The following is a 114671-nucleotide window of genomic DNA, read 5'->3' as shown; positions in this document are numbered from 1 at the left end:
ATGCCCAGCGCCTGCACGCCCATCAGATTGATTTCCTTGCCGAACAGCCAGCGCGCGTCATATTCGCGAAACCCGGTCGGCTTCACCATCGGCTCGGATTCGAAGGCATAGGTGTTCGGAACCAGAACGGGCTTGGGCTTTGGAAACATCTTGTAGCAGCCTCGCGAGAGCGTGATGGTCAATGCTGCAGCCAATAGCCAAAGGCGGACTGCGGCGAAAGGTGGGATCGGCTGCTATTGGCCGACAATTGCGGCGGATTTGTTGGCCGGGAAATGCCCACTCAGAAGGCATAAATGGCGTCAGCGATCACTGGCGATTTCGATCGCGGTAGCAAGCTATCTTACTGCTCCAGCACGAGCCTGCCGTTGGCATATTCGAAGCGCTTCAGCTTGGACAGGAAGGACAGGCCGAGCAGGTTTTCGGAAAGCGCTTCGTCGGGCAGCACCATGGCGTCGACGTCGCGGACGATGAGGCCGCCGAGATCGATCATGGCGAGGCGGGCGCGCGCGGCCTTGATGGTGCCGTTGGCGGTGGTGACGGTGGCGGTGTAGTCGCCGCGCGACGGGCGCAGGCCGAAGCGCGCGGCGGATTTCTCATTGAGCGCAACAAGCGAGGCGCCGGTGTCGACCATGAAGTCGATGCGCTGGCCGTCGATGCGGCCGTCCGTCGCAAAATGTCCGCGGGGGTCGCGAGGAATGCTCAGCGTGCGGCCGCCGCCCTGCGCCACGGTCTGAACGGGGATACTCTTCGAAGCGGTCGTGGCGGACGCGGAGGCCGGCGTCATCTTGTCCGCCATCTGCGCCATGAAGCTGCCGAGGCCGACCAGGATGGCGGCAAGGATCATTATGTTACGCATGACGCCACGCAGATTTCCAGGAACTGGCCGATTTCACCACGCCATCCGCCGTCTCGCGACCGGCAGCGGCGATGGAGCCTGCCATTTTCGCGAAAATGATGAGTGAAGCGTTAACGGCAACGCCGTCATACGCGGGCTTGACCCGCGTATCCAACGATCTTCAGAAAAGCTTCTTGGGATGGATTGCCGGGTCAAGCCCGGCAATGACGAAGCGAGGACTACGTCCCGCGCGGCTTGGCCCGACGCGTCGGCACGGCATTGGCAGGGTCCTCCGGCCATGGGTGCTTCGGGTAGCGCCCGCGTAGATCGGCACGCACGGCACTGTAGCTGCCGCGCCAGAAGCCTGGCAGATCCCGCGTCACCTGCACCGGGCGCTGCGCCGGTGACAGCAATTCCAGCACCAGCGGCACAGCGCCCTTCGCGATCGATGGATGGACGTTGAGCCCGAACAATTCCTGCAGCCGGACCGCGATGGTCGGGCCCTGCTCGGCCTCGTAGTCGATCGCAAGCTGGCTGCCCGTCGGCGCCTCGAAATGGGTCGGCGCCTCCTGCTCCAGCCGGGCACGTAGATTCCAGGGCAACAGCGTCATCAGCGCATCCGAGAGATCGCCGGCCGACAACTCCTTGAGCGAAGTCTTGTCGTAAAGCGCAGGCACCAGCCAGGTCTCGCGCTCCCGCGCCAGCGCCTCATCCGACAGATCCGGCCAGCTATCGCCTTCGGCCTTGCGCAGGAACATCACGCGGTCGCGCCATTGCTTGGCGTGCTTTGACCACGGCAACTTGTCGAGGCCCGCAGCGATCAAGCCATCTGCGAGCACGCGTGCAGTCTCCGCCGACGGGGACAGCGCCACCGGCGCTTCCGACAGCGTGATCGCACGCAGCGTGCGCCTGCGCCGCGCGCGCAGCGCCATCGCACTTCGGTCGAACGAAATATCTTCCGTAGTCTCGATCTCACCTGCGAAACGCAGCTCGATCTCTTCCAGAGTGATCGGCGCCGCCAGCAGGATCCGGCCGCTCGCCGCGGTGCCGGTCAACTCTCCGACTGCGATATAGGATGAACGCGCAAGTGAGGACGTCTGCTCGACGCTGGCGCCGCGGCCGTTGGCGAGCACAAAGCTGCCATTGCCGCGGTTGCGCGCGACGCGATCGGGAAAGGCGAAGGCCAGCATCGTGCCGGTGGAGAGCTCGCCTATGGCCTCGGACGCTTTCGACGACGTCACCTGCGAAGCCCAGCGCTGCGCGAGGCTGCGCGCGCTCGAGGCCCGCTGCGAGCGATCGCGACGGAACTGATCGAGCCTGACATCAAGATCGACACTGTCGCCGCCGAGCCCGCGCTCGGTGAGCACCGCTGCGATCTCCGCGGCTCCTGCCGCCGCGCCAAACCGCGCCGAATCCACGATCATGCGGGCGAGCCGCGGCGGCAGCGCCAGCGCACGCAGGCTGTTGCCTTCCGCCGTGATCCGGCCGCCGGCATCGAGCGCGCCGAGTTCGCGCAGGAGCACGCTTGCTTCGTTCCAGGCCGGCAGCGGCGGCGGATCGAGGAACGCAAGGCCGGACGCATCGCTGACACCCCATTGCGCGAGGTCGAGCACGAGCGAGGACAGGTCGGCGGACAGGATCTCGGGCTGGGTGTAGGGCGCGAGCGAGGCGGTCTGCGGCTCGTCCCACAGCCGGTAGCAGACACCGGGCTCGGTACGGCCGGCGCGGCCGCGGCGCTGATCGACCGCGGCACGCGAAGCGCGCACGGTCTCGAGGCGCGTCAAGGCGATGTCGGGCTCGTAGCGCGGAACGCGCGACATGCCGGAATCCACGACAATGCGCACACCCTCGATGGTCAGCGAGGTCTCGGCGATCGAGGTCGCCAGCACCACCTTGCGGTGACCCTTGGGTGCCGGCGCGATGGCGCTGTCCTGAACGCTGGCATCGAGCGCGCCGAACAGCGGCACGATCTCGATCGCAGCGTCGCGGATGCGTTCTTCGAGAAAATTCTGCGTGCGTCGGATTTCGGCAGCGCCCGGCAGGAACGCGAGCACCGAGCCGGGGTCGGCGCGAAGCGCTATTGAGATCGCCTCCGCCATCTGCCGCTCCAGCGGAACGTCCATCTTGCGACCCAGATAACGCGTCTCCACTGGAAAGGCGCGGCCTTCACTCTCAACAACAGGTGCATCGCCCAGCAGCTTGGCGACACGTGCGCCGTCGAGCGTTGCCGACATCACGAGCAGGCGAAGATCCTCGCGCAAGCCCTGCTGCGCGTCGCGCGCCAGCGCGAGTCCCAGATCGGCATCGAGCGAGCGCTCATGAAATTCGTCGAACAGGACTGCGGCAATGCCTGTGAGTTCGGGATCGCCGAGGATCTGGCGCGAGAAGATGCCTTCGGTGACGACCTCGATGCGGGTGGCGCGCGACACTTTCGAGCCGAAGCGAACGCGATACCCGACGGTTTCGCCAACCCGCTCGCCAAGCGTCCGCGCCATGCGCTCGGCGCTGGCGCGCGCCGCGATCCGCCGCGGCTCCAACACGATGATCTTCTTGCCGTTGGTCCAGGGCTCGTCGAGCAGCGCCAGCGGCACCCGCGTGGTCTTGCCGGCGCCGGGCGGCGCGACGAGCACGGCCGTATTCTTCGCCGCAAGCGTCGCCGCGAGCTCGCCGAGCGCTGCGTCAATGGGAAGTGGAGTGTCGAAATGACGGGGCACGGCCTCACCACGTCGTCATGCCCGGGCTTGTCCCGGGCATCCACGTCTCTCTTGCCGAAAAGGAGAAAACAGAACGTGGATGGCCGGGACAAGCCCGGCCATGACGAAAAGTAATAATCGTCAAACCGGCGGTTCGGCTGCGCGGCCAACGCTCTCATAGCTGAAGCCGTGCGCGGCCATATCCTCGGGGCGGTAGATGTTGCGGAGATCGACCACGACCGGCTGCCGCAACAGGTTCTTCAGCCGCTCAAGGTCAAGCGTGCGGTATTGTACCCACTCGGTGACGACGACCATGGCGTCGGCGCCGGTCACGCATTCATAGGGATCATCGCAATACTCGATATCCGGCAGCTCCTTGCGCGCCTGCTCAATGCCGACAGGATCATGCGCCCGCACTTTTGCGCCCATGTCCAACAGGCCGGTGACGATCGGGATGGAGGGTGCTTCCCGCATGTCGTCGGTCTCCGGCTTGAAGGTGAGACCGAGCACGGCCACCGTCTTGCCGCGCAAATTGCCGGCGAGGCCCGCAACCTTGCGCGCCATCGCGCGCTTGCGGTTGTCGTTGACGCCGAGCACGGCCTCCACGATGCGCAAATTCACGTCATGGTCCTGCGCGATCTTGATCAGCGCGCGGGTATCCTTGGGAAAGCAGGAGCCGCCGAAACCGGGGCCGGCATGCAGGAACTTGGAGCCGATGCGGTTGTCGAGCCCGATGCCGCGCGCGACTTCCTGGACGTCGGCGCCGACCTTTTCGGAGAGATCGGCGATCTCGTTGATGAAGGTGATCTTGGTCGCCAGGAATGCGTTGGCGGCGTATTTGATCAGCTCCGCCGTGCGCCGCGCCGTATACATCAGCGGCGCCTGGTTGAGCGACAGCGGCCGGTAGACATCGCCGAGCACTTTCCGCGCGCGCTCATCTGATGTGCCGACCACGATGCGGTCCGGGAATTTGAAGTCGCGGATCGCGGCGCCCTCGCGCAGGAATTCCGGATTCGAGGCGACCGCGACGTCGGCGGCCGGGTTGGCTTCGCGGATCAGGCGCTCGACCTCGTCGCCGGTGCCGACCGGCACGGTCGATTTGGTCACCACCACCGTGAAGCCTTTGAGCGCACCGGCGATCTCGCGGGCGGCGGCATAGACGTAAGAGAGGTCGGCATGGCCGTCGCCGCGGCGCGACGGCGTACCGACGGCGATGAAGACCGCGTCAGCGTCGGCGACCGGGTCCTTCAGATCGGTGGTGAAGTCGAGCCGCCTCGCCTTCACATTGGCGGCGACCAAAGCGTCCAGCCCCGGCTCGAAGATCGGGATTTCGCCGCGGCGCAGGGCGTTGATCTTCTCGACATCCTTGTCCACGCAGGTGACGTGGTGTCCGAAATCCGCAAAACACGCGCCAGAGACCAGTCCCACATAACCCGTGCCAATCATGGCGATGCGCATGAAACCACCCGCTTGCTATCGTTAACGATTCCGCAACTCCGGCCAGCGTCTTAGAACATTTGCCGGCCCGGAGGAAACGGCAAAAAGCAGGCACGAGCGGCATGTCATTTGTATGAATAAAGGCGATAGCAACCGATCCGGCCGAAGATGCGCCAAATGCGCGCCGAAACAGGACAGTCATGACCGCAAACGGGACAACCTCCGCGAGCCTGCGTTCCGCCACCTCGCCGGACGGGCGCATCGATTGGGTGGACTACGCCAAGGGCATCTGCATCGTCATGGTCGTGATGATGCACTCGGTCCTGGGCGTGGAAGCCGCCGCCGGCGAGACCGGTTTCATGCACGCGTTTGTCATGTTCGCCAAACCGTTCCGGATGCCGGATTTTTTCCTGATTTCGGGCCTGTTCCTCTCGCTCGTGATCGACCGTGACTGGCGCACCTATCTCGACCGCAAGGTCGTCCACTTCGCCTATTTCTACGTGCTCTGGGTGACGATCCAGTTTGCGTTCAAGGCGCCGGCCTTTGCCGCCGAAACGAGCTGGAGCCATACCGGCTACCTCTATCTCGAATCCTTCATCGAACCTTTCGGCACGCTGTGGTTCATCTATCTGCTGCCGATCTTCTTCGTCGTCACAAAACTGACACGCAATCTGCCGCCGCTCGCGATTCTGGCGCTGGCCGCCGGACTCGAGATGGCGCATGTGGTGACCGGCTGGACCGTGATCGACGAATTCTGCGCGCGCTTCGTCTATTTCTATGCCGGCTATCTCCTTGCGCCCACCGTCTTCAAGCTGTCGAACCGTGCACGCTCCGCGCCGACGTTGGCGCTGATCGGGCTCGCGCTGTGGGTGCTGGTCAATGGCGCCCTGGTGATCGCGGGGGTGAGCGAATGGCCGCTCGTCTCGCTGGTACTGGGATTTGCGGGCGCCTTTGCCATCGTCGTCACCGGGACGCTGCTGGCACGGATGAAGTGGCTCACGGCCTTGCGCTTTTGCGGCGAGCATTCGATCGTGATCTATCTCGCCTTCTTCCTGCCGATGGTGATCGCACGGGTCGGCCTGTTGCGCAGCGGCGCGATCCACGACATCGGTCTGATCTCGCTGCTCGTCACCATCACCGGTCTCGTCGGCGCACTGGTGATCTGGCGCATCGCACTCGCTGTCCGCGCCAACTTCCTGTTCGAGCGCCCCGCCGCGTTCTGGATCGCGCCGAAGAAAGCGGCAGTATTGCAGGCGGCCGAATAATTTGGTCGTCGTCCCAGGCTTGACCCCGGGACGACGAAGGTGTGCGGTTCGCCAAAATTCGGCACCTGAAGGCTGTCATTTGCTGCAAAAATCCCTAAATTTCGGCCATGCCGAAATCAGCCTCCAAGACCTCAGCCAAGACAGAACCCAAAGCCGCCCCCAAGCCCGTTGCCGCCAAGGCTCCGGCCAAGGGCCACCATGTGTTCCTGGTCGACGGTTCCTCCTACATCTTCCGCGCCTACCACGCCCTGCCACCGCTGAACCGCAAGTCCGACGGACTGCAGGTCAATGCCGTGCTCGGCTTCTGCAACATGCTGTGGAAGCTCCTGCGCGAGATGCCCGAGGACAATCGGCCGACCCATCTCGCCATCGTCTTCGACAAGTCCGAGATCACCTTCCGCAACAAGATCTATCCCGACTACAAGGCGCACCGGCCGCCGGCGCCCGATGACCTGATCCCGCAATTCGCGCTGATCCGCGAGGCGGTCCGGGCCTTCGACCTGCCCTGCCTGGAGCAGGTCGGCTATGAGGCCGACGACCTCATCGCGACCTATGTCCGGATCGCCTGCGAGCGCGGCGCGAGCGCGACGATCGTGTCCTCCGACAAGGACCTGATGCAGCTCGTCACCGACTGCGTCAGCATGTACGACACCATGAAGGATCGCCGCATCGGCATTCCCGAAGTGATCGAGAAGTTCGGCGTGCCGCCGGAAAAGGTGGTCGAGGTACAGGCCCTGGCCGGCGATTCCACTGATAACGTGCCCGGCGTGCCCGGCATCGGCGTCAAGACCGCGGCGCAGCTCATCACCGAATATGGCGATCTCGAATCCCTGCTGAGCCGCGCCGGCGAGATCAAGCAGCCGAAGCGTCGCGAGGCGCTGGTCGAAAATGCCGAGAAGGCGCGCATCTCGCGCCAGCTTGTGCTGCTCGACGACAAGGTCGAGCTCGAGGTGCCGCTCGACGACCTCGCCGTGCATGAGCCGGATCCGCGCCGGCTGATCGCGTTCCTGAAGGCGATGGAGTTTTCGACTCTGACCCGCCGCGTCGCCGAATATTCGCAGATCGACCCGTCCGATATCGAGCCCGATCCCGGCAACAAGAGCGGCGCGAGCGTGTTCTCGCCGCTGCCTCCTTCCGACGTCGAGCCCGCGCCGGGTCCCGGCGGGCCCACGCAGGGCGCGCCTGCCGCCAAAGAGCGTAACAAGCCTGCGGGCAAGGAAGACAAGGCCTCAAGCCTCAAGGGCACGCCGATCGCGCTCGCCGAAGCGCGCGCGGAGGCGGCGCGCAGGACGAAAATCGATCGCAGCAAATACCTGACGATCAAGAGCCTCGATCAGCTGGGCGCCTTCATCGCGCGGATCCATGATACCGGCCATGTCGCGGTCCAGGCGAAGGCGAATTCGATCGATCCAATGCAGGCGGAGATTTCCGGCATTGCGCTCGCACTCGGCCCCGACGACGCCGCCTATATCCCGCTCGCCCACAAGCAGGCGGGCGGAGGCAGCGGGCTGTTCGACGCGGGATTGGCGCCGGACCAGATCAAGTTCGAGCAGGCGATCGAAGCCTTGCGGCCGATCCTGGAATCGCAGGGCATCCTGAAGGTCGGCTTCGACGTCAAGTTCAACGCGGTGGTGCTGGCGCAAGCCGGCATCACGCTGCGCAACTTTGACGATGCACAGTTGATCTCCTACGTGCTCGACGCCGGCCGCGGCTCTCATGCGCTGGAATCGCTGGCCGAGCGTTGGCTCGGGCATGCGGTGCTCGCCGAGAACGGGCTGACCGGTAGCGGCAAGAACAGACTGACGTTTGACCAGGTTGCGATCGACAAGGCGACCGAGCACTGCGCCGAGGGCGCCGACGTGATCCTGCGGCTGTGGCGCGTATTGAAGCCCCGCCTGGTCGCGGAGCGGATGGCGAGCGTCTACGAGACGCTGGAGCGGCCGCTGGTCTCCGTGCTGGCGCGGATGGAGCGGCGCGGCATCTCGATCGACCGCCAGGTGCTGTCGCGGCTGTCAGGCGATTTCGCCCAGACCGCGGCGCGCGTCGAGGCGGAGGTCCAGGAGATCGCCGGGGAGCCGATCAATGTCGGCAGCCCCAAGCAGATCGGCGACATCCTGTTCGGCAAGATGGGATTGCCCGGCGGCACGAAGACCAAGACCGGCGCGTGGTCGACGACCGCGCAGGTGCTGGACGACCTCGCCGAGCAGGGCCACGAATTCCCGAAGAAGATCCTGGAATGGCGGCAGGTCTCGAAGCTGAAATCGACCTATACCGACGCGCTGCCGACCTACGTCAATCCGCAGACCCATCGCGTCCACACCACCTACGCGCTGGCTGCGACCACCACGGGGCGGCTGTCGTCGAACGAGCCGAACCTGCAGAACATCCCCGTGCGCACCGAGGACGGCAGGAAGATCCGCCGCGCCTTTGTCGCGACGCCCGGGCACAAGCTGGTATCGGCGGATTATTCGCAGATCGAGCTGCGGCTGCTCGCGGAGATCGCCGACATCCCCGTGCTGAAGCAGGCGTTCCGCGACGGCCTCGACATTCATGCCATGACGGCGTCCGAGATGTTCGGCGTGCCGATCAAGGACATGCCGAGCGAAGTGCGCCGCCGCGCCAAGGCGATCAATTTCGGCATCATCTACGGCATCTCGGCGTTCGGCCTCGCCAACCAGCTCGGCATCGCGCGTGAAGAGGCTTCCGCCTACATCAGGAAGTATTTCGAGCGCTTCCCGGGCATCCGCGCCTATATGGATGAGACCAAGGATTTCTGCCGCCGCAACGGCTATGTCACCACGCTGTTCGGCCGCAAATGCTACTACCCCGACATCAAGGCCAGCAACGCCTCGGTCCGCGCCTTCAACGAGCGCGCCGCGATCAACGCCCGCCTGCAGGGCTCGGCCGCCGACATCATCCGCCGCGCTATGACCCGCATCGAGGACGCGCTCGCCGAGAAGAAGCTATCCGCGCAGATGCTGTTGCAGGTGCATGACGAACTGATCTTCGAGGTCCCCGACGAGGAAGTCGCGGCAACCCTGCCGGTCGTGCAGCATGTAATGCAGGACGCGCCCTTCCCGGCCGTGATCCTGTCGCTGCCGCTGCAGGTCGACGCCCGCGCCGCCAACAATTGGGACGAGGCGCATTGAGCTCTCTCTGTCGTCGCCCAGAGGGACGACGACAGCAAAAATGCACTCGGAGCAATTGCGCAATGGCCTAGCGGCACGACGCGCGTTAGAAACGTGCATCCTCCCGCGAGTTCCTGATGCCTCACACCTCCGCCTTGCTCGGTTTTGCGCTGCTCTCGCTCGGCATGGTGCTAACGCCGGGGCCGAACATGATCTACCTGATCTCGCGCTCGATCACGCAGGGGCCGGCAGCCGGGATCGTGTCGCTCGGCGGGGTGGCGCTCGGCTTCGTGTTCTACATGCTATCAGCGGCATTCGGCATCACCGCGCTGTTGTTCGCGATCCCCTACGCCTATGACGCGCTGCGCTTTGCCGGCGCGGCCTATCTGTTGTGGCTGGCGTGGCAGGCGCTGAAACCCGGCGGACGTTCGCCGTTCCAGGTGAAGAAGCTCCAGGTCGACAGCCCCCGGAAGCTGTTCGCGATGGGATTCGTCACCAACCTGCTGAACCCCAAGATCGCGATGCTCTATCTGGCGCTGCTGCCGCAGTTCATCGATCCCACGGGCAGCGTGCTGACGCAGTCGCTCGCGCTCGGCGTGACCCAGATCGCGATCAGCGTCAGCGTCAACGCGATAATCGCGCTCGCTGCCGGTTCGATCGCGCTGTTTCTCGGCACGCGGCCGGCCTGGCTGCTGCTGCAGCGCTGGCTGATGGGCACGGTGCTGGCGGGGCTTGCGATGAAGATGGCGTTCGAGGCGAGGAGAGCGTGAGTCCTCGCTCGTCATGCGCGGGCTTGACCCGCGCATCCATCTTCTGCGGAAGCAGATACCAAAGAGCGATTTTGCGAAGGAGATGGATTGCCGGGTCAAGCCCGGCAATGACGAAGATCAATCCAGCTTCGCTTCCATGCCGCGCTTCACGCCGGGACGCGCCATCAGCTTGTTGTACCAGCGCTCGACATTGGGGAAATCGCCGAGATTGACCTTGTGCCGCGGGTGGCGCCAGGCCCAGCCGAGGATGGCGAAATCGGCGACCGACAGATCGCCGGCGACGAAGTCGCGGCCTTCGAGCCGGCGGTTCAGCACGCCGTAGAGGCGGAGTGTCTCGGTCATGAAGCGCTTCAGGCCATAGGCGCGGTCCTGCTCGTTCTCGAGCGCGATGAAATGGTGCACCTGGCCCGGCATCGGACCAAAACCGCCCATCTGCCACATCAGCCATTCATAGACCGGGATGCGCTCGATCAAAGGCTTGGGCAGGAACTTTCCGGTCTTCTCGCCGAGATAGAACAGGATCGCGCCCGATTCGAATACGCTGACCCGCTTGCCGCCGGGGCCGTCCGGGTCGACGATTGCGGGAATCTTGTTGTTCGGGCTGATTTCGAGGAAGCTTGGCGCCATCTGCTCGCCCTTGGTGATGTTCACCGGGAACACTTGGTAGGGCAGCCCCATCTCCTCCAGCGCAACCGAGATTTTGCGGCCATTCGGCGTGTTCCAGGTGTGCAGCTCGATGGTCATTTTCGCTTCCCCCACAATCGTTTGAGGCTTCCCTAGCGCGGAACCGGACGCGGTTACAACGGCCCTTTACGAATATCGATCCGCGCCCCGTGTGACGCTGGCGTTGTTGACGGGGAGCTTTCGGCGCTGGAATCTCGCCACGACCGCCGATAGATTGCGCGCCACCGTAAACGACCCGGAAAGCCGCCTTTGTCCAAATCAGCCGCCCGCGCCCGCCTCGCCGAGATCGTCCGTAAGCGCTCTTTCGGGCGCGGCGAGATCACGCTGGCCTCGGGCCGCAAGAGCGATTTCTATTTCAACCTCAAGCCGACGATGCTGGATCCCGAGGGCGCCGCATTGCTTGCCGAACTCACTTATGAAGCGCTGAAAGACGACAATCTTGATTTCGTCGGTGGGTTGGAGATGGGCGCTGTGCCGCTCGCGGGCGCGATCGCGCAGCTCTCCTGGATCAAGGGCCATCCGATCGCGGCCTTCTTCGTGCGCAAGAAGCCGAAGGAGCATGGTGCGAAGCTAGCGGTCGAGGGACTTGCCAAAGGCGAGACGCTGCAGGGCAAGCGCATCGTGATCGTCGAGGACGTCACCACCACCGGCGGCTCGGCGATGAAGGCGGTGGAAGCCGTGCGCGAGGCCGGCGGCGAGGTCGCGCTGGTCTTCACCATGGTCGACCGCGAGGAAGGCGCAACAGAAACGTTCGCGGAAGCCGGCCTTCCGTTCCGCTCGTTGTACAAAGCGGGCGAGTTCCTCAAGAGCTAGAGCATGATCCGGAAAAGTGGAAACCGGTGCATGCTCAAACAAAGAGACGAGATGATGATCCGTTAAACGGATCATGATCGAGTGTTGCCTCATCGGCACACCGCGGCAGATTACGCCCATCTCCTTAGTTCTTCCGCAATCAACTGCTCGTTTACCATCCGACACTAGGGTGAATCGCGCGGAGACGACGTCTCGGCACTGTTGGCTCTGTCGGGTGGAGTTGGCGTTGCGTAGAGGGTTTGCTGATCGGCGCGTGCGGCGCCATCTGACGCTAGTTGCCGCCGCCCTTGCGGGCGCGATGACGCTCGCGCCGGCACATGTCTCGGCGGAAAACCTGCTCGATTTCCTCTTTGGCGGCTTGCAGAGGCAGCAGGCCCATCAGGGCCAGTCGCAACCCGGTTTGTTCGATCCGTTCGGCCTCAACCAGCAGCAGCCGCAGCAAGCCGCACCGGCGGCCCGCGTTGCCGGTTCCGGCCCTGCGTTTTGTGTCAGAAGCTGCGACGGCAAATATTTCCCGCTGACCTTGCGCGGCAGCGCGACGCCGGTTCAGCTCTGCCAGGCGTTCTGTCCAGCGACAGCCACCAAGGTTTTCTACGGCGGCAGCATCGACTACGCGACCTCGTCAACCGGCGAACGCTATGCCGACAGCGAGAACGCCTTCGCCTACCGCAAGTCGCTGCGCGCGGACTGCACCTGCAATGGCCGCGATCCCGCCGGCCTTGCGCCCGTTGACCTCACCCTCGATAGCTCGCTTCGCGCCGGCGACGTGGTCGCCACCACCGATGGCCTGGTTGCTTATACCGGCGTCCGGGTCGGCAACAACCAGAGCGCCGACTTCACGCCGGTCGCATCCTACCCCGGTCTCACCGCCGAACTCCGTGCCCGGCTCGGCGAGATGAAGGTCGCGCCGGTCGCGGCCGAGACGGTCGGCGAAGCGCCGCAGCCGGACACGAGCCATGACCCCGCGGCACCGGTCTCCGTCGTGCCGAAATCGGCCGCGCCGAAGGCGAAGCGGGCGGAGGTCAATTAGCGACTTAAGCTGTCATTCCCGGGCGATGCGAAGCATCGAACCCGGAATGACAGCGTGGATACTTAGCAAAGAAGGCAAACTTTACCGCCCGACAATCACCCCGATCACATTCGGCGCGGCGAGATATTTCTCCTCGATTGTCGCGCGCGCTGCGGCACGGTTTTCCGGCGTCAGCAATCCGCGCTTTTCGGCGAGGATCATCCAGCAATAGCCCCACCAGTCCGTCAGCATGCCCTGGTCCTCGACCAGGTCATAGCCCTGCTCGGCGGCGAAGATGCGCGCATGCGCTTCATCGAGTGAATCGAGCCAGGCGTGATCCGCAGGTGAGAACAAGTCGTCGCTGATGTCGTCGATGGTGTAGCCCCAGATCGACATGCAGACCGCGTTGAACTCGCGGTCGATCTGGTCGTCATCGACCCATTGGCGGCGGGACGCCTGATGCAGGCGCGACAGCGAGCGGGCAAAGTCGGCGATGCGGGTGAGCGCGAATTGATCGAAGGCAATAGTGGACATGTAGTCCTCGCGAGAACGGACAGGCCATAGATGTTGTGTCGGCGATGCCGCCGAATCAGAATGATATCAAATACTTGTAAAATGTTCTTAATTTGTTCTGATGCACGCACATCGTCGTCCCGGCGAAGGCCGGGACCCATAACCACCAGTGTTCGATTGTCGCGAAAGCGAGCCGATCCCATGGCTGCTGACACAATCTATTACGTTTACATTCTCGCCAGCCGCCGCCACGGGACGCTTTATATCGGCGTTTGCAACAACTTGGGCAATCGTCTCACGCAGCATCGCGCCGGACGGGGATCGGAGTTCGTCAAGAAATACGGCGTAACGCGCCTCGTCTACATGGAAACCTACGCTTCACCGCAGGAAACGATCGCGCGCGAAAAGCAGTTGAAGACTTGGCGGCGTGATTGGAAGATTCGGTTGATCGAAGAAAACAATCTCGAATGGGCTGATTTATCGCACCTAGTCTAAGTCCTGTGGTTATGGTCCCGACCTTCCCGGGACGACGAAGACAGTCTCACATCGCCGACAGCATCTTGTCGCCACAATAGTTCGCGTAAAAGCTGCCGCCGCATTGCCGCTTGATGGCGACGCAACGGACGGCTGGAGTTGCGTTTGGTGGCATGCTGAAGCCGCAGGTCAAGCCGTCGGCGCTGCGCCCGGGCCTGCCGGCGGCGAAAGCGGCACTGGTGACGGTGATGCAGACGATGAACAGCACAGCGGCTGCGATCTCGATCAGCAGTCTCATGGGTGTCCCTCTCGATGACGGTGGTTGTGCCGCCTAATATGTAACCATACCACCGAAGCCCGTCGCCTTGAGGTCGCAAAATCGGCCCGGTCCTTGCATAAAATCATACCAGCGCGGTGCACAACAACCGGCTGGGCGGTTCCGATTGAAGTGCAAGACGCGTATCATTCGTTGTCCGGAGCGTGATCCGAAAAGGTTATGCTCAAACAGAAAGATTAGATCATGATCCGATTTCGTCTCATCGGATCATGATCGAGTCCCCAAAGTTCAGGATTGCCGCGTTGCAAGAACAGTCTTTCTCAGGAAGCTATCCGGCGCTCAATCAGCCGATCGATGAATTGGCGCTGGCAGAGATCAAGGGCGCGATCCTCGCCAAGCTGAGGCTGGAGATCGGCAAGGACGCCAGCGTGGCGACCAAGCGCGATTGGTACAAGGCGGCGGCGCTTGCGCTGCGCGACCGCATCACCCATCGCTGGCTCACGGCGGAAAAAGAGAGCTACGACGCCGGCGCCAAGCGGGTCTATTATCTTTCGCTGGAATTTCTGATCGGCCGCCTGTTCACCGACGCGCTCAACAATATGGGCCTCTTGCCTGTGTTCGAGGGAGCACTCGGCGATCTCGGCGTCGGCCTCGACGAACTGCGCAGATGCGAGCCTGACGCAGCGCTCGGCAATGGCGGCCTTGGGCGGCTCGCCGCCTGCTTCATGGAGAGCATGGCGACGCTGTCGATCCCCGCCATCGGCTACGGCATCCGCTACGATTTCGGCCTGTTCCGCCAAATCATCAATCACGGCTGGCAGCAGGAATATCCGGATGAGTGGCTGGGCTTCGGCAATCCCTGGGAATTCCAGCGTCCGGAAGTCGTCTACAACATCCATTTCGGCGGCACCGTCGAGCATGTCGACGAAGGCGGCCGTGACCGCGCCATCTGGCACCCGGCGGAAACCGTGGAGGCGATGGCCTACGACACGCCGATCGTTGGCTGGCGCGGCCAGCGCGTCAACGCGCTGCGGCTGTGGTCGGCGCATGCGCCGGATCCATTGAAGCTCGACGTCTTCAACACCGGCGATTATGTCTCAGCCAGCGCCGAGCAGGCGCGCGCCGAGGCGATCTGCAAATTCCTTTATCCGAACGACGAAAGCGCCGCGGGGCGCGAACTGCGCCTGCGCCAGGAATACTTCTTCGTCTCGGCCTCGCTGCAGGACCTGGTGAAGCGGCACCTTTCGGCCGACGGCCAGCTCCGCAGCCTTGCGATGAAAGCGGCCGTGCAGCTCAACGACACCCATCCGAGCCTCGCCGTCACCGAGCTGATGCGGATCCTGGTCGACCTGCACCATTTCCGCTGGGACGAGGCGTGGAAGATCACTGTCGCGACGCTGTCCTACACCAACCACACGCTGCTGCCGGAGGCGCTGGAGACCTGGCCGGTCGAGCTGTTCGAGCGGCTATTGCCGCGGCATCTCGAGATCATCTATCGCATCAACGTGCAGCATCTGGCGCTCGCCGAAGAGCGCTGCCCAGGCGACATCGAATTCCGCGCCTCGGTGTCGCTGATCGACGAGAAATCGGGCCGCCGAGTGCGGATGGGACAGCTCGCCTTTGTCGGCTCGCACCGCATCAACGGCGTCTCGGCGATGCATTCCGATCTGATGAAGGAGACCGTGTTCCACGATCTCCACCATCTCTATCCCACGCGCATCACGAACAAGACCAACGGCATCACGTTCCGCCGCTGGCTGATGCTGGCCAATCCGAGACTCACGGGCCTGATCCGCGACGTCTGCGGCGAAGCCGTGCTCGACGATTTCTCGCTGTTCGAGCGGCTCGAGTCCCACGCCAGCGACAACGCGTTCCAGCAACAGTTCCGCGAGGTCAAGCGCCACAACAAGGTGCTGCTGGCGCGGCTGATGGCCGAGCGCAACCACATCAAGGTCGACCCATCGGCGCTGTTCGATGTGCAGATCAAGCGCATCCATGAATACAAGCGGCAACTCCTGAACATCCTGGAAGCGGTCGCGCTGTACCAGGCGATCAAGGATGAGCCGCAGCGCGACTGGGTGCCGCGCGTAAAAATCTTCGCCGGCAAGGCGGCGGCGAGCTACCGCTACGCCAAGCTGATCATCAAGCTGATCAACGACGTCGCCGAAGTCGTCAACAACGATCCCGCGATCGATGGCCGGCTGAAGATCGCCTTCCTCGCCGACTACAATGTCAGCCTGGCCGAGGTGATCATCCCGGCCGCCGACCTGTCCGAGCAGATCTCGACCGCCGGCATGGAAGCCTCCGGCACCGGCAACATGAAGCTCGCGCTCAACGGCGCGCTGACCATCGGCACGCTCGACGGTGCCAATATCGAGATTCGCGACCATGTCGGCGCCGAGAATATCGCGATCTTCGGCATGGAAGCCGGCGACGTCATGGTCCGCCGCAAGCAAGGGCTCGATGCCAGCGACCTGATCGGCAGCTCGCCGCGGCTGGCGCGTGCGATCACCGCAATCGAGAGCGGCGCGTTCTCGCCCGGCGATCCCGCCCGCTTCGCCTCGATCGGCCATGCGCTGCGCTATCTCGACCATTACATGGTCAGCGCCGACTTCGATTCCTACTACGACACCCAGCGCGCCATCGATGCGCGCTGGCAGGTGGTGCCGGCGTGGACCCGGGCCTCGATCCTCAACGTGGCGCGGATGCCGTGGTTCTCCTCCGACCGCACCATCCGCGAATACGCCGAAGAGATCTGGAACGTGCCCGTGAAGCCGCCGACGCCGCGCCTGCTGAAGGAGCAGGCGCAGTGGGGAGCCAAGCGCTAATCCCACGCGGCGGAAATCGATTACCTCCGACATCATTGAATTCTGCCGAGCAGTCGCGATACTGCGTCCTCGTCATTGCGAGGAGCGTAAGCGACGAAGCAATCCATGCCTCCACAAGCGGCGAAATGGATTGCTTCGCTTCGCTCGCAATGACGGAGTAATTTCGCAACACCGGAACAATTTCATGCTCACCAAGACCCCGCATTTGTTCGACGATGCCACCGCGGTTACTGCCGGCGACAGCCGCTGGCAGGGCAGGACCAGCGACGACTACTGGGCATTTGTCGGCCCGTTCGGCGGGGCGACCGCTGCAACCATCCTGCGGGCACTGATCGACCATCCGCAACGTGCCGGCGATCCGCTTGCGCTCACCGTCAATTATTGCGCGCCGGTTGCGCAAGGCGCCTTTGATCTCGATGTCCGTCTGGTGAAGGCCAATCGTTCGAGCCAGCACTGGTCCGTGGAGATGACGCAGGGCGGCGGCGAGGTCGCGACGCTCGCAACCGCCGTGTTCGCCGAACGCCGCCCGTCATGGTCGCACCAGCAGGTGAAGTTTCCGGACGCAACACCGTTCGAACAGACCCTGCCCTATCCCAAGACCGCGGCAGCGTGGGTCAAGCAATATGACTTCCGCTTCGTCGAAGGCGAGCCGAAATTCGGCACGCCATCGAGCGCGGCGCCCGACACCTATTCCAAGCTCTGGATCGGTGACCGCGCGCCGCGCAAGATCGATGCGCTCTCGCTGATCGCGATGTCGGACGCATTCTTTGGCCGCGTCTTCCACGCCAAGCGGGAACTGGTGCCGTTCGGTACGGTGTCGCTGACGACCTATTTCCACATCGACGCCGCCGATCTTGCCGCCGAGAACATCACCCGCGTGCTGGCGGCTGCCGATGCCAAGATCTTCCACAAGAGCTATGGCGACCAGAACGGCGAACTGTGGTCACCCTCCGGCCGCCTGCTCGCAACCACGACGCAGATCGCCTATTTCAAGGCGTGATCGGGAAAGCGTAGGGTGGGCACGCTTCGCTTTGCCCACCCCACCATTTGAGAGAGCGCCGCCGCATGCCCGAAGCTGACAATTCAAAGCCATCGCACATCGCGCTCCTCGGAGTGCCCATCGAGATCGGCGCCGCGCAGGCCGGCACGCTGATGGGTCCAGCGGCACTGCGCACCGCCGGGATCGCGCGCGTGCTGGAGCAATTGGAGCTTCGCGTCGACGACCACGGTGATCTCTCAATCCCCGCGGTGGTCTCGGACGGGCCGGTGCCGGCGAATACGAAATTCTATGATGAGGTGAAAACCTGGATTCGCCTGACATCCGAGCGCGCCTACTGGCTGGCGCAATCCGGCGCGGTGCCGATTTTCATGGGCGGCGATCATTCGCTCTCGATGGGATCGATCAATGGGGTTGCGCGCTTCTGGCAGGAGAAGGGCCGGCCGCTGTTCGCACTGTGGGTCGACGCGCATGCCGACTACAACACGCCCGACACGACGATCACCGGCAACATGCACGGCATGTCGGCCGCTTTCCTCTGCGGCGAGCCCGGGCTCGACAACCTGCTCGGCGGCCTGCCGCGCGCCTCGATTACACCTGATCAGCTCGACCTGATCGGCACCCGCTCTGTCGACCCGCTGGAGCGCAAGCTATTGCGCGAGCGGAGCGTCGCCATAGCCGACATGCGTGCCATCGACGAATTCGGCGTCGCCGTGCTGATCCGCCGCGTGATCGATCGCGTCAAGGCGAGGAACGGCGTGCTGCATGTCTCGTTCGACGTCGACTTCCTCGATCCTTCGGTTGCGCCCGGCGTCGGCACCACGGTGCCGGGCGGCGCGACCTACCGCGAAGCGCACCTGATCATGGAGCTGTTGCACGATTCCGGACTGGTGCGCTCGGTCGACATCGTCGAGCTCAACCCCTTCCTCGACGAGCGCGGCCGTACCGCACGGGTCGTGGTCGAACTGATCGGCAGCCTGTTCGGCCTGCAGATCACCGACCGCCCGACACCGACCAATGCGGTGCTGCCGGATTGACATGGCGAATAGCGAATAGGCTGTACCGCAGACATGTTCCGGAGTAGAAAAGGGCGACCGCGGGGTCGCCCTTTTCATTCGCGGAAATATGCGAGGCTATTCGGCCGCGAGCTTCACGTCCGGCGCGGCGGCGCGGACTTCGGCGTCGACCTTGCTCTCGAACTTGGCGAAGTTCTTCTGGAACATACCGACCAATGCGCGGGCGGTCTTGTCGAACTCGGCCTTGTCCTTCCAGGTGTTCACGGGATTGAGGATCTCGCTCGGCACGCCGGGCAGCGCGGTCGGCACCGCAAAGCCGAAATATTCGTCGGTGCGGAATTCGACATTGCGCAAGCTGCCATCGAGCGCCGCGGTGAGCAGCGCGCGCGTGACCTTGATCGGCATGCGCGAGCCGACGCCATACTTGCCGCCGGTCCAGCCGGTGTTGACCAGCCAGCAATCGACATTGTGCTGAGCGATCAGGTCGCGCAGCATGTTGCCATAGACGGAAGGATCGAGCGGCAGGAACGGCGAGCCGAAGCAGGTGGAGAATTCCGGCTGCGGCTCGGAGCCGAGGCCGCGCTCGGTGCCGGCGACCTTCGCGGTGTAGCCGGACAGGAAGTGATACATCGCCTGCGCCGGCGAAAGCTTCGCGATCGGCGGCAGCACGCCGAAGGCATCGGCCGCCAGCATCACCACATTCTTCGGATGCGGCGCGCGGCCACTGCGCGAGGCGTTGGGAATGAAGTCGAGCGGATAGGCGGAACGGGTGTTCTCGGTCTTGGAGCCATCGTCGAAGTCGACGACGCGGGTATCCTCGTCAAGCACGCAGTTCTCGAGCACGGCGCCAAAACGTGTGCTCGCAGCATAGATCTGAGGCTCGGCTTCCTGCGAGAGCTTGATGCACTTGGCGTAGCACCCGCCTTCGAAATTGAAGATGCCGTTCGGGCCCCAGCCGTGCTCGTCGTCGCCGATCAGCGTGCGGTTGGGATCGGCCGACAGCGTCGTCTTGCCGGTGCCGGAGAGGCCGAAGAAAATCGCGCTGTCGCCCTTCGACCCGACATTGGCCGAGCAGTGCATCGGCATCACGTCGCGCGCGGGCAGATAATAGTTGAGCGTGGTGAAGACCGACTTCTTCATCTCGCCGGCATAATAAGACCCGCCGATCAGGACGATCTTGCGGGCGAAATCGATCGCGACGACATTCTCCGAGCGCACGCCGTGACGTTTGGGATCGGCGCGGAAGCTCGGCATGTCGATGATGGTGAGTTCGGGCACGAAGCTCGAAAGCTCGATCGCCTCGGGGCGGATCAGCAGCGTGCGGATGAACAGCGAATGCCAAGCGAGCTCGGTGAACACGCGCGTCTTGATCCGATAGGTCGGATCGGCGCCGCCATAGAGATCCTGCGCGAACAGTGCCTTGCCTTCGGCGTGCTTGAGGAAATCCTGATAGAGCGCTTCGAACTGCTCTGATGTGATCGACTGGTTGCCCGCCCACCACATGCTCTTGTCGGTGGTCGCGTCGCGAACTGTGAACTTGTCCTTCGGGCTGCGGCCGGTGAATTCGCCGGTGTCCGCGCAAAGCGCACCATCGGCTGAGAGCACGGCCTCGCCTGCCGCAAGCGAATATTGATAGAGCTGCGGCGCGTGGAGATTCCAATGCACGCGTTTGAGATTTTTTAAGCCGAATTTGTCGGCGCCAAAGGCACCGTTGTACACGCCCGTGTTTTGCACGAAGAACCTCCTCGAACCCGCGTTTCCCATTGCGCGAATGTCGCTAAACGCGCTCAGTCGCGGTGACCTTTCCAACAACAAATATAGCCCGAAGGCCCCCGTCCAGCGACCTCATAATGGGGCAATCCGAGCTTGCCAAGCTAGTCCCCGAATTTTGGTTTATTCCAAGGCATCCCTTCCACGTGGTTCAAGCACTTGCTGCAGCGCAAGGCGGCTTTTCTGCCCGTGGATCGCGCGACGATCCCGCGATCAATGCCGGGGCCGACGTCTTTGCGATGCACAATTGGTGCCATCGGACGCGCGGCGTCGTTCTCAATCAACGCACAGACTACCCGATATGCAGTTTGGGCGATGAGACATCGGCTTTGTCGCCGGCAATGCCGTTGCACTTGGATTGCACGATCCAATCGGCAATGAGAGTTGATTGCACAGCCTCGCTCGACGTCAACAAGCCACCATCGAATTCGACGGCCGTTAAGAATGCGCAGCGCGCGTAAACGTTCCGCACCGTCGCGCATAAGACGCATGATGCGAAGCGCGTTGACGGCCGCATTCTCCCCAATATGCATACGATATGCGACACTGCGCCGTTCGCACCTATCCCGTTGCGCGCGCCTCACTGGCGAGTCGAACCAACATCTTGCGCAGCTCCGCAGCGTTGCGCACGCGCTCTGGAAATTCCAGCCGCAGCGTCCGTTTGCCCGCCTGCATGTCCATGCCCTCAGGGTCGCAGCCAATGCAGCGCCAATCGGCGCTTTCGGCTCCGAGCAGCCGGGTCGCATAAAGGTCCATGGCGTCGCGGTGAGCCTCGTTCATGTGCTCGACGGCCTCCGCTTCAGCCTCCAGCCACCCGTCCGTCCCAGCCAGATCGGTCAGGAACTGTTCTGGCCTCAGATCGACGATCCGGCCGAAGCCGGCGACGAGGTGGATGGCGGAGGGGATGATCCGGAAGAAGGAGAAATCCTTAAATTCCACAAAGGCTTCCGCGGACGGATGGGCGGCGAGGTAGCGGCGGCGCAGGAGGCTCGCGGCGTCGCCTTCCGCCTGTTCCGCCCGGCCGGCCAGCATGATCCGGGACCCTTCCAGCGGGTCGCCTTCGGCCCGCTCATCCAGCATCAGCGACACCCTGACGTCGGCGAGCAGGTTCCTGGTATGGACCGCCAGACGGGAGAGCAGCAGTATCGGGGAACCGTCGGGGTGGCTGGCGACATTGACCAGGGAACAATAGGGATCGCCGGTTCCCGGCATCAGCGTCGCCAAAGCCCCTTGCCGGCTCCTCCGGAGCAGGGAACGGGCCAGCCTGGCGGGGTCAAAATCAGCGGTCGGTTGCATCGAAATTACCTAGTAATTGCCTGGCCATGTGGTTGCACTTCGGGGCTTTTTTCGGGTAAACGGGCTCTAGACGGGTCGGACGCGTTCGCGGGGGGCGAGGCGTTTGGCGGAACTCGGTCACACTTCAGCCCACCTTGCGTTGCTCGCTGACCGAGTCCGAAGCCCAATTATGCGGCGCATCACCGGAATGCTCGCCGTTTCAGCCAACTGGAAAACTGAAAGCAGGCTCATGCCCACAATCGCCCTGGTCGACGACGACCGCAACATTCTCACCTCTGTCTCGATAGCGTTGGAAGCCGAAGGCTACCGCATCATGACATACACGGATGGTGCGTCGGCGCTCGACGGCTTCCGCACCTCGCCACCGGATCTGGCGATCCTCGATATCAAGATGCCGCGCATGGACGGCATGGAAACGCTGCGGCGGCTCAGACAAAAATCCGATCTGCCGGTGATCTTCCTGACCTCCAAGGATGAAGAGATCGACGAATTGTTCGGCCTCAAAATGGGCGCCGACGATTTCATCCGCAAGCCGTTCTCGCAGCGCCTTTTGGTCGAGCGCGTGAAAGCCGTGCTCCGCCGCGGCCAGCCCAAGGATCCGACCGCAGCCCCGAAGGAGCCGGATACGCGCGCGCTCGATCGCGGCCTGCTCAGGATGGATCCGGAGCGCCACACCTGCACCTGGAAGAACGAGCCGGTGACGCTGACGGTCACCGAATTCTTGATCCTTCAGGCACTGGCGACGCGGCCCGGCGTGGTGAAGAGCCGCAATGCGCTGATGGACGCCGCCTATGACGACCAGGTCTATGTCGACGATCGCACCATCGACAGCCACATCAAGCGGCTGCGCAAGAAGTTCAAGGTGGTCGACGAGGATTTCGAGATGATCGAAACCTTGTACGGCGTGGGGTATCGCTTCAAGGAAGCCTGATCCGCGGCGAAAGCTCCGCTTTGTTAACTGACACGGTCCGCACCTATGGGGTAGGGTGCGGGCCCAATAGCGTGCATGGTAACACCCCTCGTCAACGAACCGGCAGTTCTGCCTGTGCTTGATCGAACGCAGCCCGACCCGGCCCAAACCGTCGAGGACGCCCAGGCGCTCCTCGAGCAGGAGCAGTTTGCCGACAAGGCGACGACGAAGCGTTGGCGGCCGCTGGACTGGCTGAGCCGCGCCGGACAGTTCTTCTTCGCGCTGTCCTTCTCGAGCCTGACCCGCCGCATCGTCTCGCTGAATCTCGCGGGCCTGGTCGCCCTCGTCGCCAGCATCCTGTACCTGTCGCAATTCCGCGCCGGCCTGATCGATGCGCGCGCCCAGAGCCTTCTGGTGCAGGCTGAGATCATCGCCGGCGCCATCGCGGCTTCCGCTACCGTCGAGACCAACACCATCACCATCGATCCGGAGCGGCTGCTCGACCTCAAGCCCGGCGAAAGCTACGGCGTGCCGGACGAATATTCCGACTTCCCGATCAATCCCGAACGCGTCGCGCCAGTGCTGCGGCGGCTGATCTCGCCGACCAAGACGCGGGCCCGCATCTTCGATCGCGAGGGCGGATTGATCCTCGACAGCCGCAGCCTTTACGGCAAGGGCGACGTGTTCAGGATCGAGCTGCCGCCGCCGAATGCGGAGAAGCCGGGATTCGCCGAGCGAACCACGATCGCGATCCGCACCTGGCTGAACCGCGGCGATCTGCCGCTCTATCGCGAGCTCGGCCCGGAGAACGGCACCGGCTACCAGGAGGTCGCGCAATCCCTGAACGGTCAGAAGAGCAGCATGGTGCGCGTCAACGATCGCGGCGAGGTGATCGTCTCGGTCGCCGTCCCCGTGCAGCGCTTCCGCGCCGTGCATGGCGCCTTGATGCTCTCCACCCAGGGCGACGACATCGACCAGATGGTGACCGCCGAGCGGCTCGCGATCCTCAAGGTCGGCGGCGTTGCCGCGGCCGTGATGATCGTGCTGTCGCTCCTGCTTGCGAGCACCATTGCCGGCCCGGTGCGGCGGCTTGCCGACGGCGCTGAAAGCGTCCGCCGCCGCATCCAGACTCGCGTCCAGATTCCCGATTTCAGCCGCCGCCGCGACGAGATCGGCCATCTCTCCGGCGCGCTGCGCGACATGACCAACGCGCTCTACAGCCGGATCGAGGCGATCGAGATGTTCGCCGCCGACGTCGCTCACGAGCTGAAGAACCCGCTGACGTCGCTGCGTTCGGCGGTGGAGACGCTGCCCTTGGCGCGCACCGAAAGCAGCCGCGGCCGCCTGCTCGCCGTGATCGAGCACGACGTCAAGCGGCTCGACCGGCTGATCTCCGACATCTCGGATGCGAGCCGGCTCGATGCCGAGCTGCAGCGCCAGGACATGGCGCCGGTCGATCTGCGCCGCCTGCTGACGACGCTGACCTCGGTCGCCAACGAGACCAAGCTCGGCCACGACGTCGCGGTCGAAGCCCGCTTCGAGGGCCGCGGGCCGACGGACTCCTTCGCGGTGCCCGGCCACGATTCGCGGCTCGGACAGGTGATCTCCAACCTGCTCTCCAACGCACAGTCGTTCTCGCAACCGGGCGACAAGGTGCGCATCGTCTGCCGCCGCGTGCGCTCGGAGATCGAAATCGTGGTCGACGACGACGGCCCCGGCATCGGCGAGGACGCGCTGGAGCGCATCTTCGAGCGCTTCTACACCGACCGTCCGCACCAGGGCTTCGGCCAGAATTCCGGACTGGGGCTGTCGATCTCCAAGCAGATCATCGAGGCGCATAACGGACGCATCTGGGCCGAGAACCGATCCGGTCCCGCCGATGCCGACGGCAAGCCGACGGTCGCTGGCGCGCGCTTCGTGGTCAGGCTGCCGGCGCCATGAGCGCCAGCGTGCATGCATCCGCGGTGCTGGTGGGAGAACGCGCGGTGCTGATCCGCGGCCCGTCCGGCTCCGGCAAGTCGCGCCTCGCCTTCGATCTGATCCTCGCCGGCCGTTCTGGACAGCTCCCGCCGGCCGTTCTGGTGGGCGATGACCGTGTCCATCTCGACACAGCCGGCAAAGAATTGCTGGTCCGGCCAGCCCTCGAATTGGCCGGGCTGGTCGAGATTCGCGGGCTCGGCATCCGCCGCCTTGAGTACATACATGAGGCGATCGTGGGGCTGGTGGTCGATCTCGCCGCCGGCGATGCCGAGCGCCTGCCGCCGCCGGAAGCGCTGCAGACCGAGATAAATGGTGTTTTTTTACCGCGAATCCCCGTCGGTGAGGGCATTTCACCCCTGCTACTGGTTGTCGCAGCGTTGACGACAACTGAAAGTTCATGTTCCCGTAATCTAGCGGATGATTGCTTGGGGCGGATTGGTAACCATATCAGCCGCAATATGGCCACTGAATAGACCGGTGCAGACCCGTATTTCTCCGCCCCCAAATTCCGGGAGATTGCCAAGATGCCCTCTTGCGCGGGGCCTCTGGATGGTCAAAGTGGCGCGTTCGTGCGGTGCACCAAGAAGCACCCGCGAGGAGTTTCCGATGATTGGTCTAGTGCTTGTGACCCACGGGCGCCTTGCCGACGAGTTCAAGGCAGCGCTCGAACACGTAATGGGCCCACAGAAACAAATTGAAGCAATTACGATCGGAGCCGAAGACGACGCCGATCTATGTCGCAGCGACATCATCGAGGCGGTCAACCGCGTCGATAGTGGCGACGGCGTTGCGATTCTGACCGACATGTTCGGCGGCACGCCGTCGAACCTCGCGATCTCCTGCATGAGCCGGCCCAAGGTCGAAGTGCTCGCAGGCATCAATCTTCCGATGCTGGTGAAGCTCGCGAAGGTGCGCGAAGAGCGGTCGCTGCCGGACGCGATCGCGATGGCCCAGGAAGCGGGCCGCAAATACGTCACCATCGCCAGCCGCGTCCTTGCCGGCAAATGAGCGCCGAGGGCTCGGGCGAAAACGAAGTCGGCCCGACGGTTCCTGCGGGCGCGATCTCCCGTGAACTTCTGATCGTCAACAAGCGCGGCCTGCACGCGCGCGCTTCCGCCAAGTTCGTGCAGATGGTCGAGCGCTTCGAGGCCGAGGTCTGGGTGACGCGCGGCAGCGAGACCGTCGGCGGCACCTCGATCATGGGCCTGATGATGCTCGCCGCCGGCCCCGGCACCTCAGTCATCGTCTCCGCCACCGGCCCCGAAGCCGAAGCCGCTCTCGACGCGATTGCCGAACTCGTCGCCAGCAAGTTCAACGAAGAAGGCATTTGAGGGCCGGCTCCATGCCTGCTCATTGCGGGCCATTGCTCTCTCCCCCGTCATTGCGAGCGTAGCGAAGCAATCCACCTCGCTGCTTGCGGAGGCATGGATTGCTTCGTCGCTTGCGCTCCTCGCAATGACGGGCGGAGCGTTTCCGATTCAATTGTCAAACAGCCCTTCCGCCGTCATGCCCGGGCTTGTCCCGGGCATCCACGTCCTTTGCCTCCGTGCACGAGGAGAGAACGTGGATGGCCGGGTCAAGCCCGGCCATGACGGAGGAGAGGATTGCGCAATGTGTCCTCCCGTCATTCCGGGGCGATGCGGAGCATCGAGCCCGGATCCATCCAACCCCAGAGCATGCGGCGAAATGGATTCCGAGTTCTCGCTTCGCGAGCCCCGGAATGACGGCGGCGGTGTTTGGGGTGAGCGAATAGCACCCATTGGACAGCGCAGGTGCGAGTGCCTACATCGATAGCTCTGTGTCCGCCCTTGGAGTTCTCGCGATGACCATCGACGACAGGCCTACGATCGCTGCGCCCGATGACGATCCCTATCTTTGGCTGGAGGAGATCGAGGGCGCGCGGGCGCTGGAATTCGTGGAGGGGCAGAGCCGGCTCACGCTGGAAAAATTTGCCGGCGCGTCATTTGCCGCCGATCGCGACACACTTGCCGCGATCTTCGACCGGCCGGACAACATTCCCTATGTCACCAGGCGCGGCGGGCTGCTCTACAATCTCTGGAAGGATGCGCAGAATCCGCGCGGCCTGTGGCGGCGCACGACGCTCGACGAATTCCGTAAATCAGATCCCGACTGGGAAATTCTGCTCGACGTCGACCAGCTTGCCGCCGACGAAGGCGAGGATTGGCTCTTGAGCTGGACGTCGATGCGGCCGGGAAATGATCGGCGCGCGATGCTCAGCCTGTCGCGCGGCGGCAGCGATGCGGTGACGCTGCGCGAGTTCGACATGGAGGCGAAGCGCTTCGTCGCCGACGGCTTCGTGCTGCCCGAGGCCAAGGGCGGCGTCGATTGGGTCGACGACGATACGCTGCTGCTGTCGAGCGCCTATGGCGAGGGCATGGCGACCCATTCGGGCTATGCGCGGACCGTCAGGCTGTGGCGCCGCGGCGAGGTCGTGGAGCGCGCGCCTGTCGTGTTCGACGTGCCGGCGGATCATATGAGCGCATCTGCTCAGGTCGATGACTCCGGACCGGTGCCACGGGTGTGGTTCGTCGATCGGCTCGATTTCTTCAACTTGAGCGCCTGGCTCGGCGACGAGAGGGCTGCGAAGACCAAGCTCGATCTGCCCACCAGCATCTGGCTGCTCGCCGATCAGGACTGGTTCGTCGTCAAGCTGCGCGAGCCGTGGACGGTCGGCGGCAAGACCTATGCGCCCGATACGGTGCTCGGCGTGTCGTTGTCGGCCTTCCTCGTGGGCAGCCGCGATTTCACCGTCGTGTTCCAGCCGGAGCCGCGGCGAGCGCTGCAAGGCTTCTTCTGGACCGCGGGCCGGCTGGTGCTATCGATCCTCGATGAACTGCGGCCGCTGTTCGAGATCTGCATGCCATCGGCCGCCGGCTGGACGCGCGCGCGGCTCGAAGGGCTGCCCGGGATCGGCGTCGTCGATGTCTGGCGCCTCGACAGCCATGTTTCCGAAAGCAGGGGCGACCTGTTCGCCAATGTGCAGGACCCGCTGACGCCATCTTCGCTGATGCTGATGGAGAAGGTCGGGGCGCCCACGGTGCTGAAGCAGGCACCGAGGACGTTCAGCGCGGATGGACTCGTGGTGACCCAGCACGAGGCGATCTCCGTCGATGGCGAACGCATCCCCTATGTGCAGACCGGCCCGGCGACGGAGACCGGCGATGCGCCGGTCCATCTGACCGCCTATGGCGGCTTTGGTCTGGCGATGAAGCCATATTACAACCCGGCGCTCGGCAAGCTGTGGCTGGAGCGCGGCGGCACCATCGTGGAGGCCAATATCCGCGGCGGCGGCGAGTTCGGCACAAGCTGGCACGACGCCGGCCGCTACGCAGGCAAGCGATTGGCGCATGACGACTTTGCCGCCGTCGCCGCCGATCTGGTGAAGCGCGGCGTCACGCGGCCCGGGCGGATCGCGGCCGAGGGCGGATCGAACGGCGGCATCCTGATCACCAACATGCTGGTGCGCTACCCCGAACGCTTCGGCGCGCTGTTCTGCACCATCCCGCTGATCGACATGCGCCGCTACACCAAGCTGCTCGCCGGCGCGAGCTGGATCGCCGAATATGGCGATCCCGACAAACCTGAAGAATGGGCGTGGCTGCAGACCTACTCCGCCTATCACATGGCGACGCCCGGCCAAAAATATCCACCGATCCTGATCGCGACCACGCGCCGCGACGACCGCGTGCATCCCGGCCACGCCCGCAAGATGACCGCCAAGCTGCAGGCAATGGGATATGAAGCCCATCTCTACGAGCCCGCGGCAGGCGGCCACGGCTATGGCAAGGACAACAAGGAACGCGCCGCCTTCATGGCGCTGGGGCTTGGGTTCCTGAGGGAGAAGATCGGGTGGGTGGATGGTGAGGCGTGATCATTCTCCGCCGTCATTCCGGGGCGATGCGACAGCATCGAGCCCGGAATCCATTTCTCCGCCTGGGTATGTGGCGCAATGGATTCCGGGTTCACGCTTCGCGTGCCCCGGAATGACGAACGGGAATCAGCCGCGCGCGAAGGCCAAGATCATGTTGTTCGCGGGCATTTCGACGGTCGCGCCCAGTGACAGGCCGACGCGCGCCGCCAGCTTCTCGACGTCGGCGATGTCGCGCACGCCCCAATCGGGATCCTGATTGCGCAAGGACGTGTCGAACACGGCATTGCTGAGCGCGGTGTGCTTGCCGTCGCGCTTGAAGGGGCCGTAGAGGAACAGCCGGCCGTCGTCGCGCAGGCGGCGTGCGGCGCCTTCGAACAGGCCCTCGGTGACGGACCAGGGCGCGATGTGGATCACATTGGCGCAGAACACCGCGAGCAGCTTTGGCAGCTCGCCGTCCTCAGGCGCAGCACCGGGCCAGGCCGGATCGGAGAGATCGATCCGCAGCGGCGGACGGATATTCGGAAGGGCGGAATGCGCGCGCCAGGCCGCGATGCTCTTCAAATGGGCGTCGTTGAGATCGCTCGGCCACCAGGTGATATCGGGGGTCTGTCCAGCGAAATACACGACATGCTGGCCGGTGCCGCTGCCGGCCTCCAGCACGTCGCCGGAACGCCCTGCGAGGAATTTCTCCAGCACCGCCCAGATCGGCTGATGGTTGCGATGAAAGGCCGCCGCATCGAGCCGGCCGTCGGCCTCGACCCGCCCGCCGTCTTTGCCGAATTCGACCACGAACTCTGCCACGATGCTCTCTCCTCTTTCAAAACGGCAACACCGCGACGATGCTGCTATTCCATATAGGTCGTTGCAATGCGCGATTTAACCGCGCCCTTGTGAGAGGATTGCGTCGTGCTGCTTACAGGCGTAGCCCGGATGAAGCGAAGCGTAATCCGGGAACGGTGGAGCAAGGGACGCCTCCATCTCTCCACCTCGTCATTCCGGGATGCGCCGAAGGCGCAGGCCCGGAATCCATCACGCCGCTTGCGCAAGCGGAAAAATGGATTCCGGGCTCTCGCTACGCGAGCCCCGGAATGACGAGGGAGAGTCCGTAGCCCGGATGAAGCGAAGCGTAATCCGGGAACAGCGGCGGCCTCCATCTCTCCGCTCGTCATTCCGGGATGCGCCGAAGGCGCAGGCTATGATGTGCAATTGCACATCAGAGAATCCATTGCGCCGCATACGCAAGCGGAAGAATGGATTCCGGGTTCTCGCTTCGCGAGCCCCGGAATGACGGGGCGATGGAGCTACCGCGCCACACGCTCCAATTCCTTCGTCAGCACATCCAGCGCATCGGCGAGCATCACGCCGCCGCAGACGGTGAGACGTTCGGGAAGCACGATGCGCCTCGCAGGCGGGTAGAAGTGCTCCAGCGCCGGATGCAGCAGGAAGGCGCGGCCGTTGTCTTCGGCGCGGTCGCCGGCCTCCGACACCAGGATGAAATCCGGCCTCAGTTGCACGATCGCCTCCAGCGAGGCGTAACCGCCGGCAGCGACGCCGAGGTCGCCGGCGGGATTGAGCAGGCCGGCTTCGGTCAGAAGCGACGAGACCAGGCTGTCGCTGCCGGACACCCAGCCGCGGCGCGCCAGCGGCAGCACGCGATAGTGCTTGCCGGTCGCGGCCTGGCGCGCTCGGGCGATCGCGGCATCTAACCTTGCAATCGCGACCTTTGCGCGGTCCGGATGTTGCACGATCTCGCCCATCTCGCGGATCTGGTCCTTCACCTCGTCCAGCGTGCGCGGCACGCTGAACTCGACGAGATGAAGGCCGTTGGCCTTCAGAAGCTCGCGCGTTGCGCGCTTGTCGAACAGGCTGGCGACGACGATGTCGGGCTTCAGCACCAGCACGTCCTCCGCGCCGCCGGAAAGGATCGGGAAACGGCGCGCCTGATCGGCGGCGAAGGATTGCCAGGCCTCGCGGGAGTACCGGCTGAGGCCCAGGATCTGCTGGGGATCGGCGAGCGAGAGCAGCAATTGATCGCTGCAGACATTCATCGAGACGATCCGCGGCGGGCTCGCCGCATGCGCGACAGTGGTGGACAAGACGAACGCTGCAAGGCATGCAGCGAGCCGGGCCATCAGATCTCCGCCCAGGGCACGATCACCGTCTCGCGCTGATGCTCGGCGCGGAAGGCGCTGACGCGGAACACATCGGCCATGACCGTTTCCGACAGCGCGTCTGCCGGCGCGCCCTGCGATGCGAGGCGGCCCTGCGCCAGCACCAGCGCATGGTCGGCAAAGCGCGCGGCGAGGCCGAGGTCGTGCGTCACCACGATCACCAGCACGCCCTTGTCGGCGGCGGCACGCAAACCCTTCATGACGTCGATCTGGTGGCGCGGATCGAGCGAGGCGGTCGGCTCGTCCGCCAGGATGATCGGCGCCTCCACCGCGAACACGCGCGCCAGCGCAACGCGGCTGCGCTCGCCGCCGGAAAGCTCGGTGACACGCCGCTCCGCGAACTCCATGACGTCGGCCGCCTGCATCGCCCGCACCACGGCCTCAGTATCGCGCGGGGACAGCCGGGCCGGATCGGTCGCGCCATGCGGGTAGCGGCCGAGCGCGACGATGTCGCGCGCCGGCAGCGGCCAATGCACCATGTGCCCTTGCGGAAGATAGCCGAAGCGCTTGGCCCGTTCGCGCAGCGGCAGCGCGGCAAGCGCCTCGCCTCCCACCTTGATGACGCCGTCGGAGGGAATGAGGCCGGCGAGCGCGCGCAGCAGCGTGGTTTTGCCGGCGCCGTTCGGACCGACCAGCGCGACGAGATGACCGGAGGCGAGTTGCAGCGACACATCGTTGAGCACGCGGCGGCCGGCGAGCACGACGTTGAGGTGTTCTACAACAAGCGCCGTCATGCGACGCCTCCGCCGAGCGCGCGACGCTCGCGCATGATGAGATAGAGGAAGAACGGCACGCCGATGATCGAGGTCAACACGCCCACCTTGATGTCCGACGTCGACGGGATGATGCGCACCGCGATGTCGGCCGCGAGCAACAGCGCCGAGCCGGCAAGCGCGCTCGGCACCAACAGCCGCGCCGGATCGTGGCCGATGACGGGCCGCATCAGATGCGGCGCGACCAGGCCGATGAAGCCGATGGTGCCGGTGACCGCCACCGCGCCACCGACGCCGAGCGCAACGCCTGCGATCACGAACAGGCGCAGGCGGCCGACGTCGACGCCGAGGCTTTGCGCGGTCTCTTCGCCAAGCGTGAGCGCGCGGAACGCGCTGGCTTGCGACAGCAGGATGGCGCTACCTGCCACGATGAACGGCAGCGCCAGCGCGACATGCTGGAAGCTGCGGTCCTCCAGGGAACCGAGCAGCCAGAACGCGATCTCGAGCGCCAGGAACGGATTGCTCGCGAGGTTCATCACCAGCGCCGTCGCAGCGCCCGCAAGGCTCGAGATCGCAAGCCCGGCGAGGATCAGGATCAAGAGGCCCGCATTGCGGCCGGCAATCGCGAGCAGCACGAAGACCGAGCCGAATGCGGCGATGATGGCGGCGACCGGCAGCGCGTAGGAGCGGACATCGGCCAGCCCCAGCGCGATCACCAGCACCGCGCCGAACGCCGCCGATTGCGGCGCGCCGAACAGCGAGGGCGAGGCTAAGGGATTGCGCAACAGGCCTTGCAGCGCCGCGCCTGACAGACCGAGGATAGCGCCGATCGCGAATGCCAGAATGGTGCGTGGCAGGCGGATCTCGCGCACGATCACCTGCGTGACATCGCTGCCGCCACCGAACAACGCCTCGATCACCGTCAGCGGCGACAGCCGCACCGGGCCGGTGCCGAGCGAGATCAGCATCAGCAAGGCAACCAACGCAATCATTGCAACGGTCGCCCCCAACCGCCGCCGCGCGGCCAGACCCGCCGCTATCGTGAAATCATGTGCACTCATCGCGCCCTGCTTCTTGCAGCGAATTCGGTGGCAGACAAGCGACACCGGAACAAAAAAACGTATGAGAGCCAGGGAGCCGCAGTTTCGCCGGGATTGACTCACGTGCCGCCAAAATCCTAGATGGCCGCGACGGTTCCTATCGGGATCAAAAGGGAATGCGGTACCGGGAAACTTCCCGTAAAGCCGCGGCTGCCCCCGCAACTGTATGCGGTGAATCCTTCGTCATATGCCACTGGGAGTCTCGGTCCTGGGAAGGCGACGAAGGGTAACGACCCGCGAGCCAGGAGACCTGCCGTCATACGTGGTCACACGCGACGATGTCGGTCGGGGAGTACAGGCATTTGCTTCACCTGAAGCGCGAAACGCGATGGTGAGCCTTGGTTCGCTGTGACGTGCCACTGACGTCATACCGAGGTCTCGCCGATGTTCTCTGCTACCACAGCCACCAAGCAACGCCGCGCGCTGCTGCTCGCGTCGAGCATGCTGGCGCCCGCTTTGTATGTTTCCGCCGCGCAGGCGCAGGAAGCGCCCTCCGAGCAATTGCCGCCGGTCGAGGTCAGGGCGCCCGGCGACCACAACCGCACCCGCGCCAAGCCCGCTTCCGACGGCACTCCAGGTCCCCGGCGTCCCGCGCCGGGCCAGGTGCCGACCAACGCGCAGCCGGCCGGCGGCGCGGGCGCTGGCGGCGCCGCCGCTGGCGGAGCTTCATCCGGTGGCGGTGGCGGCGGCCCGCAATTTGCCGGCATTGTCGGGACGTCCTCGACCGTGATCACCGCCGACGACATCGCGCATTCGCCGACCCAGGTTCTGGCCGAGATCATCGCGCAGGCCCCCGGCGTGCAGCTTCAATCGCTCTATGGCGGCGTGAACGGCGCCAAGACCTCGGTCGACCTGCGCGGCTTCGGCGCGTTCGCCACCGCCAACACGCTGTTCCTGCTCAACGGGCGACGGCTCAACGACATCGACATGGCGCAGGTGGATCTATCGACCATCCCGCTCGATTCGATCGAGCGCATCGAGATCACCCGCGGCAACAGCGGCGCCGTGCTCTACGGCGACAATGCGATAGGCGGCGTGATCAACATCGTCACCAAGACCGGTGTCGGCGGCCCGCCGGTCTCGATCCGCGGCGAAGCCGGCTATGGCTCCTTCAACCAGCGCATGGCCGCAATCTCGACCGCGATGAATTCGGGACCCTGGTCGGCGTCGTTCTACGGCAACGGCATCAAGTCCGACGGCTACCGCGTGAACAATGCGCTCGACCAGCGCAACGGCGTCGGCAATCTCAACTACACGACGCCGGACCTGAAAGCCTTCCTGACGGTGACCGGCGACGACCAGAAGCTGGGCTTTCCCGGCGGCAGGCTGGTCGATCCTTCGATCGGCGTCAATCAACTCGTCACCGATCGCAAGGGCGCCGCCACGCCGTTCGACTATGGCAACCAGCAGGGCGCGAGCGCGACGGCGGGCTTCACCAAGACGCTCCTGAACGGTGTCGACCTGATCGTCGATGGCGGCTACCGCCAGAAGGACACGCAAGGCGCGTTCTTCGGCACCTCGCCATTCATCAGCGCGGCATCCACCTACAATGACGCCGCGTTGCAGACCTGGTCGATCACGCCGCGGCTGAGCATCAACAATTCGATCTTCGGGATTCCCTCGTCGATCCTGACCGGCATCGACTATTACGATGCAACGTTCCACCAGCAGCGCGGCGCGTTCCGGGGCGTGCCGCCGATCCATACCTACGACCTGTCGCAGCAGTCGCTCGCCGGCTATTGGCAGCACACGGTTGGCCTCTTGCCCACCACCGATTTCTCCTATGGCGCGCGGGTGCAGAACACCTGGCTCAGCGCGCGCGATCGCTACGATCCGAACGCGCCGTTCGCCTTCGACGCGCAGGCGACGCCGCTCGACCAGAGCGAGACCAATTACGCGCTGCATGTCGGCGTCGAGCATCGCTTCACCGAAATGTTCTCGGTGTTCGCCCGCGCCGCGCACGCGTTTCGCACGCCCGATGTCGACGAGCGCACGTCCACCGGACCCGCGTTCGATGCGGACTTCAACCCGTTGCCGCAGAATTTCCAGTTGAAGACGCAGACCTCGCACGACGTCGAAGCCGGCTTCCGCGTCAAGACGGGCCGCTTCCAGGTGCAAACCAGCATCTACAACATGGACCTCGAGAACGAGATCCATTTCAATCCGGTGCTGTTCTACAACATCAACCTCGATCCGACCCGGCGTTATGGCTCCGAGACGCAGGCCTCGCTGCGGGTCAGCGATACCGTCTCGCTGCGCGGCGGCATGGCTTACACGCGCGCGGTGTTCCGCGAGGGACAGTTCGCGGGCAACGATGTGCCGCTGGTGTCGCGCTACACCGGCAATCTCGGCGTGACCTGGAATATCTGGGACAACTATCTCGTGTTCGATGCCACGCTGCGCGCCTGGAGCTCGCGCGTCATGGACAACGACCAGGCCAATACGCAAACGCGCATTCCGGGCGATGCGACGATCGACCTCAAGCTCAGCGGCGCCTATGAGCATTTCTTCTGGTCGGTCAGCGTCAACAACGTCCTGAATGCGCTCTATTACGACTACGCCATCGCCTCGAACTTCACGCCCGGCCGCTTCAGCGCCTATCCGCTGCCGGGTCGGACTTTCCTGGTGAAGGCCGGCGCCACGTTCTGAAGCGATCGGCCGGTCCGCGAGCCACGCGCGGACCGGCTTGTTCCGCCCGAATCAGCCATTATGTCGTGATGGCGGGAGATCGACATGGGCGGGATCGGGAAGAGAAGCCAACCTCCGAAGCAGGAAGGCGGCAAGCCAATGCCGCCGCCTCCACCTGCGCGTCACGACGAAGACGACGACTACGAAGACGGCGACATCGCCACACCGAAGCGCGATCGCTACGGCCCCGACGACGAGCCGTTGTAAGACGCTTCGCGTCATTGCGAGCGCGGAATTGTAGGGTGGGCAAAGGAGCGCAGCGACGTGCCCACCATCAGGCACTCCGCTCGCAATGGTGGGCACGCTTCGCTTTGCCCACCCTACGACGGCTGATGCAGTCCCGCGAAATCGTCGCGCTCGATCTTGCGGATGCTCTTCACATCGAGCAGATGCGCGCCGAAGCCGCCGCGAGCGACCGTCTTTGCCAGTTTCGGCGAGACCAGAGTGAGGCCGACCGTCATCGTCAGCGGCACGGCGCTGAGCCAGTCGAGCCGCACCGGCGTCAGCTCCTCGGTGCTGGCGTTGTAGGGCCCCGAGGTCTTCAAGAGATCGCCGCACTCGACCAGAATGTCGCGCCTGGTGCCGCCGCGGGAGGCGTGGCCGAGCAGCGCCTGCATCGCCAAATGCGTCCGCACGCCGGCGCGACTCTCAGGCAAGGGTTGTGGCGTCTCGCCGAGCGATACGCGCAGCAGGAGATCGACCAGATCGGCGCCGGCGCGGAAGGCATTGAGCGGCTCGACCAGGCGCGGATTGCAGTCGATCAGGAGCGGCACGGGGCTGTCGATCGGCATCACGTAGTCGACCGACAGCGCGCCGTGCCAAGCCAGCGCTCCCCCGATCGCTTCCAGATAGGCGCGCACCTGCGGACGGCTGACGCTTTCCTTGATCGCCTCGCCGCCGCCGACGCCGGGCGCGATCTGCCGATAGACATGGAAACCGACCAGCCTGCCCTCGCAAAATACCGACTGCGCCTTTTCGGTGGTGCCGGTGACGAGATCCTGCACCAGAAGCTCGTCGGCGAAGGTGTCGGCCGCGCCGAGCTCGTACAGCGCGATGTTGAAATCGGCTTCGTCGCGCACGAACCAGATGCCGCGACTCGCGGTGCCGACCGAGGTCTTGATCACGGAAGGAAAGCGGATGGCGTCGCGCAGCTCGCTCTCCGACGTCACGATCCGAGTCGGCGGCTGCGGCAGGCCCAATTGGCCAAGCAGACGGCTGAAGCCGGCCTTGCTGTGCACCATCCGGTAGCTGCCAAACCGCGGCAGCGCCAGGCCGACGCGGCCCTTCAGCCGCGCCTCGGCGCGCGCGAACAGAAAGCCCTGCTCATGGGTCGGCAGCAGCACGTCGAACGGCGCCTCCAGCAGCCGCTCGATGAAGCCGAGGAATCCCTCGGGATCGTGGCGCAACCCCGGACAGCGATGGAATTTGCGCACGAAGCGCGAATAGCGCGACAGGCACCAGGGCGAGGGATCGCAGACTTCGACATGGTGCCCGGCAAGGCCGAGGATCGTGATCGCCTCGCGCGCCGAGGTGCTCGCCCCCTCGGGGATCAGGACGCGCAGCTTTGTTGCCGGATCGGTCATGCCAGATCATTGCTGCAATGCGAGTTGCTTGTCTTGCCGCTTTAATGCCGCATGTCGCTCGGTCGCGGTTCGCCGGGGCAGCCATGCAGTGGCCTTCATGGACAAATAACGCTCAGCCGATATTTTCGAGACAAGCCCCGCCGGGCGTCACATTTAGGGGCTTCTCACTGATATGGCTGATGTTCTCGCCGCACCGCAGCAATTGAAGACCGACAGCGCGGTGCGCACGCTGACGGGGATTTCGATCGCCCATTGGGTTAGCCATTTCCATATCTTCGTGCTGCCGATGCTGTTCCCGTTCCTGAAAGAGCGGCTCGGTGTCGGCTATATCGAGCTCGGCTTCGCGCTGACCGTATTCGCGCTGGTCTCCGGCCTGACGCAGGCGCCGATCGGCTATCTCGCTGACCATATCGGCGCCCGAAAAATCCTCCTGATCGGGCTCTGCCTGGGCGGCTTTGCCCTGATCGGGCTCGGTGCGCATTTGAGCTATCCGGCGCTGATCGCAAGCGCGATCGCGCTCGGGCTCGCCAACAGCGTCTATCACCCTGCCAACTACGCGATCCTGTCGGCGCATATGGACGAGGCGCGGATGGGCCGGGCGTTCTCGGTCCATACCTTTGCCGGCTTCCTCGGCGGCGCGGTGGCGCCGGCGATCATGGCGGCGCTGGTCGCGGCAATCGGCGGGCTCGGCGCGCTGATGGTGGCCGGCGCTATCGGCCCGCTGGTGGCGCTATTGCTCGTCGTCATGGGCATCCCCGACGCGGGCGCCGCGAAGGACAGGCCCGAGGGCAGTGAGAAGGTGAAAACCAGCGTGATGACGCCGGCGATCATGGTGCTGACCGTGTTCTTCACGCTGCTCAGCCTGTCGAGCGCGGGGATCAATAATTTCGGCGTGGTGGCGCTGATGGGCGGCTATGGCGTGTCGTTCTCGTCGGCCAATATCGCGCTGACCGCGTTCCTCGGCGCCAGCGCGGCGGGCGTGCTCGCCGGAGGCTATCTCGCCGACCGCACCCACCGTCATAGCCAGGTGGCGGCGGCCTGCTTTGTGGTCAATGCCGCGATCGTGCTGCTGATAGCGCTGGTCAACGCGCCATCGGCAGTGCTGACCGCAGCGCTCGGCCTGGCCGGCTTCCTCGGCGGCGTGATCACGCCCTCGCGGGACATGCTGGTGCGCAACGCGGCGCCTCCCGGTGCGGCTGGCCGCGCCTTCGGCATCGTCTCCACCGGTTTCAACTTCGGCGGCATCGCAAGCCCGCTGCTGTTCGGCTGGATCATGGACCACAACCTGCCGCATTGGGTGTTCGGCGCGTCCGCCGCGTTCATGGTGGCGACGGTGCTGCTCGCCCTCGTCACCGACCGCAAGCCGCAGGGATCGGAAGCGCGCGCCGCGGCCTGACGACCTATTTTTCAGGTGTCCTCGCGAGCGATTGCTTCCAGACGATCCGCGCAATCGTTCAGGCCGACATAACAGGCGATACCGAGATAGATGGTCTGAAGGGCGCGAACGCTCCGGTCTCGACGTGTCGGCACGCGCGTGGCGCCGATAGCGTGATCGCCGGCCTCGGCTGACTGCATGGAAAGCGCGCGCTCGTTGGCTAAGGTGGTCGCGGTCACGAGAGATCTCCGCAGTGATACCAGGGGACTCTGCGGTGCGCCTGTTACGGTCCGATCACTGCCTCGAACTAAATGCTTACGGCTGTAACCGATCGCGATAATCTGACAGGGAGGCGAGCCAACGCGGCTTGATGCGATCCTGAGCTGGCAACAGAAGAGGAGACATCTCAATGCAGGAGTACGATCTCTACATTAATCCGCAGAAGCCGACGTTAGGCCTCTATGTGCGCAAAGGGGCCGGTCTTCCTGATCTGGCCGATCCCAAGCAATGGGCATTTGACGGCACGGCGGCACAAGCCGAATTGCCGCCAGATCTTGTGAAAAGGATCGAAACCAACGGTCACGCTTTCCGCGACATGGACTAGGCTTTGACGTCACCGCATATTTCCAGGTTGCGGCGCCATAGCGCATTGCAGAGCCCCACCACTGCCGGTTGACAGCCTCGGGGGGCGATCCATGATGCGCGGCAACAACAACAAATCGGGATGAAGCGCCATGACCTCAGCGCCTGATATCGTGATCCGCGGCGGCACCATTGCGGACGGCAGCGGCGGGGACCTCTATGAAGCCGATGTGGCGATCACGGACGGCAAGATCACCGAGGTTGGCAAGGTCGCGAGCAAAGGCAAGGAGGAGATCGACGCCCGCGGCAAGCTGGTGGCGCCAGGCTTCGTCGATGTTCACACCCACTATGATGGCCAGGTGACCTGGAGCCAGGACATCACGCCCTCCTCGCAGAACGGCGTCACCACGGCGATCATGGGCAATTGCGGCGTCGGCTTTGCGCCGTGCCGGCCCAGCGACCACACCAGGCTGATCCAGCTCATGGAAGGCGTCGAGGACATTCCCGAGCCGGTCCTGAGCGCCGGCATTCCCTGGGAATGGGAGAGCTTTCCCGACTACATGAACTGGCTGTCGAAGCGCAGCTTCGACGTCGACATCGGCGCGCAACTGCCGCATGCGGCGCTGCGTGTCTATGTGATGGGCGAACGCGGCGCGCGGCGCGATCCTTCCACGGTGGAGGATAACAGGCAGATGGCGGCGCTGGCGGGCGACGCGGTACGCGCCGGCGCACTCGGCTTCTCCACCTCGCGCACCCTCAACCACCGCACCTCGACCGGCGACTTCACGCCGACCTTGAAGGCGGGCGAGGACGAATTGACCGCGATCGCCGGCGCGATGCATGGCGTCGGCCGCAGCGTGCTGCAATTCGTGCTCGATCTCTCCACCGTCCACGAAGACCTGCCGATGATGCTGCGGGTGGCGGAGAACACGAAATGCCCGATCTCGTTCTCGATCACCCAGAACGACAAGTCGCCGCGGCGCTGGCGCCAGACGCTCGACACCATCAACGAGGCAAGCCGCCGCGGGCTGTCGATCACCGCGCAGATCGCCGCGCGTCCGGTCGGGCTGATGCTCGGGCTTGAATTGTCGCGCAACCCGTTCCAGACCCATGCGAGCTACAAGGCGATCGCGTACCTGCCGCTCAAGGAGCGGGTGGCGCGGTTGCGCCAACCTGAAGTGCGCGCCGCGATCCTCGCCGAGAATGCGACCGACACCGACGATCCGCTGTTCTTCCGGCCGAACTACGACAAGATGTATCTGCTCGGAAATCCGCCCGACTACGAGCAGCCGCCGGAGAACACGCTGGGCGCGCAGGCGCGCCGGCTCGGCAAACGCCCGGAAGAACTCGCCTATGACGCGATGCTGACCGACGAGGGCCGCGGCATGCTCTACGTGCCGTTCCTCAACTATTCCGACGGCAATCTCGACGCGACCCGCGAGATGCTGCTGGACCCGAATTCGGTGCCCGGCCTCTCCGACGGCGGTGCGCATTGCGGCATCATCTGCGATGCCTCTTTCCCGACTTATCTGCTGACGCACTGGACCCGCGACCGCACCCGCGGCGAGAAGCTCTCGATCCCCTTCGTGATCGCGGTGCAATCGCGCAAGACCGCGCTCTCGGTCGGCCTCGCCGATCGCGGCCTGATCGCGCCCGGCTACAAAGCCGACGTCAACGTGATCGATTACGACCGGCTGCATCTGCATCCGCCAAAGGTCCATTACGATCTCCCCGTCGGCGGCCGCCGATTGTTGCAGCAGGTCGACGGCTATGACGCGACGATCGTCTCGGGCGTAGTGACGCAGCGCGGCGGCGCGGCCACCGGCGCAAGGCCAGGCCGGCTTATTCGCGGTACGCAGGCGATGCATTAGGTGCGTAGCGGCGTAGAGTGGGCAAGGAGCGCAGCGACGTGCCACCATCACGCGCCGTGCTCGCAATGGTGGGCACGCTTTCGCTGTTCGAGCTACGGCGGACAAGTCGCTTTGCCCACCCTACAAGGACGAAATGGTGCTTACCCGATCAGGCACACTGCCGCAGAACTTTGGCAGCGCCGATTATGGTTGGCTCATGAGGGTCTTCGACGTGCGGGCGGCGCGGCCGGCCGTAGCTCCATGTTGGATATACCTGCTGCGACATTCAGGCCGGTCTGCGCCTCGACCGACACCGGCTGCAAGCTGACAGTGCGGTCTGAACCTCCGATCAGGACGTTGGCTCCCAGTCCGACGCCAATCGTACCGTCGACGGTGGCGCCACCATAGCTTCCTGCCAGCGCTCCCCGGCGCAGCGTGGTCGGCGCAAAGACGGCCCACGCAAGTTGACCGCCGGACGTTGCACCGATGTCCAGCCCAAACGTGCTGATAGTGCCCTGGTAGGCGTCACGCGTCCTGCCTCGTGCAGATGCATAGATGCAGCTCAGTTGCTGCTGTCCCCCGATAACCATGCCGACGCTAGGGGCGATATTGCAGGAAAGCGTTCCGACCCTCACTCGCCCCGGCTGCTGAGCCGTAGCCGGAACGGCTGCCAACCCCAGTGCCAAGGCTCCCCCGATTGCAAGGCCATTCAGCGTTCTGAATATCACTTTCTTGTTCACTGCGACACTCCATCTGACATTTCAACGCTCGCTTGTAACTCGGGGAAACCTCGGCAGACATCCACAATCGGGTGATGATGCTGACTTTGCCTTCGCTGTTCGAGTTACGGCGGACAAGTCGCTTTGCCTGCCCCACGAAAACGGCGCGAAGAAAGCGCGAGAACGGCGCTGCGCGCTCCCCTCTCCCCTTGTGGGAGAGGCCGTATCGCATGCAGCGAAGCGGAATGCGATGCGGGTGAGGGGTGCGGCCTATCGAGGGACCACGACTCGTGGAGGCATACCCCTCACCCGGATTTCCCGCTGACGCGCGAAATCCGGCCTCTCCCACAAGGGGAGAGGCGGTTCGAGTGTGCGGATGCTGTGTTAGCCTCACTACACCGAAACTATGTCGGCGATATCGCGCTCTTCAATTCGCTTGAGGGCACCACTTCGCCGCGCAGCCTTGCGCGTTCGGTGTTGGGCCAGAGCAAGAGCAGGCCGAGCAATCCGGATGTGATCATGATCGCGGCGTTGATGGTGAAGCCGGTCATGTAGCCGTCGAACAGATTCCCCGCGTGCTGGATCACGCTGCCCATGACCGCCGGCGCCACGACGCCGGCAAGCGTGTAGAGCGCGCCATAGATCGAGATCACGGCGCCGCGCTGCGACACCGGCGTGAACTCGCCGATCATCGGTGCACAGACCACATAGATCGACCCGCAGAGACCGGAGCCGAAGACGAGCAGCGCGATCGTCATTCCGCCCGGCGCGACATGGGGCATGATGGCCATGATGATGCCGCCGACGATCAGCGGCACCGAGCCGAGCACGCCGCGCGCGCCGCGGGTGGTGAAACCGCGCGCCAGCAACGACTGCGAAACCCAGCCCGTGAGCATGACGACGACGGCGCCGAACACCCATGGCAGGATCGAAACGAAGCCGGCCTGATGCTGCGAATAGCCGAGTCCCTTGACGATGAAGGGCGTGAACCAGGTGAGCCCAAGCGATAGCGCCCAGTACGCGCCGAAGGTGGCGGCAACGCAGCCGACGAAGGTCCGCGAGGTGAGAAGCCGCGAATAGGGAATGCGCTGCTCGCTGGCCGCCGTCGCCGCGCTCTCCACCAGCGGGCCTTCCTTGCCGAGGATCGCCCACGCCACCACCCACATCAGCCCGACGATCCCGAGGGCGCCGAACGCATAGTGCCAGTCGTGATTGACGATGATCCAGTTCAGCGCCGGGACCGCCAGGATCACGCCGAACGCCGAGCCCTGCGACAGGATCGCAATCGGCAAGGTTCGCTTCTCGTCGGGGAACCATTTGAAGATGGCATGCGCCGCCACCGACGCCGCGGGCCCCTCGCCCGCACCGAGGATGATGCGGCAGATCAGAAGCGTGGCGAAGCCGACGGTGCCGACCATCGGGAACTGCGCCAGCGCCCAGATCAGCGCCAGCACCAGCAGCACCCAGCGGGTCTCGACGCGGTTGACGATGAAGCCGACCACGATGGCCGAGATCGAGAAGAGGAAGAAGAAGGAGGAGCCGAGCAGGCCGAACTGCTCCGGATCGAGTTTCAGTTCGGTCATGATCGGCACGCCGGCGAGGCCGACCACGATCTTATCCGCGAAGTTCACCAGCATGAACAGGAACAGGAGGAAGGTGATCTTCCAGGCGCCTTTCGGCGTCGGCTGTGCGGTCATGCTTGGTTCTCCCCGTGGTTTTCTCGCTTGCTCGGCTCGGTTGTTCGGCTCTGTCGGCCAGGTTCTGCCCGATGCTAGCCTTGGGTTTCCTGACAAGGCAACCGCGGATTTTGACCTGCCGGCCCTGCCGTGGCATCGACAGCGCATGCCAAGTGGAAATCGTCCCGTGCTCGAGGTCACCGGCCTGAGGAAAAGCTATCGTTCGGCCGGCGAGGACATCGCGGTGCTGCGCGGCGTCAACCTTGCGGTTGCCGCCGGCGAAAGCGTGGCGCTGACCGGCGAATCCGGCAGCGGCAAGAGCACGCTGTTGCACCTGATCGCCGGGCTCGATGCCGCCGATGGCGGCGAGATCGTTCTCGACGGCGTCAGCCTTTCCAACCTCGGCGAGGCCGGTCGTGCTGCACTGCGTCGCGACCGGCTGGGATTGGTGTTCCAGCAATTCAACCTGATCCCGAGCCTGATGGTTTCGGACAATCTTACCTTTCAGTCGCGGATCGCCGGACGGCATGATCCGAAATGGCACGACGAACTGGTGCAGCGGCTTGGACTGGCGCAGCTCTTGAAGCGATATCCGGAGCAATTGTCCGGCGGCCAGCAGCAGCGCGTCGCGATCGGCCGCGCGCTGGCGCCCAAGCCGCTGCTGCTGCTCGCAGACGAGCCGACCGGCAATCTCGACGAAGAGACCGCCGACGAGGTGCTGGCGCTGGCGCGCGATCTGGTGGCGCGGACCGGGTGCGGCTTCCTGATGGTGACGCATAGCGCGCGGCTCGCAGCATTGCTCGACCGCCGGGTCAATTTGCATGCGGGGGTGATCGCATGAGCCGGGCGCTGTGGACGCTGGCAGTTCTCCTCAGCCATTGGCGTCGGCATCCGATGCAGCTTGCGACGCTGCTGATCGGATTGATCTCCGCGACCGCGCTGTGGAGCGGCGTGCAGGCGCTGAACCAGCAGGCGCGCAACGCCTATGATCGGGCGGCGGCGACCTTCGGCGGCACCCGCACCGCGATGCTCGTCAGTCGCGACAGCACCAGTTTTCCGCAACACCTCTTTGTGGATCTGCGCCGCGCCGGCTGGCCGGTCTCGCCCGTGGTCGAGGGGCGCCTGCAGATCGGCGGACGATCGTTCCGGCTGCTCGGCATCGAGCCGGTGACGCTGCCGGGCGAAGTCAGCACTGCGCCGGTGATCGGCCGGACTGATCTGCAGTCCTTTGTCACGCCGCCCGGTGAAATGCTGGTGGCGCCGGAGACGCTGGCAGACCTTGGCCTCAAAGAGGGCGAGCGGCCATCGTCGAATGGCGGCGTGCTGCTGCCGCCACTCCGCGTGCAGGCGCAGCTCGTGCCCGGCGTGCTCGTCGTCGATATCGGGATCGCGCAGCAGATCCTGAAGATGCCGGATCAAACCTCGCGCGTGCTGATCGGCAAATCCAGCGCCAGGCGCGCGCCGCTCGAAAGCATCGCAGGCGACCGGCTGCGCCTGGTCGAGCCCAACGCGGAAACCGATCTCGAGCGCCTCACCGACAGCTTCCATCTCAACCTGACCGCGTTCGGGCTGTTGTCGTTCTTCGTTGGCCTCTTCATCGTCAACTCCGCGATCGGGCTTGCCTTCGAGCAGCGGCTGCCGATGCTGCGCACCTTGCGCGCCTGCGGCGTGTCGGCGCGGATGCTGAACAGCGTGCTGGTAGCCGAGCTGGTATCGCTCGCGCTGGTCGCGGGCCTGGTGGGACTGATGTGCGGGTATGTCATCGCCGCCGCGCTGCTACCCGACGTCGCGGCCTCGTTGCGCGGGCTGTATGGCGCGCAGATTCCGGGACAACTGACATTGAAGGGCGAGTGGTGGCTCGCCGGCATCGCGATCAGCATCCTCGGCGCGCTGGCGGCCGCCGCCGCGAGCCTTGCCAAGGCGATCCGCATGCCGGTGCTATCATCGGCGCAGCCGCAGGCCTGGCAGCAGGCGCAGCGGCGCTGGCTGGTGTTTCAGAGCGCTGCCGCGCTTGCCGCCTTTGCCGTGGCCGGCGGCTTTCTCTGGTTCGGCGATTCCCTGCTCTCGGGCTTTGCCGTGCTCGCCGCGCTGATGCTCGGCGCCGCGCTGATCCTGCCGATGATTCTGGAGATCGCACTTGCGCTCGGCCAACGCAGCGCCGGGCGGCCGGTCAGTATCTGGTTCTGGGCCGACAGCCGCCAGCAGCTCTCGGGATTGTCACTGGCGCTGATGGCGCTGTTGCTTGCGCTCGCAGTCAATGTCGGCGTCGGTACCATGGTGGAGAGTTTCAGCCGCACTTTCCTGGTCTGGCTCGACGGACGGCTCGCTGCCGATGTCTATGTCAACGCGGCCAGTGATGCGCAGGCAAGTGAGATCAAGACCTGGCTGCGCGGGCGGAGCGAGGTGCAGGCGATCCTGCCCGGCGGCCGCGCGGATGCGCAGCTTGCGGGCATGCCGATCGAGGTGCTCGGCCTGCCCGATCAGGCCACCTTTCGCGACAACTGGCCGCTGCTGGAGTCGCGATCGGATGGATGGGACCGCCTGCGCGCCGGCGACACCTGCTTTGCCAGCGAGCAATTGTCGCGGCGGCTGAAGCTTGCGATCGGCGACCGGATCGAGGTGCCCGCGCCGGGCGGCAACTGGCCGCTCGAGATCGTCGGCATCTATGCCGACTACGGCAATCCCAAGGGCCAGGTGGCGGTGAACTTTGCCGCGCTGACGCGGCACTTTCCGGAAGTGCCGCAGACACGGTTCGGCCTCCGCGTCCCACCGCCCGCCGTGCCCGCGCTGATTGCCGAGCTGCAGCAGAAGTTCGGCCTCGATGACCGCAGCGTCGCTGATCAGACGACGGTGAAGGCGGAGTCGAAACGCATCTTCAACCGCACCTTCTCGGTTACGTCAGCACTCAACACCTTCACGCTCGGCGTCGCCGGCGTCGCGCTGCTCACGAGCCTCCTGACGCTGGCGAATTCCCGCCTACCGCAACTTGCGCCGCTGTGGGCGATCGGGCTGACGCGCGAGAGGCTCGCGCGGATCGAATTGCTGAAGACAATGGCGGTGGCGCTGATCACCTCGCTGTTTGCGCTGCCGCTCGGCCTTCTGGTGGCGTGGTGCCTGCTCGCGGTCGTGAATGTGAAAGCTTTCGGCTGGCGGTTGCCGTTCCAGGTGTTCCCGTTGCAACTGGTGGAACTGCTCGGCGTTGCCCTGGCGGCGGCGCTGTTGGCTGCGCTATTGCCTGTCATCCGGCTGGCGCGGATGCAGCCGGCCAATCTGATCCGCATCTTCGTCAATGAGCGCTAAATGAGACTGGGCCGAATTGCATCCGCAATGGAGGCTGCGCTCCCTCCCCCGCTTGCGGGGGAGGGCTGGGGTGAGGGTGTCTCCACGATGGGACTGTCCGTGTGGAGAGAGCCCTCACCCGGCGCTTCGCGCCGACCTCTCCCGCAAGCGGGAGAGGTGAAAATCTCGCGCCGGGCGTTCGTCGGCGGCGCGCTCGCAGTTGGCCTTGGAAGCCATGCGCATGCGCAGGGTTTCGCCGGGCTCGGCGAGACCGCCGACGGGTTCGCGCCGGTCGTGCCTGGCAAGCGTTTCGTCTTTCCTCTCGATCACGGCCCGCATCCGGAATTCCGCATCGAGTGGTGGTATGTGACCGCGAACCTCGTTGATCCGGCTGGCGCGGCCCATGGCGTGCAATGGACGCTGTTCCGGCAGGCGATGCGCGCCGGCGCGCAGCTTGAAGGCTGGGCCAACCAGCAAATCTGGATGGGACACGCCGCGGTCACCCGCGCCGACACGCACCGTTATTCCGAAACATTTGCGCGCGGCGGCGTCGGGCAGGCCGGCGTCGAGACGAGTCCGTTGGTCGGCTGGATCGATGCCTGGGAGATGCGTGGGCTCGACGGCTTCAATGCGGACAAAGTGGCGCCGCTGAAACTGAGCGCGACGGGCGCAGATTTCAGTTACGAGCTCCGGCTCGATGCGGAGCGGGCGCTGGTGCTGCAGGGCGACCGCGGCTACAGCAGGAAGTCCGATCGCGGACAGGCGTCCTATTACTACAGCCAACCCTTCTTCAAGGCGGCCGGCCGCATCGTCATCGACGACAAGCCTGTCGACGTCACCGGGCAGGCCTGGATGGACCGCGAATGGAGCAGCCAGCCGCTCGCGTCCGACCAGACCGGCTGGGACTGGTTCTCGCTGCATCTGCCCAATGATGAAAAGCTGATGCTCTACCGGCTGCGCCAGAAGGACGGCAAGAGCAACCTGTTCGGCAACTGGATCGAACCGGACGGCCGTTCCAGCGAGATCGCTTCAAGCGATAACAGCATCATGCCGATCGCCTCCACCGAGATCGGCGGCCGCAAGGTGCCGACGGCATGGCGTATCGAAATTCCTGCGCGCGGGGTCAAGATCGAAACCAGGCCGCTCAACGCGCGAAGCTGGATGGGAACGGGTTTTTCCTACTGGGAGGGCCCGATCAGCTTTGCCGGCAGCCATGCCGGCGTCGGCTATCTCGAACTGACGGGGTATTGAATTCGCCGCGGTGAGCGTCAACAGCGCCTCAAACTCCGCCGTCGTCCCGGGCTTGACCCGGGATCCATAACCACAGGCGTTCATAGTGTGCTCCGCTGCAACGGCTTGTGCACGCCACCACGACCGCCTGTGGCTATGGGTCCCCGCCTTCGCGGGGACGACACCGGTGATTGGTTTGCCAGCTTGCGCAGGGTGGGCAAAGCGCAGCGTGCCCACCCTCACGAGCGGAGTGCTTGAAGGTGGGCACGCTTCGCCTTGCCCACCCTACAAGTCTGTTAGCTAAGCATCACTTCGTCAGCGGGCAGCCGCTTTCCTTGGCGGTGAAGAAGGCCTTGTCGCCGGGCACCACGGCGAGCTGCTTGTAATAGTCCCACGGCTTCTTCGATTCCGAGGGCTTCTTGACCTCGAACAGGTAGAGGTCGTGCACCATGCGGCCGTTCTCCTGCACCTTGCCCTTCGCGAAGGCGTCGTCGACCGGCAGCTCCTTCAGCTTTTTCGCCACCTTATCGCTGTCCTTGGTTCCGGCGGCCTTCACGGCTTTCAGATAGGACAGCGTCGCCGAATAGGTGCCGGCGTGGATCATGCTCGGCATGTGGCCGGTGCGCTTGATGAAGCGTTCGCTGAAGGCGCGCGAGGCGTCGTCGTGGTCCCAGTAAAACCCTTCGGTGAGCACAAGACCCTGCGCGGCTTCCAGCCCGAGCCCGTGGACCTCGGACAGCGTCATCAGCAGGCCAGCAAGCTTCTGCCCGCTCTTGACGATGCCGAACTCGGCCGCCTGCTTGATCGAGTTGGTGGTGTCGAGGCCGGCATTGGCAAGGCCTACGATCTTCGCCTTCGAGCTCTGCGCCTGCAGCAGGAAGGACGAGAAATCCGACGAGTTCAGCGGCACGCGCACCGAGCCCAGCACCTTGCCGCCCTTTTCCTTGACGATGTCGCTGGTGTCCTTTTCCAGCGCGTAGCCGAAGGCGTAGTCGGCAGTCAGGAAAAACCAGGTATCGCCGCCCGCCTGCACCAGCGCGCCGCCGGTGCCCACCGCCAGGGCGCGGGTGTCATAGGCCCAGTGGAAACCGTAGGGCGTGCAGGCATCGCCTGTGATGCGGGAGGTCGCCGCGCCCACGACGATGTCGATCTTCTTCTTCTCGTTGGAGAGTTCCTGGACCGCGAGCGCCACCGAAGAGGTGGTCAGCTCGGTGATCATGTCGACGCCTTCGGTATCGTACCAGCGCCGCGCGATCGCAGAGGCGAGATCGGGCTTGTTCTGGTGATCGGCTGTGACGAGCTCGATCTTGTGCCCCAGCACCTCGCCGCCGAAATCTTCGATCGCCATCCTGGCAGCCTCGAGCGAATACTTGCCGCCGTAATCGGCATAGACGCCGGACTGGTCGTTCAGGATGCCGATCTTGACGCCTTGGGCAAAACTCGGAGTTGACAGCAAAAGGCCGCCAAGGGCGACGGCGGCGAGCAATCCCGATTTCATAAATGATCTCCCTGCAGTTTCTGTTCGGAATATCAGCGAATGATATTTTATAACCCTGCGGCTGCCCATCACTTTCGGCTCAGCCATTAGTGGGGCTTGCGCCGACCTCTCTTCTCGTCATTCCGGGGCGCGCGAAGCGCGAACCCGGAATCCATCGGGCGGCATACGCTGGCGGAGAAATGGATTCCGGGCTCATCGCTTCGCGATGCCCCGGAATGACGGCGACGGTAAGCGGCCCCCGCCTCAAGCTTCCACCGGCTTCTTCGGATGCCTGGGATCGGCGAGCCCGCGCACCACCATGTAGAAGATCGGCGTGAAGATCAGGCCGAACAGGGTGACGCCGAGCATGCCGAAGAACACGGCGACCCCGACCGCCTGGCGCATCTCCGAGCCCGAGCCGGTCGAGACCACCAATGGCAGCACGCCGAGGATGAAGGCGAACGACGTCATCAGGATCGGCCGCAGCCGCAGGCGGCAGGCCTCGATCACCGCCTCCAGCCGCGGCTTGCCCTCGGCCTCGATGTCGCGCGCGAACTCGACGATCAAGATCGCGTTCTTGGCGGCGAGGCCGACCAGCACGACGAAACCGATCTGGGTCAGGATGTTGACGTCCTGCCCCATGATGCGCACGCCGATGGTCGCAGCCAGCAGGCACATCGGCACGATCAGGATCACCGCAAACGGCAGGCTCCAGCTGCCATATTGCGCGGCGAGCACGAGATAGACGAACAGCACGCAGATCGGGAACACGTAGAGCCCGGCATTGCCGCCGGTGATTTGCTGATACGACAGGTCGGTCCACTCGAACGCAAAACCGCTCGGCAGCGTTGCATCGGCGAGCTGCTTGATGGTGTCGAGTGCGGTCTGCGAACTCGTGCCGGGCGCCGGCTCGCCCTGCAGCTCGGATGCCGAATAGAGGTTGTAGCGCGCGACGCGGTCGGGCCCGGAGACGTCGCGGAATTCGACCAGGCTGCCGAGCAGCACCATGTCGCCCGCGGCATTGCGTGTCCGCAGCCGCGCGAGATCGGAGGTTTCCTTGCGGAACGGCAGGTCAGCCTGCGCGGTGACGTGATAGGTGCGGCCGAACAGGTTGAAGTCGTTGACGTAGGTCGAGCCGAAATAGGTCTGGATGGTGTCGTTGATGCTTGCGATCGGCACGCCGAGCTTCTGCGCCTTGATGCGGTCGATGTCGACGAACACTTGCGGCGTATTCGCGGTGAACGGCGAGAACACCGAGGTGAGATATGGCGACTTGCGGGCGGCAGCGACAAGTTCGTCGGTCGCGGCGGCCAGCAGCTCGGGGCCGCGGCCCTGCCGATCCTGGATACGGATGGTGAAGCCGCCGCCGGTGCCGATACCCGGCACCGCAGGCGGCGGGATCACGATGATGAAGGCCCCCTGGATCACAGACAGGCGCTTGCGCAGCTCGGCCGTGATCGCGGTCGCCGACAACCCCTTCTTCTGGCGCGCCTCCGGCTCATCGAACACGGGGAACAGCGCCGCGGCATTGCCCGACTGCGTGCGTGTCGCGCCCGAGAAGCCGGCAAAGGCCGCGACGCGCACGATGCCCGGCGTGTCGAGCGCGATCCGCTCGATCTCGCGCACCACAGCCGTGGTGCGAGCCAGCGATGCCGCCCCCGGCAATTGCACCGACACGATGATGTAGCCCCGATCCTGCGCCGGAATGAAGCCCTGTGCCGTGGTCGCGAGCAACCAGCCGGCGCTGCCGATCAGCGCGACATAGATCAGCAGCATCACCGCCGTATGGCGGATCACGAAGTCGGCCGCTGCGGCATAGCCATGCGACAGCCGGTCGAACAGGCGGTTGAAGACGCCCGTGAACTTCTCCCAGCCACGGGCAATGATATTCCAGCGCGCCGCCGGCCGCTTCTCCTCATGCGGCACCAGGATCAGCGAGGCCAGCGCCGGCGACAGCGTCAGCGAGCAGAAGCAGGAGATCGCGGTTGCGACCGCAATGGTGACGGCGAATTGCTGGAAGAACTGGCCCGAGATGCCGCCGAGGAATGCGGTCGGCACGAACACCGCACACAGCACCAGCGCGATCGAGACCAGCGCTCCGCCGACCTCCTCCATCGTCTTGAGCGCGGCATCGCGCCGGCTCATTCCGTGCTCGAGGTGCCGCTCGACATTCTCGACCACCACGATGGCGTCGTCGACCACGATGCCGACCGCCAGCACCAGGCCGAACAGCGTCAGATTGTTGATCGAGAAGCCGAGCGCAGCCATCACCGCGAAGGTACCGACCAGCGACACCGGGATCGCGATGATCGGAATGATCGCCGGCCGCCAGCCCTGCAGGAACACCAGCACCACGATGACGACGAGCAGCATCGCCTCGTAGATGGTCTTGATCAGCTCGTGGATGGATTGTGCGATGAATTCGGTCGGGTTGTAGCCGATATTGTAGTCGAGCCCTTTCGGGAAGCTCGCCTTGAGCTTGACCATCGTATCGGAGATTTCCTTGGCGGTGGCGAGCGCGTTCGAGCCGGGCCGCTGCGTCACCAGCATGCCGACCGCCGATTTCTTGAGCAGGAAGCTGTTGGTGCTATAGGACAGCGCGCCAAGTTCGACGCGGGCAACGTCGCGCAGGCGCACGGTGCGGCCGTCGGCGCCGGCCCTGACCACGATATCCTCGAACTGCCTGGGATCCTTGAGACGGCCGGTAAAGACAAGGTTGGGCTGGAACGCGCGATCCGCTATCGGCGGCTCCGCGATCTGTCCGCCCGCGATCTGCAGGTTCTGCGCGCGGATCGCCGCCAGCACCTCGGTTGAGGTCAAGCCGAGATTGGCGAGGCGGTCGGGATCCAGCCACAGCCGCATCGAGTAATCGCGCGCGCCGAAGATCTGGATGTCGCCGACGCCGTCGAGCCGGAGCAACTGGTCGCGGACCTGCAGCAGCGCGTAGTTGGAGATGTAGAGCTGGTCGAAGCTGTCATCGGGCGACAGCATGAATACGACCATCAGGATATCAGGGCTGTTCTTGCGCGTGGTCACGCCGTTGCGCTGCACCTCTTCGGGCAGCCGCGGCTGCGCGATCGCGACGCGGTTCTGCACCAGCACCTGGGCGGTGTCGAGGTTGGTGCCAAGCTTGAAGGTGACGGTAATGGTGAGCTGGCCGTTCGAGGTGGCCTGGCTGTAGAGATACAGCATGTCCTCGACGCCGTTGATCTCCTGCTCGATCGGGGCAGCGACGGTGTCGGAGACGGTCTGCGCGGAGGCGCCGGGATAATTGGTGGTGACTACCACGGTGGGTGGCACCACTTGCGGATATTCCGAGACCGGCAGGGTGGTGTAGGCGATCGCGCCGACGATCAGGAGCACGATCGACAGCACCATCGCCAGGATGGGCTGGTTGATGGAAAGCCGCCCGAGGTTCATGATTTGCCACCGCTCGCGGCTTGTGCGGGATGCGGGCTCACCTTGGCGCCGACGCGAGCGCGCTGCAGGCCATCGACGATCACACGGTCGTCCGCCTTGAGGCCTTCGCGGACCACGCGCAGACCTTCGTCGAGCGGGCCGAGCGTCACGGGCTTTGCCTCCACCGTGTCGTCGTCCTTGACCACGAACACGATCTTGCGCGACTGGTCGGTGGCGACAGCCGTGTCGGGCACGAGCAGCGCCTCATAAGGCGAGCTGCCGATGATCCGCACGCGGCCGAACTGTCCGGGCAGGATCGAGAGATCCTTGTTCGGAATCACCGCGCGGCTGCGCAGGGTGGCGGTCGAGACATCCAGCCGGTTGTCGAGGAAATCCATCTTGCCTTCGTGCGAGGGCCTGGTTTCGCCGGTCAGCGTCACCTGGACCGGATTGGGCGTATCGCGCGAACTCGGCCGTTTGCCCTCGAACCAGAGCCGGTTGTTCCGCAGATAGGTCGCCTCGTCGACGTCGAAATAGATGTAGATCGGGTCGAGCGACACGATCGAGGTGAGCAGGGTCGCGCCGCCCTCGCTGCCCTGCACAAGATTGCCGACGCTGACGAGATGGCGGCTGACGCGGCCGGTGAGCGGCGCCAGCACATGGGTGAATTCGATGTTGAGCTGGGCTGCCTTGAGCGCGCCCTCGGCCTGCGTCTCGGCGGCATGGGCTGCCTGCAAGGCCTGACGGCGCTGGTCGACGACCTGTTCGGAGACTGCACTGGTCTGAACCAGGTTCAGGCCGCGGTCGAGCTCGCGCTTGGCGAGCTCTGCCTTGGCACGCGCGTCCGCAAGTTGTCCCTCGGCCTGCTTGGCGACCGCCTCGAACGGGCGCGGGTCGATCACGTAAAGCAGGTCGCCGGCGCGGACGATGGCGCCATCGCGAAACTCGACGCTGGTGACGAAGCCGCCGACGCGGGCGCGAACCTGGACCTCCTCGATCGCTTCGAACCGCCCGGTGAATTCGTCCCAATCCGTGACCGTGCGCTTGGTCGGCTGCGCCACCGTGACCGCAGGGGCCGGCGCCGCCGCCTGTGGCTGCTGCTTGTCGCCACAGCCCGACAATGCCAAGGCAGACGTTGCCAAGGCAATGAGCAAGCCAAGCGCGCTGACGCCGCGCCGTGAGTTGGCCGTGAGGTTCCCCGTCCTGTCGGTCGCGCCCAAGTCGATCTCCCCCTGAACAGCACAGCCGATGCGCCCCATGCGCTCCTCGGATGCGCACCTTACACGCAGCGGAGGTCAAAGATGTGACCGGAAGCCAGTCTGTTCAAGAGAGGGACGGGATCAAGCAAAATCATTGTCCATTTTTCGAGGCCGCACGCCGACGCAAGCGGCGTTCGCCTCCGCAAAGCTCGACTCCGGAGACGCCGATGGCGCATCTAAGGGCATGACGAGCCGTTCCGGCTCCGTTAGATTGTCGTCAAAGAAAATAAATCTTTCAGGGAGGGTCGGCTCGTGCACCGAGGACGTGTCGTATTTGGCGCAATGGAGGAGGTCGTGTTCGGCCGCCAGGCGGCTGAGGCGATCGTCGAGCAGGTGGCGCGTGTGGCCGCGCAGCGCGCCTTCCTGATGGTCAGCGGAACGCTCAACCGCACGACCGACGAAATCGAGCGAATCCGCGCCGCGCTGGGCGCAGCCTGCGCCGGCACCTTCGATGCGATGCCGCCGCATACGCCGCGCTCCGCCGTGGTCGCGGCAGCCGAGCAGGCGCGCGCCGCGAAAGCCGACCTTATCGTCACGATCGGCGGCGGCTCGATCACCGACGGCGCCAAGGCGGTGCAGCTATGCCTCGCCAACGACATCCGCAAGGCCGACGACATCGACAAAGTCCGCACCAGCCACGGCGTAACGCCTCAAATCAATGCACCCATCGTACGCCAGATCAGCGTGCCGACGACGATCGCAGGCGGCGAGTTCACCGCGATCGCCGGCGTCACCAACGAGAAGAAACGGGTCAAGGAGCTGCTGACTCATCCCATGGTGATGCCGCGCGCCGTCATCCTCGATCCCTGGCTTTCGCTGCATACGCCGGAATGGCTGTGGCTTTCGACCGGCATCCGCGCGGTCGATCATTGCGTCGAGGGCATCTGCTCGAATGAATCGCACCCTTATGCCGATGCGCAGGCGCTGAAGGGACTGTCGATGCTGGCGCAAGCCCTGCCGCAGGTCAAAGCCGATGCAACCGATATCGACGCGCGGCTGGACTGCCAGATCGGCACCTGGCTGTCGACGGGGCCGCTCGCCTCCGGCGTGCCGATGGGCGCGAGCCATGGCATCGGCTATGTGCTCGGCGCCGAATTCGACGTGCCGCACGGCTATACCTCCTGCGTGATGCTGCCGGCGGCGATGCGCTGGAATAAGTCCGCCAATGCGGAGCGGCAGGCGCAGGTCGCCGCCGCCATGGGCCATCCCGGTCAGGACGCCGGCGACGTGCTCGACAACTTCATCCGCGGACTGGGCCTGCCGCGCAGCCTTCAGGACGTGCGGATCGGCCCCGAACATTTCGACCATATCGCGGCGCAGGCGATGAAGACGCCGTGGGTTCCGCGCAATCCGCGCGCTATCGCAGGGCCCGAGCAGGTCCGCGAGATTCTTCTGCTGGCAGCATGAGGGACATTTTCCACTGATGTATACCGGAAAGCACGCTTATCTGCGCCCGTTGCAACCGGCCTTCATCATGGCTGCGACGGGCGAGACCGTCACCTATCGCGAGCTCGAGGTGCGCAGCAACCGCCTGGCGCACCTGTTTCGAAAATGCGGCCTGAAGCGGCTGGAGCACTATGCGATCTTCATGGAGAACAACAATCGCTATCTGGAGGCCTGCGGCGCCGGCGAGCGCTCCGGCCTCTATTTCACCTGCGTGAATTCCTATCTGACCCCAAGCGAGCTCGCCTACATCCTCACCAACAGCCAGTCGCGCATCCTGATCACGTCGAGGGCAAAACTCGACGTCGCGCGCGAGGCGCTGAAGGAATGTCCTGAGGTCGAGCTCTGCATCGTCGCCGACGGCGAGGGCGAAAGCGATCGCATCGTCGGGCTACAGCAGATGACTGCGGGCCTTCCTGCGACGCCGATCGAGGATGAAGCGATCGGCACCGCGATGCTCTATTCGTCCGGCACCACAGGTCGGCCCAAAGGCATCCTGCGGCCGCTGCCGGAGCAAGCGCCGTCACAGCAACTGCCGCTGTTCGATTTCCTGCAGAAACTCTGGCACTACCGCGAAGGAATGATCTATCTGTCGCCCGCGCCGCTCTATCATTCGGCGCCGCAGGCGGCCGTCAACCTCACCATCCGCGTCGGCGGCACGGTCGTGATCATGGAGAGCTTCGATCCAGAGCGCTACCTGCAGCTCGTCGAGCAATGGGGCATCACGCACAGCCAATTGGTGCCAACGATGTTCTCGCGCATGCTGAAGCTGCCGGAGGAGGTGCGCAGCCGCTACGACCTGTCGTCGCTTGAGATCGCGATCCACGCCGCCGCCCCCTGCCCAGCGCTCGTGAAGGAGGACATCATCAACTGGTGGGGGCCGATCATCCACGAATATTACGGCGCGACCGAGGGTCTCGGCTTCACCGCCTGCAATACCGAGGAGTGGCTGTCCCATCGCGGCACTGTCGGCAAGGTGCTACTCGGCGACCTGCATATCCTCGACGAGAACATGCAGCCGAGCCCCAAGGGGACGCCGGGCACGGTGTGGTTCAAGACCGCCTCGGCCTTTGAATATTTCAACGATCCCGCCAGGACGCGTGAGGCACGCTCGGCGGACGGCAGCATGAGCACGGTCGGCGACGTCGGCTATGTCGACGATGACGGCTATCTCTATCTCACCGACCGTTCGACCTTCATGATCATCTCCGGCGGAGTGAACATCTATCCGCAGGAATGCGAGAACCTCCTGATCACCCATCCCAAGGTCGCGGACGCCGCCGTGTTCGGCGTGCCCAACGCCGATCTCGGCGAGGAGGTGAAAGCGGTGGTGCAGCCGATGCATGACGTGGTGCCGGGACCCGATCTTGCCGAGGAATTGATCGCGTTCTGCGCGCAATCGCTGTCGCGCCAGAAGGTGCCGCGCTCGATCGATTTCGAGGCGGAACTGCCGCGGCTGCCGACCGGCAAGCTCTACAAACGCCTGTTGCGCGACCGCTATTGGGGCAACAAGACCTCGCGCATCGTGTGAGCTGGCCTATCTGCGCTCGCGCTGCGACGAAGGCGTGGACGTGTGCGCCGAGGCTGGACTCGCTCGGTGGGGCGTGTCTGCGCTATAGTGCCTGCCCGTCTGCCAGCTTCGTCGGGAGGCACGCCATGGCATTGCCCGAGCCACGCGAGCCCACGCCGCTACCGGCCCCAAGGCTCGAATTCACCGCCGCAGAGATTGGCGCCCTCGCCCACCTCTATCGCGGCGAGGTTTACCGAAGCACAGTCTGGCGCACGCGCCTCGACAGTTCGACCAACTGGGCGGTGGTCACAACGGGCATTGCCTTGTCGGCCACCTACAGCAGCGCCGACGCGTCGCCTTTGCCGATGGTCCTCGTCGGCCTGCTTGTCACCGTGTTCCTGCTGTTCGAGGCCCGGCGCTACCGCTACTTCAATGTCTGGCGCGCCCGCGCGCGCCTGCTCGAAACCGATTTCTACGCGCCGATGATCCGCGGCGAACGGCTTGACCCGAATTCGACCTGGACCGAGCTGCTCGCCAATGATTATCGCAATCCGAGCTATCACATCAGCTATGCGCGCGCGATCGGCCGAAGGCTGCGCCGCACCTATGGCTGGATCTTCGCCATCCAGGCCATCGCCTATTACGGCAAGCTCGCGATCCATCCGGCGCCCCTGACCACCCTTGCCGAAGTTTGGGAGCGCGCCGCGATCGGCCCCATTCCGGGGATCCTGGTCGTTCTTGCGGGAGTCCTCTTTCATGCAAGCTGGGCGATTTTCGCGCTTGTCACGTATCGCGTCGAAACCACCAGCCGACGCGAGCGGCAGAGCCTGATCGCGATGGGTTGATACGTCGCCGCGTTGCCCGGCTGCAGCTTTTGCCCTAAGTCTTGAGCAACAAAAAGACTAGGGAGGATGGCCGATGGACGTGGTCCGGGTGGGTCCGGGATTCGCTGCGGAAATTCGCGGTATGACGCTGGGCGATGTCGCCAGAAGCAAGGCCGCTTATGCTGCAGTGCGTGCAGCATTTGAAGCGCACTCGGTCCTGGTGTTTCGCGACCAGGACGTGTCAGACGAAAAGCAACTGGCATTCTCGCGCCGTTTCGGCCCGCCGGAAGTGACAAAGGTCGGTTCCATGGGAACGGGATCGCATTTCGTGATCCTCACGACCATCGGTCCCGACGGCAACGTGGTGCCACCCGATCATCGCCAGGCGCTGCGCAGCAAGGCCAACCAGCTCTGGCACACCGATTCCTCCTTCAAGCGCGTGCCGGCGCTGACCTCGATCCTGTCGGCACGAGTGATTCCCGATCATGGCGGCGAGACCGAATTCGTCTCCACCCGCCTTGCGTTCGAACTGCTTGACGAGAGCCTCGCAAAGCAGCTCGAAAATTCCTTCGCGTGGCATTCATACGCGCATTCGCGCGACCAGATCGCGCCCGGCCTTGCAACGCCTGAGGAGATGGCGGTGCTGCCGCCGGTGTGCTGGCGCATGGTGTGGCGCAACCCCGCCAACGGCCGTGGCGCACTCTATCTCGCATCGCACGCCTATGCGATCGAAGGCATGGCGCCTGCTGCGGGCAAGAAACTGATCGATGAACTGATGGCGGCAGCCACCGCGCCGGGGACGGCTTACTTGCACAAATGGCGGCAGGGCGATGTCGTGATGTGGGACAACCGCGCCACCATGCATCGCGGACGGCCGTGGCCGGCGCATGAGCCGCGGCTGATGATCCGCACCACGATCTCGGCGACAGAGGCCGACGGTCTCGCCAGCATGGGCCTGCCCTCGCCACAAGCGGCAGAATAGCGGCCCGCATTGCAGCGCCTAATGTCGCAGGCTCGGCATTTCATCCGAATTGCCGATCCTCATGCATACGACGCTGGTTGCTCAGACCTCACACCATGGTATCCTCCATGCCAAATCGGCCATAGAGACCGAACGTCGGGAGGAAATGATGCGGAGCGTGCGAGCGCTTGCCGTGGCAGCGCTGTGTTGGCTTGCGGCTTGCGATGTTTCGCTGGCGGAGACACCGAAGTCCGGCGGCATTCTCAGGATGTATCACCGCGACAGTCCAGGCAGCGCCTCGATCCACGAAGGCGCAAGCTATTCGTTCAACGTTCCCTTCATGCCGATCTTCAACAACCTGGTGATCTTCAACCAGCATATTCCGCAGAACAGCGTCGATACGATCGTGCCGGAACTCGCGGAGAGCTGGGCCTGGAGCGATGACAAGAAGAAATTGACATTCAAGCTTCGCAACGGCGTCAAATGGCATGACGGCAAGCCGTTCACCTCGGCCGACGTCAAATGCACCTTCGACCTGTTGATGGGCAAGTCGCAACAGAAGTTCCGCCAGAACCCGCGGAAATCCTGGTACGATCAGGTCAATGACGTCACCATCAATGGCGATTACGAGGCCTCATTCAACCTGAAGCGGCCGCAGCCCGCGCTATTGTCGCTGCTCGCCTCCGGCTATAGCCCGATCTATCCCTGCCATGTCTCGCCGGCGGAAATGCGCACCAAGCCGATCGGCACGGGTCCGTTCAAGTTCGTCGAGTTCAAGGCCAACGAGTCGATCAAGCTGACGAAGAACCCGGACTACTTCAGGAAGGGCCTGCCCTATCTCGACGGCATTGAATTCACCATTGTGCCGAACCGCTCGACGGCGATCCTTGGCTTCGTCTCCGGCAAGTTCGACATGACGTTCCCGACCGAAGTATCGATCCCGCTCTTGAAGGATGTCAAATCGCAGGCGCCCAATGCGATCTGCGTGGTGGAACCGAGCAACGTTGCCACCAACATCATCATCAATTCGTCGGCGCCGCCGTTCGACAATCTCGACATCCGCCGCGCGCTGGCGCTCGCCCTTGACCGCAAGGCGTTCATCTCGATCCTGTTCGAGGGACAGGCCGACATCGGCGGCACCATGCAGCCCGCGCCGGCGGGATTGTGGGCGATGCCGAAGGAGATGCTGGAGACGATCCCGGGCTATGGGCCCGACGTCAACGCCAACCGCGAGCAGGCGCGCAAGTTGATGCAGAAGGCGGGCTACGGCCCCGACAAGCATCTGCAGATCAAGGTTTCGACCCGCAACATCCCGATCTACCGCGACCCTGCCATCATCCTGATCGACCAGCTCAAGACCATCTATATCGATGCCGAGCTCGATGTCGTCGACACCGCGCAATGGTTCCCGAAGGTCGCGCGCAAGGACTATTCGCTGGGCTTGAACCTCACCGGCAACGCGGTCGACGAGCCCGACCAGTCCTTCTACGAGAACTATTCGTGCGACTCCGAGCGGAACTACACCAACTATTGCAACCGCGAGATCGAAAAGCTGTTCGACCAGCAGTCGTCCGAGACCGACCCCGAGAAGCGCAAGAAGCTGGTGTGGGAGATCGACAAGAAACTACAGGAAGATGTGGCGCGGCCGATCGTCCTGCACAGCCGCACCGGAACCTGCTGGCAGCCTTACGTCAAGAACGTGACGGTGATGTCCAACAGCTCCTACAACGGCTACCGTTACGAAGACGTCTGGATGGACAAGTAGCGTCCGCGAGGTGACGAGATGGGATCGAGTCAGCCTCCGCGTCGGGAGTCCCCACCTCTCCCAAAGGGAGAGGTCGCGCTGAAGGCGCGGGTGAGGGGTTACGCTCTATCGAGGGCGCCGCGGCCCCTCACCCGGCGCGCTGCGCCGACCTCTCCCCGCTGGGGGGAGGTAGTAACCGCGACCGTCCTGCTGTAGCGGCGCAGACGACAAGAGGAGAGCGGCCAGGTGCTAGCCTATATCGTCCGGCGCCTCTTCCTGATGCTCGTGACCCTGTTCGGGATCTCGGTCATCATCTTCGTGCTGCTGCGCATCGTGCCCGGCAACATCGTCGATATCCTGTTCGACGCCGCCGGCTATGTCGATCCTGCCGACAAGGCCAACCTGGAGAAGGAACTCGGCCTCAGCGACCCGATCGTGCTGCAATATCTCAAGTGGATCGGCGGCCTCCTGCACGGCGATCTCGGCTATTCCTACGTCTCCGAAAAACCGGCGCTACAGGAAATCCTGCCGCGGATCCCGATCACCGCGAGGCTCGCCGGCCTGGCGCTGTTGTTCTCGGCCTCGATCGGCATTCCCTTGGGCGTACTGAGCGCGGTGCATCAGGGCACGCGGCTCGACTATGCCTTGCGCGTGGTCAGCCTGAGCGGGCTGTCGCTGCCGTCATTCTGGCTCGGACTGCTGATCCTGATGGCGTCAGTGTCGATGCTCGGCTGGATGCCGATCTACAACCCGAACCCGCAGACCTGGGCCGAGGCGTTCGCGATCTACTGCATTCCGGCGATGGCGGTCGGCTTCCGCAGCGCGGCACTGACCATGCGCATCACCCGCTCCTCGATGCTGGAGATCCTGCGGCAGGACTATATCCGCACCGCCCGCGCCAAGGGCGCATCGGACGCCTCCGTCAACTATCACCACGCGCTGAAGAACGCGGTGCTGCCTGTGATCACCGTGATCGGCATCGAGGCGGCGTTTTTGATCGGCGGATTGATCGTCACCGAGACGGTGTTCAACATCCCCGGCGTCGCACGTTTCCTGGTCGAGGCGTTGCGCTGGCGCGATTATCCGATCGTGCAGAACCTCGTGATGTTCATCGCCGTCGTCGTGGTCGTCGTCAACTTCACGGTCGACATGCTCTACGCCGCGATCGACCCGCGCATTCGCTACGGAGACTAGCTCTTGGCTGTCATCAACTTCGATGCCGAACTGAAGCGCGCCGGTGCTGACGCCACCCACGGCTGGCGGCGGCTGACGTTCCTTGCGCAGCGCTACCTTCTTGGCACGATTGGCCTCGTTATCATGGTGCTGTTCGTCGCGATGGCGCTCTCAGCCGACCTGATCAGCCGCTACGATCCGCTTGCCGTCGACTCGGCGCACCGCCTCGCCGCGCCCGACGCGCTGCACTGGTTCGGAACCGACTCATTCGGCCGCGACGTCTGGAGCCGCATCATCCATGGCGCGCGCATCTCGCTCGCGGTCGGTCTCGGCTCGACCGCGCTCGGCGCGTCGATCGGCGTCATCGTCGGCCTCGCCTCCGGCTATCTCTCCGGCTGGGTCGACCTCCTGTTCCAGCGGATCACCGATATCCTGCAGTCGCTGCCGCTGTTGGTGCTGGCGCTGGTGATGACGGCCGCGCTCGGCCCGTCGCTGCCGAACGTCATCATCGCGATTGCGATTCCCTTGATCCCGACGGTGGCGCGCGTGATCCGCGCCAACACGTTGGCGCTGCGCGAACTGCCGTTCGTGGAGGCAGCGAAATCGATCGGCATGAGCGAGATGCGGATCGCGTTCCGCCACGTGCTGCCGAACACGCTGGCCCCCCTGATCGTGCTCGCGACCGCGCAGCTCGGCTCCACCATCCTGACGGAGGCATCCTTGTCGTTTCTTGGCCTTGGCATACCCGAACCCTATCCGTCCTGGGGCCGCATGCTTTCGGAATCGGCCGCCGAATATGTGCGCGTCGCGCCGTGGCTCGTGATCTTTCCGGGGATCGCGATCAGCCTCGCGGTGTTCGGCACCAATCTGTTCGGCGACGCCCTGCGCGATATCCTCGATCCAAGGCAGCGCGGTTGATGAGCGGAGCAGGCAAGGCAGAAGCGGTGCTCGAGGTGAAGAACCTGAAAACGGTGTTCTTCACCAATTCGGGATTGTTCAAGGCGGTCGACGATGTCTCCTTCAGCGTCCGCCGCGGCGAGACGCTGGCGATCGTCGGCGAATCCGGCTGCGGCAAGAGCGTGACTGCGCTCTCGGTGATGCGGCTGGTGCCGGACCCGCCCGGCAAGATCGTTGGCGGCGAGATCGTGCTCGAAGGCAAGAACCTGCTCGCGCTCGATGACGAGGCGATGCGCAAGATCCGCGGCAACCGCATCTCGATGATCTTCCAGGAGCCGATGACCTCGCTCAATCCGGTGATGCGGATCGGCGACCAGATCACGGAAGCTTTGCGCCTGCACCAGGAGATCAGCGGCAAGGAGGCGTGGCGGCAGGCGGTCGACATGCTGCGCCTCGTTCGCATCCCCGAGCCGGAGCGGCGCGCGCAGGAATATCCGCACCAGCTTTCGGGCGGCATGCGCCAGCGCGCAATGATCGCGATGGCGCTTGCCTGCCGGCCGGCGCTGTTGATCGCGGACGAGCCGACTACGGCGCTCGACGTCACGATCCAGGCGCAAATCCTGGCGCTGATGGTCGATCTGCAGAAGAAGCTCGGCACCGGGCTGATCCTGATCACGCATGATCTCGGCGTGGTCGCGCAGACGGCGCAGCGCGTAATCGTGATGTATGCCGGCAGGAAGGTCGAGGAAGCCAGCGTCGAGGCGCTGTTCGAGAATCCGCTGCACCCGTATACGCGCGGCCTGATGGCCTCGATCCCGGCCGTGCCGTCGCTCGACGCAAAAGCCGATGTGCGGCTGGTCGAAATCCCCGGCATGGTGCCGTCGCTGACGAAACTGCCGACGGGCTGCGCGTTCGCGCCGCGCTGCCGCTTCGCGATCCCGCGCTGCCGGGAAGAATATCCGCCGCTCGGCGATTTCGGCGGCAGGCATCTTGCCGCCTGCTGGCGCGCGGGCGAGATGGCGGAGGCCTCATGACCGAAGCGCGCCCGCTGCTGGAGGTCACCGACCTCGTGAAGCATTACCCGGTGCGCGGCGGCGTGCTGCGCCGGCAGGTCGGCACCGTGCATGCGGTCGATGGCGTGAGTTTCTCGCTGGCTCCCGGCGAGACGCTGGGGCTGGTCGGCGAATCCGGCTGCGGCAAGTCGACGGTGGCGCGTAGCGTGCTGCGGCTGGTCGAGCCGTCGAGCGGCGAGATCCGGCTGAACGGCGAGGCGATCACGCATCTGAGCAAAGCGGAGCTGCGTGCCCACCGCCGCTCGATGCAGATCGTGTTCCAGGATCCGTTTGCCTCGCTCAACCCGCGCATGACCGCGGGCGACATCGTCGGCGAACCGCTAAGCGTGCACGGGTTGGCTTCGGGCGAGCGGAAGCAGGAACGCGTCGCCGAACTGTTCCAGCAGGTCGGCCTGCGGCCCGACCAGATGAAGAACTATCCGCACCAATTCTCCGGCGGCCAGCGCCAGCGCATCTGCATCGCCCGCGCGCTATCGCTCGGGCCAAGCCTGATCGTCTGCGACGAGCCGGTCTCCGCGCTCGACGTCTCGATCCAGGCGCAGGTGATCAATCTGCTGATCGACCTGCAGCGCCAGCGCAACTTCTCCTATCTGTTCATCGCGCACGACCTCGCCGTCGTCGCCCATATCAGCCACCGCGTCGCCGTGATGTATCTCGGCCGCATCGTCGAGATCGCAGACAAGGCCGAACTGTTCGCCAACCCGCGCCATCCCTACACACAGGCATTGCTGGCGTCAGTGCCGGTGGCCAATCCGCGGGTGAAGCGACTGACGCCCTTGGTCGAAGGCGACGTGCCGAGCCCGATCAACCCGCCTAGCGGCTGCGCGTTTCATACAAGGTGCCGCTACGCGATGGATCGCTGCAAGCTGGAGCGCCCGCCGCTGGTGGAAGCTGGCGCAAGACATCAGGTGGCATGCTGGCTGAATGAGGGAACGGGGCGCGCCAACGCGCCGTAGGATGGGCAAAGCGCAGCGCGCCCACCATCAAGTGTCGTGCTCGTGATGGTGGGCACGCCGCGCTTTGCCCACCCTACGCGTTGAGGCTAAGCCGCCGCCTCGATCTCGACGACAATCCTGCCCGTCGTCACCTGTTCGCCCTCGGCAACGTCGATGGCCGACACCGTACCGGCGACACTAGCGGTGTGCACGTGCTCCATCTTCATCGCTTCCAAAGTCATCACGGGCTGGCCGGCGGCAACCTGCTCGCCCGGCTTGACCAGCACCGCGACGACGCGGCCGTTCATGGCGGCGCGGACCTTGCCGTCGCCATTGGCCCCCGAGGCGGCCTCGGGCGGCGCCAGCGTCAGATCGCGGACCGAGAGTGTGACGTCGTGATTGAGGATGTAGAGACGATCGCCGTCGCGCAGGAATTTCGCGCGGGCCATGAGGCTGTTGGTGCGATAGCGGATCGCGTCCAGACCGAGTTCATCGATCTCGAAGCGATGCTTGTGTCCCGCGACATCGGCGACGTAAGAGCCGTCGCGCTCGCGCACGATCTCGACCTCGCGGAGGCCGCGGCCGAGATCGATGCGCAATCCGAGCGGGAACGTCGCAGCGAGCGAGCGGCCGCTCCGCCACGACGGCGCGTGCGGATTGGTGACGTAGAGCAGCAGCGCCGCGAGCGCCGCATCCGCGCTCCCGTCGGCGCGCGGCGCCAGCAGTTCGCTCCGATGCGCTGAGATGAACGACGTCGTTGCCTCGCCCCTGCCGAAGGCTGGATGGCGCAGGCAGGAGATCAGAAAGCCCTGGTTGGTGGTGACGCCGAAGGCTTCGACCTGCTCCAGCGCAACGATCAGTTTGCTGCGGGCTTCGCGCCGGTCGGCGCCATGGCTGATGATCTTGGCGATCATGGAGTCATAAAACGGCGGGATCTCAGAACCCGATTGCAACGCATGTTCGACGCGGACGCCGTCCGGCATCTGCCAGCGCGCCATCGTGCCCGATTGCGGCACGAAGTCATGGTCTGCGTCCTCCGAGCACAGCCGCACCTCGATCGCGTGGCCGGAGAATGTGATGTCCTCCTGCTTCACGCCGAGCGGCTCGCCGCGGGCGACACGCAACTGCAGCTCGACCAGATCGAGCCCGGTGATCGCCTCGGTGACGGGATGCTCGACCTGCAGGCGCGTGTTCATCTCCATGAAATAGAAGTCGCCGTTGCCGTCGAGCAAAAATTCCAGCGTGCCGGCGCCCTCGTAGCGAAGCGCCTTCACCGCCTGGACCGCGACGGCGCCCATCCGCGCCCGCAACTCGGGCGACACCGCCGGAGACGGCGCCTCCTCGATCAGCTTCTGGTGCCGGCGCTGCACCGAGCAGTCGCGCTCGCCGAGATGGATCGCGTTGCCATGGCGATCGCCGAATATCTGGATCTCGATGTGGCGGGGATCGACGATCGCGCGCTCCAGAATGACTGTCGCATCGCCGAAGGCCCCGAGCGCCTCCGAGCGCGCGCTGCGCAGCGCATCCGGGAACGATGCGGCGTCTGTGACCAGCCGCATGCCGCGCCCGCCGCCGCCAGCGACCGCCTTGATCATCACGGGAAAGCCGATCCGCCGCGCTTCCGCCAGCATGATCTCGTCGCTCTGGTCGGCACCTTGGTAGCCAGGCACGCAGGGCACACCGGCCTTTTGCATGATCTCCTTGGCGCCCGCCTTGTTGCCCATCGCCCGGATCGCTTCCGGCGACGGGCCGATGAAGACGAGGCCGGCGTCGCGGCAGGCCTGCGCGAACTCGTCATTCTCGGCGAGGAAGCCGTAGCCGGGATGCACGGCGCCGGCGCCGCCGGCTTTGGCGGCGGCGATGATCGCATCGATGTTAAGATAGGATTGCGACGGCAGCGCCTCGCCAATGCGCACCGCGTGATCGGCCTCGCGCACATGCAGCGCATCGCGGTCGGCATCGGAATAAACGGCGACGACGCCGTAGCCGAGTCGGCGCGCGGTGCGCATGATCCGCAGCGCGATCTCGCCGCGATTGGCAATCAGGACCCGATAGAACATCCCGCCCCCTTCACGACTCATGGCCGCGCCACCGAGAACTGCATGCGCTGAGGATTGCGGGCTTCCGCCTCGCGACATATCGCAAGCACCTCGCTGAGGACGCTGCGGGTGTCGCGCGGATCGATCACGCCGTCGTCGAGTACGCGCGCGCTGGTGGAGAACACGTCCATCTGGCCGTCGAACACGCCGATGATCTCGGCTTTCATCGCGTCCAGCTTCTCCTTCGGGACCGGCTTGCCGCGCCGTGCGGCAGCCGCTTCGGTGACGATCGCCATGGTCTCGGCCGCCTGCTCGCCGCCCATCACGGCGGTCTTGGCATTGGGCCAGGAGAAGCAGAAGCGCGGATGGAAGCCGCGGCCGCACATGCCGTAATTGCCGGCACCGAACGAGGCGCCGCAATAGATCGTGATCTGCGGTACCGTCGCCGAGGTCACCGCCTGGATCATCTTGGAGCCGTGCTTGATCATGCCGGCTTCCTCATAGGCCTTGCCGACCATGTAGCCGGTGGTGTTGTTCAGATAGAGCAGCGGCGTGCGCGACTGGCAGCAGGCCTGGATGAAGTGCGTCGCCTTGTTGGCGCCGGCGGGATCGAGCGGGCCGTTGTTAGTGATGATGCCGATTGCCTGCCCTTCGATGCGGGCATGGCCGCAGATCGTGGCGGGACCATAATTGGCGCCGAACTCGGTGAAATCGGAATCGTCGATGAAGCGCGCGATCGCCTGGCGCATGTCGACGGGGCGCTTGTGGTCCATCGGCATGATGCCGAGCAATTCTTCCGCACCATAGCGCGGCGGCTTGAACGACGCGCTCGCGGGCTTGCCCCGGTCCCATTCGAGACTTGCCATGATGTCGCGCGCGATCCGGATGGCGTCGCGGTCGTCCTCGGCGAGGTAATCGCCGAGACCGGAGATCGAGGTGTGCATCTCGGCGCCGCCGAGTTCCTCCTCGGTCGCGATCTCGCCGGTAGCGGCTTTGAGCAGCGGTGGACCGGCGAGGAAGGCGCGGGTGCGGCCGCGCACCATCACGATGTAATCGGATAATCCTGTCTGATAGGCGCCGCCGGCGGTGGACGAGCCATGCGTCACCGTGACCACCGGCAAGCCGGCTGCCGAGAGCCGCGCCAGGTTACGAAAGATGTTGCCGCCCCTGACAAAATCCTCGACGCGGTAGCGCAACAGATTGGCGCCGGCGCTCTCGACCAGCTGCACATAAGGCAGCTTGTTCTCGAGTGCCAGTTCCTGCACCCGCAGCGTCTTGTCGAGGCCATAGGGCTGCAGCGCGCCGGCATCGATGCCGGCATCATTGGCGCTGACCATGCAGCGGATGCCGGAGACGAAGCCGATGCCGGCGATCAGCCCGCCGCCAGGCACGCTTTTCTCCGCATCCGCGACGTCGAACATGTAGCCGGCGAGCGTCGACAGTTCGAGGAAGGGCGAGCCCGGATCGAGCACCAGCGCCGCCCGTTCGCGCGGCAGGAGCTGGCCGCGTTTGTGGAAGCGGTCCTTTGCGGCGGCGGATGCCGCGCGGGTGCGCTCTTCCAGCGCCCGCATCCGGGAGATCAGCGCCAGCATGCCGTCGCGATTGGCCTGGAAGGCGGCGCTGGAGGGCGAGATGGTATTTTCGATGATGGCCATAGCTCAGCCTATTCCGTCATTCCGGGGCGTCCGAAGGACGAGCTATGATGTGCAATTGCACATCAGAGAATCCATCGGGCCGCGGACGCTCATGGAGAAATGGATTCTGGGCTCGCGCTGCGCGCGCCCCGGAATGACAGGGGTGTTCTTGGTAAGCATCATGCGCTTTTCGCTTCCGAGAAATACTCACTATACGCCTGCCGCAGTTCGACCTTGCGCAGCTTGCCGGTTGCCGTCATCGGCATTTCGTCGAGGATACGCACCAGCTTCGGCACCTGGAAGCCACCGAGATGCTTTCGGCAATGCTCGATGATGTCAGCTTCGCCAGCCGCAGCATTCGGCTTCAGCTTGACGAAGGCGGAGACGGCTTCGCCCCATTGCGGGTGCGGCAGGCCGACCACCGCGGCGTTCTGCACCGCGGGGTGTGCGAGCAGCGTCTCCTCGATCTTCACGGAAGCCACGTTCTCGCCGCCGGACTTGATCATGTCCTTCTTGCGATCGAGGAACAGCACCTCGCCATTGTCGTCGATCAGCGCGAGGTCGCCGGTGTGGTGCCAGCCGAACTTGCGCGCCTCTTCGGTCGCCTTCGGGTCCTTGTAATAGCCCATCATTACATTCGGCCCGCGATGCACGAGCTCGCCGATCTCGCCGCGCGGCAAGAGATTGCCGTTGTCGTCCATGATCGCGGTCTCGTTAACAACAAGCGATTCGCCCCAGTAATTGCCGAAGCGATTGAGCTGCACTTCGGGCCGCGACATCGTGGTCGCCGGATACATCTCGGTCTGGCCGCTGGAGAGCACGAAGTTTGGACACAGGTCGGCGATGGCGCGTTCGAGCAGCGGCTTGCCCATCGGTGCCATGGTGTAGATGCAGCAGCGCAAGCCCGAAAGATCGAATTCCCGCCGCCGCGGATGGTCGAGGATCGCCTGATACATCAGCGACAGCCCGACAAAGACGGTGAGCTTGTCGCGGACGATCGCCTCCATGCAGACGACAGGATCAAAGCCGCGCATCAGCGCCATGCGGCCGCCGACCGAGAGATAGCTGAGCAGCAGCACATGGCCGGCACAATGGAACAGCGGGAATTGTCCAGTGATGCCGTCATCGCGGGAGAGCTGCATCTCGATGCAATTGCTCATCACGGCCATTACCACGGCGAGGTGGCAGTGCATCGCGCCCTTCGGCCGCGACGTCGTGCCGGAGGTGTAGATGATCATGGCGAGATCGCGGTCGTTGATCTCGATCTCGGGTTCGATGTCGGATTGACCCTTAATGAGATCGTTGAAATTCTCAAGGCCGGTTGCCGCGACTTTTCCGGCAAGATCGATCGCGACCATCCCGATGCCGCGCTGTTCCAGCGTCGCGCGCCGGTCCGCTTGCGCATGCAGATTGTCGTCGATCAGCGCGAAGCGGACCTCGGCATGGCCGAGGATGTAATCCATATCGGCAGGCCCGAGCATGGTGTTGATCGGGACCCAGACGAGGCCCGCGCGGTGAATGCCGAACAGCGCTTTGACGAATTCGACCGAGTTGTTGCAGATGGTCGAGATTTTCTCGCCCGGCTTCAGGCCGCGCTGCACCAGGTAGTTGGCGAAGCGATTGGCGTCGCGTTCGAGCTCGGTGAAGGTGACGCGCCGCGCGCCGTCGGTGAGCGCGACGCGATCAGGAAAGCGCCGCGCCGCGCGCTTGAGCAGATCGCCGATCGCCACCCGGCCGATCTGTCCCGGACCCGACACGCCGCCGGTTGCTGCGAGATTGTCCATTGATTTGATTCCCTCCCCTCCACCCGCCGTCGTCATTCCGGGGCGCGCGTAGCGCGAGCCCGGAATCCATTTCGCCACAGGTCCATGCGGCCCGATGGATTCCGGGCTCATCGCTTCGCGATGCCCCGGAATGACAGCGGAGCAGCCCTAGTGCCTCACCCCGAACATCTGCCGCGCTTCGGCGGTGCTGGCGATCTCGCGGCCAGCTCTGCGCGCGCAGGCGGCGATCGCCTCGATCAACTGGCCGTTGGAGGTCACCTTCGTGCCATCAGCCAGATAGAAGGTGTCTTCCAACCCGGTGCGCAAGTGCCCGCCGAGATCGGCGGCGCGCTGGTGCAATGGCCAGATTTCGGCGCGGCCGATCGCGGTGACCTGCCAATGCGCGTCCGGCGCCTTCAGCTTGAGCAGGATCGGCAGCAACTCCGGATCGGCCGGCATGCCGGAGGCGACGCCCATCACGAAATTATATTCGAGCGGGCCGGAATACATGCCGGTCTGCCGGTACATGCCGACGCAGCGCACGATGCCGACGTCGAAACATTCGAATTCGGGAATCGTGCCGGCGTCCTTCATCACGTCGAGATAATCCTGCACCTTCTCAACCGCGTTATCGAACAGCATCGGCGGCCAGGCCCAAGTGTTGTCGGCCTTCACCTTCAGATAATTCAGTGAGCCGGCGTTGCAGGCGGCGATCTCTGGCTTCGTTTCGCGCACACAATCGAGCGCGCCCTGGTAGTTCGGGCCGGAGGTGCCCGTGGTGTGATTGATGATGACACCGGGGCAGGCCTCGCGGATCGCCTGCTGGATCTCCTTGCTGACGCCGACCTCCCAGGACGGCAGATGGCCCTTGCCAGGTGCCTGCTGGCGCAGATGGATATGCATGATGCTGGCGCCGGCGTTGAAGGCCGCCTTGGCCTCGCGCGCCATCTGTTCCGGCGTCACCGGCACATTGTGCTGTTTTGGATCGGTCAGCACGCCGTTCAGCGCGCAGGTGATAACGGCCTTGTCGCTCATGCATCCAGTCCAAAGTGTTTGAATGGCTCGGTTTTTTGCATGATGCGGGATTTGGCCGGGGCCCTCTTGCGTTGACTGGCTATTGCCGCGACGGCAGGCCGGTCGCCGTGGCAATAGCGCGCATGGAGGTTTGCTCTGAATCAAACCCGGACGCCGCGACGGGGCTATGAGTTTCCCCAGATTCTGGGAGACACGACATGGCCTACAAAGACCTCCTCTTGACGCTCGCGAGCTACCCCGAAACGACGCCGCCGGCGGCGATCGATCTTGCGACCGATTTCGCCGCCGCCGTCGGTGCCAAGATTTCCGCGATCGCCTGCGAGATCCGCGTCGCCGTGCCCGGCAGCTTCCTGAGCCCAGCGCTGCTCGACGTTCCCGGAATCGCCGCGACCGATGAAAAGAAATCACGCTTTCAGGCCGAGGCCGCGCTCGCAGCGTTCCAGGCCGCCGCGGAAAAGCGCGGCGTCTTCGAGGAGCGCATCCTGGAACGCTGCCTGACCTCCGAGCAGCGCGAGCTATTGGTCGAGTATGCGCGGCTTCGCGACCTCACCATCATTCCGGTCCAGGACAATGCCCTGTTCGGCGCCTGGAATGCCGAGCCGATCATTTTCGAATCCGGACGCCCCGTCCTGCTGCTGCCGCAAACCAGCCGCAAGCCGTTCATCCTGAATACGGCAACGGTGGCCTGGGATTTCAGCCGTCCGGCCGCACGCGCAGTCGCGGATGCGCTGCCGCTGCTCAAGCAGGCCAAGCGCGTCCACATCGTGACGGTGACCAATGAGAAGCGCATCGACACCAAGCGGTCCGGGCCGGAACTTGCTAAGCATCTCGCCCGTCACGGCGTCGAGGTGATCCTCGACACCGTCGATGCCGCGGGCCGCTCGGTCGCGCACGCGCTGGAGGCTGCGCTGACGAGCCATGACAGCGACCTTTTGGTCATGGGCGCGTTCGGCCATTCCCGCTTCCGCCAATTCGTGCTCGGCGGCGCCACGCTCAGCATGATGTCACACCCGCCGCTGCCCGTGCTGCTGTCGCACTGATGGCGGAAGGCGGCCAGCGACCGGCTGGACCCAGGAGTGAATTGTAGACGCTCTCTCCGTCATGGCCGGGCTTGTCCCGGCCATCCACGTGCCGGCGACACCAAAGGAAGACGTGGATGCCCGGGACGAGCCCGGGCATGACGATTAGGGGACCACCGCTTCCGTGCACGATCCGCTGCTGCGATAGATCGCGAGATCGCGCGAGCCGGAGAAGATCGCGCGCGGCTTCAGGCCGTAGAAGCGGCGGATCGAGTGGCTGAAATGGGTCGAGTCGGGATAGCCGATGTCCTGCGCCAGATGCGCCAGGTTGATGTCCTGGTTGGCGAAATGCAACAGATGCCGCGCCCGCTTCCAGGCACGGAAGGAGCGGAACGAGATCCCGGTCTCCTCCTTGAACAGATGCAGGAAGCGCGAGGGCGACAGCGCGGCATCCGCCGCGCAATCCGCCGCCGTCACCGGCTCGCCGGAGAATTTGCCGATGCGCATGATGGCCCGCACCACGCGCGGATCGAGCACACGCTGCGGCAGCCCCTCTCCGAAGCACATGATGTCGAACTCGGCGTTCGAGAGGTTGTCGCTATATTGCCGACGTCCGAGCGCGGCATAGGCGGCGCGGATGCGGTCGGCGAAGATTTGGCTTTCCGAGCCCGTCAACAGCCTTGAGAACGACTCGAGCGCGCCGACGCGAACGCTCTCAGGCTCGATGGCGACGCAGATCGCCGAGCGATAGTCGCTCGCGATCGTATGGCGCAGGTTCGGCATGGTCACGACGAGATCACCATAGGACTCGCGGCCATCGCTGGTCGCAAGGTGCAGGCGGCCTTTGATCGCGACATAGACATGGAATGCGCCCGGACAGCGCTCGCGCGGGCGGCCGAGCAGTCCGGCGTAAAACACGCGCTCCGGCGTGATCAGCATCAGATGGCCTACTTCGCGGGCCTGGTCGTCCATGGTGGTTCCTCCTCGCACGGCTCTTCCCGGCCGTTGCGGCGCCACCATAGCCGAAATCTGGCTGAAGTCACCGTTACAATTGGGGCGAGGAAACGGCTCTCTCCGTCATTGCGAGCGAAGCGAAGCAATCCATGCCACCACGAGTGGAGAAATGGATTGCTTCGTCGCTGTCGCTCCTCGCAGTGACGGCCGGGGCGGGCGCTTTACCCACGCACCCGCGGCGCGACGTTTTGCTCCTCGCCGGCCTTGCGTTCCGCCGCGACGGCCCGCTGGTATGCCTCGCGCTGCTGCAGCCGCGCCCAATAGGCTGCGACATTGGGACCGAAATCCTTGGCGAGCCCGATATTGTCGGCGAGCCGGAGTGCGTAGCCGATGGCGATGTCGGCGGCGGTGAAGCGGCCGGCGCACAACGTCTCGGCCTTGCCGGTCGCGGCCTCCACCGCCCGCAGACGGCCGAAGAACCATTTGGCGTAGTCGCCGGCCACTTGCGGATTGCGCCGCTCCTCCGGCTCGAGCTGGGCGTAACGCAGCACCAGAGTCTGCGGAAAGGTTAGCGTCGCATCGGAAAAATACATCCAGTTGAGGAAGGCACCGTAGGCGGGCTCGTCGGGTCCGACGATCAGCGGTGTCGGGCCATATTTGGTACCAAGGTAATGGCAGATGCCTGAAGACTCCGTCATCCGCGTCTCGCCATCGATCAGCAAGGGAATCGTGCCGAGCGGGTTGAGCGCGAGATAGTCCTTCGCGAACACCCGCGGCGGAAACGGCAGCATCTTGAGCTCGTAGGCCAATCCCATTTCCTCGAGCATCCAGAGCGGCCGGAACGAACGCGCGCCGTCGCAGTGATAGAGCGTGACCATCAGGCGTTTCCCTTCACGCTGGGTAATGTGCCCATCATCTTGCATAACACCATCAGCATGACTTCGTCAGCGCCACCGCCGATCGAGGTCAGGCGGCTGTCGCGATAGGCGCGGCTGACCGGGGTTTCGTTCATGAAACCCATCCCACCCCAATATTGCAGACAGGCGTCGGTGAGTTCACGGCCGAGCCGGCCGGCTTTCAGCTTCGCCATGGTGGCGAGACGGGTGACGTCCTCGCCCGCGACCAGCGCCTCGCCGGCACGATAGATCAGCGCGCGCAACAGCTCGACCTCGGTCTGCATCTCCGCGAGCTTGAAGTGCACCACCTGGTTGTCGAGGATCGAGCCGCCGAACGCCTTGCGGCCCCGGGTATATTCGATGGTCTCGTTGATGATGAATTCATGCGCCTTCAGGCAGGCGGCGGCGCCCCACAGACGCTCCTCCTGGAACTGGATCATCTGGTAAGTGAAGCCCTTGCCCTCCTCGCCGATCCGGTTGCGCTTGGGCACCCGGACATTGTCGAAGAAGATCTGCGCGGTGTCGGAGGAGCGCATGCCCATCTTGTCGAGCTTTCGCGCGATGGTGACGCCCTTGCTCTTCATCGGCACGCAGATCAGCGACTTGTTGCGATGGACCGGGCCATCGCTGGTATTGGCGAGCAGGCAGATCCAATCGGCCTGCGTGCCATTGGTGATCCACATCTTGCCGCCATTGATGACGTAGTCGTCGCCATCGGAGCGCGCATTGGTCTTGATCGAGGCGACATCGGAACCGGCGCCGGGCTCGGAGACGCCGATGCAGGCGACTTGATCGCCCGCGATCGCCGGCACCAGGAACTCGCGCCGCACCTCGTCGGAGCCGAACCGCGCCAGCGCGGGCGTGGCCATATCCGTCTGCACCCCGATCGCCATCGGTACCCCGCCGCATCTGATGGCCCCTAACTCTTCAGCCATCATCAGCGCATAGCTGTAATCGAGCCCCTGGCCGCCGAATTCGATGGGCTTGTTGAGGCCGAGGAAGCCGAGACTGCCGAGCTTCTTGAACAGCTCATGCGCGGGGAAGATCCCGGCGTCCTCCCATTCGTCGACATGGGGATTGATCTCGGCCGCGATGAATTTCTGCAAGGCGCGGCGGGGTTCGTCGTGGTCGGCGGTGAAGATCATCTGTTCAGACTCCAATCGGCGTTCTTGGTCGCTCGTCATGGCCGGGCTTGTCCCGGCCATCCACGCCTATCCGATCACGCCGGAGCAAAGACGTGGATGCCCGGGACAAGCCCGGGCATGACGGTGGTGTAGTCTTTCTCACAATCCCATCTGCCGGCTGGCGAGATCCTTCATGATTTCCTCGGTGCCGCCGCCGATGGCGTTGACCTTGACCTCGCGGTAGATGCGCTCGACCTTGACGCCGCGCATGAAACCGGCGCCGCCGAAAATCTGCACCGCCTCGGAGGCGCAGAACGCCATGGTCTGGGTCGCCTGGTTCTTCATCATGCAGATCTCGGCGACCGGGCTTTCGCCTTGCGCCAGCCGCCAGGCCAGCATCTCCAGCATCGCTTGCGACGCTGCGACCTTCTGCGCCATGTCGACGATCTTGTGCCGGACCACCTGGTGCTGGGCGATCGGCTTGCCGAAGGTTTTGCGCTCCTTGGCGTAGGCGACCGCCTCATCGAGGCAGACGCGGGCATAGGCTGTGCAGCTCGCCGCCATGCCCATGCGCTCGCTGTTGAAATTCTGCATGATGATCTTGAAGCCCTGGCCTTCCTCGCCGATCAGGTTTTCAGCCGGCACCCGGCACGCGTCGAAATGCAGCGTCGCCGTATCGGAGACCCACCAGCCCATCTTCTTCAATTTGGTCCGCGACAGGCCGGGCGTATCGCCCTCGATCAGCAGCAGGCTGACGCCACTGGGCCCCTCGCCGCCGGTACGCACGGCGACCGTGAGATAATCCGCGCGTACGCCCGAGGTGATGAACGTCTTCTCGCCGCTGACGATGTAATAATCGCCGTCGCGGCGCGCCTTGGTGCGCAAGTTCGCGACATCGGAGCCGCCGCTCGGCTCGGTGATCGCGAGCGCGGAAATCTTCTCGCCCCGCAGCACTTCCGGCAGCACACGCGCCCTGACCTCAGGACGGGCAGCGCGCGCGACCGGCGGCGAGCCGATGGTGTGGCTCATCAGGCTCGCACTGATGCCGCCGGCGCCGGCCCGCGCCAGTTCCTGCGAGGCCACGATCTTCATGAACTGGTCGGCGGGAATGCCGCCATATTCCTCCGGGAAGCCCAGCCCGAGCAGACCGATCTCGGAAGCCTTGCGATAGAGCTCGCGCGGAAACTCGCCCGCTTCGTCCCACTCATGGGCGTAGGGCTCGATCTCCTTCTGCACGAAACGGCGCACCGCCTCGCGAAAGGCCTCGTGCTCGCTGGTGTAGAATGGGCTCGCCATCCCTTTGCTCCGTCGATTCCTGTGTCCGGAACGATGTCCGGAAATCGCCGCGCCAACTTGCGTCAAGTGGCTGCCGGGGACGAATGGGCACTAATCCTACCCCCGGTCCAGCCACTAAACGCAAGACAGATTCCGGCCCCGGCCCGTCCACTGGTATCCCTGCGGATCATGATCAGGCGGCGCCAGACCGCCCACCGTGGGAGGGACATTTGCCGGTTCGTTACTACGACTGGATCGCTCATCATGGCCGGCGGACACCTGACAAGGTCGCGATGGTCGACCTCGGCAGCGACCGACGCTTCACCTATGCGCAATCCGATGCGCGGATCTCGAGGCTCGCGGCGCATCTGCGCGATCAGCTCAAGGTCGGGCGCGGCGACCGCGTCGCCGTGCTGGCGCTGAACACCACTGACACGCTGGAAGTGCAGTTCGCCTGCGGCCGGCTGGGCGCCGTGTTCCTGCCGCTTAACACCCGCCTCACGGTGCCGGAACTGCAGTTCATCGTCGGCGACGCCTCGCCGAAAGTCATGATCCATGATGGCGACCTCGCCGAGTCAGCACTCAGCGTCGCGGGGCTCTGCAACGTGCCAACGGCGCTGCGGCTCGGCCCTGATGGCTCCTATGAAGCCGGCATCGCAGCAGCAAAGCCGATCGAGACATTCGAGCCTGTCACGCTCGATGACATCTCGACCATCATGTACACCTCGGGCACAACAGGCCAGCCGAAGGGCGCCATCATCACTCACGGCATGACGTTCTTCAATTGCGTCAATCTCGGCGGCCTCGCCTACATCTCGCCATCCTCGGTGTTCCTCTGCGTGCTGCCGCTCTTCCACACCGGCGGGCTCAATTGCTACACCAACCCGGTGCTGCATGCCGGCGGCACCGTCTTGATCATGCGCGCCTTCGATCCTGGCGAAGCCTTGCGGCTGATCAGCGATCCCGCTGAGCGCATCAACGCCTTCTTCGGCGTGCCCGCGATCTACCAGTTCATGGCGCAGCATCCGTCGTTTGCGAGCGCCGATTTCGGTCGGCTGATCATCGGCGGCGTCGGCGGCGCACCGATGCCGGTGCCGCTCTTGAAGGTATGGGAAGCGCGCGGCGTGGCGCTGCAGCAGGGCTATGGCATGACCGAGACCTCGCCCGCGGTGATGGCGCTCGACCGCGAGGATGCCGCGCGCAAGGCGGGCTCCGCCGGCAAGCCGGTGCTGCACACGGAAGTGCGGATCGTGCGTCCCGATGGCACCGACGCTGCCGTGGGCGAACTCGGCGAGCTCTGGGTCAGGGGACCGAACATCACGCCGGGATACTGGAACCGGCCCGACGCCAACGCCTCCTCCTTCACCGACGGCTGGCTGCATACGGGCGATGCGACGCGCGTCGACGAGGAGGGCTTCTACTACATCGTCGACCGCTGGAAGGACATGTACATCTCCGGCGGCGAGAACGTCTATCCGGCCGAAGTCGAGAACGTGCTGCACCAGATTCCGGCGCTCGCCGAGGCCGCGGTGATCGGCATTCCCGATGAGCAATGGGGTGAGGTCGGCATGGCGATCGTCGCAGTGAAGCCGGGGCAGACGCTGACGCCGGCGGATATCCACGCCCATTGCACGGCCAATCTGGCGCGCTTCAAATGCCCGCGCATCATCGAATTCGTCGAGGCACTGCCGCGCAATGCGACCGGCAAGATCCACAAGCCGACGCTGCGCAAGCAATTCGCCGAGCAGAAGCCGACCGATCTGGCGCAAGCTTCGTGACATCGAGCATGATCTCCGCGCAAACGCTTCGCGTTTGTCGCGAGGGAAAACCGGTATCCACTTTTACGGATCATGCTCTAGCGCGCCAACAGGTTTCGCCGCCGCCTGCCGGGACCGGTGGCGATTTTCGTGCGTTCGTCCCCAACCACAAAAAGCCCGAGGAAATTGCTTTATGCAGAACAAGAAAATCGCTTTGCTTGCCGCCGTCGCGGCGTTCTCCCTGCTCTCGACCCAAGGCGCATTTGCGCAGAAGAAATACGACACCGGCGCCTCCAACACCGAAATCAAGATCGGCAATGTCGAAGCCTATAGCGGCCCGGCTTCGGCCTACGGCATCATCGGCAAGACCGAGGAAGCCTATTTCAAGATGATCAACGACCAGGGCGGCGTGAACGGTCGCAAGATCAACTGGATCTCCTACGACGACGGCTACTCGCCGCCGAAGACGGTGGAGCAGGTCCGCAAATTGATCGAAGGCGACGAGGTGTTTTTGGTATTCAACGCGCTGGGCACGCCGACCCAGACCGCGGTGCAGAAATATCACAACGCCAAGAAGGTGCCGCAGCTCTTCCTCGCCACCGGTGCCAGCAAGTGGAACGATCCAAAGGATTTTCCCTGGACCATGGGCTTCCAGCCGAGCTACCGCGTCGAGGCCAGGATCTTCGCGAAATACATTCTCAAGAACAAGCCCAATGCCAAGGTCGCGATCTTCTATGCCAATGACGATTTCGGCAAAGACTATCTTGCTGGAATCAAGGAGATCTTCGCCGACAAAGCCGCAAAACTCATCGTGGCCGAGGAGAGTTACGAGACCACCGAGCCCTCGATCGATTCCCACATCGTCAAGCTGAAGGGCACCGGCGCCGACATCTTCGTCAACATCGCGACGCCGAAATTCGCAGCACAAGCGATCAAGAAGATCGCCGAACTGGACTGGAAGCCGATGCACCTGATGACCGACGTCTCGATCTCGATCGGCGCTGTCATGAAGCCGGCCGGTCTCGATGCATCCGAAGGCGTGCTGTCGGCGGGCTATCTCAAGGATGCGTCCGACCCGCAATGGAAGGACGATGAGGGCATGAAGAAGTTCATGGCGTTCATCGATAAATACATGCCGGGCGCCAACGTCACCGACACCAACACCGTTTATGGCTACGCCGCGGCGCAAACACTGGTGCAGGTGCTGAAACAGTGCGGCGACAATCTCACCCGCGAAAATGTGATGAAGCAGGCCGCCAGCCTGAAGGATTTCGCACCGGATACGCTGATCCCCGGCATCAAGATCAACACCGGCCCGAATGACTTCGCCCCCATCGAGCAGCTCAAGATGATGCGGTTCACCAAGGGGCAGTGGGAATTGTTCGGCGACATCATCAGCGCCGAGACGGGTGGTTAGTCGTGAATCGATGGCGTCAGTCCTCCCTCTCCCCGTTCTTACGGGGAGAGGGTCGGGGTGAGGGGCGCCTCTCTCCGCGAGCACGCTAACAGATGAGTTCGCGGAGGCTCCCCCTCACCCGAAATTCAAGCTGCGCTTGAATTTCGACCTCCCCCCGCAAGCGGGCGAGGTGGGCCGGAGTGCGTGTCGTCCTTGAGATCGTGCGGACGGCTCCCCACTTGAACGAGTGGCCCAACAAAGCGAGCCGCCGATCGTGGAAAGCCAGATGCATTATCTGCCGATGACACCGGGATCGTTCTCGATCCTGGTGTTCCTGGCACTGGTGCTGGTGATCCTGATCCAGCTCCGCATTCTCCGCTATGCCTATCTGAGCCTCGGTGTCAGTCCAGGAGCTGCGTTCCTTTTGCTGTTCGGCTCGCTGATCGGCAGCTATGTCAATATTCCGATCACGGAATTGTCGGGACCGCCGGTGAGATCCGGCGAGATCGTCGACTTCTTCGGCATGCGTTATGTCGTGCCGCTGGTGACCGCGCCCAGCACGATCCTGGCCGTGAATGTCGGCGGCGCGGTGATTCCGACATTCATGTCGATCTACCTGGTCGTCAGATACGAGCTCTGGGTCAGGGCCGCGATCGGCACCGCCATCATCGCCTTCATCGTCCATTGGCTGGCGACGCCGGTGCCGGGCATCGGCATCGCGGTGCCGGTGTTCGTGCCCGTTGTCAGCGTCGCGATCATCGCGCTCCTGCTCTCGCGTATCTATGCCGCGCCGCTCGCCTATATCGCAGGTTCAGTCGGAACGCTGATCGGCGCCGATATCCTCAACCTGGACAAGATCGGCAGCCTGGGCGCGCCCATCGCCTCGATCGGCGGCGCCGGCACGTTTGATGGTGTGTTCCTGACCGGCATCCTCGCGGTGTTGCTCGCCGCCATCGTTTCACCCTCGCCCCTGCACCGCACTTCGTAGCGCGTCGCTAACCCGGCAGGAAGATCGCGAACGGTTCGTCGACGGTGCGGCGCAGATGCTCGCGATAGAGCGCGTAGTTCTCGTCATCGGGCGAGACCCGCCCGACCGAGGGATTGGCGATACTCCTGATCGGCACGAATGCGATCGGAGCTGCGATCGGCGTCAACAGCGAGCCGCGGCCGGCGAGCAGGGTGGTGATGATGCCGTACATCTCGCCGGTGTTACGCGGCCTGGACACCGTGATCAGGCGATGCTGGCCGTGCCGGTTGGTGACGAGATAGACGAAGCCGGACTGGTTGGGGACGGCGACATCGCCGAACTGGGTGTAGGCGGCATCCAGCCGCTCGCCCTCGCGAAAAATCAGCGACGAGACGGCGTCATCCCAGGCGATCTCGGTGCGATAGGCGTAGACCGCGTCCTTGGCCCCGAACGAGGGCCGGACGGTGAGATAGGTGCCCTCGATCCACTGCACCGCCCGCCGCGAATAGGCCCCCAGCCCGTCGGGCGCGACTTCGCCATTGGCCACCGGCGGCGCCGGCACGGGCTGGACCTTGCGCAAGGAGACGCCGAGTGCCTGTTCGAGCCGCACCGTGGTCTGCAGCGTGAACGGGCGGCGCCCGCCCAGCACCTTTTCCAGCGTCGACAGGCTGAGCTTGGCCTGCTCGGCCAGCGCCTGCCGCGAGATGCGCCGGCGCGCCAATTCCTCGCGGATCAGCTCCGCGATCTGCCGACTTTGTTCCTCGGAAAGCTGCTTGTCCGGCGTCGGCATCGTCACCCCATGCTGATTCACGCCAACTCTACCAGACCGTACATTTCAGCACAAAACCGCACAAAGCCGCCGACGGCGCGGCGTACGGCGCCTGCCCGCGGCTGAACAATGCCGATCATTCTGCTCGCGCCTCGACGCACTTTCCCGAAGATTTTGAGTATCCAAGACGTCCCTCGGGAGAAGGAAATGACGACGTGCGATTATATCGCGACCGGCCGCCCGCGCCTGTCGCGCAGGATGCGAATAGTGCTGTTCTTTCTGGTGGAAGGCATTGCTGCGCTCATGATCGGGTTCGCAGCACTCTTTGTGAACTTCGCGCCCGCCCGGTCGGCAGAGATCAAGCCACCGGCAGCGTACATCAAGCCGGGCGATGCCCGTTCCGGCTCGCTGCTGCTGAAGACCGACGAGGGTTATAACGACGCCGTCAGGCTCGGCACGGATGTCGACCTCACGGTGTCGGGCCCGACCATCCGCGCCCGCGTCACGCAAATTTTCCGCAACCCAACCAAGGACTGGGTCGAAGCGGTCTACGTCTATCCGCTACCGACGGGCGGCGCAGTCGACACGCTGAAGATGGTGGTCGGCGATCGCATCGTGGTCGGCGACATCAAGGAGCGCCGCCAAGCGCGCGTCATCTATGAGCAGGCCAAACGGAACGGCCAGAAGGCCGCGCTGACCGAACAGGAGCGGCCGAACATCTTCACCAACTCGGTCGCCAATATCGGCCCGGGCGAGACCGTGCTGGTGCAGATCGAATATCAGGAGCCGGTGCAGCAGTCCGGCAACGAATTCTCGCTGCGCGTGCCGATGGTGGTAGCACCACGCTACAATCCCGCGCCGATCGTGCAGAGCGTCGACCTCCGCCCCGATGGCGGCGGCTGGGGTGCAACGAAGTCCGATCCCGTTCCCGATCGCGACCGCATCACGCCGACGGTGCTCGACCCGGCCAAGCATGCGCCGGTCAATCCAACCAACATCACCGTTCGCCTGCAGGCTGGCTTTCCGCTCGGCGAGGTGAAAAGCCATCATCACATCGTGAAGATCGAAGACGTCGACGATGCGACGCGGCTCATCAAGCTCGCCGAAGGGCTCGTGCCGGCGGACCGCGATTTCGAACTGACCTGGAAGCCTGCCGCCGAAAAGGCGCCATCAGTCGGCCTGTTCCGCGAGCATGTCGGCGACGCCGACTATCTGCTCGCTTTCGTCACCCCGCCTGCCGTCATTGAGGCCGAGCAGAAGCCGCGACCGCGCGAAGTGATCTTCGTCATCGACAATTCCGGCTCGATGGGCGGCACCTCGATCGTGCAGGCAAAAGCGAGCCTGATTTACGCGCTCGGACGGCTGCAGCCGAACGACCGCTTCAACGTGATCCGTTTCGACGACACCATGGACGCGCTGTTTCCATCAGCGGTGCCGGCCGACAGCGAGCATCTCGGCCGCGCCAACGCCTTCGTGAGCGCGCTGCGGGCCAATGGTGGCACGGAAATGGTGCCGGCGATGCGGGCGGCGCTGACAGACCGTTCGGATGGTGATTCCGATCATGTCCGCCAGGTCGTGTTCCTGACCGACGGCGCTGTTGGCAACGAGCAGCAATTGTTCGAGACGATCACGGCGATGCGCGGCCGCTCGCGTATCTTCATGGTTGGCATCGGCTCGGCGCCCAACACCTATCTGATGACGCGCGCCGCCGAGCTTGGCCGCGGCGCCTTTACCCATATCGGCTCCACCGACCAGGTCGAGGAGCGCATGCGCGCGCTGTTCGCCAAGCTCGAGAATCCCGCGGTGACCAGTCTCTCCGCCAAATTCTCCGACGCACATGCCGAGGTTACGCCGGCGATCGTTCCCGACCTCTATCGCGGCGAGCCGCTGGTGCTGGCGGCTAGGCTCGACAAGCTCGCAGGCTCGGTCGAGATCAAGGGCCGCATCGGCGATCGCCCCTGGCTCGTGACGCTGCCGCTGGCGAACGTCGCCGAAGGCAAGGGCCTGTCGAAGCTGTGGGCGCGGCGCAAGATCGACGATGCCGAGGTTGCGCGCACCACGCGGCAGGCGAGTCCTGACGATGCCGACAAGACCATCCTCGCACTGGCGCTCGAGCATCAGCTCGTGACCCGGCTCACCAGCCTGGTTGCGGTCGACAAGACTCCGAGCCGGCCCGATGGCGAGCCGCTGAAAGTGAGCGAATTGCCGCTCAACCTGCCCGCCGGCTGGGATTTCGCAAAGGTCTTCGGCGATGGCCCGCAATTGCCGGTGGCACCGATCGAGCGGCGCGCGGAAGGCGATGGCCGGGTGCAGCTCGCGGCCCTGAAACGCCCGGCAGTGGTGCAGGCGCCCGACACGGTCAAGCTGCCGAAAACCGCGACCGACGCCGAGTTGAAGATGATCGCGGGCGCGATCCTGCTCACGCTCAGCCTGCTCCTGTTCGCATTCATCCGGCGTCAGAACTTCGCCCACTGACGCCGAATGCCAAGAGGAGGCGCCCCCACCTCCTCTTGGCGCGCGCGGCCTCCCGTCCCGAAGGCCGCGCGCGGGACTTTATCCACACTCGTCATTGCGAGCGCAGCGAAGCAATCCATGCCACCACTTGCGGAGAGATGGATTGCTTCGTCGCTGCGCTCCTCGCAATGACGACGGAGTATCGGTCAAATGTCGCGTTTCCTTGCCCCCTTCCTCCTCGCCCTTCCCGGCCTTATCCTGTTCGGCCAGGGCGCCTACATCCACGCCAAAGCCCTCCTCGCTCAGGTCCTGCTCGAACGCGCCTTCAGCAAAACCATCGCGACCGGGCATCCGACGAAACCATGGTCATGGGCCGACACCTGGCCGGTCGCACGCATCGAGGTGAAGCGGCTCGATGCCAGCACCATCGTGCTCGCGGGCTCCAGCGGTCAGGCGCTCGCCTTCGGCCCGGGCCATGTCGAACTCACACCCGACGCCGGCGAACGCGGCGTTGCCGTCTACTCCGCGCATCGCGACACCCATTTTCGTTTCCTGAAAGATGTCGTCATCGGGGACGCGATCGATATCACCCGCAGCGACGGCAAGACCTTCCGCTATCGCGCCGACAGAAGCTCCGTGGTGCGCTTCGATGCCTCCGGCATCGATCCGCTCTCGAACGGATACGAGCTGGTGCTCTCGACCTGTTGGCCATTCGACGCGCTGACATCGGGGCCGGAACGCTATCTCCTGCACGCGACGATGATCGAATCCGGCTCCTCGCGGATGACAACACCGTGAATATTGTCCGCGCGGTGGGATATCGCATCAAAGCGTAGCGGCATGCAGCCAAGGTGAGTTGCCACGCCGCGCAGGGCTCAATAGAAATAGCAAAAAAACATGGCGCACAGTGTTCGCTGCAGCGCCACAGGAAACGACAAGGCAGAGTCCATGGAAGCTCAATTCAGCCCCGCGTCTGCTCCGACTGAGAAATGGTCGCCGTCGCGTGATGCCAGCGACGTGGTCAAGCAGATCCATGCGATGCTGCACCCGCGCAACATCGTGCTGGTCGGCGCCACCGACAAGCCCGGCAATTACGCCGAGCGGATCTGGAACAACCTGATCAAATACGGATACCGCGGCGGGCTCTATCCGGTTAACGCCAAGCGCGAGACGATCTGGGGCGTCACCTGCTACAAGGATTTTGCGAGCCTCCCCGACAAGCCAGATCATGTGCTGGTGCTGGTGCCGGCGCGCTTTGCGGTGCAGGTGATCCGCGATGCGGCTGCCGCCGGCGCGCGCTCGGCGACCATCGTCACCTCCGGCTTCAGCGAGTTGCAGGACGAAGAAAGTCAACGCCTCGCGGTGGACTTGAAGAAGGCGGTGCACGAGACCGGGCTTGCCGTTACCGGACCAAATTGTCTTGGGAACCTGAGCGCCGGTGAAAACCTCTTCACCAATATCGACGACCGCATCGTCACGATGGAAGCCGGGCCGGTGGCGATCGCCGGCCAATCCGGCGCGATCGTGATGGCGATCCGCCAGACGTTGGAGGATCGTGGCGTCGGTGTCGGCTACATGGTGACGACCGGCAACGAGAGCGGGCTGACCACGCCCGACCTGATGACCTATTTCGCCACTGACCCGAGCATCCGCGTCATCGTGGTGTACCTGGAGGGCGTGCGGAACACGAAGGCGTTCCGCGATGCCTGCAAGGCCGCGCGTGCCGCCGGCAAGCCGGTGATCGCGCTCAAGCTCGGCGCCTCCGAGGGTGGCCGCGCCGCGGCGATGGCGCATACCGGCGCACTCGCCGGCTCGATCGAAACCTTTGACGCGATCTCGACCCGCGAAGGCGTGATCCGCGTCCGTGGCCTCGATGAATTGATCGAGACCACCGAATGCTTCGTGCATGCCGACCTGCCGAAGGGCAACCGGCTCGCCGCGGTATCGCTGTCCGGCGGCAAGCGCGGACTGCTGATCGATGCGTTCTATGCGGCCGGATTGAACTTCGCGCCGCTCAGCCCGAACGCGACCGAGCAACTCGCCAAGATGCTCGGTCCCGGCAGCATTGTCGGCAATCCGCTGGACGCCGGCTTTGCCGCCGTGGTCGATCCCTCCGTCTACATGAAGTCGATCAAGATCATGATCGATGACCCTGATACCGACATTGTCATCATCGACGCCGAACTGCCGAAGGCGCCGCATGAATTGCGTGAACGCAATCTTCACATCGTCAACGAGATGGCTGCCAAGGCGGGCAAGCCCGTGATCTATATCAGCGCGATGTCGATCGGCTTCACCGAACATACCAAGGCTCTGCGCAAGACGCTGCAGAGCGTCGCCGTGCTGCAGGGGCTCGACCGCGCGGTCGGCGCGATCAAATCGCTGATCGAATACGCGCAGCTTCGCAAGGAAGTACCTGATATCGTCTCGAGCTCGTCAGCATCCGCGCGCGCGATGCTGGAGAAGGCGCTGAACGGCGCCAACGGCACGGCTGCGCTCGACGAGGTCGCGTCGAAGAAGCTGCTCAAGGCGTACGGCATTCCGATCTCGAAGGAGGAGATCGCGCAGACGGCAACTGAAGCTGCGACGATCGCCAGGAAGATCGGCTTCCCTGTGGTCGCCAAGGTGGTCAGCGCTGATATCCTGCACAAGTCCGATATCGGCGGCGTGGTGCTGAACCTCAACAGCGCGACCGAGGTGAGGAAGGCGTTCAACGACATCACGGCGCGGGTCAGGAAGCTGAAGAACAAGCCGAAGCTCGAGGGCATCCTGATCGCGCAGCAGGTCAAGGCCGATCTGGAACTCGTGGTCGGCGCCTCACTCGACGCCGAGATGGGCCCCGTGGTGCTGTTCGGCACCGGCGGCGTCGATATCGAACTAATGAAGGACGTCGCGCTGGCCGGCGCGCCGCTCGACGCGGAAGAAGCAAAACAGCTCATCGCGAGGACAAAAGCCGGCATCAAGCTGAAGGGCTATCGCGGCAGGCCGGCACTGCACGAAGCCTCCGCCGTGAAGGCGCTGGTCGGGCTCTCCAACCTGATCGCGGATGCCGGCAACCGCATCGCCTCGATCGACATCAATCCGTTCCTGATCAACACGAAGCTGGGCGTTGCGGTGGATGCGCTGATCGTGCTGAACAACGCCGCGGCAAATAAAGCGGCGGGGCATTGATCTCTTCTCGTCATGCGCGGGCTTGACCCGCGCATCCATCGAGAAATGAGTCGTGTGGGAAGGATGGATTGCCGGGTCAAGCCCGGCAATGACGCCAGGAGCTAGAACCCCGCGCCCCACTGCCTTGCGGTCTGCAAGATCCAGTCGCGATACAGCGTCAGTGGCGTGACGCCGGTGATGCCGCCGCAGCCGGCGGCATTGTTCGGTCCGGTCGACCAGCTGATGACGCCGATAATCGCAGGCCCCGTTTGCTTGTCCTCGAATACCGGGCCGCCGGAATCGCCGGTGCAGGCCCCCAGCCCGTCGCGCGCACCCTTGGCGAGCGGATCAACCAGGCGGATCTGCAGCGTGCCCGGCTGGCCGGTCGCGATCAGGCCGGCGACGCGGACCATGCCGCCGCTTTTGCCATCGCCGCGCACGGTGACGCCGATCCCTGCGATGGTGAAGCGGCTGCCGACGACAACCGGAATGTTCGGCGCACCGAGTGCCGCGGGCGCCTTGCCGGCGGCCGGCGCGGCAAGCTGCAGCAGCGCCACGTCGGCCGTGGCACGATGGGACGTCATGGCGTCCATCCTGAATGCGGGATGGATCGCGATGCTCTTCACATCCTTCAATTGCGGCTGCCGGTCCGGGCCATATTCGACGATCTTGTAGTCCGCGCCGGGCTGCACGCAATGCGCCGCCGTCAGCACCACCTTCGGTGCGATCAGCGCGCCGGTGCAGAAATTGCCGCGCGAGCCGACGATGGTGATGACGGAGCGGCCGACGCCTTCGGCAGACGGCACGCCGCCGCCGACAATGGCGGAGGCCGGCGTGGAGGCGAGCAGCGCGAGCGCTGCAAATGTCGCGATTGCTTTCATGAGCACAGCAATAGCTTGCGTCCCGCGCATCGCCAAGCCGGCGGATTCAGGCGAAAGCGTTTTCGAGCGAAGTGGATACCGGTCCGCGTGAAGAAAACGCGTCAAAACAAGAATCTAGAGCTTCGGTTCTGATTCAATCAGAACCGAATATGCTCTGGCTCCGTAAATCGATCCGTGTTAGCGGCTCGGTCAACACACATAACGGCAGGCAGCAGGAAATGATCGAGGCAGTGATCTGGGATTTCGGCGGCGTCTTGACCACCTCGCCGTTCGAGGCGTTCACCCGGTTCGAGACCGAACGCGGCCTGCCCGCCGACATCGTCCGCCGCACCAACGCCGCCAACCACCTCGAAAACGCGTGGGCGAAATTCGAGCGCGCCGAGATCGATATCGAAACCTTCGATATGCTGTTCGCCGCCGAATCGCTGGCGCTCGGCGCCGAGGTGCGCGGCAGGGACGTGCTGCCGCTGCTGCAGGGCGACCTACGCCCTGAAATGGTAGAAGCGCTGAAGCGCGTCAATGCCAAATTCAAGACCGGCTGCATCACCAACAATCTGCCGGCGAACGCGATCGGAAGCAGAAGCGGCCGCACGCTCTATGTCGCCGAGGTGATGGCGCTGTTCGATCACGTGATCGAGTCCGCCAAGATCGGCCTGCGCAAGCCCGATCCGCGCATCTACAAGCTGATGGTAGAAACACTGAAGGTCGATCCGAGCGATTGCGTCTATCTCGACGATCTCGGCGTCAACCTGAAGCCCGCGCGCGAAATGGGCATGACCACAATCAAGGTGGTCAGCGCGGACCAGGCGATTTCCGAGCTTGAGGCGGCAACCGGGCTGGTATTGCGCTAGGCACGGACTTCTCCCTCTCCCCGCCCCGTTCTTACGGGGGAGGGTTGGGGTGAAAGCCAGCCTCCGCAAACACCATGACAGATGGACTCGCGGAGAGTTCCCCTCACCCGAAATTCAAGCTGCGCTTGAATGTCGACCTCTCCCCGCAAGCGGAGCGAGGTGAGACTGAGCGCGCTTGCAACGCCAGCGAGTCATTCGGCCTTGATCTTGGCGGTGCGGATGATGTTGCCCCAGCGTTCGGTCTCGGACTTGATGAAGGCGCGGAAGTCCTCGGGCTAACCGCCTTTGACTACGGCGCCCATCTCGCGAAAGCTGTCCTTCACCTTCTGATCGCCGAGCGCGAGGTCGATCTCCTTGTTCAATCGCACCACGATCTCCTTTGGCGTGCCGGCCGGAACCAGGAAGCCCCACCAGACGGTGGCCTCGACGCCGGGGAAACCGGCCTCGGTGACGGTCGGGACATCCGGCAACAGCACCAGTCGCTCGCGCGAGCTGATGGCGACGGGACCGAGCTGGTTGGCGCGGATCTGCGGCATGCCCTGCACGGGATCGACGAACATGAAGGAGACGCGGCCGGCTATGATATCGACCATCGCCTGCGCGCCGCCCTTGTACGGCACATGCAGCGCCTGGATGCCGGTCACCTGCTTGAAGATCTCCGCCGCAAGATGGCCCGAGGTGCCGGTGCCCGCGGAGGCAAAGGTGAGCTTGTCCGGCGTCGCCTTGGCCATGTCGACGAGGTCCTTGACCGTCTTGGCCTCGAATTGCGGCTGCACCACCAGGATCAACGGCGAATAGCCGACCAGGGCGACCGGCTCCAGGTCCTTCTCCGCGTTGAACGGCAGGCTGTCGAACAATGCTTCATTGGTCGCGAGGTTGTTGGCAGCGATCAAGACGTTGTAGCCGTCGGGATCGGACTTGGCGACGAAGCCGGTCGCGATATTGCCGCTGGCGCCGGGCCGGTTCTCGATCACGATCGGCTGGCCGAGCTGCGGGCCGGCCTGCTGCATCACGGTGCGCGCGACGATATCGACTGCGCCGCCCGCCGAGAACGGCACAGCGACATGGATCGGGCGCTCGGGATACCGGCAGCAAAAGCCATCCTGGGTAGGCCAGGCAATAGCGTAGCGCCGGCAAGCAGCGACAGGATGGTGCGTCGGTTGATAAAACCGGCAAGACTGCGCCCGACACGCTGCCCGCTTTCATCTCCGCCGGTCATGAGCCGGCCTGGGCCATCTTCCGCTTCGGCACCGAATATCCAAAAGTGTTTCCCGGGCTGCAGTTTCCGCTGGCGGCGCAGGACGAGTTCTGGAAGCAGATGGTGCCGGACTGGCACTATTCGATGACGCCGCCGGTCCCGACCGTGAAGGCGCTGTCCGAACTGTCCGAGCGACTCGGCAAGACGGTACTCATCAGCCATTCGCAATCCGGCATCTTCCCGTTCCAGACGGCGGCGATGAGTCCGAAGGGAATAACTGCCATCATCTCGATCGAGCCGGTAGCATGTCCGGGCGCCGACTTCGATATGACGGCGCTCAAGCAGATTCCGACGCTGGTCCTGTTCGGAGACTTCGTCAGCCAGTCGGAGGTGTGGAGCAAGCGGCTGGAAGGCTGCAGAAGTTTCGTCCAGGCCGCCAAGGCCGCCGGCATCGACGCTGCAGTCGTCGCCCTGCCGGACATCGGCATTCACGGCAACTCCCACATGCTGATGCAGGATAAGAACAATCTGCAGGTCGCCGACTGGCTGATCGATTGGCTCGCGACGCACGTCGAGAAGCGCGCCGCGAAATGACGCTCGCTTTAGAGGAGAAAGGACATCGCCTTTTCCCCGCGCAAAGTGGCGTAAGGCTCGGCGCGGCTATGCCAGTTGCTGCGGGCCTAGGCTGCCGAGCCACATGCGGGCCGAGTGGATGTTGTGAAAGTCCTTGATCGCAATTTCCCGAGCCAGCTTCGAATGGATGCTTCCGATCGAGACCTTGCCGAAGAATGTCAGCGACACGGCAGTGGCAACGGCCTTGAGACCCGCCGCGCGTGCCCGCGGCAGCCAATTTTCCACGATCCACTTCTGATCTTCCGCGTGGACGATCGGCAGGTCCGAATCATCGCCCAGGATCCTGTCGGCGGCATGCTGCGTGAGCATGCCAAGGATGATCTCATGAACGAAGCGAAGCTGGGCGCTGGTCGCGTATTTCCGCCACACCACTGCAATGCAGGGTATGCTTTCGTCATATGAGAGCGAACAGATCGGGTTGTCGTGCGGACTGTTCAACAAGTGGATCCCATCGATGGATTCGGTTTCGATGATCCGCTTCAGCTCCGCCAGCGCGCCCATTCTGTCCCTCTTCTGTCGGCTGCGTTTCCACGCGAGACAGCGGCATACTAGCGATCTGCCGGGGCATTTGGAACACCGTGCAGAGCAATCATGGTTGCGGCGTGCTGCGGTTCCATCTGCCGCATGTCGGGCACACGCTGCAGGCTTTCGATCATCGCCCGTGCGATCTCGCGCTCGCCCATGATGACGGTATCGGCGCCCAGTCGCGTGAGATGATCGACCTCGGCATCCGAATGGGCGCGGGCGATGATCCGGATTTGTGGATTGGCGACGCGCGCCTGCTGAACGATCTGTCCGGCTTCGAACGCTTCGGGAATCGCGACCACCAGATATCGGGCCGCGGACGGATTGGCGGCGGCGAGCACGTCGGCGCGGGCCGCATTGCCCATGATCGCCTCGATATTGTTCTGCTTGAGCCCGGCGACGACCGCATCGGCATCTTCGATGACGAGGAACGGTTGGCCCGCCTCCTTCATGGCACTGCCGACGATGTTCCCGACCCGGCCGTAGCCGACCAGGATCGCGTGATCGGTCAGGCTTGTGACCGGGATCGGTTCGCGGGCGGCAGGAGCGGCTGTCTCCCCCGATGACCGGTCCCGATCATGGCGCGCTATCAGCCAGTCCACGCCTGCGAAGATCAGCGGATTGAGCATGATCGAGAGGATCGCTCCGGCCAGGATCAGGTCGCGACCTTCCTTGGGAAGCAGATTGGTTACAACGCCGATCTCCGCCAGGATGAAGGAGAACTCTCCGATCTGGGCGAGACTGGCGGAGATCGTCAGCGCCGTGGAGACCGGATGCCTGAAGGCCAGCACGATAAAGAAGGCTGCCACGGATTTTCCGATGGTGATGATGAACAGCGTGGCGATCAGCGGCCACGGCTCGCGGATCACGCTCATCGGATCGAACAGCATGCCGACGGAAACGAAGAACAGCACCGCAAAAGCGTCCCGCAGCGGCAGCGACTCCTGCGCGGCGCGCTGGCTGAGCGGGGATTCCGTCAGCATCATCCCGGCGAAGAAGGCGCCGAGCGCGAGCGAAACGTCGAACAGCTTGGTCGCACCGAATGCAACGCCGAGCGCGATCGCCAGCACGGCGAGCCGGAACAGCTCGCGGGAGCCGGTGTGCGCAACATAGTGGAGGATCCAGGGGATGAGCCTGCGCCCCACCACCAGCATCAGGGCGATGAACAGGCCGACCTTGGCGATTGTGAGCAACAATGTGCCCGTGAGTCCAAGACCAAGGCGCGCCGCGAGCGGACCGGCGGTCTGCGCATCGCCGTTGCCGCCGAGCACGCTCGCAAGCGCGGGCAGCAGCACGAGCGCGAGCACCATCGCCAGATCTTCGACAATCAGCCAGCCGACGGCGATCTTGCCACGATCGGTATCCATCAACCGCCGCTCCTGCATCGCGCGAAGCAGCACGACGGTGCTGGCGACCGACAATGCCAACCCGAACACGAGGCCCGCTCCAACTGACCATTCCATGGCCAGGGCGAGTCCGAGCCCCATCAGCGTCGCGACGGCGATCTGGACGACGGCACCGGGCAGCGCGATGGCGCGGACAGACAGGAGATCGTTGAGAGAGAAGTGCAGGCCCACCCCGAACATCAGCAGGATGATGCCTAGTTCCGCCAGCTCCGTTGCCAGCGACTGGTCCGCCACGAAGCCGGGCGTAAACGGACCGGCCGCAACTCCCGCGAGCAGATAGCCAACCAATGGTGGAAGTCGGAACCGCTGGGCGAGGGCACCGAACACAAAAGCGAGCCCAAGCCCTGCGACAATGGTCGCGATAAGTGGCGTATCATGCAGCATTTTCGGCTTTTCGCACAATCTGCCGCCGATGTCTCGCGGACCATTTGTGGCGGCGTGTCGCACGTGCTGCTCGTGTTGATTGGCCCCGTAGCCCGGGTGGAGCGCAGCGCAACCCGGAACCTCTGCATCAACGTTTACGAGCGTCCCGGGTTACGCTGACGCTCCACCCGGGCTACATACCACCCCGATGGAAACCGATGCGCAGTCCCTCAGGATCGAAGTCGAACATGCCGGCGCGGTCTCGGCGCTGCTGCTTCGTCCGCCGCAGGCGCGCGCCACTTACGTGTTTGCCCACGGTGCCGGTGCCGACATGACGCATGCCTCGATGGAGGCGATTGCCGCAGGCCTTGCCGCGCGCGGCATCGCGACGTTGCGTTACCAGTTCCCCTACATGGAGAAAGGCAGCAAGCGGCCCGATCCGCCCGCGATTGCGCATGCCACCGTGCGCGCCGCGGTGGCGGAAGCTGCAGAGCGGTGCGCCGGGCTGCCGATCTTTGCCGGCGGTAAATCCTTCGGCGGACGGATGACCTCGCAGGCGCAGGCAATCAAGCCGCTTGCCGGCATGCGCGGCCTGGTGTTTCTCGCCTTCCCGCTGCATACAGCCGGAAAGCCATCCACCGAGCGGGCAAAGCATCTCGCGGATATCAAAATCCCGATGCTGTTCCTGCAGGGCACGCGCGATGCGTTGGCGGAATTGAAGCTGCTCGAGCCGGTGGTCAAGGAGCTCGGATCATTGGCGACGCTGCATCTGGTGAAGGAAGCCGATCATTCCTTCCATGTGCTGGTCCGTTCAGGCCGCAACGACCGCGAGGTGATGGACGAGGTGCTCGATGCATTCGCAGCGTGGGCGGATTCGATCCTTTGACGCCTTCCGTTCAGTGAGCGCTCCCCTCACGCTTCTCCCAGATCGATCTGCGTCAATATCCCCTGCCGCAGCGCCAGCCGTACCAGCTCGATATCCGAGCCGACGCCGAGCTTGTCCTTGATGAGGGAGTGCAGGTTCGCCACCGTCTTGGGACTGATGTGAAGCGCCTCGGCGATTTCCTCGGTCGTCCTCTCGGCCAGCAGCATGCGCAGCACTTCGAATTCGCGCGCGGAGAGAACATCCGCGGCAGCGGCTTCGCCAGCAAGCCGGCTGAGCGCCAGTTCATGATCGATATCAGGACTGATGGCGATCTTTCCGGCCAGAACGTCCATCACGGCGTGCACCAGCGTCTCGGGCGGGCTTGTCTTGGTGACATAGCCGCTGGCGCCGGCACGGATCGCCTGCACCGCGAAGGCCGCGTTCTGGTGCATCGTGAACACGAGGATCCTGGCGCGCTTGTCCCATTGCCGGATGCGCCTGATCGCCTCGATACCGCCGATGCCGGGCATGCTCAGATCCATGATGACCAGGTCGGGCTCGGTGGCCTTGAACAACCGATAGGCCTCGGCGCCATCGGAGGCTTCGGCAACGACGCGCAATCCCGGCTGCTTCTGCAGCACCGAGCGATAGCCCTCGCGAACGACGGCGTGATCGTCGACCAGCATGATGGCGTGGCCACCGCCATTCATGCCGCACGCTCCAGGCTGGCGCCATGCTGTCCGGACGGCGCGACGGGAATAACGACGCGCAAGGCGGAGCCGCCGTTTTGCCCAGCTTCAAACCTCAGCCGCCCTCCGAGGGCGGCGACGCGCTCGCGCATCCCGAGCAAACCCATTCCGGATTTGACGGCGGGATCGCCGAGCCGGCCATCATCCTCAATGTCGAGCTCGATTGTAGCGCCCTCATTCGAGGGAGCCTCCGCCTCACGCATGCTCAGTCGTAGCATGACCCGCGTCGCGCCCGCATGCTTGGCCGCGTTGGTGAGCGCTTCCTGCACGATGCGGTAGAGATTGGCGCTGACCGCCGCAGGCGTATTCTCCAACCGACCGAAAAAAATGATTTCGAAGCGGGGCTGTCCCCGGCTGCGCCCGTTCCAGCCGGCGACCAGACCTTCCAGGCTTGCCGCCAGTCCAAGTTCCTCGACGTCGGGCGGACGCAATCTGAACAGCGCGCCGCGCAGGGTCTCCATCATGTCGGTCGCAATCCGCGCAATGCCGTCGCATTCGGCGAGATTGGCGGGACAATCTTGTCCCGCGGTATGGCGGGCCGATGCCGCCAGCGCGCGGATCGCGGCGAGCGACTGCCCGAATTCATCATGCAGCTCCCGCGCCAGATGCCGCCGCTCCTCGTCCTGCAGCGCGATCAGCCTGCGGGTCAATTCGCTGCGCTCGGACAGCGCCGTGCCGAGGCTCTCCGCGAGGTGATTGAACACGTCGCGGATGGTCGAAAGCTCGGCAAGATCGAACGGCGGCAGGCGCGCGGTGAGGTCGCCTGCAGCGATCCGCTCGAGACCGCTCCGGATCAACCGCGTCGGACGCAGCGCGCGTGCAAGGGCCGCATAGACCAGCGCGCACAATAACGGCAGCGCGAGCGCGAGCACGGTCATCAGACGGCCCGCTTCGTGCCAGGCCCCGGCCGTGAGCACGGCCGGATCGACCCAGACGACGGCCTCGCCGATGATGGCGCCGCGAGACATCACGGGCCGCGTGGCCTCTCGGCCGGGATCGAACAGGCTGCGATAGAACGCCGCGAATATTTGTGGCGGAGCGCTGTCCTCGTTCGGCGCGCCGCCGCAGAAGCGCTGCCGGATATCGCCATCGCTGGCGCGAAACGCAAGACAGAGACCGGGCGTTATGACCGCCGTCGCGACATTGTCGAGGTCGGGAAATTCGGGCCGCGGATTGTTCACCCACTGGATCTTGTTTTGCTGCAGCTCCAGCGTCTTTGCCGCGACTTCGGCGATCGCATTGGTCCTGGCGCGCACGGACCTATCGGCGTCGATGAGGAAATAGGCCGAGATGGCCGCAAAGCAGAGGGCAGATACGGCCGCAACGCGCAGCATCAACCGTACCTTCAGATCGCTCCTGTGGTCCCACATTTTGCGGATCCCCCTCGCGCGGACAACTTTGGACTCCCGCTCTACGAGCGGGACCCATACATTTAACGGCAGAATGCAAGCGGCGGAAAGCGCTGCTCGCAACCCGAGAATGACGTCGTGAAGTTTTCCCGGTTACCGTCGGGAGGGCTCAGCTTCAGAGGTGGGCCTGGTCGGCATAGCCTGGACGTCCGCATGATCACTGAAAGGTCCGCCGATGCGCCGATCCCGTCTTGGTTTGCATGCCGTTGCCGTGCTTGGGCTCTTGCTGGGCTTCGGTTTCGCCAATGCCGATACCGGAGCGCCCGCAGCCCGGACTTTGGGCGTCACGATTGAAGACTTCGGCTATCTCGACACCTCGGGCGAGCCTATCGATCAGACCGCCGCCCATCAAAAGCGCCTGCAGGCGTTCATGGCCGCGCTGAGACGCGACGTCGAGGCGGACGGACACTACCGCCTCGTCCCGCCCTCGACGGACGATCGGGCGACGTCCGCCGAGCGCATGCAGGCCGCGGCGCAAGGCGGCGCCAATGTCCTGATCACAGGCGCGGTGCAGAAGATGAGCACCCTGGTCCAGTTCGCAAGCGCGGCGGTCATCGACGTCGGCACCAACCGTATCCTGTTCGAAAGGCGCTACACGTTTCGGGGCGACAATGACGAGGCGTGGGATCGCGCCGAGACCTTCCTATCCCGCGACATTCGTGCGGCACTTGCGGCGCAGCTAGCAGCTGCTCCGGCAATTGCGTCTGCGCCTATCGCGCTTGCGGTGTTCGACTTCGAGCTGGAAGATACCACTGCCGCCGCTCAGGCAAGCGGCGTCGCGGCTTCGGATGCGGCACAATTGGCCGATGCCACCAATGGCGTTCGCGAACTGCTCGCGCAATCGGGCCGCTACCACGTGATCGAGACCAGCGGCACGAAGGCGGAAGCGGTCAAGACGCATACGCTGCGCGACTGCGGCGGCTGCGAAGCCGGCATCGCCCTGAAACTCGGCGCGGATCAATCGCTGATCGGCGTGGTGCGGCGGGTCAGCCGCACCGAATACACGATCGGATTTCAAGTCCGCGACATCAGGACCGGCGCCGTCGTTTCGCGGGCCGACAGCGGGCTTCGCATGGGCGCCGACTATTCGTGGCGGCGGGGCGCCGTGCGCCTGGTCAAGGATCACCTGCTCGAGAGGCAGGCGCAGCAGTAAGCGGCTGCACACGACGCGCCACCTCGGAGCGCCGGCCGGCGGCCCGAACAACCGCGTTGGCAACAGCAGTGATGTCAGAGCATGTTGCCGATGATCTTCGTCATCTCGGCCGCCGAATACGCCCGCAGCGTCTCGCTGCGAACATTGCCGAGGGCGCCGAGGCTGAGACTGAGCGACATGGCGGACGACTCATCCGGCGCCTCGAGGAAGGTCACGACGTCATATCGCCCCTGGGTCCAGCAGATCTCCTTCACCGTCACGCCGAACGTCTTCGCCATTTCCTTGAAAGCTTCCGCTCGCTTCGGAGAGTCCTTGGCGTTGCGGATTCCCTGATCGGTGAACTTCGCCAACACGACATAAGTTACCATGGCCGTCCTCCCTAGGTTAGGACCCTGTGCAACTTGGCATGAGGAAGTCGCGCTGAGCATGCCACAGCGGCCCGCAAGCGGCCACAGGCTCCTTGAGGAAGGTCATGGGACGTGACCAATTTTGCCAGGCGGCTTCAACTTGGCTACGATGACGCCATGGCACCGACAAGAATCCTGATCGTCAATCCCAACACCACCGTCACGATGACCGAGACCATCGCCGCCGCGGCGCGCGCGGTGGCATCTCCCGGCACTGAGATTGCTGCCGTGACCTCGGCGATCGGGCCGGTCTCGATCGAAGGATATTACGACGAGGCCTTCGCGGTCCCCGGCCTGATCCAGGCGCTACTCGGCGCGCAGCACGCTGATGCCGGCATCATCGCCTGCTTCGACGACACCGGATTGGATGCGGCGCGATCGGCGGCGCCATTCCCGGTGGTCGGCATTTGCGAGGCGGCGCTGGTCACCGCCGGCCAACTCGCAAAGCGCATCGCGATCGTCACCACGCTGCCGCGATCGGTCGTGCCGCTGCAAGAGCTAGTGCGTCGCTATGGATTTGCCGAACGGGTCTCGGTGACAGCATGCAACGTCGGGGTGCTCGATCTGGAAAAACCGGGCTCGGGCGCGGAGGAAAAGCTTCGCGCTGAGATCGAGCAGGCGCTGGACCGCGGCGCGGAGGCGATCGTGCTGGGCTGCGCAGGCATGGCCGATCTTGCGGCCGCACTGTCGCAGAAATTCGGCGTCCCCGTCATCGATGGCGTCGCCGCCGCGGTGAAGCAGGCCGAGGCGCTGGTCGGCCTCAAGCTCACGACCTCGCGCCGCGGCGCCTACGCGCTTCCAGCCGCGAAGGGCTACATGGGCTTGCTCAAGGAATTTGCGCCTAAGGCGACATGATTCGTCATTGCGGGCGCAGCGAAGCGATCCATGCCGCCACTTGCGGAGACGTGGATTGCTTCGTCGCTTCGCTCCTTGCAACGACGGTGGAAAGGCTCACGCTGCTGGCGGCGCGCCGTAGATGCGGTCGCGCAAGCGGCGCATCCCGGCGAGCCAGCGGTCACGATTGGACGCTTTTCGCTGTATGTACTCCTGCACCTGCGGGTGCGAGAGGATCAGGAAGCGTTCTTCCGCCATCGCCTCGATCACGATGCGCGCGACTTCGGCCGGCTGCATGACGCCATCGACCCGCGCCGCGCTCGGGCCCGGCGTGGTCATGCCCGTCTGCACCGATTGCGGGCACAGCACGGAGACGCGGATGCCGCGGTCGCCATACTGGATGGCAAGATGCTCGGCGAGCGCGACCGCGGCGTTCTTGGTCACGCCATACGGCATCGAGTTCAGCGACGCCAAGAGACCCGCGGCGGACGCCGTGTTGAGCAGATAGCCGGAGCCGCGCGCGAGCATGCCGGGCACCAGCGCCCGCGCCGCGAACACGTGGCTCATCACGTGCACGCGCCAGCTCACATCCCAGTCGGCATCGGAGGCGGTCTCCTGTCCCTTGCGCGACAGCCCGGCATTGGAGAAGAAGATGTCGACCGGGCCATATTTGACTTCCGCCGCCGCGACCAGCGCCTTGATGTCCTCTTCCAGCCCGACATCGGCGGTCACCGCCAGCCCGTCGATAGCGCCGGCGACGCTCGCGAGCCGCTCGCGCGTGGTCTTGAGATCGGCGACGACAACGCCGCGGGCCCCAGCCTCGGCATAGGCCCGCGCCACGGCCTCGCCGATACCGCCAGCCGCTCCGGTCACGACGCAGACCTTGTCTTTCACATGCACGACGGAGCACTCCCTTTTCGGTTTGACTCATCTTTTCGCCGCCTAGCGGGGCTGGCAACCGCTTTCTGGATGGCGCTTCTAGAGCTTCGGTTCTGATTGAATCAGAACCGAAGCGCTAGATTCTTGTTTTGACGCGTTTTCTTCACGCGAACCGGTGCTCACCTCGCTCGAACGCTCTAGTCCCGATTCGGACGCAATCGGGACCCGCGGAACCGCCCATCCATGGCTTGACTCGGGTTTGAAATCTGATTTCATATATGCAAATAAGAAGTCATATATGAAATGAGGGAAACCATGGCCGTCCTGCCCGAAGCTGCCATCAACCACTACCGTGAGCACGGCTACTACGCGCCGATCAGGGTCATGTCGGCGGGCGAGGTCGAAGGCATTCGCACGAAACTGGAGGCGCATGAGGCCGCGTACGGCCTGCTCAAAGGATCGATGCGCCACAAGAGCCATCTGCTGTTCACTTGGCTTGATGGCCTGATCCGCCATCCGGCCATTCTCGATGCAGTCGAAAGCGTGATCGGCCCCGACATCCTCTGCTGGAGTTCCACCTTCTTCATCAAGGAGGCCCGCGATCCCGGCTTCGTCTCCTGGCATCAGGACTCGACCTATTGGGGGCTCGACCCCGCCGATATCGTCACCGCGTGGGTCGCGCTGTCCGAAAGCACCGCCGAGAATGGCGCCATGCGCGTCATTCCCGATACCCAGACGCTGGAGCAGGTCGCCCACCGCGACACCTTTGCGACCGACAACCTGCTGACGCGCGGACAGGAGATCGCGGTCGACGTCGATGAGAGCAAGGCGGTGATGCTGCAGCTTCAGCCCGGCGAGATGTCGCTGCATCACGTCCGCCTGATCCATGGCAGCGACCCGAACCCATCGGGCAAGCGCCGGATCGGCTTTGCCATCCGCTATCTGCCGACCCATGTGCGGCAGGTGGTGGGAACGAACGACAGCGCCACGCTGGTGCGTGGCGTCGACCGCTACAGCAACTTCGCGCCGGAATATGCTCCGGAGAGCGACCTGTCCGAGGCCGCGATAGCCTTCCACGCCCACGTCATGGGCGACCAGCAGAAGGTCTTGATGCGGAACACGCAAGCGAGCGCCATGCGATGAGCATGCAGCCGATGGAGAGCAAGCCCAGATGACCGACCTGATTACCGATCCCAACGATCCCCGGCGCCGTATGTTCGGCGATTACCGGTTGAAGCCGAACAGCGGGGTCAATCCACCCTACTCGCCGGCCTATCCCGTGGAGTGGGGCTGCACGTTGCGGACGGTCGAGATCATGACGCGCGTCGCGCCGGGCAAGGTGGCGAGCCTGCTTGCGGATACCCCGTTCGAGATCGCGAGCGACCGCGTCGCCTTCCGTTTCATGGTGTCGCCGGGCCATTCGCTGGCGGTGCATGCCGGGCAGATGTTCGATCTGATGATCACCGTTCCCGTGCGCTACAAGGGCCTGTTCACCGAGACGCATATCTTCATGTATTGCAGCGACCCGATGGGGATCTGCGCCGGCCGTGAGGTCTTCGGCTACACCAAGAAGGATGCGCACTACACCTTCAATGAGCAGCCGGACGGCTCGATCAACGGATCGGTCAGGCGGCGCGGCATTGCGCTGGCGGACTTTTCCTTCACGCCCGATCCGAAGGCGCCGGTCGTCCGCATCGTCGACGGCAACGAGCTGCCCGCCGGCGAAATCCATGTCCGCCGCCTGCCGCATCCGGAGCGCCTGGAGACGGCCTATGCCGACATCGCTTATCGCCGCACGCCGCTGAAATATTCCGCGCCGCTGCCCGGCCGCGCCTCGATGACGCTGCACGCGAGCGAATACGACCCGATCGCGGATCTCAAGCCGGAAATCCTGGGCGCGCAATTCATGGTGTCCGAGGTCTATGGCGGTGGTTTCGAGGTCGAAGACCGGCGGCTGATCGAGCGCCTGATTCCGTAAACGACAACATCGACCCGCGCGCCAAGCACGCGCGGGCGCAACCATCCGTGCGAGAGCGCGGACCATACAAGGGAGGGTTTTGGATATGATAAAGTCTATTTCATTGAACCGGCGCCGGCTGATGGCCGGCCTTGGCGGCATGGCATTGGGCCTTGCCAGCTTCGGCGTAGAGGCACAGGAGCCCGGGCCGCTTCGGCTCGGCGTGCTTACGGATATGTCGAGCCTCTATGCCGATGTCACCGGACCCGGATCGCTGCTGGCGGCGAAGATGGCGGTGGAGGATTTTCAGGCCTCGCCGCACAAGATGACCAGGCCGATCGAAGTCATTAGCGGCGACCACATGAACAAGGCCGATCTCGCCGCCAACATCGCGCGCGAATGGATCGACCGCAACAAGGTCGATGCCATCATCGACGCGCCGAATTCCTCGGTGGCGCTCGCGGTGCGCAACGTCGTGCAGCAGAACAACAAGACGCTCCTGGTGTCGGGCGCGTCCTCGTCCGATCTCACCGGCAAATCATGCTCGCCAAATCTTGTGCACTGGACCTACGACACCTACGCGCTGTCGTCCGGCGCCGCGCGGGCGGTCGTTGGCAGCGGTGGCAAGACCTGGTTCACGCTGACCGCCGATTACGCGTTCGGGCACGCGATGGAGGCGGACATCAAGAACGTCGTGCAGAAACTCGGCGGCAATGTCGTCGGCGGCGTGCGCACGCCGATCAACAGCCAGGATTTCTCCTCCTTCCTCTTGCAGGCGCAGAGCTCGAAGGCAGAGGTCATCGCCCTGATCAATGCCGGCGGCGACACCATCAATTCGATCAAGCAATCGGTCGAGTTCGGCATCCCGCAGGGCGGCCAGCGCGTGGTCGCGACCGTGCTCTATCTCAGTGACGTGCATTCGCTGGGGCTGAAGACGGCGCAGGGCCTGCAGTTCACCGAATCCTTCTACTGGGATCTCAACGACGATACCCGCGCCTGGGCCAAGCGCTTCGCGCCGCGCAACGGCGACCGCTATCCGACCGCGCTGCAAGCCGGTGTCTATGCCGCCACGCTGCACTACCTCAAGGCCGTCGACGCGCTTGGTGCGTCCAGCGACGGCAAGGCAGTTGTGCAGGAGATGAAGAAGCTGCCGACCGACGATCCCCTGTTCGGCAAGGGCAGCGTTCGCGCCGATGGCCGCAAGCTGCACAACATGTATCTGTTCGAGGTCAAGAAGCCGGAAGAGTCCAAGTATCCCTGGGACTATTACAAGCTGATCAAGACCATTCCGCCGAGCGAAGCGTGGCGGCCGCTGGAGGAAGGCGGCTGTGACTTCCTGAAATCATGAAGGGCGACGTAGCGCTCGTCACCGGTGGTGGTGGCGACATCGGGCGGGCGATCGCGGTCGCGCTGGCCCGAACCGCCCCGGCCGTCGCGATCGTCGATATCGATGAGGCGGCGGCCGCGGCGACGGCGCGCCTGGTTGAAGCGGCCGGCGCCAAGGCGCTGGCCGTCCGCGCCGACGTCTCCAGCGCGCCGGAGACGTTGGCGTTTATCGAAACGATCGAGCAGAAGCTGGGTCCGATCGGCATCTTCGCCAACAATGCCGGGATCGAGGGCGTGGTCGCACCGCTGCACGAATACCCTGACGATACGTTCGACCGGCTGATGCAGGTCAATGTCAAGGGCATCTTCCTCGGTCTCAAATACGTGCTGGCGAGGATGAGGCCGCGCGGCCGGGGCGCGATCGTCAACACCGCCTCGACCTCGGCGATCCGTGGCCGTGCGGGGCTCGCCGGCTACGTGGCCTCCAAGCATGCGGTGCTCGGCCTGACCCGCACCGCGGCGCTGGAGGTGACAGGAACGAAGATCAGGGTCAACGCGATCCTGCCGGGGCCGATCGAGTCGCGGATGATCCAGGAGCTCGAGGACCAGGCGCGCGAGCGGTCCGTCACGCCACGCCGCAGCGGTGGTGCGCCGTACGGGAAGCCGGAGAATATCGCCGATGTCGTCGCGTTTCTTGCCTCCGACGCCGCCGTGCATGTCAACGGCGCCGCCTGGGTCGTCGATGGCGGCATGACGGTAGGTTAGAGACGCTCCCTTCACCTCTCCCGCTTGCGGGAGAGGCCGGATCGCATCGTCAGATGCGATCCGGGTGAGGGCTCTGTCCACACGAAGAGTCTCGCCTCGCGGAGACACCCCCACCCCGGCCCTCCCCCGCAAGCGGGAGAGGGAGCACACCTCCACCGTGCCTGCCACTCGACTTCTAAGGCACGCCGCCGATCTTCTCCGACACGATCTTCGCGGCGGCGCGCAACTCGGTGGCGATGGTGGCGGCTTCGCCGGCGGAGATGCGGCCCTCTCGCACCAAGGGCACGGTCAGCGCAGCGACCGCGCGGCCCGACGCTTCCACGATCGGGCAGCTATAGGCGAGGATACGCGTATAGCCGTCGTCGTTGGAGAAATTGCCGCCCTCCGCCGAGATTCGGTCGAGCGCCGCGAGCGCCTTCTTGCCGCTGATGCGATCATTGGCAGCGATGACTTCCGCAAGCTCCTCGCGCCGGCCTTCGAGCTGGAACGCCGCCAGCACCTTCGCCGACGCGTATTGCTGGGTCAGCGGAAACACGGCGCCGACCTTGACCGACCAGCCCATCAGCCATTCCGGCTCGATCCGCGCGATCACCATGAACTGCTCGCCGTGCAGCACGGTGAGATGGCAGGACAACCGCACCCGGCCGGCAAGCTGCTCCATCACGGGCAGCGCGGCCTTCAATAGCCGCTCCGCCGGCGGGAATTGCGAGGCGATCCGGAACAGTTTCAGCGTCAGCGTGTATTCACCCGTCGCCGGATCGCGCGTGACATAGCCGCGGCGCTCCAGCGCCACCAGCATGCGGAAGATCTCGCCGACGGAGCGGCCGACCCGCTCGGCCAACTGCTTCTGGCTGAGACCGCGCGCCTCAGCCGACAGCGCTTCCAGAAGATCCAGCCCCTTTTCAAGGGCGGGAGCGCCCGGTTGCACATTCTTCGTCTTCTTCATCCGTGAAGCCTTGGGACATGCCAGCACATCATCTCCCTGCCGCAGGCGGCAGGGAACGAAGCCTGGATGTACCTGATCACCCGCGCGACGAAAAGTTATCTGCGCGGCTGGTCCACGTGGGCCACCTCCACGCCTGTGAATTGCCTTAACGATTCGCGGCGATTGGCTTCCGCTCTGCGCCCCTTACGACCCGGCCGGTCGAAAACAGGCAACCATAGTCCGCGACATCGCGGTCGATGCCGTTCGACCTCATGAGGTGCCACACCATGCTCTGATTGCTCGTGAGCACGGGGACTCCTGAGACCCTCTCGAGCTCGGCAATCGCCGGCGCCGACTTGATGGCCGTGCAACTGATCAGGCAGGCATCCGCGCGCGGATCGATCGCGCCCTTGGCCCAGTCGAGGATCGCCTCGGGGCTGAGGCCCGCCATTTCCGAATTGGTGTTGATCCCGAGATTGGCGCCGCCCGCGACCTGGAAACCGCTGGCTTCCAGGAACGCGATCTCGCGCGCGTGCACCTCATCGATATAGGGCGTCAGCAGCGAGACCCGCCTCGCGTTCAGGCGCGTCAATCCCGCCAGGATCGCATCCGCCGTGGTGAAGCAGCGGATGCCGAAGGCCGACTGGATGCGCTCACGGATTCCGCCGGCGAGCTCCGGCGCGAAGGTCGAGACCGCCGTACAATGGAATACGATGACATCGACCTCGGCGTCCGCCAGCAGCTCAGAGGCGGCCTCAAGCCGATCGAGCATGCGCATCAGCTCCGGCTTCGAGCTGCCGCGCAACGCCAGCCGTGTCACCAGCATGGAGACTTGCCGCGGCAGCATGGCGCGGATCTCCGGCTCGGCCACCGAATTCCCGGATGGAATGAGCAGCCCGGCGCGAAGCCGGCTGCCGTAGTCGATATCAGATAAGGTCGACATGGTCGTGACCGTCAGGCCGCCGCGACGTCGTGCTGCGCGGCGTGCAGATAGCTGCGGTTGATGTAGTCGGCGGCTTGCGACTTGACGCGGTTGGGCACCGCGCGGATCAAGGAGCTGATCTCGATCAGCGCCTGCACCGCGGCGTCGTTCGCATCTCCATCGCGGGGGAAAATCTCATCCCTGGTGTATTCGTCCCAGGCGCGCTCGGCATAGCGCTGCGCGATCCCGGTTTCGGCGATCGCGATCGGGCTAACGCCGGCACGGTTGGCAAAGAACCACTCATGCGCCCGCACGAAGGCCCGCATGAAGCGGTGCAGCGCGTCCGTATTCGCCTTTGCCCAGCGGCTGTCGACGTTCAGCGAGGTGAACTGGAAATACGGCACCTCCTGCCGCGGCTCGCACAGGCTGGGATAGCCTTGGTCGATCGCCATGTAATTCAGCGGCGCGCCCTGCAGGCCGGCATCGATCTCGCCGGACTGCAGCATCTGCCAGCGCGTCAGGATCGGGCCGACCGCACGGATCTTGTAATCGCGCGGGTATTCGAGGCCGCGTGCGGCGAGCAGCTTCATGACGAGCGACGAGCTGCCCGCCTCGATCGAGGAGACGCCGACGGTCTTGCCGCGCAGATCCTCCGCCGTCCTGATGTTCTTGCCGGTGATGAAGGAGAACGGCAGCCGATTGACATTGCCGCCGACGATTTCGAGGAAGCCGCCGGCCTCGCTGTCGAGGATCACGTGCTCGGTGATCCCGTAGCCGAGCTCGGCGCGGCCATCACGAATGCGATTCGTCACCTCGTCGACGCCCTCATAAAGCTCGATCGCGACATCGAGCCCTTCATCTGCGAACATGCCGCGGTGCTTGGCGATCCAGACCGGCATGTTGAAGTAGTTCCGCGAGACCGCGGTGAATGTCAGCTTCTTCATGATTTGCTCCCTTAGACGGCCGAAGCCGCGCGGTCCTGCAGTCTCGCTTCCGACGCGGCTGAAAGCCGGATCGGCGTCCGCGCCCCCGAGGTGATCACCACGGCACCGCCGAGCAGCAGCACGCCCGCAATCAGGAACGCGCCGGAATAACCGCCGGTGGTCGCGACCACATAGCCAGTGACGATCGGCGCGGCCGTGCCGAACAGATTGCCGCCCATGATCAAGAGACTGGTAGCGGCGCCGTTGTAGCGGCCGTCAGTCATCAGGTCGGCGGTCAGCGCAATGTTCATCGCCATCGCGGTGGCCACGCAGGCAAGCGAAATGCTGATCAGCATCGTAATGACCCAGATCGAATCGACCAGCGGAGCTGCGAGGATCACTGACGACAGCAGCAGCATCGCCGCAATCAGCTTGCGCCGGTCGGCATTCCCTCGACCTGATTTCTTCAAGAGGCTGTCGCTGAACCAGCCGAGGCCAAGGCCGAGGATCGCGGCCACGCCATAGGGAATGGCGGAGAACAGGCTCGACTTGAGCACATCCATGCCACGCGTGGCGGCGAGATAGCTCGGCAGCCAGGTCATGAAGAGATAGAGCGTATACCCGGCGCAGCCTTGCGTGAGCGCCAGCGCCCACATCGAGGGGCTGCTCAGAAGTCCTTTCAGCGCGGCCGACTGATTTAACTCGCCGGCCCCCCGTGCGGCGATGGCGCCTCGGTTCTTCAGGATGAAATCGCGCTCTTGTGCGCTGAGCCACGACGCACGTTCCGGCTGGCGATACAGCGCGAACCAGAGCAGCGCGAGCACGACGCCGGCAGCGCCGGTGATGTAGAACGACTCGCGCCAGCCGAACGCGACGATCAGCGAGCCGACCACGACCGAGCCGACGCAAAGCCCGGCATGCGCGCCGCAATTGAGGAATGCCGAGGCGATGCCACGCTCGCCCTCGGGCGCCCATTCGCGGATGATCTTGCCGCCGGCGGGATAGCTTGCGGATTCGCCGACGCCGAGCACCAGGCGCGAGGCGAACAGCGAGGAGTAGGTCGTCGCAAGGCCGGTCCAGATGCCGGCCAGCGACCACAATCCGAGCGTCGTATAGGTGACGGCGCGGCCACCATACCGATCGGCGAGCAAGCCCATCGGGATCAGGCAGATCAGATAGGTCCAGAGAAAGGCGGAGAAGATGTAGCCCATGTCGATCGGCGTCAGACCGTAGGTCTCCGAGATCGACTTGGCCGCGACCGAGAGATTAACCCGGTCGAGATAGTTGATGAACATCAGCACGAACAGGCCGATGTAGACAAGATATCGCTTCTGAAGGGCCACCCGCGTTTCTCCCGCCGTCTCTTGTGTTGTTGTCGGCCCACGATGTCACAAACCGGTCAGATAAATAAAACTCATAATTTTCATGTTGAATATGAGTTGAATTCATACAGAAGGCGCCCAGGATGGACGCTGCGCCCCCTCTCCCGCAAGCGGGAGAGGTGAGGGCGTGCCGCGCTAGAACTGCGTCGCGATCAGCGCGCGGAACCAGGTCTGGCCAGGATCGAGCGCGAAGCGCGGATGCCATTCGAGGTCGATCGCGAAGGTGACGTCATCAAGCGGAAAGCGGACCGCGACGCAGGGCAGCGGCGTCTCCCGGTCGCGTGCCCATCGCGCCGGTATGGCGGCGACGAGATCGCTGTTGGCCACGATATGGCGCGCATCCCGCCAGCTCGGCACATTGAACACGATCTGGCGATAGAGCCCGCGGATGCGCAGCGCATCATCGATCACATTGGTGCCGATGGTGCCGGCGACCTTGACATGCGAGAGCGAGGCGTAGAACGGCAGCGTCATCTTGCTGCGACGCGCCGGATTGGTCTTCCGCATCAGCACCACGAAGCGTTCGTCGAGCACGCGCAGTCGCTCGCGCCGGCCTTCCGGATTTCCCGACGAGGCAAGCCGGACGTGAATTTCGTCGCCGACGATCTCGTCCTCGCGCGGATCGCCGGTGAAATGCGCCGCATTGATGCGGATGCCGGGCGCCTCCTTGCGCAGGATCGGACACAAGCGCTGCAGCAGGTGGCCCGATACATATTCGGAGATCCGCAGCGTGAAGGTTCGCTCCGCGGTCGCGGGATCGAAGCTTGCGGATTTGTCGATAGTCCGCTCGATCTGCTCCAGCGCCGCATGCGTCGCATTGGCGAGTTCGAGCGCGCGCAGCGTCGGCTCCATCCCGTCGGGGGAGCGGACAAACAGCTCATCATTGAAGGTGTCGCGAAGCCGCCGCAGCGCGTGGCTCATCGCCGACTGCGTCAATCCCATGCGCCGCGCAGCCTTGGAAACACCGCGCTCGGCGACGAGGGCCTCGAGCATGACAAGCAGATTGAGATCGATGGTTCGGGGGCGCATGGCGGGCCGGCAATGGACGGAGACATTCTCCGCCTAGCCCTATCATGGGCCGGTCCCGTTTCTCAAACCGGCCGTCCAAGCCCGGACTATCGCGTCAGCCTATCTCGTCGGTGTCGGATAGACCAGCGATTGATCCTCGATCTCCTGAGCAGGCAATTTCTCGACGCCGGCCATCGTGTGCAATTGCGCCAGCGGCGGCATGGCCGCGGAGGTCAATTCAACCGGATGCGAATGCGCTCGCCAAAACAGGGTTCCAACAACAATTACAACGGCAATGGCGAAGACTGAAATCATTGAGCGGATCATATGAGGCATCTCCCTCTCCACTCAATTGAGTCCGTACGATCAGCTTAAGGTTTCGAGACCCACGCCGATGTGAATGCGGCGCTAAACCCTGGCGCTCGGCAAGGCAAAGGCCGAGGTCGCCGATTCCTGGACGAAATTGTCGAGAATCACCGCCGCTCCAACCGCGGCAACGACCGCAAACAGGCAGGCCAGGACGAACGCGCGCATCGTGTTTCTCCTCTTCACGTCATTTTGTACCACAGTTCCGCAGCGAATGAGTCTCAGCCGGAGGCAAAAGCGGCGTTCAGGCCGAAAGCGCGAACGCCTCGGCTTCGATGTCGATGAAGGTGCGCCCGAGCGCGCCAACCGATGCATAGAAATCAGCCGATTTTGCCCGTTCCAGGTCGATGAAGAAGCGCCTGATCCAGGGCGAAAGATGCCGCTCGAAGAAGTCGCGGTCGGCACCATTGGGCGCCGCGATGCTGCCGCCAGCCAGACCCGCCATAATCTCGCAGAGGAATCCGGCGTGATCCTCCGGCTCCGTCCGTTCCGGCGCCTTTTCGATGCCGAGACTATCGAGCGTTTCCCGCACCCGAACGAGCGGCCGCCCGTACAATGTCTCGGCAAGATAATGCGACGAATAGGGCAGCAGCGCTCCGTCCCCCAGGCCAGCAAACAGCGCAAAGAACTCACGCGACGCGCGCTCTTGATCGGTCCGCCCCGCCGCTTCGGCCAGCGCGATATGCACTATTCCGATCGGGCTGGCATCGCCACGCAGGCCGGCGAGACGGGAAAGAAGCTGCCCGTCCGGGCTGCGCGTCAGCAAGGTCGCCAATAGCGCGTATTCCTGCGCCCGAGCGCGATCGATCTCGTCGACAATGCGCGGTGCAGTGCCCTTTGAAATTGAATCCGTCATGGTTCGATCCAAAAAGACATGCCGCCCTGTCGATCGCTATTGCGGCAATGCGCTGCCATGACGCCGCTTTCGGGGAGATTCTAGCGCTTGCTCGCGAGGGGCTTGCTCGCCTTGCGAGCCAAGGTCCTGCATTTCATTCGATTGTGCAGCGTCAGCTAGCGACGGTCCCTCTGTCGCGGGCGGAGGATCGAGAACGGGTTCGGCGGAATTAGCCGCCGCGGGCCGAACCGTATCGGCGGGCGACGTCATGTCCGAGAGCGTATCCGGAATCTGCTCCAGCCGCCGCGAGACCTGCGCGAGAAGGTCAGTGGCGTTTTCCGTCGGACCGAGCGGGCCGAACCCCGGAATTGCGGTCGGGTCGTTGAAATCCCACTGGTTCTCCGCGATGCCGATGAAGTCGCGAATAGCGGGATCGCTAGTCCAGGCCCGGCGCAATGCCGCGCGGGTCAATTCGGCCGGCACGCCGGCGCGCAGGAACGCGGTAATGTCGGTATTGGCAACAATCGATTCGATTGACGGCAGGCTGGCGAGGTCGAACGGCTCATCGCCCGCCGCGTCGGCTGCAGGCGGCGCGGCTGCTTCTTGATTGTCCGTCGAAGCGGCCTCCGTATCTGGGCGCTCTTTTGCGGCCTGCTTCAGCCGCGCCCAGCGAAGGAAAACATTGTGCTCTTCAGCCACGGTGCACTCTCTCTTGTCCTAAGTCAGCGGCCCCTGCCGGTCGCGCTGCCGCTTGATGAAGGGGCGCTCGACATGATGCCGGGCGACAAATCGTTCGATGATCTCGGCAATGCCGGCGGGCATCGGTACCGCCTCGACGAGATTGCTGCCGGCGTCGGTGAACGCCTCGCCCTCGGCCGGATCCGCGGTGACGGCAAGCAGTTCGTAAGGCGGCTCGGAGCCGGTCGGACGCAGATTGACCCACAGGGTGGGCGAGCCGGATGCAAGATTGTCGCGATAGTTGCCGGTCTCGGTGCGGTGCAGTTCGATCACCGCCTCGCCGGCATAGAACAACGTCACCTCTCCTTGCCTATCGAGCGGCGTCCACGGCGCCGCCGAGGGGCTTCCCACGAGGACCGAAACCGGTCGCCACAGGACGTCGGCCCAGGCGCTCCTGCCCTTGCGCCGTTCGACCACAACGCCAACGGAAATGCGCTCCAGCGCCGTCGATATCAATTGACTGCCTCCGCGTTCGCAATCGGCAAGCCGGTGATGAGGTTTTGCGGCTTCAGCCGCAACGCCCCATCGGTGGTCATGGCGAGCAGCAAATAAACCGGCTCGCCCCTGACCTTTTCGATCATATAGGCGGGATCGCGGAACGTCAGCCGGAACAGGCCGATCAACTGAGCGCGTACGCCGTCATCGAGATCGTCGCCATGCCAGATCGCGTCGCCGATGCGAGTGGCGTCGGAGCTCAGTCCGACATACCAGTTCCATGATGCCTCGCGCAGTTCCGCCACAGGCTCGACCTTGACCTCGACCGCCAGCAGATGCGCAAGCCAACGGGCGATCACATCGCCGAGCGCGGCCATCCCCCGCCCACTGGCGGCGAGGTCGAGCGCCATGTCGAACCGGTCGCTGCGCGCCCAATAGCCGCCCGCCGTGGACTCCTTCAGCACGTCGACCTCAGTGGCCTCGGGCAGCCCGAGCAGCGCCATCAGCGGCGACGCTGAATGCCGGCCGGTTAGCGAGCCCCGTTCCTCGTCAATGGCGAGAACCGAGGCTCCTTCGATCATGAGCTTCTGCGGCCGGAAGAACAGTTCGGCGGCGCGCAGGATGAAAGCATCGGGGCAATCATCCAGCGCGTTGCGCAGGACCAGTTGCACCAGTTGGCCGATGAAGAGCTGGGGAAAGGCGATGTTGCGCCTGATGATCGCCAGATAAGCGGCCTCGAGGCTCCCGTGCTTTACCAGGTGATCGCGCCAGGCGATCATCATCTGCCAGTTCTCGCGCGCATCAGCGTCGGCGATCGCATCGACTTGTGCGGCCGAGATCGGCAGCCGCGGGTGACTCAGCAGCACGCGGTGCAGTTCCTGCTCCGCCGCGCAGGCCTCCGGTGGCGGCATCAGTTCGGGCCGCGCCAGATAGGCTTTCAGGAAGTCGTCGGTGACCAGCAGCCGGCCGCTCTTGTCGCGGTCGAGCAGATGATGGCCGCAAGCCAGCCAGAAATCGCGCGGCGCACTCATCCGATGCTCCCTGCAAGTCGCTATGCCGCCATCGTATTTTGCCTGAGAGGCAGTATATACTTTGCACATCTTCCCGGCCAGTTTCGCCGGCTGTACCGTATGGCTACACGGGTTCGTGACCGCATGTCTGAGACCGAGAGGCGTGTTTTCATCTGTTCGTGCGAGGGCACGATGTCGCTCGACGGCGATGCAATCAGCCGCGGCTGTCGTCACTCGCCGATGACGGCAGCGCAACTCTGTCGCGCCGAGATTGATCGCTTCCGAGCCATCGCCGCCGAAGACGGCCCGCTCACGGTCGCCTGTACCCAGGAAGCGGCGTTGTTCTCCGACGTGGCCGAAGAAAGTGGCCGCACACAATCCATACAATTCGCCAACATCCGCGAAACCGCCGGCTGGTCCGGCGATGCCGACCGCGCGGGGCCGAAAATGGCGGCGCTGCTTGCGGCGGCGGCCGAGACTGCACCGCCGGCACCATCGCTCGAACTCGAAAGCGGCGGCGTCATCCTGATCTGCGGCCGCGATGAGAGCGCAATCGAGGCTGGCAATCTGCTCAAGGACCATCTCGACGTCACCGTGCTGATCGAGCCGCCCGCTGCCATCGCGCCACCGCGCAAGGACGAATTCCCGGTAGCGAAGGGAAAGGTGACCGCGGCACGCGGCCATCTTGGCGCCTTTGAGGTCGTGGTCGACGATTTCGCGGAACGCGCACCCTCCTCCCGCGACACGCTGCTGTTCGGCCCTTCGCGCAACAATGCGCGATCGAACTGCGATATCATCCTCGACCTGACCGGCGGCGTGTCCTTGTTCCCGGCCGCGGAATTGCGCGACGGCTATCTGCGCGCCGATCCCGCTTCCCCCGCGGCGATGCTGCAGGCCGTGCTCAAGGCGCGCGATCTCGTCGGCACGTTCGAGAAGCCGCGCTACGTCACGTTCGACGCCAAGCTGTGCGCGCATTCGCGCTCGGGGCGCGTCGGTTGCACCCGTTGTCTCGATCTCTGTCCCGCAGGCGCGATCACGCCGGCCGGCGATCATGTCGCGATCGATGCGAATATCTGCGCGGGCTGCGGCCAGTGCGCGGCGGCCTGCCCGACCGGCGCCGCCTCCTACGCGCTGCCGCCGGAAGACGCGCTGATGCGCAAATTGCGCGCGCTGCTGATCGCCTATCGCGAAGCCGGCGGCGAGCAGGCGATCGTGCTGGTGCATGACGACGCACATGGTGCGCCGCTGATCGACGCGCTGGCGCGGTTCGGCGATGGATTGCCGGCCAACGTGTTGCCGTTCGCGGTCAACGAGGTCACGCAGTTCGGGCTCGAGAGCATCGCCGCCGCCTTCGCCTATGGCGCGTCTGCGATGCGTTTCCTGCTGCGGGCAAAACCGCGCCATGACGTTGCGGGCCTGACGCGGACAATGGCGATCGCCGATCCGGTCCTGGCTGGACTCGGCTTTGGCGGAAAGCGGATCGCCACCATCGAGACAGACGATCCGGACACGCTGCTCGAGACGTTGCGCGCGATCCCGTCATTGCCGCCGGCGCCGCGCCCGGCGAGTTTCCGGGCCACGGGAAAGAAACGCGACGTGCTGCGTTTTGCGCTCGGCGAATTGCATCGCGCGGCGCCAGCGCCTGCCGACATCATCCCGCTGCCCGCGGGCGCACCGTTCGGTGCGGTGGAAGTCAATGCAACCGGCTGCACGCTGTGCCTGTCCTGCGTATCGGCCTGCCCGACCAGCGCCTTGCGCGACGATCCCGAGCGGCCGCTGCTGCGTTTCGTGGAGGACGCCTGCGTCCAGTGCGGCCTATGCAAGTCGACCTGTCCGGAGAACGTGATCACGCTGGTGCCGCGGCTCGATTTCGGCGCGGCAAGAGCCCCTGCCCGCATCCTCAAGGAAGAAGAGCCGTTCTGCTGCATCCGCTGCGGCAAGCCGTTCGGCGTCAAGAGCACGATCGAGCGCGTGGCCGCCAAGCTCGAAGGCAAGCACTGGATGTACAAGGGCTCACCGCGCAAGCTCGACGTCATCAAGATGTGCGACGATTGCCGCGTCAACTTCGTCGCCGAGCAGGGCTTTGAATCCTACGGCGTGGCGAGCCCGACCGTCCGCACCACCGACGACTATCTGCGCGAGCGCGACGACGCGCCACCGCCTCGCCGCGGCAGTCACGATTGAAAATGAGCAGCTATTCCGCCGGCGTCGCCGTGGGTTCGGCGCGCCCTTCCCCCGCAAGCTTCTTGGCGAGCCATTGGTCGTGATGTTCCTTGGCCCAGTTGAGGTCGACCTCGCCGGTGCCCATCGCCTCGAAGGCACCTTCCATCCCGACCGTGCCGATGTAGATGTGGCCGAGGATCAGGGCGATGAACAGAATGGCCGTCACGGCGTGCACCACCTGTGCGAGCTGCATGCCGAGGATATCGGTCCCATAGAACGGAAACAGCAGCAGGAATCCCGACGCTGACACGGCAATGCCGGCCGCGATCGACAGCCAGAACACCAATTTCTCGCCGAAATTGAAGCGGCCCGCCGGCGCATGTCTGTTCTTGATGAAGCCCCCGCCCTGCTTGAGCCAGTCGATATCCACCTTCTCCAGGAGATTGTCCCTGAAGAAGATCACCATGATCAGGAGAAGGCCCGCCACGAAGGCAAAGCTCGTGAAGTTGTGGATGTACTTCGCGACCTCCGAGATGGCGGCGAACATATCCGGCCCAACGAGCGGCAGCAGCAGAGCCTTGCCGAACGTGATGTTCAATCCGGTCAGTCCGAGGATGACAAAGGAGGCCGCCGTCAGCCAATGCGCGAAGCGCTCGAACGCCTCGAAGCGGACCACTTTCTGCCCCGAGCGCCCGGCTGAGATCGGGAGCCGTCCGAGGATCAGATAGGCGATCGCCAGCAGCAGGACCGTGCCAAGGATCACAATCGCACCGCCCCAGCGCAGCAGGACCTGGTGGAAATATTCCCAGGTCCGGCCCGCCGGCTGGATCAGTACGCTGGCCCTGGTGTCGGGAATGTCGATGCGGCCGGTGATGCGCGGCATCTGCTGCAGCAATTCGTGCTGGCTGGTGACGCTTGCGGTCGGATTGGGTGCGCCATCGGGACCGCGCTCTTGTGCGAACACGGGCGCCGCCGCTGACATCGCAAGCAGCGCCAGGACGAAGGTCGCCAGACGAAAGCGTGCGAGAAACGTCATGACCGTTACCCTGTTCTCATCCCGCGCCCATCGCGGGCCGCATGAGCCTGTCCGCTCAGACCCCGACGTCCTCGTGGTACGCCGTGGTCCAGCCCCAGGCACCGGAACCATAGCCGCGCTTGCGCACCCGCTCGCCATAGATCTGAGCGATGATGTCGCCATCGCCGGCGAGCAGCGACTTGGTCGAGCACATCTCCGCGCACATCGGCAATTTGCCCTCGCCGAACCGGTTCGAGCCGTATTTGGC

General features: G+C 64.4%; 97 protein-coding genes, 2 pseudogenes and 1 riboswitch. Of the genes and pseudogenes, 49 read left to right on the top strand and 50 right to left on the bottom strand.

Features of this window, described 5'->3' with window-relative positions:
- From AC5ZG1_RS29585 to AC5ZG1_RS29570, 4 genes and pseudogenes are all read right to left on the bottom strand, one after another.
- Positions 1-182, bottom strand: a pseudogene (locus tag AC5ZG1_RS29585) (phosphomannomutase/phosphoglucomutase); the annotation flags it as partial.
- Between the two features lie 158 nt (positions 183-340).
- Positions 341-856, bottom strand: a complete 516-nt coding sequence (locus tag AC5ZG1_RS29580) for a TIGR02281 family clan AA aspartic protease (RefSeq protein WP_130228542.1) — start codon at positions 854-856, stop codon at positions 341-343.
- Positions 857-1074: 218 nt separating this feature from the next.
- Entirely contained in the window at positions 1075-3549 is a 2475-nt protein-coding gene (gene hrpB / locus AC5ZG1_RS29575) for an ATP-dependent helicase HrpB (RefSeq protein WP_496134876.1), read from the bottom strand.
- A 120-nt stretch (positions 3550-3669) separates the two neighbouring features.
- Complete coding sequence (locus tag AC5ZG1_RS29570; protein WP_130228544.1) at positions 3670-4986, bottom strand: UDP-glucose dehydrogenase family protein; 1317 nt, start codon at positions 4984-4986, stop codon at positions 3670-3672.
- 179 nt (positions 4987-5165) lie between these two features.
- On the opposite strand from AC5ZG1_RS29570, the gene AC5ZG1_RS29565 reads away from it, so the two are divergent.
- From AC5ZG1_RS29565 to AC5ZG1_RS29555, 3 genes are all read left to right on the top strand, one after another.
- Positions 5166-6230: an acyltransferase family protein gene (locus AC5ZG1_RS29565; protein ID WP_496134875.1), complete on the top strand. Its 1065-nt coding sequence runs from the start codon at positions 5166-5168 to the stop codon at positions 6228-6230.
- A gap of 107 nt (positions 6231-6337) precedes the next feature.
- Complete coding sequence (gene polA / locus AC5ZG1_RS29560; protein ID WP_496134874.1) at positions 6338-9379, top strand: DNA polymerase I; 3042 nt, start codon at positions 6338-6340, stop codon at positions 9377-9379.
- Positions 9380-9495: 116 nt separating this feature from the next.
- Positions 9496-10128 carry a LysE family translocator gene (locus AC5ZG1_RS29555; protein WP_130228547.1) on the top strand — a complete coding sequence of 211 codons (633 nt, stop codon included), beginning with the start codon at positions 9496-9498 and terminating at the stop codon, positions 10126-10128.
- A 117-nt stretch (positions 10129-10245) separates the two neighbouring features.
- On the opposite strand, the gene AC5ZG1_RS29550 is transcribed toward AC5ZG1_RS29555, so the two are convergent.
- Entirely contained in the window at positions 10246-10872 is a 627-nt protein-coding gene (locus AC5ZG1_RS29550; RefSeq protein WP_496134873.1) for a glutathione S-transferase family protein, read from the bottom strand.
- Between the two features lie 189 nt (positions 10873-11061).
- Between AC5ZG1_RS29550 and pyrE the strand changes: the two genes are divergently transcribed.
- A complete protein-coding gene (pyrE, locus tag AC5ZG1_RS29545; RefSeq protein ID WP_496134872.1) occupies positions 11062-11625 on the top strand; it encodes an orotate phosphoribosyltransferase in 564 nt (187 codons plus the stop codon).
- A 226-nt stretch (positions 11626-11851) separates the two neighbouring features.
- Complete coding sequence (locus AC5ZG1_RS29540; RefSeq protein ID WP_496134871.1) at positions 11852-12655, top strand: DUF2865 domain-containing protein; 804 nt, start codon at positions 11852-11854, stop codon at positions 12653-12655.
- 81 nt (positions 12656-12736) lie between these two features.
- On the opposite strand, the gene AC5ZG1_RS29535 is transcribed toward AC5ZG1_RS29540, so the two are convergent.
- Positions 12737-13168: a hypothetical protein gene (locus AC5ZG1_RS29535; RefSeq protein WP_028168034.1), complete on the bottom strand. Its 432-nt coding sequence runs from the start codon at positions 13166-13168 to the stop codon at positions 12737-12739.
- 195 nt (positions 13169-13363) lie between these two features.
- Between AC5ZG1_RS29535 and AC5ZG1_RS29530 the strand changes: the two genes are divergently transcribed.
- Entirely contained in the window at positions 13364-13642 is a 279-nt protein-coding gene (locus AC5ZG1_RS29530) for a GIY-YIG nuclease family protein (protein ID WP_496134881.1), read from the top strand.
- A gap of 46 nt (positions 13643-13688) precedes the next feature.
- On the opposite strand, the gene AC5ZG1_RS29525 is transcribed toward AC5ZG1_RS29530, so the two are convergent.
- Positions 13689-13919: a hypothetical protein gene (locus AC5ZG1_RS29525; protein ID WP_496134870.1), complete on the bottom strand. Its 231-nt coding sequence runs from the start codon at positions 13917-13919 to the stop codon at positions 13689-13691.
- Between the two features lie 281 nt (positions 13920-14200).
- On the opposite strand from AC5ZG1_RS29525, the gene AC5ZG1_RS29520 reads away from it, so the two are divergent.
- The 3 genes from AC5ZG1_RS29520 (at position 14201) to rocF (ending at position 18760) form a co-directional block, all read left to right on the top strand.
- Positions 14201-16726 (top strand): glycogen/starch/alpha-glucan phosphorylase, encoded by a 2526-nt coding sequence (locus AC5ZG1_RS29520; protein WP_496134869.1) that lies wholly within the window; start codon positions 14201-14203, stop codon positions 16724-16726.
- Between the two features lie 184 nt (positions 16727-16910).
- Positions 16911-17726 (top strand): acyl-CoA thioesterase, encoded by an 816-nt coding sequence (locus AC5ZG1_RS29515; RefSeq protein WP_496134868.1) that lies wholly within the window; start codon positions 16911-16913, stop codon positions 17724-17726.
- A 65-nt stretch (positions 17727-17791) separates the two neighbouring features.
- Positions 17792-18760: an arginase gene (rocF, locus tag AC5ZG1_RS29510; RefSeq protein ID WP_456641339.1), complete on the top strand. Its 969-nt coding sequence runs from the start codon at positions 17792-17794 to the stop codon at positions 18758-18760.
- A gap of 96 nt (positions 18761-18856) precedes the next feature.
- On the opposite strand, the gene AC5ZG1_RS29505 is transcribed toward rocF, so the two are convergent.
- The gene (locus AC5ZG1_RS29505; protein WP_028168028.1) at positions 18857-20473 is read right to left on the bottom strand and encodes a phosphoenolpyruvate carboxykinase; all 1617 of its coding nucleotides are present in this window, start codon (positions 20471-20473) and stop codon (positions 18857-18859) included.
- Between the two features lie 597 nt (positions 20474-21070).
- Positions 21071-21805: a HugZ family pyridoxamine 5'-phosphate oxidase gene (locus tag AC5ZG1_RS29500; RefSeq protein WP_496134867.1), complete on the bottom strand. Its 735-nt coding sequence runs from the start codon at positions 21803-21805 to the stop codon at positions 21071-21073.
- 229 nt (positions 21806-22034) lie between these two features.
- Here AC5ZG1_RS29500 and AC5ZG1_RS29495 point away from each other — a divergent pair, with 229 nt between their 5' ends.
- The 6 genes from AC5ZG1_RS29495 (at position 22035) to AC5ZG1_RS29470 (ending at position 28587) form a co-directional block, all read left to right on the top strand.
- Positions 22035-22736, top strand: a complete 702-nt coding sequence (locus AC5ZG1_RS29495) for a response regulator transcription factor (protein ID WP_027579989.1) — start codon at positions 22035-22037, stop codon at positions 22734-22736.
- Positions 22737-22850: 114 nt separating this feature from the next.
- Positions 22851-24656: a sensor histidine kinase gene (locus AC5ZG1_RS29490; RefSeq protein WP_165435432.1), complete on the top strand. Its 1806-nt coding sequence runs from the start codon at positions 22851-22853 to the stop codon at positions 24654-24656.
- Positions 24653-25168 (top strand): HPr kinase/phosphorylase, encoded by a 516-nt coding sequence (locus tag AC5ZG1_RS29485; protein ID WP_496134866.1) that lies wholly within the window; start codon positions 24653-24655, stop codon positions 25166-25168. The genes AC5ZG1_RS29490 and AC5ZG1_RS29485 overlap by 4 nt, the downstream gene beginning before the upstream one ends.
- A gap of 133 nt (positions 25169-25301) precedes the next feature.
- Entirely contained in the window at positions 25302-25703 is a 402-nt protein-coding gene (locus AC5ZG1_RS29480) for a PTS sugar transporter subunit IIA (protein ID WP_027579987.1), read from the top strand.
- The gene (locus tag AC5ZG1_RS29475) at positions 25700-26026 is read left to right on the top strand and encodes an HPr family phosphocarrier protein (protein ID WP_028168023.1); all 327 of its coding nucleotides are present in this window, start codon (positions 25700-25702) and stop codon (positions 26024-26026) included. Before AC5ZG1_RS29480 ends, AC5ZG1_RS29475 begins: the two co-directional genes overlap by 4 nt.
- A gap of 491 nt (positions 26027-26517) precedes the next feature.
- Positions 26518-28587 carry a prolyl oligopeptidase family serine peptidase gene (locus AC5ZG1_RS29470; RefSeq protein WP_496134865.1) on the top strand — a complete coding sequence of 690 codons (2070 nt, stop codon included), beginning with the start codon at positions 26518-26520 and terminating at the stop codon, positions 28585-28587.
- Positions 28588-28713: 126 nt separating this feature from the next.
- Here AC5ZG1_RS29470 and AC5ZG1_RS29465 read toward each other — a convergent pair whose 3' ends face one another.
- The 4 genes from AC5ZG1_RS29465 to AC5ZG1_RS29450 all read right to left on the bottom strand — a co-directional run bounded on the left by AC5ZG1_RS29465 (position 28714) and on the right by AC5ZG1_RS29450 (position 32463).
- Positions 28714-29388, bottom strand: coding sequence for a DUF938 domain-containing protein (locus tag AC5ZG1_RS29465; protein ID WP_496134864.1), 675 nt, complete (start codon positions 29386-29388; stop codon positions 28714-28716).
- A 500-nt stretch (positions 29389-29888) separates the two neighbouring features.
- Positions 29889-30719: an ABC transporter substrate-binding protein gene (locus AC5ZG1_RS29460; protein ID WP_496134863.1), complete on the bottom strand. Its 831-nt coding sequence runs from the start codon at positions 30717-30719 to the stop codon at positions 29889-29891.
- Complete coding sequence (locus AC5ZG1_RS29455; protein ID WP_496134862.1) at positions 30719-31492, bottom strand: ABC transporter ATP-binding protein; 774 nt, start codon at positions 31490-31492, stop codon at positions 30719-30721. Before AC5ZG1_RS29455 ends, AC5ZG1_RS29460 begins: the two co-directional genes overlap by 1 nt.
- Positions 31489-32463 carry a FecCD family ABC transporter permease gene (locus tag AC5ZG1_RS29450; RefSeq protein WP_496134880.1) on the bottom strand — a complete coding sequence of 325 codons (975 nt, stop codon included), beginning with the start codon at positions 32461-32463 and terminating at the stop codon, positions 31489-31491. Before AC5ZG1_RS29450 ends, AC5ZG1_RS29455 begins: the two co-directional genes overlap by 4 nt.
- A gap of 182 nt (positions 32464-32645) precedes the next feature.
- Positions 32646-32843, top strand: a riboswitch (cobalamin riboswitch).
- 112 nt (positions 32844-32955) lie between these two features.
- Between AC5ZG1_RS29450 and AC5ZG1_RS29445 the strand changes: the two genes are divergently transcribed.
- Both AC5ZG1_RS29445 and AC5ZG1_RS29440 read left to right on the top strand, forming a co-directional pair.
- Positions 32956-35220, top strand: coding sequence for a TonB-dependent receptor (locus AC5ZG1_RS29445; RefSeq protein WP_496134861.1), 2265 nt, complete (start codon positions 32956-32958; stop codon positions 35218-35220).
- A gap of 84 nt (positions 35221-35304) precedes the next feature.
- Positions 35305-35466 carry a hypothetical protein gene (locus tag AC5ZG1_RS29440; RefSeq protein ID WP_496134860.1) on the top strand — a complete coding sequence of 54 codons (162 nt, stop codon included), beginning with the start codon at positions 35305-35307 and terminating at the stop codon, positions 35464-35466.
- A gap of 113 nt (positions 35467-35579) precedes the next feature.
- Here the strand turns inward: AC5ZG1_RS29440 and AC5ZG1_RS29435 are convergent, their stop codons facing one another.
- A complete protein-coding gene (locus AC5ZG1_RS29435) occupies positions 35580-36842 on the bottom strand; it encodes a hypothetical protein (protein WP_496134859.1) in 1263 nt (420 codons plus the stop codon).
- A gap of 172 nt (positions 36843-37014) precedes the next feature.
- Here AC5ZG1_RS29435 and AC5ZG1_RS29430 point away from each other — a divergent pair, with 172 nt between their 5' ends.
- Positions 37015-38238 (top strand): MFS transporter, encoded by a 1224-nt coding sequence (locus tag AC5ZG1_RS29430; protein WP_496134858.1) that lies wholly within the window; start codon positions 37015-37017, stop codon positions 38236-38238.
- 11 nt (positions 38239-38249) lie between these two features.
- Here AC5ZG1_RS29430 and AC5ZG1_RS29425 read toward each other — a convergent pair whose 3' ends face one another.
- Positions 38250-38456: a hypothetical protein gene (locus AC5ZG1_RS29425; RefSeq protein ID WP_496134857.1), complete on the bottom strand. Its 207-nt coding sequence runs from the start codon at positions 38454-38456 to the stop codon at positions 38250-38252.
- A gap of 170 nt (positions 38457-38626) precedes the next feature.
- On the opposite strand from AC5ZG1_RS29425, the gene AC5ZG1_RS29420 reads away from it, so the two are divergent.
- Positions 38627-38821: a hypothetical protein gene (locus AC5ZG1_RS29420; protein ID WP_028167238.1), complete on the top strand. Its 195-nt coding sequence runs from the start codon at positions 38627-38629 to the stop codon at positions 38819-38821.
- 130 nt (positions 38822-38951) lie between these two features.
- Positions 38952-40670, top strand: coding sequence for an N-acyl-D-amino-acid deacylase family protein (locus tag AC5ZG1_RS29415; RefSeq protein ID WP_496134856.1), 1719 nt, complete (start codon positions 38952-38954; stop codon positions 40668-40670).
- Between the two features lie 194 nt (positions 40671-40864).
- Here AC5ZG1_RS29415 and AC5ZG1_RS29410 read toward each other — a convergent pair whose 3' ends face one another.
- Positions 40865-41377 (bottom strand): DUF992 domain-containing protein, encoded by a 513-nt coding sequence (locus tag AC5ZG1_RS29410; RefSeq protein ID WP_496134879.1) that lies wholly within the window; start codon positions 41375-41377, stop codon positions 40865-40867.
- A 395-nt stretch (positions 41378-41772) separates the two neighbouring features.
- Complete coding sequence (locus tag AC5ZG1_RS29405) at positions 41773-43065, bottom strand: MFS transporter (protein ID WP_496134855.1); 1293 nt, start codon at positions 43063-43065, stop codon at positions 41773-41775.
- A gap of 145 nt (positions 43066-43210) precedes the next feature.
- Between AC5ZG1_RS29405 and AC5ZG1_RS29400 the strand changes: the two genes are divergently transcribed.
- The 3 genes from AC5ZG1_RS29400 (at position 43211) to AC5ZG1_RS29390 (ending at position 47574) form a co-directional block, all read left to right on the top strand.
- On the top strand, positions 43211-43885 hold the full coding sequence (locus tag AC5ZG1_RS29400; RefSeq protein WP_130227312.1) for an ABC transporter ATP-binding protein: 675 nt from the start codon (positions 43211-43213) through the stop codon (positions 43883-43885).
- Positions 43882-46344 (top strand): ABC transporter permease, encoded by a 2463-nt coding sequence (locus tag AC5ZG1_RS29395; protein ID WP_496134854.1) that lies wholly within the window; start codon positions 43882-43884, stop codon positions 46342-46344. Before AC5ZG1_RS29400 ends, AC5ZG1_RS29395 begins: the two co-directional genes overlap by 4 nt.
- A gap of 156 nt (positions 46345-46500) precedes the next feature.
- On the top strand, positions 46501-47574 hold the full coding sequence (locus tag AC5ZG1_RS29390; RefSeq protein WP_496134853.1) for a lipocalin-like domain-containing protein: 1074 nt from the start codon (positions 46501-46503) through the stop codon (positions 47572-47574).
- Between the two features lie 286 nt (positions 47575-47860).
- Here the strand turns inward: AC5ZG1_RS29390 and AC5ZG1_RS29385 are convergent, their stop codons facing one another.
- From AC5ZG1_RS29385 to AC5ZG1_RS29375, 3 genes are all read right to left on the bottom strand, one after another.
- A complete protein-coding gene (locus AC5ZG1_RS29385; protein ID WP_028167246.1) occupies positions 47861-49051 on the bottom strand; it encodes an ABC transporter substrate-binding protein in 1191 nt (396 codons plus the stop codon).
- Positions 49052-49294: 243 nt separating this feature from the next.
- The gene (locus tag AC5ZG1_RS29380) at positions 49295-52450 is read right to left on the bottom strand and encodes an efflux RND transporter permease subunit (protein WP_496134852.1); all 3156 of its coding nucleotides are present in this window, start codon (positions 52448-52450) and stop codon (positions 49295-49297) included.
- Positions 52447-53583 (bottom strand): efflux RND transporter periplasmic adaptor subunit, encoded by a 1137-nt coding sequence (locus tag AC5ZG1_RS29375; RefSeq protein WP_456641504.1) that lies wholly within the window; start codon positions 53581-53583, stop codon positions 52447-52449. Before AC5ZG1_RS29375 ends, AC5ZG1_RS29380 begins: the two co-directional genes overlap by 4 nt.
- 357 nt (positions 53584-53940) lie before the next feature.
- Between AC5ZG1_RS29375 and AC5ZG1_RS29370 the strand changes: the two genes are divergently transcribed.
- From AC5ZG1_RS29370 to AC5ZG1_RS29330, 9 genes are all read left to right on the top strand, one after another.
- Positions 53941-55095 (top strand): iron-containing alcohol dehydrogenase, encoded by a 1155-nt coding sequence (locus tag AC5ZG1_RS29370; protein ID WP_496134851.1) that lies wholly within the window; start codon positions 53941-53943, stop codon positions 55093-55095.
- Positions 55096-55111: 16 nt separating this feature from the next.
- Positions 55112-56662: an AMP-binding protein gene (locus AC5ZG1_RS29365; RefSeq protein WP_496134850.1), complete on the top strand. Its 1551-nt coding sequence runs from the start codon at positions 55112-55114 to the stop codon at positions 56660-56662.
- A gap of 125 nt (positions 56663-56787) precedes the next feature.
- Positions 56788-57486 carry a DUF2270 domain-containing protein gene (locus AC5ZG1_RS29360; RefSeq protein WP_496134849.1) on the top strand — a complete coding sequence of 233 codons (699 nt, stop codon included), beginning with the start codon at positions 56788-56790 and terminating at the stop codon, positions 57484-57486.
- 73 nt (positions 57487-57559) lie between these two features.
- Complete coding sequence (locus AC5ZG1_RS29355) at positions 57560-58447, top strand: TauD/TfdA dioxygenase family protein (protein WP_496134848.1); 888 nt, start codon at positions 57560-57562, stop codon at positions 58445-58447.
- Positions 58448-58595: 148 nt separating this feature from the next.
- Entirely contained in the window at positions 58596-60191 is a 1596-nt protein-coding gene (locus AC5ZG1_RS29350) for an ABC transporter substrate-binding protein (protein WP_496134847.1), read from the top strand.
- A 225-nt stretch (positions 60192-60416) separates the two neighbouring features.
- Positions 60417-61364: an ABC transporter permease gene (locus tag AC5ZG1_RS29345; RefSeq protein WP_130227319.1), complete on the top strand. Its 948-nt coding sequence runs from the start codon at positions 60417-60419 to the stop codon at positions 61362-61364.
- A gap of 3 nt (positions 61365-61367) precedes the next feature.
- Complete coding sequence (locus AC5ZG1_RS29340) at positions 61368-62261, top strand: ABC transporter permease (RefSeq protein WP_130581090.1); 894 nt, start codon at positions 61368-61370, stop codon at positions 62259-62261.
- Entirely contained in the window at positions 62261-63274 is a 1014-nt protein-coding gene (locus tag AC5ZG1_RS29335; RefSeq protein WP_496134846.1) for an ABC transporter ATP-binding protein, read from the top strand. The genes AC5ZG1_RS29340 and AC5ZG1_RS29335 overlap by 1 nt, the downstream gene beginning before the upstream one ends.
- A complete protein-coding gene (locus AC5ZG1_RS29330; RefSeq protein ID WP_456641365.1) occupies positions 63271-64269 on the top strand; it encodes an ABC transporter ATP-binding protein in 999 nt (332 codons plus the stop codon). Before AC5ZG1_RS29335 ends, AC5ZG1_RS29330 begins: the two co-directional genes overlap by 4 nt.
- A gap of 86 nt (positions 64270-64355) precedes the next feature.
- On the opposite strand, the gene AC5ZG1_RS29325 is transcribed toward AC5ZG1_RS29330, so the two are convergent.
- The 4 genes from AC5ZG1_RS29325 to AC5ZG1_RS29310 form a co-directional block, all read right to left on the bottom strand.
- Entirely contained in the window at positions 64356-66329 is a 1974-nt protein-coding gene (locus tag AC5ZG1_RS29325) for an acetyl/propionyl/methylcrotonyl-CoA carboxylase subunit alpha (RefSeq protein WP_496134845.1), read from the bottom strand.
- A complete protein-coding gene (locus AC5ZG1_RS29320; protein ID WP_496134844.1) occupies positions 66326-67942 on the bottom strand; it encodes an acyl-CoA carboxylase subunit beta in 1617 nt (538 codons plus the stop codon). Before AC5ZG1_RS29320 ends, AC5ZG1_RS29325 begins: the two co-directional genes overlap by 4 nt.
- A gap of 158 nt (positions 67943-68100) precedes the next feature.
- The gene (locus AC5ZG1_RS29315) at positions 68101-69705 is read right to left on the bottom strand and encodes an AMP-binding protein (RefSeq protein WP_456641368.1); all 1605 of its coding nucleotides are present in this window, start codon (positions 69703-69705) and stop codon (positions 68101-68103) included.
- A gap of 147 nt (positions 69706-69852) precedes the next feature.
- Positions 69853-70719, bottom strand: a complete 867-nt coding sequence (locus AC5ZG1_RS29310; protein WP_496134843.1) for a beta-keto acid cleavage family enzyme — start codon at positions 70717-70719, stop codon at positions 69853-69855.
- A 197-nt stretch (positions 70720-70916) separates the two neighbouring features.
- On the opposite strand from AC5ZG1_RS29310, the gene AC5ZG1_RS29305 reads away from it, so the two are divergent.
- The gene (locus AC5ZG1_RS29305) at positions 70917-71759 is read left to right on the top strand and encodes a universal stress protein (protein WP_456641370.1); all 843 of its coding nucleotides are present in this window, start codon (positions 70917-70919) and stop codon (positions 71757-71759) included.
- A 144-nt stretch (positions 71760-71903) separates the two neighbouring features.
- On the opposite strand, the gene AC5ZG1_RS29300 is transcribed toward AC5ZG1_RS29305, so the two are convergent.
- The 4 genes from AC5ZG1_RS29300 to AC5ZG1_RS29285 all read right to left on the bottom strand — a co-directional run bounded on the left by AC5ZG1_RS29300 (position 71904) and on the right by AC5ZG1_RS29285 (position 76008).
- A complete protein-coding gene (locus AC5ZG1_RS29300) occupies positions 71904-72710 on the bottom strand; it encodes a helix-turn-helix domain-containing protein (protein ID WP_496134842.1) in 807 nt (268 codons plus the stop codon).
- Between the two features lie 203 nt (positions 72711-72913).
- Complete coding sequence (locus tag AC5ZG1_RS29295) at positions 72914-73570, bottom strand: glutathione S-transferase family protein (RefSeq protein ID WP_496134841.1); 657 nt, start codon at positions 73568-73570, stop codon at positions 72914-72916.
- Positions 73570-74733: an acyl-CoA dehydrogenase family protein gene (locus tag AC5ZG1_RS29290; protein ID WP_496134840.1), complete on the bottom strand. Its 1164-nt coding sequence runs from the start codon at positions 74731-74733 to the stop codon at positions 73570-73572. The genes AC5ZG1_RS29295 and AC5ZG1_RS29290 overlap by 1 nt, the downstream gene beginning before the upstream one ends.
- Before the next feature lie 138 nt (positions 74734-74871).
- The gene (locus tag AC5ZG1_RS29285; protein WP_496134839.1) at positions 74872-76008 is read right to left on the bottom strand and encodes an acyl-CoA dehydrogenase family protein; all 1137 of its coding nucleotides are present in this window, start codon (positions 76006-76008) and stop codon (positions 74872-74874) included.
- 209 nt (positions 76009-76217) lie between these two features.
- Here AC5ZG1_RS29285 and AC5ZG1_RS29280 point away from each other — a divergent pair, with 209 nt between their 5' ends.
- The 3 genes from AC5ZG1_RS29280 to AC5ZG1_RS29270 all read left to right on the top strand — a co-directional run bounded on the left by AC5ZG1_RS29280 (position 76218) and on the right by AC5ZG1_RS29270 (position 80128).
- Positions 76218-77765 carry an acyl-CoA synthetase gene (locus tag AC5ZG1_RS29280; protein WP_496134838.1) on the top strand — a complete coding sequence of 516 codons (1548 nt, stop codon included), beginning with the start codon at positions 76218-76220 and terminating at the stop codon, positions 77763-77765.
- A gap of 172 nt (positions 77766-77937) precedes the next feature.
- Positions 77938-79161, top strand: a complete 1224-nt coding sequence (locus AC5ZG1_RS29275; RefSeq protein WP_496134837.1) for an ABC transporter substrate-binding protein — start codon at positions 77938-77940, stop codon at positions 79159-79161.
- Between the two features lie 253 nt (positions 79162-79414).
- Entirely contained in the window at positions 79415-80128 is a 714-nt protein-coding gene (locus AC5ZG1_RS29270) for a DUF1614 domain-containing protein (RefSeq protein WP_130228115.1), read from the top strand.
- Between the two features lie 7 nt (positions 80129-80135).
- Here AC5ZG1_RS29270 and AC5ZG1_RS29265 read toward each other — a convergent pair whose 3' ends face one another.
- Entirely contained in the window at positions 80136-80897 is a 762-nt protein-coding gene (locus tag AC5ZG1_RS29265; RefSeq protein ID WP_496134878.1) for a helix-turn-helix domain-containing protein, read from the bottom strand.
- A gap of 186 nt (positions 80898-81083) precedes the next feature.
- Between AC5ZG1_RS29265 and AC5ZG1_RS29260 the strand changes: the two genes are divergently transcribed.
- The 3 genes from AC5ZG1_RS29260 (at position 81084) to AC5ZG1_RS29250 (ending at position 86501) form a co-directional block, all read left to right on the top strand.
- Positions 81084-83351, top strand: coding sequence for a marine proteobacterial sortase target protein (locus AC5ZG1_RS29260; protein ID WP_496134836.1), 2268 nt, complete (start codon positions 81084-81086; stop codon positions 83349-83351).
- Between the two features lie 189 nt (positions 83352-83540).
- Positions 83541-84128: a class GN sortase gene (locus tag AC5ZG1_RS29255; protein ID WP_496134835.1), complete on the top strand. Its 588-nt coding sequence runs from the start codon at positions 83541-83543 to the stop codon at positions 84126-84128.
- A 150-nt stretch (positions 84129-84278) separates the two neighbouring features.
- Positions 84279-86501 carry an acetate--CoA ligase family protein gene (locus AC5ZG1_RS29250; protein WP_496134834.1) on the top strand — a complete coding sequence of 741 codons (2223 nt, stop codon included), beginning with the start codon at positions 84279-84281 and terminating at the stop codon, positions 86499-86501.
- Positions 86502-86602: 101 nt separating this feature from the next.
- On the opposite strand, the gene AC5ZG1_RS29245 is transcribed toward AC5ZG1_RS29250, so the two are convergent.
- Positions 86603-87361 (bottom strand): S1 family peptidase, encoded by a 759-nt coding sequence (locus AC5ZG1_RS29245; protein WP_456641378.1) that lies wholly within the window; start codon positions 87359-87361, stop codon positions 86603-86605.
- A gap of 218 nt (positions 87362-87579) precedes the next feature.
- Here AC5ZG1_RS29245 and AC5ZG1_RS29240 point away from each other — a divergent pair, with 218 nt between their 5' ends.
- Complete coding sequence (locus tag AC5ZG1_RS29240) at positions 87580-88212, top strand: HAD-IA family hydrolase (RefSeq protein ID WP_496134877.1); 633 nt, start codon at positions 87580-87582, stop codon at positions 88210-88212.
- 275 nt (positions 88213-88487) lie between these two features.
- On the opposite strand, the gene AC5ZG1_RS29235 is transcribed toward AC5ZG1_RS29240, so the two are convergent.
- Entirely contained in the window at positions 88488-89270 is a 783-nt protein-coding gene (locus tag AC5ZG1_RS29235; protein ID WP_496134833.1) for a tripartite tricarboxylate transporter substrate binding protein, read from the bottom strand.
- Positions 89271-89476: 206 nt separating this feature from the next.
- Between AC5ZG1_RS29235 and AC5ZG1_RS29230 the strand changes: the two genes are divergently transcribed.
- Positions 89477-90004, top strand: a complete 528-nt coding sequence (locus AC5ZG1_RS29230) for an alpha/beta hydrolase family protein (protein ID WP_496134832.1) — start codon at positions 89477-89479, stop codon at positions 90002-90004.
- Between the two features lie 66 nt (positions 90005-90070).
- Here AC5ZG1_RS29230 and AC5ZG1_RS29225 read toward each other — a convergent pair whose 3' ends face one another.
- Complete coding sequence (locus AC5ZG1_RS29225) at positions 90071-90544, bottom strand: hypothetical protein (RefSeq protein ID WP_028168482.1); 474 nt, start codon at positions 90542-90544, stop codon at positions 90071-90073.
- Positions 90545-90591: 47 nt separating this feature from the next.
- Positions 90592-92358 carry a YbaL family putative K(+) efflux transporter gene (ybaL, locus tag AC5ZG1_RS29220; protein ID WP_496134831.1) on the bottom strand — a complete coding sequence of 589 codons (1767 nt, stop codon included), beginning with the start codon at positions 92356-92358 and terminating at the stop codon, positions 90592-90594.
- A 187-nt stretch (positions 92359-92545) separates the two neighbouring features.
- Between ybaL and AC5ZG1_RS29215 the strand changes: the two genes are divergently transcribed.
- The gene (locus tag AC5ZG1_RS29215; RefSeq protein ID WP_496134830.1) at positions 92546-93223 is read left to right on the top strand and encodes an alpha/beta hydrolase family protein; all 678 of its coding nucleotides are present in this window, start codon (positions 92546-92548) and stop codon (positions 93221-93223) included.
- Positions 93224-93249: 26 nt separating this feature from the next.
- Here the strand turns inward: AC5ZG1_RS29215 and AC5ZG1_RS29210 are convergent, their stop codons facing one another.
- Both AC5ZG1_RS29210 and AC5ZG1_RS29205 read right to left on the bottom strand, forming a co-directional pair.
- Positions 93250-93912 carry a response regulator gene (locus tag AC5ZG1_RS29210; RefSeq protein ID WP_496134829.1) on the bottom strand — a complete coding sequence of 221 codons (663 nt, stop codon included), beginning with the start codon at positions 93910-93912 and terminating at the stop codon, positions 93250-93252.
- Positions 93909-95321: a HAMP domain-containing sensor histidine kinase gene (locus AC5ZG1_RS29205; protein ID WP_496134828.1), complete on the bottom strand. Its 1413-nt coding sequence runs from the start codon at positions 95319-95321 to the stop codon at positions 93909-93911. The genes AC5ZG1_RS29210 and AC5ZG1_RS29205 overlap by 4 nt, the downstream gene beginning before the upstream one ends.
- Before the next feature lie 214 nt (positions 95322-95535).
- On the opposite strand from AC5ZG1_RS29205, the gene AC5ZG1_RS29200 reads away from it, so the two are divergent.
- Positions 95536-96513 carry a DUF3280 domain-containing protein gene (locus tag AC5ZG1_RS29200; RefSeq protein WP_496134827.1) on the top strand — a complete coding sequence of 326 codons (978 nt, stop codon included), beginning with the start codon at positions 95536-95538 and terminating at the stop codon, positions 96511-96513.
- Positions 96514-96587: 74 nt separating this feature from the next.
- Here the strand turns inward: AC5ZG1_RS29200 and AC5ZG1_RS29195 are convergent, their stop codons facing one another.
- A complete protein-coding gene (locus AC5ZG1_RS29195) occupies positions 96588-96881 on the bottom strand; it encodes a GYD domain-containing protein (RefSeq protein WP_028168477.1) in 294 nt (97 codons plus the stop codon).
- 156 nt (positions 96882-97037) lie between these two features.
- Between AC5ZG1_RS29195 and AC5ZG1_RS29190 the strand changes: the two genes are divergently transcribed.
- Positions 97038-97775, top strand: coding sequence for an aspartate/glutamate racemase family protein (locus tag AC5ZG1_RS29190; RefSeq protein ID WP_496134826.1), 738 nt, complete (start codon positions 97038-97040; stop codon positions 97773-97775).
- A gap of 96 nt (positions 97776-97871) precedes the next feature.
- Here AC5ZG1_RS29190 and AC5ZG1_RS29185 read toward each other — a convergent pair whose 3' ends face one another.
- A complete protein-coding gene (locus AC5ZG1_RS29185; protein WP_496134825.1) occupies positions 97872-98654 on the bottom strand; it encodes an SDR family oxidoreductase in 783 nt (260 codons plus the stop codon).
- Positions 98655-98948: 294 nt separating this feature from the next.
- Here AC5ZG1_RS29185 and AC5ZG1_RS29180 point away from each other — a divergent pair, with 294 nt between their 5' ends.
- The 4 genes from AC5ZG1_RS29180 to AC5ZG1_RS29165 all read left to right on the top strand — a co-directional run bounded on the left by AC5ZG1_RS29180 (position 98949) and on the right by AC5ZG1_RS29165 (position 102681).
- Entirely contained in the window at positions 98949-99776 is an 828-nt protein-coding gene (locus tag AC5ZG1_RS29180) for a phytanoyl-CoA dioxygenase family protein (RefSeq protein ID WP_496134824.1), read from the top strand.
- A 28-nt stretch (positions 99777-99804) separates the two neighbouring features.
- Positions 99805-100611, top strand: a complete 807-nt coding sequence (locus AC5ZG1_RS29175) for an acetoacetate decarboxylase family protein (protein WP_207231086.1) — start codon at positions 99805-99807, stop codon at positions 100609-100611.
- An 85-nt stretch (positions 100612-100696) separates the two neighbouring features.
- The gene (locus AC5ZG1_RS29170) at positions 100697-101938 is read left to right on the top strand and encodes an ABC transporter substrate-binding protein (protein WP_409334827.1); all 1242 of its coding nucleotides are present in this window, start codon (positions 100697-100699) and stop codon (positions 101936-101938) included.
- On the top strand, positions 101935-102681 hold the full coding sequence (locus tag AC5ZG1_RS29165) for an SDR family NAD(P)-dependent oxidoreductase (RefSeq protein WP_456641389.1): 747 nt from the start codon (positions 101935-101937) through the stop codon (positions 102679-102681). Before AC5ZG1_RS29170 ends, AC5ZG1_RS29165 begins: the two co-directional genes overlap by 4 nt.
- Before the next feature lie 175 nt (positions 102682-102856).
- Here AC5ZG1_RS29165 and AC5ZG1_RS29160 read toward each other — a convergent pair whose 3' ends face one another.
- From AC5ZG1_RS29160 to AC5ZG1_RS29110, 11 genes are all read right to left on the bottom strand, one after another.
- Entirely contained in the window at positions 102857-103627 is a 771-nt protein-coding gene (locus AC5ZG1_RS29160) for an IclR family transcriptional regulator (protein ID WP_051397226.1), read from the bottom strand.
- A 145-nt stretch (positions 103628-103772) separates the two neighbouring features.
- Complete coding sequence (locus tag AC5ZG1_RS29155) at positions 103773-104549, bottom strand: maleate cis-trans isomerase family protein (protein WP_456641390.1); 777 nt, start codon at positions 104547-104549, stop codon at positions 103773-103775.
- A gap of 11 nt (positions 104550-104560) precedes the next feature.
- Entirely contained in the window at positions 104561-105472 is a 912-nt protein-coding gene (locus AC5ZG1_RS29150) for an ABC transporter substrate-binding protein (protein WP_456641391.1), read from the bottom strand.
- Positions 105473-105483: 11 nt separating this feature from the next.
- Entirely contained in the window at positions 105484-106794 is a 1311-nt protein-coding gene (locus AC5ZG1_RS29145) for an MFS transporter (RefSeq protein ID WP_456641392.1), read from the bottom strand.
- A gap of 174 nt (positions 106795-106968) precedes the next feature.
- Positions 106969-107862 carry a LysR family transcriptional regulator gene (locus AC5ZG1_RS29140; protein WP_496134823.1) on the bottom strand — a complete coding sequence of 298 codons (894 nt, stop codon included), beginning with the start codon at positions 107860-107862 and terminating at the stop codon, positions 106969-106971.
- 99 nt (positions 107863-107961) lie between these two features.
- On the bottom strand, positions 107962-108177 hold the full coding sequence (locus AC5ZG1_RS29135) for a hypothetical protein (RefSeq protein WP_456641394.1): 216 nt from the start codon (positions 108175-108177) through the stop codon (positions 107962-107964).
- Positions 108178-108249: 72 nt separating this feature from the next.
- A complete protein-coding gene (locus AC5ZG1_RS29130) occupies positions 108250-108375 on the bottom strand; it encodes a hypothetical protein (RefSeq protein WP_283807046.1) in 126 nt (41 codons plus the stop codon).
- 76 nt (positions 108376-108451) lie between these two features.
- Entirely contained in the window at positions 108452-109063 is a 612-nt protein-coding gene (locus AC5ZG1_RS29125) for a TorD/DmsD family molecular chaperone (RefSeq protein ID WP_456641395.1), read from the bottom strand.
- Positions 109064-109099: 36 nt separating this feature from the next.
- A complete protein-coding gene (locus AC5ZG1_RS29120; protein ID WP_456641396.1) occupies positions 109100-109741 on the bottom strand; it encodes a DUF3306 domain-containing protein in 642 nt (213 codons plus the stop codon).
- Between the two features lie 18 nt (positions 109742-109759).
- Complete coding sequence (locus AC5ZG1_RS29115) at positions 109760-110236, bottom strand: DUF3305 domain-containing protein (protein ID WP_456641397.1); 477 nt, start codon at positions 110234-110236, stop codon at positions 109760-109762.
- On the bottom strand, positions 110233-111246 hold the full coding sequence (locus AC5ZG1_RS29110) for a DUF6352 family protein (protein WP_456641398.1): 1014 nt from the start codon (positions 111244-111246) through the stop codon (positions 110233-110235). The genes AC5ZG1_RS29115 and AC5ZG1_RS29110 overlap by 4 nt, the downstream gene beginning before the upstream one ends.
- Before the next feature lie 171 nt (positions 111247-111417).
- On the opposite strand from AC5ZG1_RS29110, the gene AC5ZG1_RS29105 reads away from it, so the two are divergent.
- Entirely contained in the window at positions 111418-113409 is a 1992-nt protein-coding gene (locus AC5ZG1_RS29105; RefSeq protein ID WP_456641399.1) for a 4Fe-4S binding protein, read from the top strand.
- A gap of 10 nt (positions 113410-113419) precedes the next feature.
- On the opposite strand, the gene AC5ZG1_RS29100 is transcribed toward AC5ZG1_RS29105, so the two are convergent.
- Together AC5ZG1_RS29100 and AC5ZG1_RS29095 are read right to left on the bottom strand one after the other, a co-directional pair.
- The gene (locus tag AC5ZG1_RS29100) at positions 113420-114424 is read right to left on the bottom strand and encodes a formate dehydrogenase subunit gamma (protein ID WP_456641400.1); all 1005 of its coding nucleotides are present in this window, start codon (positions 114422-114424) and stop codon (positions 113420-113422) included.
- 55 nt (positions 114425-114479) lie between these two features.
- Positions 114480-114671, bottom strand: a pseudogene (locus AC5ZG1_RS29095) (formate dehydrogenase); the annotation flags it as partial.

It is taken from the genome of Bradyrhizobium sp. Leo78 (genome assembly GCF_059512425.1).
This window is presented reverse-complemented; position numbering and strand designations above follow the sequence as displayed.

What these genes read in the sequence shown, in the direction of transcription:
- AC5ZG1_RS29580 (WP_130228542.1), bottom strand. Translation starts at nt 856, where the DNA reads ATGCGTAACATAATGATCCTTGCCGCCATCCTGGTCGGCCTCGGCAGC.
- AC5ZG1_RS29570 (WP_130228544.1), bottom strand. Translation starts at nt 4,986, where the DNA reads ATGCGCATCGCCATGATTGGCACGGGTTATGTGGGACTGGTCTCTGGC.
- AC5ZG1_RS29565 (WP_496134875.1), top strand. Translation starts at nt 5,166, where the DNA reads ATGACCGCAAACGGGACAACCTCCGCGAGCCTGCGTTCCGCCACCTCG.
- polA (WP_496134874.1), top strand. Translation starts at nt 6,338, where the DNA reads ATGCCGAAATCAGCCTCCAAGACCTCAGCCAAGACAGAACCCAAAGCC.
- AC5ZG1_RS29555 (WP_130228547.1), top strand. Translation starts at nt 9,496, where the DNA reads ATGCCTCACACCTCCGCCTTGCTCGGTTTTGCGCTGCTCTCGCTCGGC.
- AC5ZG1_RS29550 (WP_496134873.1), bottom strand. Translation starts at nt 10,872, where the DNA reads ATGACCATCGAGCTGCACACCTGGAACACGCCGAATGGCCGCAAAATC.
- AC5ZG1_RS29535 (WP_028168034.1), bottom strand. Translation starts at nt 13,168, where the DNA reads ATGTCCACTATTGCCTTCGATCAATTCGCGCTCACCCGCATCGCCGAC.
- AC5ZG1_RS29525 (WP_496134870.1), bottom strand. Translation starts at nt 13,919, where the DNA reads ATGAGACTGCTGATCGAGATCGCAGCCGCTGTGCTGTTCATCGTCTGC.
- AC5ZG1_RS29515 (WP_496134868.1), top strand. Translation starts at nt 16,911, where the DNA reads ATGCTCACCAAGACCCCGCATTTGTTCGACGATGCCACCGCGGTTACT.
- rocF (WP_456641339.1), top strand. Translation starts at nt 17,792, where the DNA reads ATGCCCGAAGCTGACAATTCAAAGCCATCGCACATCGCGCTCCTCGGA.
- AC5ZG1_RS29500 (WP_496134867.1), bottom strand. Translation starts at nt 21,805, where the DNA reads ATGCAACCGACCGCTGATTTTGACCCCGCCAGGCTGGCCCGTTCCCTG.
- AC5ZG1_RS29495 (WP_027579989.1), top strand. Translation starts at nt 22,035, where the DNA reads ATGCCCACAATCGCCCTGGTCGACGACGACCGCAACATTCTCACCTCT.
- AC5ZG1_RS29485 (WP_496134866.1), top strand. Translation starts at nt 24,653, where the DNA reads ATGAGCGCCAGCGTGCATGCATCCGCGGTGCTGGTGGGAGAACGCGCG.
- AC5ZG1_RS29480 (WP_027579987.1), top strand. Translation starts at nt 25,302, where the DNA reads ATGATTGGTCTAGTGCTTGTGACCCACGGGCGCCTTGCCGACGAGTTC.
- AC5ZG1_RS29475 (WP_028168023.1), top strand. Translation starts at nt 25,700, where the DNA reads ATGAGCGCCGAGGGCTCGGGCGAAAACGAAGTCGGCCCGACGGTTCCT.
- AC5ZG1_RS29470 (WP_496134865.1), top strand. Translation starts at nt 26,518, where the DNA reads ATGACCATCGACGACAGGCCTACGATCGCTGCGCCCGATGACGATCCC.
- AC5ZG1_RS29460 (WP_496134863.1), bottom strand. Translation starts at nt 30,719, where the DNA reads ATGGCCCGGCTCGCTGCATGCCTTGCAGCGTTCGTCTTGTCCACCACT.
- AC5ZG1_RS29455 (WP_496134862.1), bottom strand. Translation starts at nt 31,492, where the DNA reads ATGACGGCGCTTGTTGTAGAACACCTCAACGTCGTGCTCGCCGGCCGC.
- AC5ZG1_RS29450 (WP_496134880.1), bottom strand. Translation starts at nt 32,463, where the DNA reads ATGATTGCGTTGGTTGCCTTGCTGATGCTGATCTCGCTCGGCACCGGC.
- AC5ZG1_RS29445 (WP_496134861.1), top strand. Translation starts at nt 32,956, where the DNA reads ATGTTCTCTGCTACCACAGCCACCAAGCAACGCCGCGCGCTGCTGCTC.
- AC5ZG1_RS29440 (WP_496134860.1), top strand. Translation starts at nt 35,305, where the DNA reads ATGGGCGGGATCGGGAAGAGAAGCCAACCTCCGAAGCAGGAAGGCGGC.
- AC5ZG1_RS29435 (WP_496134859.1), bottom strand. Translation starts at nt 36,842, where the DNA reads ATGACCGATCCGGCAACAAAGCTGCGCGTCCTGATCCCCGAGGGGGCG.
- AC5ZG1_RS29430 (WP_496134858.1), top strand. Translation starts at nt 37,015, where the DNA reads ATGGCTGATGTTCTCGCCGCACCGCAGCAATTGAAGACCGACAGCGCG.
- AC5ZG1_RS29420 (WP_028167238.1), top strand. Translation starts at nt 38,627, where the DNA reads ATGCAGGAGTACGATCTCTACATTAATCCGCAGAAGCCGACGTTAGGC.
- AC5ZG1_RS29415 (WP_496134856.1), top strand. Translation starts at nt 38,952, where the DNA reads ATGACCTCAGCGCCTGATATCGTGATCCGCGGCGGCACCATTGCGGAC.
- AC5ZG1_RS29405 (WP_496134855.1), bottom strand. Translation starts at nt 43,065, where the DNA reads ATGACCGCACAGCCGACGCCGAAAGGCGCCTGGAAGATCACCTTCCTC.
- AC5ZG1_RS29400 (WP_130227312.1), top strand. Translation starts at nt 43,211, where the DNA reads ATGCCAAGTGGAAATCGTCCCGTGCTCGAGGTCACCGGCCTGAGGAAA.
- AC5ZG1_RS29395 (WP_496134854.1), top strand. Translation starts at nt 43,882, where the DNA reads ATGAGCCGGGCGCTGTGGACGCTGGCAGTTCTCCTCAGCCATTGGCGT.
- AC5ZG1_RS29385 (WP_028167246.1), bottom strand. Translation starts at nt 49,051, where the DNA reads ATGAAATCGGGATTGCTCGCCGCCGTCGCCCTTGGCGGCCTTTTGCTG.
- AC5ZG1_RS29380 (WP_496134852.1), bottom strand. Translation starts at nt 52,450, where the DNA reads ATGAACCTCGGGCGGCTTTCCATCAACCAGCCCATCCTGGCGATGGTG.
- AC5ZG1_RS29365 (WP_496134850.1), top strand. Translation starts at nt 55,112, where the DNA reads ATGTATACCGGAAAGCACGCTTATCTGCGCCCGTTGCAACCGGCCTTC.
- AC5ZG1_RS29360 (WP_496134849.1), top strand. Translation starts at nt 56,788, where the DNA reads ATGGCATTGCCCGAGCCACGCGAGCCCACGCCGCTACCGGCCCCAAGG.
- AC5ZG1_RS29355 (WP_496134848.1), top strand. Translation starts at nt 57,560, where the DNA reads ATGGACGTGGTCCGGGTGGGTCCGGGATTCGCTGCGGAAATTCGCGGT.
- AC5ZG1_RS29350 (WP_496134847.1), top strand. Translation starts at nt 58,596, where the DNA reads ATGCGGAGCGTGCGAGCGCTTGCCGTGGCAGCGCTGTGTTGGCTTGCG.
- AC5ZG1_RS29335 (WP_496134846.1), top strand. Translation starts at nt 62,261, where the DNA reads ATGAGCGGAGCAGGCAAGGCAGAAGCGGTGCTCGAGGTGAAGAACCTG.
- AC5ZG1_RS29330 (WP_456641365.1), top strand. Translation starts at nt 63,271, where the DNA reads ATGACCGAAGCGCGCCCGCTGCTGGAGGTCACCGACCTCGTGAAGCAT.
- AC5ZG1_RS29325 (WP_496134845.1), bottom strand. Translation starts at nt 66,329, where the DNA reads ATGAGTCGTGAAGGGGGCGGGATGTTCTATCGGGTCCTGATTGCCAAT.
- AC5ZG1_RS29320 (WP_496134844.1), bottom strand. Translation starts at nt 67,942, where the DNA reads ATGGCCATCATCGAAAATACCATCTCGCCCTCCAGCGCCGCCTTCCAG.
- AC5ZG1_RS29315 (WP_456641368.1), bottom strand. Translation starts at nt 69,705, where the DNA reads ATGGACAATCTCGCAGCAACCGGCGGCGTGTCGGGTCCGGGACAGATC.
- AC5ZG1_RS29310 (WP_496134843.1), bottom strand. Translation starts at nt 70,719, where the DNA reads ATGAGCGACAAGGCCGTTATCACCTGCGCGCTGAACGGCGTGCTGACC.
- AC5ZG1_RS29305 (WP_456641370.1), top strand. Translation starts at nt 70,917, where the DNA reads ATGGCCTACAAAGACCTCCTCTTGACGCTCGCGAGCTACCCCGAAACG.
- AC5ZG1_RS29300 (WP_496134842.1), bottom strand. Translation starts at nt 72,710, where the DNA reads ATGGACGACCAGGCCCGCGAAGTAGGCCATCTGATGCTGATCACGCCG.
- AC5ZG1_RS29295 (WP_496134841.1), bottom strand. Translation starts at nt 73,570, where the DNA reads ATGGTCACGCTCTATCACTGCGACGGCGCGCGTTCGTTCCGGCCGCTC.
- AC5ZG1_RS29290 (WP_496134840.1), bottom strand. Translation starts at nt 74,733, where the DNA reads ATGATCTTCACCGCCGACCACGACGAACCCCGCCGCGCCTTGCAGAAA.
- AC5ZG1_RS29285 (WP_496134839.1), bottom strand. Translation starts at nt 76,008, where the DNA reads ATGGCGAGCCCATTCTACACCAGCGAGCACGAGGCCTTTCGCGAGGCG.
- AC5ZG1_RS29275 (WP_496134837.1), top strand. Translation starts at nt 77,938, where the DNA reads ATGCAGAACAAGAAAATCGCTTTGCTTGCCGCCGTCGCGGCGTTCTCC.
- AC5ZG1_RS29265 (WP_496134878.1), bottom strand. Translation starts at nt 80,897, where the DNA reads ATGCCGACGCCGGACAAGCAGCTTTCCGAGGAACAAAGTCGGCAGATC.
- AC5ZG1_RS29260 (WP_496134836.1), top strand. Translation starts at nt 81,084, where the DNA reads ATGACGACGTGCGATTATATCGCGACCGGCCGCCCGCGCCTGTCGCGC.
- AC5ZG1_RS29255 (WP_496134835.1), top strand. Translation starts at nt 83,541, where the DNA reads ATGTCGCGTTTCCTTGCCCCCTTCCTCCTCGCCCTTCCCGGCCTTATC.
- AC5ZG1_RS29250 (WP_496134834.1), top strand. Translation starts at nt 84,279, where the DNA reads ATGGAAGCTCAATTCAGCCCCGCGTCTGCTCCGACTGAGAAATGGTCG.
- AC5ZG1_RS29245 (WP_456641378.1), bottom strand. Translation starts at nt 87,361, where the DNA reads ATGAAAGCAATCGCGACATTTGCAGCGCTCGCGCTGCTCGCCTCCACG.
- AC5ZG1_RS29240 (WP_496134877.1), top strand. Translation starts at nt 87,580, where the DNA reads ATGATCGAGGCAGTGATCTGGGATTTCGGCGGCGTCTTGACCACCTCG.
- AC5ZG1_RS29225 (WP_028168482.1), bottom strand. Translation starts at nt 90,544, where the DNA reads ATGGGCGCGCTGGCGGAGCTGAAGCGGATCATCGAAACCGAATCCATC.
- ybaL (WP_496134831.1), bottom strand. Translation starts at nt 92,358, where the DNA reads ATGCTGCATGATACGCCACTTATCGCGACCATTGTCGCAGGGCTTGGG.
- AC5ZG1_RS29215 (WP_496134830.1), top strand. Translation starts at nt 92,546, where the DNA reads ATGGAAACCGATGCGCAGTCCCTCAGGATCGAAGTCGAACATGCCGGC.
- AC5ZG1_RS29210 (WP_496134829.1), bottom strand. Translation starts at nt 93,912, where the DNA reads ATGAATGGCGGTGGCCACGCCATCATGCTGGTCGACGATCACGCCGTC.
- AC5ZG1_RS29205 (WP_496134828.1), bottom strand. Translation starts at nt 95,321, where the DNA reads ATGTGGGACCACAGGAGCGATCTGAAGGTACGGTTGATGCTGCGCGTT.
- AC5ZG1_RS29200 (WP_496134827.1), top strand. Translation starts at nt 95,536, where the DNA reads ATGCGCCGATCCCGTCTTGGTTTGCATGCCGTTGCCGTGCTTGGGCTC.
- AC5ZG1_RS29195 (WP_028168477.1), bottom strand. Translation starts at nt 96,881, where the DNA reads ATGGTAACTTATGTCGTGTTGGCGAAGTTCACCGATCAGGGAATCCGC.
- AC5ZG1_RS29190 (WP_496134826.1), top strand. Translation starts at nt 97,038, where the DNA reads ATGGCACCGACAAGAATCCTGATCGTCAATCCCAACACCACCGTCACG.
- AC5ZG1_RS29180 (WP_496134824.1), top strand. Translation starts at nt 98,949, where the DNA reads ATGGCCGTCCTGCCCGAAGCTGCCATCAACCACTACCGTGAGCACGGC.
- AC5ZG1_RS29175 (WP_207231086.1), top strand. Translation starts at nt 99,805, where the DNA reads ATGACCGACCTGATTACCGATCCCAACGATCCCCGGCGCCGTATGTTC.
- AC5ZG1_RS29170 (WP_409334827.1), top strand. Translation starts at nt 100,697, where the DNA reads ATGATAAAGTCTATTTCATTGAACCGGCGCCGGCTGATGGCCGGCCTT.
- AC5ZG1_RS29165 (WP_456641389.1), top strand. Translation starts at nt 101,935, where the DNA reads ATGAAGGGCGACGTAGCGCTCGTCACCGGTGGTGGTGGCGACATCGGG.
- AC5ZG1_RS29160 (WP_051397226.1), bottom strand. Translation starts at nt 103,627, where the DNA reads ATGAAGAAGACGAAGAATGTGCAACCGGGCGCTCCCGCCCTTGAAAAG.
- AC5ZG1_RS29155 (WP_456641390.1), bottom strand. Translation starts at nt 104,549, where the DNA reads ATGTCGACCTTATCTGATATCGACTACGGCAGCCGGCTTCGCGCCGGG.
- AC5ZG1_RS29150 (WP_456641391.1), bottom strand. Translation starts at nt 105,472, where the DNA reads ATGAAGAAGCTGACATTCACCGCGGTCTCGCGGAACTACTTCAACATG.
- AC5ZG1_RS29140 (WP_496134823.1), bottom strand. Translation starts at nt 107,862, where the DNA reads ATGCGCCCCCGAACCATCGATCTCAATCTGCTTGTCATGCTCGAGGCC.
- AC5ZG1_RS29135 (WP_456641394.1), bottom strand. Translation starts at nt 108,177, where the DNA reads ATGCCTCATATGATCCGCTCAATGATTTCAGTCTTCGCCATTGCCGTT.
- AC5ZG1_RS29130 (WP_283807046.1), bottom strand. Translation starts at nt 108,375, where the DNA reads ATGCGCGCGTTCGTCCTGGCCTGCCTGTTTGCGGTCGTTGCCGCGGTT.
- AC5ZG1_RS29125 (WP_456641395.1), bottom strand. Translation starts at nt 109,063, where the DNA reads ATGACGGATTCAATTTCAAAGGGCACTGCACCGCGCATTGTCGACGAG.
- AC5ZG1_RS29110 (WP_456641398.1), bottom strand. Translation starts at nt 111,246, where the DNA reads ATGAGTGCGCCGCGCGATTTCTGGCTGGCTTGCGGCCATCATCTGCTC.
- AC5ZG1_RS29105 (WP_456641399.1), top strand. Translation starts at nt 111,418, where the DNA reads ATGTCGCTCGACGGCGATGCAATCAGCCGCGGCTGTCGTCACTCGCCG.
- AC5ZG1_RS29100 (WP_456641400.1), bottom strand. Translation starts at nt 114,424, where the DNA reads ATGACGTTTCTCGCACGCTTTCGTCTGGCGACCTTCGTCCTGGCGCTG.